The sequence below is a fragment of the Marinobacter sp. MMG032 genome (assembly GCF_040112695.1).
Taxonomy (GTDB): Bacteria; Pseudomonadota; Gammaproteobacteria; order Pseudomonadales; family Oleiphilaceae; genus Marinobacter; species Marinobacter salsuginis.
Genome location: NZ_CP157802.1, coordinates 1,373,878 through 1,489,220, shown reverse-complemented (window position 1 = coordinate 1,489,220; position 115,343 = coordinate 1,373,878). Strand labels below are relative to the sequence as shown.

98 protein-coding genes, 2 tRNA genes, 3 rRNA genes and 1 other RNA gene (2 of these 104 only partly in view) are annotated in these 115,343 nt (G+C 57.3%); 84 read left to right on the top strand and 20 right to left on the bottom strand.

Translation table 11 applies throughout. From position 1 onward, the window contains the following. From ABNF92_RS06870 to ABNF92_RS06850, 5 genes are all read left to right on the top strand, one after another. Positions 1-1,199, top strand: the 3' portion of a protein-coding gene (locus tag ABNF92_RS06870; RefSeq protein WP_349343795.1) for an AAA family ATPase. The gene continues 358 nt to the left of window position 1, outside the view; 1,199 of the gene's 1,557 nt are visible here — the last part of the coding sequence; the start codon falls outside the window, past its left edge; its stop codon occupies positions 1,197-1,199. 212 nt (positions 1,200-1,411) lie between these two features. Next, positions 1,412-5,860, top strand: a complete 4,449-nt coding sequence (gltB, locus tag ABNF92_RS06865; protein ID WP_349343794.1) for a glutamate synthase large subunit — start codon at positions 1,412-1,414, stop codon at positions 5,858-5,860. A 72-nt stretch (positions 5,861-5,932) separates the two neighbouring features. Then, on the top strand, positions 5,933-7,351 hold the full coding sequence (locus ABNF92_RS06860) for an FAD-dependent oxidoreductase (protein ID WP_069185158.1): 1,419 nt from the start codon (positions 5,933-5,935) through the stop codon (positions 7,349-7,351). A gap of 125 nt (positions 7,352-7,476) precedes the next feature. Next, positions 7,477-8,541, top strand: coding sequence for a uroporphyrinogen decarboxylase (gene hemE / locus ABNF92_RS06855; protein ID WP_349343793.1), 1,065 nt, complete (start codon positions 7,477-7,479; stop codon positions 8,539-8,541). A 398-nt stretch (positions 8,542-8,939) separates the two neighbouring features. Continuing rightward, a complete protein-coding gene (locus ABNF92_RS06850; RefSeq protein WP_069185160.1) occupies positions 8,940-9,308 on the top strand; it encodes a PilZ domain-containing protein in 369 nt (122 codons plus the stop codon). Positions 9,309-9,479: 171 nt separating this feature from the next. Here ABNF92_RS06850 and radA read toward each other — a convergent pair whose 3' ends face one another. Further along, on the bottom strand, positions 9,480-10,856 hold the full coding sequence (gene radA, locus ABNF92_RS06845) for a DNA repair protein RadA (protein ID WP_069185161.1): 1,377 nt from the start codon (positions 10,854-10,856) through the stop codon (positions 9,480-9,482). Next, positions 10,856-12,517, bottom strand: coding sequence for an energy-dependent translational throttle protein EttA (gene ettA, locus ABNF92_RS06840; protein ID WP_153634760.1), 1,662 nt, complete (start codon positions 12,515-12,517; stop codon positions 10,856-10,858). Before ettA ends, radA begins: the two co-directional genes overlap by 1 nt. Before the next feature lie 375 nt (positions 12,518-12,892). Between ettA and glyA the strand changes: the two genes are divergently transcribed. The 8 genes from glyA (at position 12,893) to ABNF92_RS06800 (ending at position 19,518) form a co-directional block, all read left to right on the top strand. Then, positions 12,893-14,146, top strand: coding sequence for a serine hydroxymethyltransferase (gene glyA, locus ABNF92_RS06835; RefSeq protein ID WP_349343792.1), 1,254 nt, complete (start codon positions 12,893-12,895; stop codon positions 14,144-14,146). A gap of 77 nt (positions 14,147-14,223) precedes the next feature. After that, entirely contained in the window at positions 14,224-14,742 is a 519-nt protein-coding gene (nrdR, locus tag ABNF92_RS06830; protein WP_008170769.1) for a transcriptional regulator NrdR, read from the top strand. Then, positions 14,739-15,854, top strand: a complete 1,116-nt coding sequence (ribD, locus tag ABNF92_RS06825) for a bifunctional diaminohydroxyphosphoribosylaminopyrimidine deaminase/5-amino-6-(5-phosphoribosylamino)uracil reductase RibD (protein ID WP_153634759.1) — start codon at positions 14,739-14,741, stop codon at positions 15,852-15,854. The genes nrdR and ribD overlap by 4 nt, the downstream gene beginning before the upstream one ends. 64 nt (positions 15,855-15,918) lie before the next feature. Further along, positions 15,919-17,034 carry a bifunctional 3,4-dihydroxy-2-butanone-4-phosphate synthase/GTP cyclohydrolase II gene (ribBA, locus tag ABNF92_RS06820; protein ID WP_069185165.1) on the top strand — a complete coding sequence of 372 codons (1,116 nt, stop codon included), beginning with the start codon at positions 15,919-15,921 and terminating at the stop codon, positions 17,032-17,034. Positions 17,035-17,081: 47 nt separating this feature from the next. Further along, on the top strand, positions 17,082-17,558 hold the full coding sequence (ribE, locus tag ABNF92_RS06815; protein ID WP_069185166.1) for a 6,7-dimethyl-8-ribityllumazine synthase: 477 nt from the start codon (positions 17,082-17,084) through the stop codon (positions 17,556-17,558). Next, positions 17,558-18,034: a transcription antitermination factor NusB gene (gene nusB, locus ABNF92_RS06810; protein WP_069185167.1), complete on the top strand. Its 477-nt coding sequence runs from the start codon at positions 17,558-17,560 to the stop codon at positions 18,032-18,034. Before ribE ends, nusB begins: the two co-directional genes overlap by 1 nt. 3 nt (positions 18,035-18,037) lie before the next feature. Continuing rightward, positions 18,038-18,994: a thiamine-phosphate kinase gene (thiL, locus tag ABNF92_RS06805; RefSeq protein WP_222466564.1), complete on the top strand. Its 957-nt coding sequence runs from the start codon at positions 18,038-18,040 to the stop codon at positions 18,992-18,994. After that, positions 18,991-19,518 (top strand): phosphatidylglycerophosphatase A, encoded by a 528-nt coding sequence (locus tag ABNF92_RS06800; RefSeq protein WP_153634757.1) that lies wholly within the window; start codon positions 18,991-18,993, stop codon positions 19,516-19,518. The genes thiL and ABNF92_RS06800 overlap by 4 nt, the downstream gene beginning before the upstream one ends. Before the next feature lie 19 nt (positions 19,519-19,537). Here ABNF92_RS06800 and ABNF92_RS06795 read toward each other — a convergent pair whose 3' ends face one another. After that, on the bottom strand, positions 19,538-19,741 hold the full coding sequence (locus ABNF92_RS06795; RefSeq protein ID WP_069185170.1) for a DUF6316 family protein: 204 nt from the start codon (positions 19,739-19,741) through the stop codon (positions 19,538-19,540). 359 nt (positions 19,742-20,100) lie between these two features. On the opposite strand from ABNF92_RS06795, the gene ABNF92_RS06790 reads away from it, so the two are divergent. Further along, entirely contained in the window at positions 20,101-20,706 is a 606-nt protein-coding gene (locus ABNF92_RS06790) for a DUF2057 family protein (RefSeq protein WP_228290100.1), read from the top strand. A gap of 36 nt (positions 20,707-20,742) precedes the next feature. On the opposite strand, the gene ABNF92_RS06785 is transcribed toward ABNF92_RS06790, so the two are convergent. Both ABNF92_RS06785 and ABNF92_RS06780 read right to left on the bottom strand, forming a co-directional pair. Then, entirely contained in the window at positions 20,743-22,272 is a 1,530-nt protein-coding gene (locus ABNF92_RS06785; protein WP_069185171.1) for a wax ester/triacylglycerol synthase family O-acyltransferase, read from the bottom strand. Between the two features lie 116 nt (positions 22,273-22,388). After that, on the bottom strand, positions 22,389-23,300 hold the full coding sequence (locus ABNF92_RS06780) for a LysR family transcriptional regulator (protein ID WP_349343791.1): 912 nt from the start codon (positions 23,298-23,300) through the stop codon (positions 22,389-22,391). A gap of 115 nt (positions 23,301-23,415) precedes the next feature. Between ABNF92_RS06780 and ABNF92_RS06775 the strand changes: the two genes are divergently transcribed. Then, the gene (locus ABNF92_RS06775) at positions 23,416-24,402 is read left to right on the top strand and encodes a glutathione S-transferase family protein (protein WP_153634753.1); all 987 of its coding nucleotides are present in this window, start codon (positions 23,416-23,418) and stop codon (positions 24,400-24,402) included. Here ABNF92_RS06775 and ispB read toward each other — a convergent pair. Further along, a complete protein-coding gene (gene ispB, locus ABNF92_RS06770) occupies positions 24,395-25,363 on the bottom strand; it encodes an octaprenyl diphosphate synthase (protein ID WP_349343790.1) in 969 nt (322 codons plus the stop codon). The two genes, ABNF92_RS06775 and ispB, sit on opposite strands and share 8 nt — an antisense overlap. 243 nt (positions 25,364-25,606) lie before the next feature. On the opposite strand from ispB, the gene rplU reads away from it, so the two are divergent. The 4 genes from rplU (at position 25,607) to proB (ending at position 28,714) form a co-directional block, all read left to right on the top strand. Then, positions 25,607-25,918 carry a 50S ribosomal protein L21 gene (gene rplU, locus ABNF92_RS06765; protein WP_008170744.1) on the top strand — a complete coding sequence of 104 codons (312 nt, stop codon included), beginning with the start codon at positions 25,607-25,609 and terminating at the stop codon, positions 25,916-25,918. Between the two features lie 36 nt (positions 25,919-25,954). Then, entirely contained in the window at positions 25,955-26,215 is a 261-nt protein-coding gene (gene rpmA / locus ABNF92_RS06760) for a 50S ribosomal protein L27 (protein WP_008170742.1), read from the top strand. A gap of 144 nt (positions 26,216-26,359) precedes the next feature. Then, positions 26,360-27,553, top strand: coding sequence for an Obg family GTPase CgtA (gene cgtA / locus ABNF92_RS06755; RefSeq protein WP_349343789.1), 1,194 nt, complete (start codon positions 26,360-26,362; stop codon positions 27,551-27,553). Between the two features lie 36 nt (positions 27,554-27,589). Continuing rightward, complete coding sequence (proB, locus tag ABNF92_RS06750; protein ID WP_291909394.1) at positions 27,590-28,714, top strand: glutamate 5-kinase; 1,125 nt, start codon at positions 27,590-27,592, stop codon at positions 28,712-28,714. Between the two features lie 63 nt (positions 28,715-28,777). Here the strand turns inward: proB and rpsT are convergent, their stop codons facing one another. Next, positions 28,778-29,047 carry a 30S ribosomal protein S20 gene (gene rpsT, locus ABNF92_RS06745; RefSeq protein WP_008170735.1) on the bottom strand — a complete coding sequence of 90 codons (270 nt, stop codon included), beginning with the start codon at positions 29,045-29,047 and terminating at the stop codon, positions 28,778-28,780. A 261-nt stretch (positions 29,048-29,308) separates the two neighbouring features. On the opposite strand from rpsT, the gene murJ reads away from it, so the two are divergent. From murJ to ABNF92_RS06690, 11 genes are all read left to right on the top strand, one after another. After that, positions 29,309-30,889, top strand: coding sequence for a murein biosynthesis integral membrane protein MurJ (gene murJ, locus ABNF92_RS06740; protein WP_349343788.1), 1,581 nt, complete (start codon positions 29,309-29,311; stop codon positions 30,887-30,889). 81 nt (positions 30,890-30,970) lie between these two features. Continuing rightward, positions 30,971-31,942, top strand: coding sequence for a bifunctional riboflavin kinase/FAD synthetase (gene ribF, locus ABNF92_RS06735; RefSeq protein WP_349343787.1), 972 nt, complete (start codon positions 30,971-30,973; stop codon positions 31,940-31,942). Between the two features lie 74 nt (positions 31,943-32,016). Beyond that, entirely contained in the window at positions 32,017-34,836 is a 2,820-nt protein-coding gene (gene ileS, locus ABNF92_RS06730) for an isoleucine--tRNA ligase (RefSeq protein WP_349343786.1), read from the top strand. Further along, the gene (gene lspA / locus ABNF92_RS06725; RefSeq protein ID WP_349343785.1) at positions 34,836-35,360 is read left to right on the top strand and encodes a signal peptidase II; all 525 of its coding nucleotides are present in this window, start codon (positions 34,836-34,838) and stop codon (positions 35,358-35,360) included. The genes ileS and lspA overlap by 1 nt, the downstream gene beginning before the upstream one ends. A 5-nt stretch (positions 35,361-35,365) precedes the next feature. Further along, positions 35,366-35,818 carry an FKBP-type peptidyl-prolyl cis-trans isomerase gene (gene fkpB / locus ABNF92_RS06720; protein WP_349343784.1) on the top strand — a complete coding sequence of 151 codons (453 nt, stop codon included), beginning with the start codon at positions 35,366-35,368 and terminating at the stop codon, positions 35,816-35,818. A gap of 18 nt (positions 35,819-35,836) precedes the next feature. Then, complete coding sequence (gene ispH, locus ABNF92_RS06715; protein ID WP_349343783.1) at positions 35,837-36,787, top strand: 4-hydroxy-3-methylbut-2-enyl diphosphate reductase; 951 nt, start codon at positions 35,837-35,839, stop codon at positions 36,785-36,787. A gap of 722 nt (positions 36,788-37,509) precedes the next feature. Further along, the gene (pilV, locus tag ABNF92_RS06710) at positions 37,510-37,944 is read left to right on the top strand and encodes a type IV pilus modification protein PilV (RefSeq protein ID WP_349343782.1); all 435 of its coding nucleotides are present in this window, start codon (positions 37,510-37,512) and stop codon (positions 37,942-37,944) included. Next, a complete protein-coding gene (locus tag ABNF92_RS06705) occupies positions 37,941-39,041 on the top strand; it encodes a PilW family protein (protein WP_349343781.1) in 1,101 nt (366 codons plus the stop codon). Before pilV ends, ABNF92_RS06705 begins: the two co-directional genes overlap by 4 nt. Continuing rightward, the gene (locus tag ABNF92_RS06700; RefSeq protein ID WP_349343780.1) at positions 38,977-39,678 is read left to right on the top strand and encodes a PilX N-terminal domain-containing pilus assembly protein; all 702 of its coding nucleotides are present in this window, start codon (positions 38,977-38,979) and stop codon (positions 39,676-39,678) included. The genes ABNF92_RS06705 and ABNF92_RS06700 overlap by 65 nt, the downstream gene beginning before the upstream one ends. A 50-nt stretch (positions 39,679-39,728) precedes the next feature. Continuing rightward, positions 39,729-43,136, top strand: coding sequence for a PilC/PilY family type IV pilus protein (locus tag ABNF92_RS06695; protein ID WP_349343779.1), 3,408 nt, complete (start codon positions 39,729-39,731; stop codon positions 43,134-43,136). Beyond that, a complete protein-coding gene (locus ABNF92_RS06690) occupies positions 43,133-43,552 on the top strand; it encodes a type IV pilin protein (protein WP_349343778.1) in 420 nt (139 codons plus the stop codon). The genes ABNF92_RS06695 and ABNF92_RS06690 overlap by 4 nt, the downstream gene beginning before the upstream one ends. A 23-nt stretch (positions 43,553-43,575) precedes the next feature. Here ABNF92_RS06690 and ABNF92_RS06685 read toward each other — a convergent pair whose 3' ends face one another. From ABNF92_RS06685 to ABNF92_RS06675, 3 genes are all read right to left on the bottom strand, one after another. Then, positions 43,576-44,139 carry a GspH/FimT family pseudopilin gene (locus ABNF92_RS06685; protein WP_349343777.1) on the bottom strand — a complete coding sequence of 188 codons (564 nt, stop codon included), beginning with the start codon at positions 44,137-44,139 and terminating at the stop codon, positions 43,576-43,578. 130 nt (positions 44,140-44,269) lie between these two features. Further along, positions 44,270-45,658, bottom strand: a complete 1,389-nt coding sequence (locus tag ABNF92_RS06680; protein ID WP_349343776.1) for a sigma-54 dependent transcriptional regulator — start codon at positions 45,656-45,658, stop codon at positions 44,270-44,272. Positions 45,659-45,715: 57 nt separating this feature from the next. Continuing rightward, positions 45,716-47,371 carry an ATP-binding protein gene (locus ABNF92_RS06675; protein ID WP_349343775.1) on the bottom strand — a complete coding sequence of 552 codons (1,656 nt, stop codon included), beginning with the start codon at positions 47,369-47,371 and terminating at the stop codon, positions 45,716-45,718. 93 nt (positions 47,372-47,464) lie between these two features. Between ABNF92_RS06675 and ABNF92_RS06670 the strand changes: the two genes are divergently transcribed. Then, a complete protein-coding gene (locus ABNF92_RS06670; RefSeq protein ID WP_349343774.1) occupies positions 47,465-49,135 on the top strand; it encodes an NAD+ synthase in 1,671 nt (556 codons plus the stop codon). Between the two features lie 52 nt (positions 49,136-49,187). Here ABNF92_RS06670 and ABNF92_RS06665 read toward each other — a convergent pair whose 3' ends face one another. After that, positions 49,188-50,021, bottom strand: coding sequence for an outer membrane protein assembly factor BamD (locus ABNF92_RS06665; protein ID WP_153634737.1), 834 nt, complete (start codon positions 50,019-50,021; stop codon positions 49,188-49,190). Positions 50,022-50,154: 133 nt separating this feature from the next. On the opposite strand from ABNF92_RS06665, the gene rluD reads away from it, so the two are divergent. The 3 genes from rluD to clpB all read left to right on the top strand — a co-directional run bounded on the left by rluD (position 50,155) and on the right by clpB (position 54,683). Then, positions 50,155-51,132 carry a 23S rRNA pseudouridine(1911/1915/1917) synthase RluD gene (gene rluD / locus ABNF92_RS06660; protein ID WP_349343773.1) on the top strand — a complete coding sequence of 326 codons (978 nt, stop codon included), beginning with the start codon at positions 50,155-50,157 and terminating at the stop codon, positions 51,130-51,132. Further along, positions 51,122-51,880, top strand: coding sequence for a peptidoglycan editing factor PgeF (gene pgeF / locus ABNF92_RS06655; protein WP_349343772.1), 759 nt, complete (start codon positions 51,122-51,124; stop codon positions 51,878-51,880). Before rluD ends, pgeF begins: the two co-directional genes overlap by 11 nt. 226 nt (positions 51,881-52,106) lie before the next feature. Beyond that, positions 52,107-54,683, top strand: a complete 2,577-nt coding sequence (clpB, locus tag ABNF92_RS06650) for an ATP-dependent chaperone ClpB (protein WP_349343771.1) — start codon at positions 52,107-52,109, stop codon at positions 54,681-54,683. A gap of 48 nt (positions 54,684-54,731) precedes the next feature. Here clpB and ABNF92_RS06645 read toward each other — a convergent pair whose 3' ends face one another. Continuing rightward, a complete protein-coding gene (locus ABNF92_RS06645) occupies positions 54,732-55,205 on the bottom strand; it encodes a DUF4124 domain-containing protein (RefSeq protein ID WP_349343770.1) in 474 nt (157 codons plus the stop codon). Between the two features lie 518 nt (positions 55,206-55,723). On the opposite strand from ABNF92_RS06645, the gene ABNF92_RS06640 reads away from it, so the two are divergent. From ABNF92_RS06640 to ABNF92_RS06530, 23 genes are all read left to right on the top strand, one after another. Next, a complete protein-coding gene (locus ABNF92_RS06640; protein WP_209398909.1) occupies positions 55,724-57,442 on the top strand; it encodes an acetolactate synthase 3 large subunit in 1,719 nt (572 codons plus the stop codon). Positions 57,443-57,444: 2 nt separating this feature from the next. Further along, positions 57,445-57,936, top strand: a complete 492-nt coding sequence (gene ilvN, locus ABNF92_RS06635) for an acetolactate synthase small subunit (protein WP_008170692.1) — start codon at positions 57,445-57,447, stop codon at positions 57,934-57,936. Positions 57,937-58,000: 64 nt separating this feature from the next. Continuing rightward, on the top strand, positions 58,001-59,017 hold the full coding sequence (ilvC, locus tag ABNF92_RS06630) for a ketol-acid reductoisomerase (protein WP_069185199.1): 1,017 nt from the start codon (positions 58,001-58,003) through the stop codon (positions 59,015-59,017). An 89-nt stretch (positions 59,018-59,106) separates the two neighbouring features. Continuing rightward, entirely contained in the window at positions 59,107-59,925 is an 819-nt protein-coding gene (gene pssA, locus ABNF92_RS06625; RefSeq protein WP_349343769.1) for a CDP-diacylglycerol--serine O-phosphatidyltransferase, read from the top strand. A gap of 97 nt (positions 59,926-60,022) precedes the next feature. After that, positions 60,023-60,997: a protein-methionine-sulfoxide reductase catalytic subunit MsrP gene (gene msrP / locus ABNF92_RS06620; RefSeq protein ID WP_349343768.1), complete on the top strand. Its 975-nt coding sequence runs from the start codon at positions 60,023-60,025 to the stop codon at positions 60,995-60,997. Between the two features lie 38 nt (positions 60,998-61,035). Next, positions 61,036-61,620 carry a protein-methionine-sulfoxide reductase heme-binding subunit MsrQ gene (locus ABNF92_RS06615; protein ID WP_349343767.1) on the top strand — a complete coding sequence of 195 codons (585 nt, stop codon included), beginning with the start codon at positions 61,036-61,038 and terminating at the stop codon, positions 61,618-61,620. 419 nt (positions 61,621-62,039) lie between these two features. Further along, positions 62,040-63,579 (top strand): 16S ribosomal RNA (locus tag ABNF92_RS06610). 91 nt (positions 63,580-63,670) lie between these two features. Beyond that, positions 63,671-63,747: transfer RNA gene (locus ABNF92_RS06605), tRNA-Ile, on the top strand. A gap of 223 nt (positions 63,748-63,970) precedes the next feature. Beyond that, positions 63,971-64,046 (top strand) — tRNA-Ala (locus tag ABNF92_RS06600). A 324-nt stretch (positions 64,047-64,370) separates the two neighbouring features. Further along, a 23S ribosomal RNA gene (locus ABNF92_RS06595) occupies positions 64,371-67,262 on the top strand. A 99-nt stretch (positions 67,263-67,361) separates the two neighbouring features. Further along, positions 67,362-67,476 (top strand): 5S ribosomal RNA (rrf, locus tag ABNF92_RS06590). The 16S, 23S and 5S rRNA genes sit together here with 2 tRNA genes alongside, the layout of an rRNA operon. A 131-nt stretch (positions 67,477-67,607) precedes the next feature. After that, positions 67,608-69,158 (top strand): 2-isopropylmalate synthase, encoded by a 1,551-nt coding sequence (locus tag ABNF92_RS06585; protein WP_349343766.1) that lies wholly within the window; start codon positions 67,608-67,610, stop codon positions 69,156-69,158. 36 nt (positions 69,159-69,194) lie between these two features. Further along, entirely contained in the window at positions 69,195-70,007 is an 813-nt protein-coding gene (locus ABNF92_RS06580) for a 2-isopropylmalate synthase (protein ID WP_349343765.1), read from the top strand. Next, complete coding sequence (gene rimI, locus ABNF92_RS06575) at positions 70,007-70,492, top strand: ribosomal protein S18-alanine N-acetyltransferase (protein ID WP_349344066.1); 486 nt, start codon at positions 70,007-70,009, stop codon at positions 70,490-70,492. The genes ABNF92_RS06580 and rimI overlap by 1 nt, the downstream gene beginning before the upstream one ends. An 88-nt stretch (positions 70,493-70,580) precedes the next feature. Then, positions 70,581-72,161, top strand: coding sequence for a peptide chain release factor 3 (gene prfC / locus ABNF92_RS06570; protein WP_349343764.1), 1,581 nt, complete (start codon positions 70,581-70,583; stop codon positions 72,159-72,161). Between the two features lie 21 nt (positions 72,162-72,182). Then, positions 72,183-72,968 carry a TatD family hydrolase gene (locus tag ABNF92_RS06565; protein WP_069184012.1) on the top strand — a complete coding sequence of 262 codons (786 nt, stop codon included), beginning with the start codon at positions 72,183-72,185 and terminating at the stop codon, positions 72,966-72,968. 193 nt (positions 72,969-73,161) lie between these two features. Beyond that, on the top strand, positions 73,162-73,590 hold the full coding sequence (rplM, locus tag ABNF92_RS06560) for a 50S ribosomal protein L13 (protein ID WP_008176556.1): 429 nt from the start codon (positions 73,162-73,164) through the stop codon (positions 73,588-73,590). Between the two features lie 12 nt (positions 73,591-73,602). Further along, positions 73,603-73,995 carry a 30S ribosomal protein S9 gene (rpsI, locus tag ABNF92_RS06555; protein WP_069184011.1) on the top strand — a complete coding sequence of 131 codons (393 nt, stop codon included), beginning with the start codon at positions 73,603-73,605 and terminating at the stop codon, positions 73,993-73,995. Between the two features lie 243 nt (positions 73,996-74,238). Beyond that, on the top strand, positions 74,239-74,832 hold the full coding sequence (petA, locus tag ABNF92_RS06550; protein WP_069184010.1) for a ubiquinol-cytochrome c reductase iron-sulfur subunit: 594 nt from the start codon (positions 74,239-74,241) through the stop codon (positions 74,830-74,832). Then, on the top strand, positions 74,832-76,064 hold the full coding sequence (locus ABNF92_RS06545) for a cytochrome bc complex cytochrome b subunit (protein WP_069184009.1): 1,233 nt from the start codon (positions 74,832-74,834) through the stop codon (positions 76,062-76,064). The genes petA and ABNF92_RS06545 overlap by 1 nt, the downstream gene beginning before the upstream one ends. Beyond that, complete coding sequence (locus ABNF92_RS06540; RefSeq protein WP_136630355.1) at positions 76,064-76,819, top strand: cytochrome c1; 756 nt, start codon at positions 76,064-76,066, stop codon at positions 76,817-76,819. The genes ABNF92_RS06545 and ABNF92_RS06540 overlap by 1 nt, the downstream gene beginning before the upstream one ends. A gap of 107 nt (positions 76,820-76,926) precedes the next feature. Continuing rightward, positions 76,927-77,556, top strand: coding sequence for a glutathione S-transferase N-terminal domain-containing protein (locus ABNF92_RS06535; RefSeq protein ID WP_069184007.1), 630 nt, complete (start codon positions 76,927-76,929; stop codon positions 77,554-77,556). 59 nt (positions 77,557-77,615) lie between these two features. Beyond that, positions 77,616-78,032, top strand: a complete 417-nt coding sequence (locus ABNF92_RS06530) for a ClpXP protease specificity-enhancing factor (RefSeq protein ID WP_174805052.1) — start codon at positions 77,616-77,618, stop codon at positions 78,030-78,032. Between the two features lie 45 nt (positions 78,033-78,077). On the opposite strand, the gene ABNF92_RS06525 is transcribed toward ABNF92_RS06530, so the two are convergent. Genes ABNF92_RS06525 through ABNF92_RS06515 form a run of 3 tightly spaced genes read right to left on the bottom strand, consistent with a single transcriptional unit; the run spans position 78,078 to position 80,998 of the window. Continuing rightward, on the bottom strand, positions 78,078-78,668 hold the full coding sequence (locus ABNF92_RS06525; RefSeq protein ID WP_069184005.1) for an SIS domain-containing protein: 591 nt from the start codon (positions 78,666-78,668) through the stop codon (positions 78,078-78,080). Between the two features lie 11 nt (positions 78,669-78,679). Next, on the bottom strand, positions 78,680-79,045 hold the full coding sequence (locus ABNF92_RS06520; protein WP_136630356.1) for a YraN family protein: 366 nt from the start codon (positions 79,043-79,045) through the stop codon (positions 78,680-78,682). A gap of 24 nt (positions 79,046-79,069) precedes the next feature. After that, positions 79,070-80,998 (bottom strand): penicillin-binding protein activator, encoded by a 1,929-nt coding sequence (locus ABNF92_RS06515; RefSeq protein WP_227514540.1) that lies wholly within the window; start codon positions 80,996-80,998, stop codon positions 79,070-79,072. Between the two features lie 75 nt (positions 80,999-81,073). Between ABNF92_RS06515 and rsmI the strand changes: the two genes are divergently transcribed. The 18 genes from rsmI (at position 81,074) to lpxC (ending at position 100,763) form a co-directional block, all read left to right on the top strand. Beyond that, positions 81,074-81,970 (top strand): 16S rRNA (cytidine(1402)-2'-O)-methyltransferase, encoded by an 897-nt coding sequence (gene rsmI / locus ABNF92_RS06510; protein WP_349343763.1) that lies wholly within the window; start codon positions 81,074-81,076, stop codon positions 81,968-81,970. A gap of 53 nt (positions 81,971-82,023) precedes the next feature. Beyond that, positions 82,024-82,373: RNase P RNA component class A (gene rnpB, locus ABNF92_RS06505), an RNA gene on the top strand. Between the two features lie 301 nt (positions 82,374-82,674). After that, complete coding sequence (gene mraZ, locus ABNF92_RS06500) at positions 82,675-83,127, top strand: division/cell wall cluster transcriptional repressor MraZ (protein ID WP_064227001.1); 453 nt, start codon at positions 82,675-82,677, stop codon at positions 83,125-83,127. Further along, entirely contained in the window at positions 83,124-84,107 is a 984-nt protein-coding gene (gene rsmH, locus ABNF92_RS06495; protein WP_349343762.1) for a 16S rRNA (cytosine(1402)-N(4))-methyltransferase RsmH, read from the top strand. Before mraZ ends, rsmH begins: the two co-directional genes overlap by 4 nt. A gap of 2 nt (positions 84,108-84,109) precedes the next feature. Continuing rightward, complete coding sequence (gene ftsL / locus ABNF92_RS06490) at positions 84,110-84,514, top strand: cell division protein FtsL (RefSeq protein ID WP_069184001.1); 405 nt, start codon at positions 84,110-84,112, stop codon at positions 84,512-84,514. A 34-nt stretch (positions 84,515-84,548) separates the two neighbouring features. Then, the gene (locus ABNF92_RS06485) at positions 84,549-86,288 is read left to right on the top strand and encodes a penicillin-binding protein 2 (RefSeq protein ID WP_069184018.1); all 1,740 of its coding nucleotides are present in this window, start codon (positions 84,549-84,551) and stop codon (positions 86,286-86,288) included. Between the two features lie 4 nt (positions 86,289-86,292). Then, complete coding sequence (locus ABNF92_RS06480) at positions 86,293-87,777, top strand: UDP-N-acetylmuramoyl-L-alanyl-D-glutamate--2,6-diaminopimelate ligase (RefSeq protein ID WP_349343761.1); 1,485 nt, start codon at positions 86,293-86,295, stop codon at positions 87,775-87,777. Beyond that, positions 87,774-89,162, top strand: coding sequence for a UDP-N-acetylmuramoyl-tripeptide--D-alanyl-D-alanine ligase (gene murF / locus ABNF92_RS06475; protein WP_349343760.1), 1,389 nt, complete (start codon positions 87,774-87,776; stop codon positions 89,160-89,162). The genes ABNF92_RS06480 and murF overlap by 4 nt, the downstream gene beginning before the upstream one ends. Continuing rightward, entirely contained in the window at positions 89,147-90,232 is a 1,086-nt protein-coding gene (gene mraY, locus ABNF92_RS06470; protein WP_349343759.1) for a phospho-N-acetylmuramoyl-pentapeptide-transferase, read from the top strand. The genes murF and mraY overlap by 16 nt, the downstream gene beginning before the upstream one ends. Positions 90,233-90,247: 15 nt before the next feature. Further along, positions 90,248-91,588 (top strand): UDP-N-acetylmuramoyl-L-alanine--D-glutamate ligase, encoded by a 1,341-nt coding sequence (murD, locus tag ABNF92_RS06465; RefSeq protein ID WP_349343758.1) that lies wholly within the window; start codon positions 90,248-90,250, stop codon positions 91,586-91,588. Next, a complete protein-coding gene (gene ftsW / locus ABNF92_RS06460; RefSeq protein ID WP_291910335.1) occupies positions 91,588-92,787 on the top strand; it encodes a putative lipid II flippase FtsW in 1,200 nt (399 codons plus the stop codon). The genes murD and ftsW overlap by 1 nt, the downstream gene beginning before the upstream one ends. Beyond that, positions 92,780-93,865 carry an undecaprenyldiphospho-muramoylpentapeptide beta-N-acetylglucosaminyltransferase gene (gene murG, locus ABNF92_RS06455; RefSeq protein WP_136631478.1) on the top strand — a complete coding sequence of 362 codons (1,086 nt, stop codon included), beginning with the start codon at positions 92,780-92,782 and terminating at the stop codon, positions 93,863-93,865. Before ftsW ends, murG begins: the two co-directional genes overlap by 8 nt. Next, positions 93,858-95,303 carry a UDP-N-acetylmuramate--L-alanine ligase gene (gene murC, locus ABNF92_RS06450; RefSeq protein ID WP_136631479.1) on the top strand — a complete coding sequence of 482 codons (1,446 nt, stop codon included), beginning with the start codon at positions 93,858-93,860 and terminating at the stop codon, positions 95,301-95,303. The genes murG and murC overlap by 8 nt, the downstream gene beginning before the upstream one ends. Position 95,304: 1 nt before the next feature. Next, positions 95,305-96,276, top strand: coding sequence for a D-alanine--D-alanine ligase (locus ABNF92_RS06445; RefSeq protein ID WP_349343757.1), 972 nt, complete (start codon positions 95,305-95,307; stop codon positions 96,274-96,276). Further along, on the top strand, positions 96,269-97,108 hold the full coding sequence (locus ABNF92_RS06440; RefSeq protein WP_064227013.1) for a cell division protein FtsQ/DivIB: 840 nt from the start codon (positions 96,269-96,271) through the stop codon (positions 97,106-97,108). The genes ABNF92_RS06445 and ABNF92_RS06440 overlap by 8 nt, the downstream gene beginning before the upstream one ends. A 36-nt stretch (positions 97,109-97,144) precedes the next feature. Next, positions 97,145-98,380 carry a cell division protein FtsA gene (gene ftsA / locus ABNF92_RS06435; protein WP_008176504.1) on the top strand — a complete coding sequence of 412 codons (1,236 nt, stop codon included), beginning with the start codon at positions 97,145-97,147 and terminating at the stop codon, positions 98,378-98,380. Positions 98,381-98,478: 98 nt separating this feature from the next. Further along, on the top strand, positions 98,479-99,636 hold the full coding sequence (gene ftsZ / locus ABNF92_RS06430) for a cell division protein FtsZ (RefSeq protein ID WP_008176500.1): 1,158 nt from the start codon (positions 98,479-98,481) through the stop codon (positions 99,634-99,636). Between the two features lie 212 nt (positions 99,637-99,848). Continuing rightward, complete coding sequence (lpxC, locus tag ABNF92_RS06425) at positions 99,849-100,763, top strand: UDP-3-O-acyl-N-acetylglucosamine deacetylase (RefSeq protein WP_136631481.1); 915 nt, start codon at positions 99,849-99,851, stop codon at positions 100,761-100,763. An 11-nt stretch (positions 100,764-100,774) separates the two neighbouring features. Here the strand turns inward: lpxC and ABNF92_RS06420 are convergent, their stop codons facing one another. Then, the gene (locus ABNF92_RS06420) at positions 100,775-101,221 is read right to left on the bottom strand and encodes a DciA family protein (protein ID WP_069183992.1); all 447 of its coding nucleotides are present in this window, start codon (positions 101,219-101,221) and stop codon (positions 100,775-100,777) included. Between the two features lie 214 nt (positions 101,222-101,435). On the opposite strand from ABNF92_RS06420, the gene ABNF92_RS06415 reads away from it, so the two are divergent. The 6 genes from ABNF92_RS06415 to ribA all read left to right on the top strand — a co-directional run bounded on the left by ABNF92_RS06415 (position 101,436) and on the right by ribA (position 108,959). Next, the gene (locus ABNF92_RS06415; protein ID WP_222466196.1) at positions 101,436-102,389 is read left to right on the top strand and encodes a M23 family metallopeptidase; all 954 of its coding nucleotides are present in this window, start codon (positions 101,436-101,438) and stop codon (positions 102,387-102,389) included. Between the two features lie 181 nt (positions 102,390-102,570). Beyond that, entirely contained in the window at positions 102,571-105,309 is a 2,739-nt protein-coding gene (gene secA / locus ABNF92_RS06410) for a preprotein translocase subunit SecA (protein ID WP_349343756.1), read from the top strand. Between the two features lie 127 nt (positions 105,310-105,436). After that, a complete protein-coding gene (gene argJ / locus ABNF92_RS06405) occupies positions 105,437-106,654 on the top strand; it encodes a bifunctional glutamate N-acetyltransferase/amino-acid acetyltransferase ArgJ (protein ID WP_349343755.1) in 1,218 nt (405 codons plus the stop codon). 2 nt (positions 106,655-106,656) lie between these two features. Continuing rightward, positions 106,657-107,640, top strand: a complete 984-nt coding sequence (locus ABNF92_RS06400; protein ID WP_222466199.1) for a Nudix family hydrolase — start codon at positions 106,657-106,659, stop codon at positions 107,638-107,640. 87 nt (positions 107,641-107,727) lie between these two features. Next, complete coding sequence (gene moaC / locus ABNF92_RS06395; protein ID WP_153634599.1) at positions 107,728-108,210, top strand: cyclic pyranopterin monophosphate synthase MoaC; 483 nt, start codon at positions 107,728-107,730, stop codon at positions 108,208-108,210. 134 nt (positions 108,211-108,344) lie between these two features. Next, a complete protein-coding gene (gene ribA, locus ABNF92_RS06390) occupies positions 108,345-108,959 on the top strand; it encodes a GTP cyclohydrolase II (protein WP_209398879.1) in 615 nt (204 codons plus the stop codon). A gap of 79 nt (positions 108,960-109,038) precedes the next feature. Here the strand turns inward: ribA and dxs are convergent, their stop codons facing one another. The 4 genes from dxs to ABNF92_RS06370 form a co-directional block, all read right to left on the bottom strand. After that, positions 109,039-110,970, bottom strand: coding sequence for a 1-deoxy-D-xylulose-5-phosphate synthase (gene dxs / locus ABNF92_RS06385; protein WP_349343754.1), 1,932 nt, complete (start codon positions 110,968-110,970; stop codon positions 109,039-109,041). 133 nt (positions 110,971-111,103) lie between these two features. After that, positions 111,104-112,000, bottom strand: a complete 897-nt coding sequence (locus ABNF92_RS06380) for a farnesyl diphosphate synthase (RefSeq protein WP_349343753.1) — start codon at positions 111,998-112,000, stop codon at positions 111,104-111,106. Continuing rightward, positions 112,000-112,254, bottom strand: a complete 255-nt coding sequence (locus tag ABNF92_RS06375) for an exodeoxyribonuclease VII small subunit (protein WP_069183983.1) — start codon at positions 112,252-112,254, stop codon at positions 112,000-112,002. Before ABNF92_RS06375 ends, ABNF92_RS06380 begins: the two co-directional genes overlap by 1 nt. 55 nt (positions 112,255-112,309) lie before the next feature. Beyond that, positions 112,310-113,083 carry an NRDE family protein gene (locus ABNF92_RS06370; RefSeq protein ID WP_349343752.1) on the bottom strand — a complete coding sequence of 258 codons (774 nt, stop codon included), beginning with the start codon at positions 113,081-113,083 and terminating at the stop codon, positions 112,310-112,312. Positions 113,084-113,172: 89 nt separating this feature from the next. On the opposite strand from ABNF92_RS06370, the gene ABNF92_RS06365 reads away from it, so the two are divergent. The 3 genes in view from ABNF92_RS06365 to ABNF92_RS06355 are tightly spaced (at most 10 nt apart) and all read left to right on the top strand, a layout consistent with a single transcriptional unit that may run on beyond the window. Continuing rightward, positions 113,173-113,970, top strand: a complete 798-nt coding sequence (locus ABNF92_RS06365; protein WP_069183981.1) for a sulfite exporter TauE/SafE family protein — start codon at positions 113,173-113,175, stop codon at positions 113,968-113,970. 10 nt (positions 113,971-113,980) lie between these two features. Continuing rightward, entirely contained in the window at positions 113,981-114,769 is a 789-nt protein-coding gene (gene lgt / locus ABNF92_RS06360; RefSeq protein ID WP_069183980.1) for a prolipoprotein diacylglyceryl transferase, read from the top strand. Next, on the top strand, positions 114,766-115,343 hold the 5' portion of the coding sequence (locus ABNF92_RS06355) for a thymidylate synthase (protein ID WP_136629752.1). 262 nt of this gene lie beyond the right edge of the window; 578 of the gene's 840 nt are visible here — the first part of the coding sequence; it begins with the start codon at positions 114,766-114,768; the stop codon falls past the right edge of the window. Before lgt ends, ABNF92_RS06355 begins: the two co-directional genes overlap by 4 nt.

The following is a 115,343-nucleotide window of genomic DNA, read 5'->3' as shown; positions in this document are numbered from 1 at the left end:
ACCTGGTTTATCAGTTCTTCAGATGGTCGGAGTCCAGGGTTCGCAAGGGGCAGCGCATGGTCCTTTTGATTGACGATGCGGATAGAGCGCCGACGGAGTTGCTCAGACTGATTTTGTCTGCTTATCTGGCTTCAGAACGCGGGTCTTCTGCGGTTCCGGTGTTTGCCGGTACCGATAACCTGGTGCAGATGCTGGGCCTGGATAATTCAAGCACCAGCGTGCACCAGATTCATCTCCGCCCGCTGACAAAAGACGAAATTGTGGCTTACCTTGAGCCAAGAGTTCATGCAGCTGGTGGTAAGACAGCCGAGCTTCTCAGTCCGGCGCGGGTTTCTAAAATTCATGCCTTGAGCCAGGGTAGTTTTTCGAGGCTTAAGCGGGTAACGCCAGGCGTCTGGTTGGATATGGTATCAGCGCCAAGCAGTGCTCGCTCTCGGGCATTGCCCTGGAAAAACCTTCTCTGGCCGGGGTTCGCTCTGGTTCTGCTCGCGGGCTCGTGGTGGTTCGTGTCGCGTCAGTACGATGAGTCAGTTGCGGTGGAGGTCGTGAAGGCGCCGGAGCCGGTGCGAAAGAGCATTACCATTGGCCCGGAAACGGCGGAATCCGAGCCCGTCTCCGATGAGCCACTCGTGGCGGCGGAGCCCCTGTTGACAGGGCCGGTAACCGAGCCCGACCCTGTACAGCCAGAGCCAGAGCCAGAGCCAGAGCCAGAGCCAGAGCCAGAGCCAGAGCCAGAGCCAGAGCCAGAGCCAGAGCCAGAGCCAGAGCCAGAGCCAGAGCCAGAGCCAGAGCCAGAGCCAGAGCCAGAGCCAGAGCCAGAGCCAGAGCCAGAGCCAGAGCCAGAGCCAGAGCCAGAGCCAGAGCCAGAGCCAGAGCCAGAGCCAGAGCCAGAAGCCGCGCCGGAGTTCATACCTGCCGATCCGCAGTATTTTGCAGCCATCGATAGAATTCGGGCGCGAGGAGGCTGGACCATACAGCTGGTTGCCGGCAACCTGGAGCAGACCGCATTAAATGTCATATCCCGCTATTCAGAGCTTGGTGATCTGGTGTATACCCGAGGGGAAAGGCAGGGCCAGCCATGGTTTATGGTATTCTATGGTGAATTCCCTACCCGGGAGGCGGCGAACGCCGCAGCATCTGGTTTGCCGGAAGAGCTGGCTTCCCGGTCGCCCTGGGTGCGTCCAGTCGACAATTTATAGCGCCGTTATTTTCGGCGCTAACTTGTTGTTCCGTAACCTTGTCGATTGGTAATTCCGGTTTCGGCTTCCCACAATAACTTCACGCCGATTTGAGTACGTATTTCTACGTGTGTAAAATAGCCAGCCCCCATTTTCAGTGTCAAAGGGTGGTTGTATGGCTGTGCGCCAATTAACTCTTTGATTGAAAAGCATTTCTACGTGAGAGAACGCTTATGATGACAGGTTTGTATCATCCCGATGAATTCAGGGACAACTGTGGATTCGGTCTGATTGCCCACATGAAGGGCGAGGCCAGTCATAAGTTGTTGCAAACTGCCATCGAGTCTCTGACCTGCATGACCCACCGAGGTGGTATCGCTGCAGACGGAAAGACCGGCGATGGTTGTGGCCTGCTGATCCAGAGCCCGGATGGCTTTCTGAAGAAAGCTGCCAAGGCGGCGTTTGGCAAGGAGCCAGGCGACCTTTTTGCTGTGGGCCAGGTGTTCCTTAACCCCGACGAGAACAAGGCTGCCGCCGGTCGTTCAGCGATTGAAAAACGGCTGACCGAACAGGGTCTGGAAATCCTTGGCTGGCGTGAAGTGCCGGTGGATGACAGCTGCCTGGGCCCGATGGCGCTGGATTGCCTGCCCCGTATTGAGCAGGTTTTCGTGGTGCCAGCCGGCAAGGAAGAGCGTGACTTTGCAATCAGTCTGTTCGTAGGTCGCCGGCATGCTGAAAGCGACATGGCCGAAGATCCGGAATTCTATATCTGTAGCCTGTCTCACCGTACTCTGGCCTATAAGGGCCTCATGATGCCGGCGGACCTGGCCAACTTCTACAAGGATCTCGGCGATCCGGATCTTGAGACTGCTATCTGTGTATTCCACCAGCGGTTCTCCACTAACACCATGCCCCGGTGGCCGCTGGCACAGCCGTTCCGGTATCTGGCTCATAATGGTGAGATCAACACCATCGACGGCAACCGCAACTGGGCCATCGCCCGGGCCGCCAAGTTCAGCTCCCCGGAACTGCCCGATCTGCAGACCCTTCAGCCACTGGTCAATCTCACTGGTTCCGACTCCTCAAGCATGGACAACATGCTGGAAGTCCTGCTTGCCGGTGGTGTAGACCTTTTCCGTGCCGTTCGCATGATGATTCCGCCGGCCTGGCAGAATGTCGATAGCATGGACTCCGAGTTGCGGGCGTTCTATGAGTACAACTCCATGCACATGGAGCCCTGGGATGGTCCTGCAGGTCTGGTGATGTCGGACGGTCGTTATGCGGTCTGCATGCTCGACCGAAACGGGCTGCGTCCCGCCCGGTGGGTTATCACCAAAGATGACTTCATCACGCTGGCTTCAGAGATCGGAACCTACGGGTACCAGCCCGACGACGTGGTTGCCAAAGGCCGTGTCGGGCCGGGGCAGATGCTGGCTATCGACACCGAATCCGGTGAAGTCCTGCATACCAAAGACATTGACCAGCGCCTGAAGACCGCGCAGCCCTACAAGCGTTGGCTGCGCGAGAACGCCTTGCGCGTGGAAACCACGCTGAACCAGGACACACCTGACTTCAGGCTGATGGACTCCGACGAGCTTCTGGTGCATCAAAAAATGTTCATGGTCTCCTTCGAAGAGCGTGACCAGGTCTTGCGTCCGCTGGCAGAAAACGGCCAGGAAGCGGTTGGGTCCATGGGTGACGATACCCCGATGGCCGTGCTCTCCAGCAAAGTGCGCCACGTAGCGGATTATTTCCGACAGAAGTTCGCCCAGGTGACCAACCCGGCGATCGACCCCCTGCGTGAGGCGATCGTTATGTCCCTGGAGACCTGTCTGGGTGCCGAGCGTAACGTGTTCGAGGAAACCGCCGATCATGCGGATCGAATCATCCTGACCACGCCGGTACTTTCACCGGCCAAGTTCCTGAAGATCGCCAACAACGAGCGTCCCGGGTTCGAGGTGGCGCGGATCTCCATGAGCTACCGCCCAGAGCAGGGTCTGGAGCAGGCGATTCGCCAGGTTTGTGAGGAGGCTGAACAGGCTGTCCGAGATGGTAAGGTGCTTCTGATCCTCACAGACAAGGATTTGAAGGAAGGAGAGCTGCCGGTCAACGCCCTTATGGCAACCGGTGCCGTTCACCATCACCTGGTCCAGAAGGGCCTGCGCTGCGATTCCAACATCATTGTTGAAACCGGTTGGGCTCGTGATCCCCACCATTTTGCGGTGCTTTTCGGTTTTGGTGCGACAGCGGTGTATCCGTACCTCGCTTACCAGGTCCTGAACGATCTGATCCGCACCGGCGAATTGCTGATGGATCCGATTGACGCCAAGAACAACTACCGGAAGGGCATCAACAAGGGGCTGCTGAAGATCCTCTCCAAAATGGGGATCTCGACCATCACCTCCTACCGGGGCGCCCAGCTGTTCGAGGCGATCGGGCTGGCTGACGAGGTCGTTGACCTGTGTTTCAAAGGTGTGCCCAGCCGGATCCAGGGGGCTGGCTTCTATGACTTCCAGCAGGATCAGGAGCAACTTGCTTCCGTGGCCTGGAAGCCGCGCAAGCCGATTGTCCAGGGTGGCTTGCTGAAGTACGTCCACGGCCAGGAGTACCACGCTTTCAACCCGGATGTCGTCGGCAAGCTGCAAGAAGCAGTAACCAGTGGCGACTACGGCCACTACAAGGAATACGCCGGTCTGGTCAATGAACGGCCGGTGGCAACCCTGCGTGATCTCCTTGGCTTCCGCAAGGACCTCAAACCGATTGATCTCTCGGAAGTTGAGCCGGTCGAGAATATTTTCCCGCGCTTCGATTCCGCGGCCATGTCGCTGGGTGCGCTGTCACCAGAGGCCCACGAGGCTCTGGCCGTCGCCATGAACACACTGGGTGGTCGCTCAAACTCTGGCGAGGGCGGTGAAGATCCTGCCCGCTATGGCACCGAGAAGCGGTCAAAGATCAAGCAGGTGGCTTCCGGACGTTTTGGCGTGACGGCTGAGTATCTGCGTAGCGCTGATGTCATGCAGATCAAGGTGGCTCAGGGCGCGAAGCCTGGTGAGGGTGGCCAGCTGCCCGGTGGCAAGGTCAATGATCTGATTGCACGTTTGCGTTATTCCGTGCCCGGCGTGACCTTGATTTCGCCGCCGCCGCATCACGATATCTACTCTATCGAGGATCTGGCCCAGCTGATTTTTGATCTCAAGCAGGTCAATCCCCAGGCCCTGGTGTCAGTGAAGCTGGTTTCCGAGCCGGGTGTGGGTACTATCGCAGCTGGTGTTGCCAAGGCCTACGCCGACCTGATCACCGTCTCCGGTTACGATGGCGGCACGGCGGCAAGCCCGCTGACGTCCATCCGCTACGCTGGCTCTCCCTGGGAGCTCGGTTTGACAGAAACCCAACAGGCCCTGCGGGCCAACGATCTGCGTGGCAAGATTCGCCTGCAGACCGATGGCGGTATCAAGACCGGTCTGGATGTGGTGAAAGGTGCGATCCTGGGTGCGGAGAGTTTTGGTTTCGGTACCACACCGATGGTGGCTCTGGGCTGTAAATACCTCCGAATCTGCCACCTGAACAACTGCGCGACCGGTGTGGCTACCCAGAATGATCACCTCCGTGAAGAGCACTTCAAAGGCACGGTGGAAATGGCCATGAACTTCTTCCGTTTCGTGGCTGAAGAAACCCGTGAGTGGATGTCGAAGCTGGGCGTGCGCAGTCTGGAAGAACTGGTTGGTCGCGTTGATCTTCTGGAGCGCCTGCCGGGCGATACCGAGCGCCAGAAGAAGCTGGATCTCAGTCGCCTTCTGTCTAATGACCATATTCCGGCGGACAAGCCTCAGACCTGCCAGGTGGAGCGGAACCATCCGTTCGACGAAGGCAAGCTGGCGGAACAGATGGTTCAGGATACCGCTGCAGCCATCAAGGAAAAGAGTGGTGGCGCCTGGTCCTACCGGGTCACCAACTGTGACCGCTCCATCGGTGCCCGTTTGTCTGGCGAAATCGCTCAGCTGCATGGCAATCAGGGCATGGTCGATGCGCCCATTACCCTGGATCTAACCGGTACCGCGGGCCAGAGTTTTGGTGTGTGGAACGTGGGCGGTCTCAACCTGATCCTGGAAGGTGATGCCAACGATTACGTGGGCAAGGGTATGACCGGCGGCAAGCTGGTCGTGAAGCCGCCCCGCGGTAGCGCGTTCAAGACCCAGGAAACCTCCATCGTCGGTAACACCTGCCTGTATGGGGCAACTGGTGGCAAGCTGTTCGCAGCTGGCACCGCAGGTGAGCGTTTTGCGGTTCGTAATTCCGGCGCTCACGCGGTTGTTGAAGGCGCCGGCGATCACTGCTGTGAATACATGACCGGCGGCCTGGTGACGGTACTCGGATCAACCGGGCACAACTTCGGTGCGGGGATGACCGGTGGCTTTGCCTACGTCATGGATCTCAACAATACCTTCGTGGACAAGTACAACCACGAGTTGGTCGAGATCCAACGCATTTCCAGTGAAGACATGGAGTCCTACCGCAATCATCTGCGTGGTGTGATTCGGGAGCACATTTCCGAGACCGGCAGTGAGTGGGCTGAGCACATTCTTGAGAATTTCGACGACTACATCGGCCGCTTCTGGCTGGTGAAACCCAAGGCTGCCAACCTGCGCAGTCTACTGGCCAGCACCCGGGCGCGCCCGGAATAAGAAGCTGAGAGGGTTCGGGGCGGGTGGCCTGGCTGCCGCCCTTGTCGAAATTGAGTTGATGAGAGCATCCAGATGAAAGAACGACTGAGTAACGACTTCCAGTTTGTTGAAGTAGGGCGGGTCGACCCCAAGAAGGTCCCGGCCAAGAAGCGGAAGAAAGAATTTGGCGAAATCTACCACCCCTTCACCGCAGATAGTGCGGCGTCCCAGTCTCACCGTTGTCTTGAGTGTGGTAACCCCTATTGCGAGTGGAAGTGCCCGGTACACAATTACATCCCGAACTGGCTCAAGCTGGTTTCCGAAGGCAATATCATGCGGGCCGTCGAATTGTGTCATCAGACCAACTCCCTTCCAGAGGTCTGCGGTCGAGTGTGTCCGCAGGATCGTCTCTGTGAGGGTGCCTGTACGCTGAACGACGGCTATGGTGCGGTTACCATCGGCTCTGTCGAGAAATACATCACCGACACCGCCTTTGCCCTGGGCTGGAAACCGGATATGTCCGCAGTGAAGTGGACAGACAAGAAGGTTGCCGTCATTGGTGCAGGCCCTGCCGGTTTGGGATGCGCAGACGTGCTGGTTCGCAATGGCGTCAAGCCGGTTGTCTTCGATATCTATCCGGAGATCGGCGGTCTGCTGACCTTCGGTATTCCAGAGTTCAAGCTGGAAAAATCCGTCATGACCCGCCGCCGCAAGGTGTTCGAGGAGATGGGCGTGGAATTCCGCCTATCCACCGAGGTTGGCAAGGACGTTCAACTGCAGGACATCATCGACGAATACGACGCAGTCTTCATGGGCATGGGCACCTACACTTACATGAAGGGTGGCTTCCCGGGTGAGAACCTGCCGGGCGTTTACGATGCACTGCCGTTCCTGGTTTCCAACGTTAACCGCCGCCTTGGCTTTGAGAAAGACGAAGCCGATTTCATCGACATGAAAGGTAAGCGGGTTGTTGTTCTCGGCGGTGGTGACACGGCTATGGACTGTAACCGCACCTCAATCCGTCAACAGGCCGAGAGCGTCACCTGTGCCTACCGCCGGGACGAAGCCAATATGCCGGGTTCCCGCCGTGAAGTGGCCAATGCCAAGGAAGAGGGCGTCAAGTTCCTCTTCAATCGTCAGCCCATCGCCATTATTGGTGAAGACCGGGTTGAGGGTGTGAAGGTGGTTCAGACTCGCCTGGGCGATCCTGATGAAAATGGTCGTCGCCGTCCGGAAGTAGTCCCGGGTAGTGAGGAGGTTATTCCTGCTGACGCGGTTCTGGTCGCCTTCGGTTTCCGCCCGAGCCCGGCCGACTGGTTCGATGAGCTGAAGGTGAATACCGACGATTCGGGCCGGGTAACCGCGCCGGAAGAGTCCGAGTTCATGTTCCAGACCAGCAACGAGAAAATCTTTGCCGGCGGGGACATGGTCCGCGGTTCGGATCTGGTCGTAACCGCTATCTGGGAAGGCCGTCAGGCTGCCGAAGGTATTATGGATTACCTGGATATCTGATTGCAGGATTGATCCTGATCAGAAGGGCGGTTTCCTAAGGAAAACCGCCCTTTTTTATTCCCGCAAACCGGGTATTATGGCCTCCATCCAATTTTCCCCTTTGTACAGAACACGCTGGATTTTCTATGACCGAGCTGAAGAATGATCGTTTCCTGCGCGCCCTGATGCGCCAGCCCGTGGACCGCACACCGGTCTGGATGATGCGTCAGGCCGGGCGATACCTGCCGGAGTACCGTGCGACCAGGGCCAAGGCGGGGGATTTTCTCAGCTTGTGCAAGAACACTCCGCTGGCCTGCGAAGTCACACTTCAGCCCCTGGAGCGCTTCCCACTGGATGCGGCCATCCTGTTTTCAGACATCCTGACCATTCCGGATGCATTGGGTCTGGGCCTGTACTTCGAAACCGGCGAAGGCCCGAAATTCCGGAATACGATCCGCTCGGAGGCCGATGTGGCAGCTTTGCCCAAAATTAACGCCGAGGTGGATCTGGACTATGTTATGAGCGCGGTTTCCACCATCCGCGGAGCCCTGAACGGCAGCGTTCCCCTGATCGGCTTCTCCGGCAGCCCCTGGACCCTGGCGACTTACATGATTGAGGGTGGCTCCTCCAAGGATTTCCGGGAGGCCAAGAAGCTCATGTACGGCCAGCCGGAGGTTATGCACCGCTTGCTGGACCATCTGGCGGATTCGGTTATTGATTACCTCAACGGCCAGATCAAGGCTGGTGCCCAGGCTGTCCAGATTTTCGATACCTGGGGTGGCGTTTTGAGCAGCTGGGCCTATGAGGAATTCTCGCTTCGCTATATGAAGAAGATCGTCGACGGCCTGATTCGCGAGAACGATGGTCGCAGGGTGCCGGTGATTCTGTTCACCAAGAACGGCGGTCAGTGGCTGGAATCTATCGCCGATTCCGGTGCCGATGCCGTCGGCCTCGACTGGACCACGGATATTGGCAATGCCCGCGCCCGCATTGGTGACCGGGTGGCCCTTCAGGGCAATATGGATCCGGCAATGCTGTATGCGCCACCTGAGCGGATTCGCCAGGAAGTGGCCGATATCCTCCGGCGCTTTGGTTCCGGTACTGGCCATATCTTCAATCTTGGCCACGGGATTACGCCGGATGTCGATCCGGAGCATGCCAAGGCGTTCATCGAGGCCGTGGTGGAACTCAGCCCCGAGTATCATCGCTGAGTATTAGAGTTCGTTTTTTCCAGCCTGCTGATCATGTTGGCTGGGCCGTGATGGGGCCCTTTCCAAAAACCGCTACGAGCACCCCTCCGGGGTCCAGCCAGCAATCACAGATTGCTGTCGTTCGGCTGTCGCATGAAGCTTCGCTTCATAAACGCTCGGCCTCACCCATGTGCGCTTGTCCTCGGCCACCCTTGGCCTCCGACATTTTTGGAAAGGGCCCCACCACGGCCCGAGTCTTACCTCAGAGATATATCCTTTCGAGAGTCCCGTGGGTCTGATTAGGCGCGCAATGCGCACCGCCATCCGACAACCGAAGCTCCCTCAAAAACTCCTCTGGATGCAATCTCCTGTCCGGTCTATAGTCAGGTAAAACAAGACCGGTTAACAGGAGTAACCCGTTGCCCGCTAAAACCCCCGAAAAACGCAGGTTCCACCGAATCGAATTCGATGCGCCCTGTGAACTCCACTGCCAGGAATCCGTCTGGACGACGGAGGTGCTGGATATTTCGCTAAAAGGTGTTCTGGTCAAGCGGCCGGAGGGTTGGCAGGTCCCGTTAAAGCAGCCCTGTGAGGTGATTGTACATTTGGACGACCATGAGGCTGGTATTGTCATGGCCGTTGAGTTGAGGCACGTGGAACCGCACCGGCTGGGCTTCAAATGTCAGTACATTGATCTTGATAGCGCCACCCACCTTAAACGCCTAGTGGAACTGAACCTGGGCGACCAAGCGCTGTTGGAAAGAGAGTTTGCACATCTGATTGATTAAAGCCGTTTGACGTCCGAGTCTTGCAACTTCGTTTGCAGGACAGTCTGTTATCGGTGTTTCCAAAAATGTCGGAGGCCAAGGATGGCCGAGGACAAGCGCACATGGATGTGCTCGTAGCGGTTTTTGGAAATACCGATAACAGACTGGCCGTCGACTCCAGAAAACTCAGGCTTAGAGTTCTTCGAGGGCAGTAAGCGCATCACTCAGTTTGGTAACGGGAATCACCTTCATGCCATCGATGGCCTTCCTTGGTGCATTGGATTTCGGCACTAGTGCCCGGGTAAAGCCGTGCTTCGCAGCTTCGTAGATTCGTTCCTGGCCGCTAGGTACCGGGCGGATCTCGCCAGACAGGCCGACTTCGCCGAAGATGACCAGGTCCTGGGGCAGGGCGCGGTCTCGGAAGGAGGAGACGATGGCGGCCAGCAGTGCCAGGTCGGCACTGGTTTCGTTGACCTTTACGCCGCCAACCACGTTTACGAACACGTCCTGATCGGACACGTGCATGCCTCCATGGCGGTGCAGTACGGCCAGAAGCATGGCCAGCCGGTTCTGGTCCAGGCCAACGGCAACACGCCGTGGGTAGCCGCCCTGGGCCATATCCACGAGGGCCTGGATTTCCACCAGCATGGGGCGGGTGCCTTCCCAGACCACCATCACCACGCTCCCTGGAGCCGCGTCTTCGCCGCGGTTCAGGAAGATTGCGCTGGGGTTCTTAACTTCTTTGAGTCCCTGCTCCAGCATGGCAAATACGCCCAGCTCATTGACCGCACCAAACCGGTTCTTGATCCCGCGGAGGGTTCGATAACGGCTGTCGCTGGAGCCTTCCAGCAGGATCGAGCAGTCGATCATATGTTCCAGGACTTTCGGGCCTGCCAGGCTGCCGTCTTTGGTGACATGGCCGACCAGGAACAGGATGGTGCCAGTCTGCTTGGCGAAGCGGGTCAGGTAGGCAGCGCTTTCCCGTACCTGGGAAACACTGCCGGGGGCGGACTCGATATCCGCCATGTGCATCACCTGAATACTGTCTACCACAAGAATCCGGGGCTTTTCTGCCTCGGCCACCTGCATGACGCGCTCGACGCTGGTTTCGGACAGCATCTTCAGGTCTTTGGTGGGCAACCCCAGGCGTTTGGCGCGCATGGCGACCTGTTGCAGGGATTCCTCACCAGTCACATACAAGGCGGGGACCGTTGCGGCCAGATGGCAGACCGCCTGGAGTAGAAGGGTGCTCTTGCCTGCACCTGGATGGCCGCCCATCAGAACAGCTGAGCCCTCCACGAGCCCGCCGCCCAGAACCCGATCGAACTCCTGCATGCCGGAGCTGATACGGGGCTGCTCGGCCAGGCTGACGTCGTCCAGGCTCTGAACCTCCGAAAGGCTGCCGGCGAATCCCTCAAAGCGGGCGCCGCGGGCGCCTTTGGCATTGCTGCTGACGCCGCGAACTTCGCTGATGGTGTTCCAGGCCTGGCAGGCTGTGCACTGGCCCTGCCACTTGGAATAGTCTGCACCGCATTCGGTGCAGACGTAGGCGGTTTTGGTTTTCGCCATCAGGCCAGCTTCTTGTACTTCATGCGCTGCGGCTGCATCGCCGAATCACCCTTGCGCTTCTTGAAGTCTTCATCGTACTCGGTGAAGTTGCCTTCGAAGTACACCACCTCGCCATCATCCTCGAACGCCAGGATGTGGCTGGCTACACGGTCGAGGAACCAGCGGTCGTGCGAGATAACCAGGGCAGAACCCGGGAAATTCAGCAGGGCTTCTTCCAGGGCCCGGAGGGTTTCCACGTCCAGATCGTTGGTCGGCTCGTCCAGCAGCAGCACGTTGCCGCCCTGTTTCAGAAGCTTGGCCAGGTGCAGACGGTTGCGCTCACCGCCGGACAGATCGCCAACCCGCTTCTGCTGGTCGCTGCCCTTGAAGTTGAAGCGGCCAACGTAGGCTCGCGAAGGCGTTTCGTAGTTGCCGACCTTGATGATGTCGTTGCCGTCGGAAAGTTCCTCCCAGACGGTTTTGCTGCCGTCCAGATCGCGCATCTGGTCCACGTAGGCCAGTTCCACGGTTTCGCCGACGGTGATGTCGCCAGAATCCGGTTTGTCGAAACCGGCGATCATCTTGAACAGGGTGGATTTACCAGCACCGTTGCCGCCGATGATGCCCACGATGGCACCGGGCGGTACGCTGAAGGACACGTTTTCATACAGCAGTCGGTCACCGAAGGACTTGCTGATGCCGTCCACCTCGATCACCTTGTTGCCCAGCCGTGGACCAGGCGGAATGTAGAGTTCGTTGGTTTCGTTGCGCTTCTGGAATTCCTGGGAGCTCATCTCCTCAAAGCGGGCCAGACGAGCCTTGCTCTTCGACTGGCGCCCTTTCGCGTTGCTGCGCACCCACTCCAGTTCCTGCTTGATGGCTTTCTGGTGAGAGGCTTCCTGCTTGGATTCCATCTCCAGACGCTTTTCCTTGTTCTCCAGCCACTGGCTGTAGTTGCCTTCAAACGGAATGCCATGGCCACGGTCCAGTTCCAGGATCCAGCCTGCGACGTTGTCCAGGAAGTAGCGGTCGTGGGTGATGGCGACCACGGTGCCCTCGTAGTCGTGGAGGAAGCGCTCGAGCCAGGCCACGGATTCGGCATCCAGGTGGTTGGTGGGCTCGTCCAGCAGCAGCATGTCCGGCCCCGACAAGAGCAGGCGGCACAGGGCTACCCGGCGGCGCTCACCACCGGAAAGGACGCTGACTTTCTGGTCCCATGGTGGAAGGCGCAGTGCATCAGCCGCAACTTCCATCTTGCGTTCGATATCGTGGCCGTCGGTAGCCTGGATGTAGGCTTCCAGTTCGCCCTGCTTCTTGGCCAATGCGTCGAAATCGGCGTCCGGTTCTGCATAGGCTGCATAAACCTGGTCCAGTTCGGCCAGTGCGTCATGAACGCCGGAAACCGCCTCGTCGACGATCTCCTTGACCGTTTTGTCCTCGTCCAGCTCCGGCTCCTGGGGCAGATAGCCCACGTTGATGCCGGGCTGCGGGCGGGCTTCACCGATGTAATCCTGGTCCACGCCCGCCATAATGCGGAGCAGGGTGGATTTACCGGCACCGTTGAGGCCCAGTACGCCGATCTTGGCGCCGGGGAAGAAGCTTAACGAGATGTCTTTCAGAATCTCGCGCTTAGGCGGGACTACTTTGCCCACCCGGTTCATGGTGTATACGTATTGGGCCATACTGGCGTAAACCTCTTGATATAACAGGTTCGTGAATTCGAATACTGGTGACTCGGGCGGCGGGGCTGGCCTTCCGGGATACGCTGTAAATACGTCCATGTACGCTCGGCAAAATCATCCCTGATTTTGACGATCCCGGAAGGCCAGCCCCGCCCCCCTTGATCGGAGCTCGTGTTATTGATCCGGTAAGGTAACGAAACGCACCAGTGATAGCAATTGAGCAGAAACCGGAGGTGGCCGTATGCCGGTATCTGCGGACAGTATAGAGGGTGATTTTTCACCCCTTTGTAAGATAGAATAGCGGCCCAATTTTTCAGGGGGCTGCGGAGTGCCAAAGCTCTCCGGGCCAGCCAAGCACACAGAGGCAGCGCATCCATGTTTAATCGTGAAATGAAAATCGCCGGCTTTGACGACGAACTCTGGAACGCCATGCAGGCGGAAGAGAAGCGCCAGGATGCTCACATCGAGCTGATCGCATCCGAGAACTATACCAGCCCTCGGGTGATGGAAGCCCAGGGCAGCGTGCTGACCAACAAGTACGCGGAAGGCTATCCGGGCAAGCGCTATTACGGCGGCTGCGAGTTCGTGGATATTGCCGAAGATCTGGCGATTGAGCGTGCCAAGGAGCTGTTTGGTGCTGCCTACGCTAACGTGCAGCCGCATTCCGGTTCCCAAGCCAACTCTGCTGTCTTCATGGCCCTGCTCAAGCCCGGTGACACTGTTCTTGGTATGAGCCTTGCCCACGGTGGTCACCTCACCCACGGGGCTAGCGTGAACTTTTCCGGCAAGATCTACCACGCCGTGCAGTACGGCCTGAACCCGGAAACCGGCCTGATCGATTACGACGAAGTGGAAGCGCTGGCTGTTGAGCACAAGCCGAAAATGATCATTGCCGGCTTCTCCGCGTATTCACAGGAGCTGGATTTTGCCCGTTTTCGCGAGATTGCGGACAAGGTTGGTGCCTACCTGTTTGTGGACATGGCCCACGTAGCTGGTCTTGTTGCCGCTGGCGTTTATCCGGATCCCGTTCCCCACGCTCACGTGGTTGCAACCACGACGCACAAGACTCTGCGCGGTCCCCGTGGTGGTCTGATCCTGGCCTGCGACGACGCCGATCTGCAGAAAAAACTGAACTCTGCTGTCTTCCCGGGTGGCCAGGGCGGTCCGTTGATGCACGTGATTGCCGCCAAGGCCGTGTGCTTCAAGGAAGCCATGAGCGATGAGTTCAAGGCCTACCAGCAGCAGGTTGTTAAGAACGCTTCTGCCATGGCCCAGGTTTTTGTGGATCGCGGGTACGACGTGGTTTCCGGTGGCACGAAGAATCACCTGTTCCTGGTCAGCCTGATCAAGCAGGACATTACCGGTAAAGATGCTGATGCGGCGCTGGGTCGTGCTCACATTACCGTGAACAAGAACGCGGTTCCCAATGATCCCCGGTCACCGTTCGTCACTTCCGGTCTGCGTATTGGCACCCCGGCGATCACAACCCGCGGATTCGGTGAGTCCGAGTGTCGTGATCTGGCCGGCTGGATCTGCGATATCCTCGATAACCTGGACGACGAGGCGGTCAACAGCCGTGTTCGCGAGCAGGTCGGTGCGCTTTGCGCCCGTTTCCCCGTCTACGGCTGATCGTTTTATAGCTAGACTACAGGCATGACCCGCCGGGCCGACATGTTGGCCCGGCTTCCTCTTCGGAGTTCCTGATTATGCATTGTCCCTTCTGTGGTGAAGCAGATACCAAGGTGATCGACTCCCGGCTGGTGGCTGAGGGTGATCAGGTGCGTCGCCGCAGGGAATGCCTGTCTTGTCGGGAACGGTTTACGACCTTTGAGTCCGCCGAACTGGTGATGCCACGGGTGGTCAAGCAGGATGGCACCCGGCAGCCGTTTGATGAAGAAAAGCTGCGCGCGGGGCTGATGAAAGCGCTCGAAAAGCGGCCTGTAAGCATTGAACAGATTGATGCGGCCCTGAACCGGATCAAATACCGGTTGCGGGCGACCGGCGAGAGGGAAGTGAAATCCATGCAGCTGGGCGAGGAGGTCATGACCGAATTGCGCCAGTTGGACAAAGTTGCCTATGTCCGCTTCGCTTCGGTGTATCGCAGCTTCCAGGATATCAACGAGTTCAAGGAAGAAATCGAGAGGTTATCGGCAAGCAATGGCGAGGCTGCTGTTGATGTCGCCAAAGCACTGGCGGATAACCACGCCCCCAAAGGCAAGGCATGATCGAGAACCGCGACAGGGCCATGATGGCACGGGCTGTCCAGCTTGCCTGGCGCGGTCGGTACTCCACCCATCCTAATCCCAGAGTTGGCTGTGTCATTGCCCGGGGAGATCTGGTGCTTGGTGAGGGCTGGCATGAGCGCGCCGGAGAGGCCCATGCCGAGACTCGTGCTCTGAGTCAGGCAGGCACTGACGCCCGAGGCGCGACGGCGTACGTAACACTGGAGCCCTGCAGCCATTTCGGTCGCACGCCGCCCTGTGCCAGAGCGCTGATCGATGCCGGGATTGCTCATGTGTACGCCGCAACCAAGGATCCGAATCCGTCGGTGTCAGGTCGTGGGCTGGACATGCTCAGGGAAGCGGGTGTCCGGGTTACCGAAGGCTTGCTGGCGGAAGAAGCTGCGCGCCTGAATCCGGGGTTCATGAAGCGGATGAACACCGGGCGGCCCTGGGTGCGCCTGAAAATGGCCGCGAGCCTTGATGGTCGTACTGCGATGGCTTCCGGTGAGAGCCAGTGGATAACCGGTACAGAGGCCCGTCGCGACGTTCAGCGCTTGAGAGCGATCAGTGATGCGATTCTGACAGGTGTGGGTACGGTGCTGGCCGATGACCCGTCCCTGACAGTCCGGCGCGAAGATCTGGGGGATATTGGCGACGCGACGGAACCGTCCAGGCAGCCACTTCGGGTGATTGCAGACCGGGATGCGCGCACGCCGTGTTCGGCGAAGATCCTTCATGGCGGTAACGTGCAGGTGTTCTGTGCGTCATCAACACTGGCGACCGCGCCGGCACAGGATCTGGCGGCGCTGGGCATCAGTCTTACCGGCGTTGCCTGGAAGGACAACGGCATCGACCTAGCTGAGCTGCTGGATTCGCTAGGCGAGCTTGGTATCAACGAACTGCTGGTTGAAGCGGGGCCCACTCTGGCTGGCACATTTATCAGCGAAAACCTGGTCGATGAACTCTGGCTCTACCAGGCGCCGGTTTTCCTCGGCAGCACGGGGCGTCCGACCGCACATCTGCCGCTGGAGACCATGGCAGATAAAGTACAATGGAAAGTTCTGGACCGACGTCAGGTAGGTGAGGATCAGCGTTTGATCCTGGCCCGCCAGTAATCCATAAACTCAGGACGTTCTGCAAGCCAACACTTGCCGGAACGCCGCAAGGGTGCAAAACCATATGGCACTGAACAGCATTGAAGACATCATTGAAGATATCCGTCAGGGCAAAATGGTCATACTGATGGATGACGAGGATCGCGAGAATGAGGGCGATCTCGTGATGGCTGCTGAGCATTGCACGGCCGAGGCCATCAATTTTATGGCCCGTTTTGGGCGCGGCCTGATCTGTATGCCCATGACCCGGAACCGCTGCGAACAATTGGGTTTGCCGCTGATGGTCCAGCAGAACGCCTCCGGTTTCGGGACCAAGTTTACCCTTTCCATCGAAGCCGCAGAGGGCGTGACGACTGGTATCTCAGCGGCAGATCGGGCTCGCACGGTTCAGGCAGCGGTGGCCCGAAATGCCAAGGCCAGTGATCTGGTCCAGCCTGGCCATATTTTCCCGTTGATGTCTGATCCCGGCGGCGTGCTTAGCCGTGCGGGGCACACGGAAGCATCCTGTGACCTTGCGGCACTGGCCGGTTGCGAGCCGGCGGGTGTGATCTGCGAGATTATGAATGACGACGGCTCCATGGCCCGCCGGGAAGATCTGGAGCGGTTTGCCGAAGAGCACGATCTGAAGATCGGCACGATTGCCGACCTGATTCATTACCGCACCATGAACGAGCGCACTGTAGAGTGTGTGGAAGAGAACGACCTGGACACCGAGTACGGCGTATTCAAGCTTCGAACCTATAGAGACAACATTCAGGGAGCCACTCATCTGGCGATGTTGATGGGGGATATCTCTCCCGACGAGCCTGCGTTTGTTCGTGTTCACATCACCGATACCCTGCGGGATCTTCTGGGCGCCCGCCGCAAGGACTCCCGTAGCTGGCCTCTGCACCACGCCCTGGAGAAAGTAGCGGAGGAAGGCAAGGGTGTGGTTGTTCTCCTGAACAGCGCCGAGGACAGTTACAACCTGGAAGACCGGATACAGGAATTCTTTGATGAGGGTAAGGGTTCCTCCGGCAAGGGCAGCTCGGGCGTCTACTTCACCGTAGGCACCGGTTCCCAGATTCTCCGCGATATCGGTGTTGGAAAGATGCGTCTTTTGAGTCCGCCGATCAAATTCTCGGCGATCTCCGGTTTTGATCTGGAAGTTGTTGAGTACGTTCCCTATACCCCTGAATGAATAACCCGGTCGTGGCCTTGATGCCGCGACACGTGAAGGAGCCATCAATGGCAGATATCAGAGTAATTGAAGGTGATTTTACCGAGTGCAGCGGACGTTATGCGCTGGTCGTGGGCCGTTTTAACGGCTTTGTTGTGGAAAGCCTGGTTGAGGGTGCACTGGACACCCTGCGTCGTCACGGCATTTCCGATGCGGATGTCACCATTGTGCGTGTTCCGGGGGCTTATGAAATGCCGCTGGCCGTCAAGCGCGTTGCAGAAACCAATGATTATGATGCGATTATCGCCCTGGGTGCGGTCATCCGTGGTGGCACGCCCCATTTCGAGTACGTTGCTGGCGAGGCCTCCAGTGGGCTCGGCGCAGTCAGTCTTGATACCGATGTGCCGGTAACTTTCGGGGTGCTGACGGTGGATTCCATCGAACAGGCCATCGAGCGTTCCGGAACCAAGGCTGGTAACAAGGGTGCGGAAGCAGCGATCACTGCCCTTGAAATGGTCAGTCTGTTCAAGAAGCTGGGTGAGTAATGAGCGAAACTGAAGGTACATCACCGCAGCCGGCTGCGTCCGGCCAACCAAAAGCCGGTGATCGACGCCGTGCCAGGGCCCTTGCTATGCAGGGGCTCTATCAGCGTCATTTCAGCAAAACGGCGATTTCTGACATTGAAGCCGAGTTCATGGTCGACAATGACATGAGCAAGGTCGATCTGCTGTATTTCCGTGATCTGCTTCGCGGTGTGCATCGCGAACAGGGCGAACTGGACAAGCTGATCGAGCCTTTCCTTGATCGTCCTATCAACGAGGTTGACCCGGTGGAACTGGCGATTGTTCGTCTGGGAGCCTATGAGCTCAAGCATCGGCTTGATGTGCCCTACAAGGTGGTGATCAACGAAGGCATTGAAATGGCCAAGCGCTTCGGTGGCACCGAGGGCCATAAATTCGTCAACAGCATCCTCGACAAGCTCAGCGGCCGACTCCGCCTTGCCGAGACTCGCGCCCGCTAGGCGATGGGCGAGTTCGAGCTGATCCGGCGCTTCTTTTTGCCGCTCGGCGAGCGGCAGGAATCCGGGTCTCTGATGCTGGGGCCTGGGGATGATTGCGCGATTCAGCGGATTCCCGCTGGCCGGGATCTTGTCTTTTCCGTGGATGCTCTCGTGGAGGGTGTCCATTTTCCCCGAAATTATCGCCCGGATTACCTGGGTTGGCGTGCTCTCGCTGTCGCAGCCAGTGATCTTGCTGCCATGGGCGCCGACCCGGAGTGCTTCACGCTTGCGCTGACGCTGCCAGCCGTGGATGAGCAGTGGCTTGAAGATTTCTCTGCCGGGTTGAGACGAGCCAGCGAGGCGTTCGGTCTCCAATTGGCTGGCGGGGATACAACCTCCGGGCCGCTCACTCTGAGCCTGCAGGTGCATGGCACTGTAGAGCAGGGGGGCGGGGTCCGACGCTCAGGCGCCCGTGCGGGGGATCTGATTGCCGTGTCGGGCACCCTGGGTAACGCGGGGGCTGCCCTCGACTATCTCTCTGAACCTGCCCCTTCTGCTGACATCCTCGCAGTGCTTGAGCATTACCATAGGCCCTGGCCAAGGCTAGATCTGGCAGGGGAGGTGCGCCGGTATGCCAGCGCCGCGATTGATATCTCCGACGGTTTGTTGGCTGATCTCGGCCATATTCTTGCCGCATCGAGGGTCGGTGCCCGGATCGCGAGTGATCGAGTACCTCTTTCGGCCGCGCTCTCGCGGCTCAAAGGTAGCAAGGCCCTAAACTACGCGTTGCGTTCGGGGGACGATTACGAACTCTGCGTCTGTTTTGCCCCGGAAAGCTGGGAGTCTGCACCGGAATCACTGAAGAGCCAGCTTACCGTGATTGGGGCCGTTACTGCCGAGCCGGGCCTGTACCTCGATGGCGTTGATTGCGGTCTGGAAGCGGTGCCAGCGGGGTATGACCATTTCAGGAGTAAATCATGAGTCAGGAAGGTCAAGCTCCGGAGCCCGAGGCGCCGGCAGTGATATTGCCACCCGGTTTTTTGCGAAACCCCGTGCACCTTTTGGCCTTTGGGTTTGGCAGCGGCGCAACCGCGAGGGCACCCGGTACATGGGGGAGTCTGGCAGCCATACCACTCTGGTACGGTTTCGCCTGGTTACCGCCGGTGGGTTATTGGCTGGTGATCCTGGTTGCGTTTATCGTAGGTATCTGGCTTTGCGGAAAGACGGCCCAAGACCTGAAGGTTCATGACCATGGCGGTATTGTCTGGGATGAATTCGTCGGGATGTGGATTGCTCTGGGACTGTTTCCCGACAATATTTACGGGGTTCTGGGCGCCTTCGCTCTGTTCCGGCTCTTCGACATCGCCAAACCCTGGCCCATAAACTGGCTGGACCAGCACCTGCCGGGCGGGCTGGGAATTATGGTCGACGACGTGATCGCCGGTTTAATGGCCCTGGCCTGCCTGTGGGCAGTGGACGTGTGGCTCGTTCCCGTAATGGTCTAGCGAGCCAGCACTGACCCCGTCAGTGAAGCTGCTGCTCTTCCGGCAACAGCCGGACAACGTGCAGAAACCGCTTCAGGCCTGTCTCCGCTCGCTCCCGGGAAGCAAACGGGCCACTATCAAACCCCTCCCGGGTAGTGAAGTACCATTTGCTCCCTACGCAGAAGAATCGACTGCTGCGAAAGGGAACCGGCCCTTCTTCTCCGGTCCTGCGTTGGGTGTCCATGGCATCTCCTGTACTGCCCGCTTTTCGCTCTTGCTTTTCGGGCGCCGCGTTAATATCTGCCGATCTGTTTAAAATTAACCCAATTCAGGGCGAATTCAACATTTTTTTACAATTTTACGGGTTGCGTCTCACTCGGGATCATCAGTGAAAAATCCAGAATGCGGTGGTAAAGCCCGCCGTTGTCTTGCCCTTGTCAGATGCACTCGTCAGAATGCTAAAAAACTGGCGCCAGCCTGATGTTATATCCATCCTCATGCCAAGGAGACTTAATGAACATTTCTTATCTGATCCGTGTTTTCCAATCCACAGGACAGCGCTGTCGTCGAGGCGTAACTTGTTTGCGTGCCGGGCTGGCTGCCGTGCTCGTAGTGTCTCTGGTGGGATGTGCTTCCAGTGTCAGCGTCGTTGAAACCTGGGAAGGCAATCCTGCGGCCGCGTCTAACGCCGCTACTTTGCAAACACCCGGTGAAATCCGCGTGACCCGGGTGAACGGTCGCGTCATGACCAACTTCCTGATGGATGACCTGGCCCTAGACTATGCCTTGCTTCCAGGCGAAAACGAGGTTGTGTTTGTCTACAAGACTATCTGGGCGAAAAGCACTGTGGTCAGAAACGGGGAATCGAAAGTTCACGTGATTGAGAGCGAGCCCCAGGTTGCTCGCTTCGAGGCCGCAGCCGGTGAGACTTATCGGTTCAAGTTCGATCAGCCGGAGTCACGCCAGGAAGCTGAAGAAGAAATGCCGGAATTTTCCGCCCAGATTGTCTCTTCGGCGGGAGCAGCCGTGGCGACTTCCACCGTTTGGGATCCGAAAGAGCAGATGACAACCTCCCGTACGCCGATCCCGGCGTCTACTTCCGAGATCGCTCCTGCAAACGGCGACAATGCACTTGAACAGCTCAAATCCATTTGGGAAACAGCGAGTGACGAGGAAAAGAAGGCGTTTCTTCGTTGGGCCTTCGAATAATCGAATCCTTGCCTGAACGTTTCCGGACCTGCCTGTTCAGGCCCGGAAGCGTTTAAAGGCCTTCTTCAGAAGTCCCTCCATCGCGTTCATCGCATCATCCGCCAGGGTCTGTGTTGGCGAGGCGGCAATGGGCTCTTTGGCATCCTCGGCCCCGAGCTGTTGCATGGCCGATTCGATGGCGCTGAGGCTTTCAGCCACGTGAGCTTGCAGGGACTCCCCATGTGCCACCACGTCTGGACAGCTGGTGAAATTGAGGGTCAGTCTTCCTTCATAGCTTACCGCAACAATAACCAGTCCCATGCTGTCGAACAGCGGCGCCGTGTTGTACTGCTGAACCAGTCGTGCGCCCTGTAGGTAAAGTGGCACCTGCGGCCCCGGAACGTTGGTGATGGGGAGGTTGAATACTGGCTGGTAGCGCTGGGCAATCTGCAATTCCGAGTAAAGTCTCGCTGATAGTGCCAGCATGGTGGATGGCAGGAGCTCCGTAAGCCGATCCGCGGCAATGGCCTCCCGGTAAGGTTCGGAGGCAACCGCATTCCAGTGAATCCGTCGAATCCGGTGGGCAGGATTGGTTTCATTGGTTGCCAGATCCAGCAGCATGGCGGACATCTGGTTCCCGGTTGCCCGGCGCAAACTGTTGGAGCGCACCGAAATCGGTGTCATTGCCACCAGTGACTTTTCGGCGTTGGCGCCTTCGCTGATCAGATAGCGTTTCAGGGCTTCGGCACACAAACCCAGAACAACATCGTTCAGGGTTACATCACCGAGGAATGCTTTGATCGCTTTCAATCTGGAAAGCTCCACGCTGGCCGAAACGATCTGTCGGTTTGCTGTAATCTGGCGGTTGAAGGGGCTGTGTGGGGCCGAGAACAGCGGCAAAGGTAGCGGTAGTTTGCGCAGTTGTTTCTGGATCAGACCGCGGGCTGTGGCCTCGGCGGCGTTGAAGGCCAGAGAGGTGAATTGCAGAGGTGTTCGTATGATGTTCGCGCCGGCCTGCAGTACTACACGCTCTTCGGACGGTTCAGGTCTCGGCTGCCAGGGCCGCGGCGGAGCGATCGGGCTGGGCTGGGGGGTGTACTCAAGAAGCTTGCCGATTATTTCTTCGCCGCTGAAGGCGTCAATGGCGGCGTGATGCAGTTTGACGATCAGTGCAAAGCCTTCGCTGCCGGTGTTTTCATCGTCCAGTTTGAAGCCGTCTACGAAGGTGATGTGCCAGAGGGGGCGATCCCTCTTTAAGGGCTCTTCCAGAATCCGGGAGGCCAGGGTCATCAAGCTTGCCTTACGGCCATGTTCGCCCAGATTGACGTAGGCAAGGTGGCGTTCAATGCTGAAATCCGGGTCGTCAATCCAGTAAGGCCGGCCCAGGCGAAAGGGAATCTCTTTCAGGCGCTGACGAAATACCGGCACGACATGCAGGCGGCTTCTAAGGTAAGCGACAAAGGTACTGAAGGCCAGTGGCTTTTCCCGCTCGCTGGCATCGAAGAGATAGATGCCGCCGATGTGCATCGGTGTTGTTTCCGATTCCAGGTACAGGAAAGAGGCATCCAGTTCCGACAGTTGCCGCATCAGAGAGCTCCCTTCGGCGTTGGTTTCAGCTGCAGTATAAACGAAGTGTGCTGGCAAGCGGTTGACTCATTTGCCTGACTTTATTCCAAGTTTAAGTCATATCATTTTCTTTATTTTCAGCCTGTTAGCCAGTTTCCGATGGCGCCATTCGCGCTGAGCCGCTCCCAGAACCACATCAAAGCCTTGCCCTGATCCTCGGCATGCCTGGCTATATGGAGCGTTATCGGTTGGCGTGATTCCTGGACCTCTTTGATGATCAGTTTCCCTTCTTCCAGCTCTTTACTGATTCTTGCCCTCGGTAACCAACCCACGCCAAGACCGGCCACCTGAATGGCGATCTTCTGATCAATGTTGGCGACGGTCACGGTCCGTTGCCTGTGAAATATGCCGGCATGTCCCGGTGGTAATGAACGTGAAGTGTCTGCCGCCACGGCTGCGGGAAAACGGGAGATGTCTTCCTCGGAAAGCGGCGTGTCGGCATCAGCCAGGGGATGATCCGTGGCAACCGCAAAGACAAAGGGCATGTCTCCCAGCGGCTTTGTAGTGTAGTTTCCGGCAGGCTTGCTGAAATTATCGGCACCAATGATCAGGTCCACTCTTCGGCTTTGTAGCGCATCCCAGGTGCCGGCGAAAACCTCCTCCACGATTTGCACATCCACCGGCACGCCCAGCTCATAGAATTCCTGGATTGTCGGAAACAGGCATTCTGCTGGCAGCAGCGAGTTGAACCCGATTCGTAGACGCGTTTCCCAGCCTTGGGCGACCTGGCGGGTGGTGTGAGCCAGGTTTTCTGCCGCTTCCAGCAGGGTGCGGCCCTCCTCCAGAAGGTATCGGCCGGCCGACGTCAGTCGAGCGCGATGTCCGGTGCGGTCGTAGATGGCCACGTTCAGGTCTTCTTCCAGTTTCTGCACGGTGTAGCTGATGGCGGAGGGAACCCGGAACAGTTCGTTAGCGGCCCCGGCGAAACTGCCTTTGCGGTCAATGGCGTCAAGGACTTTGAGGGCGTCTATGGTGATGGCTGTATGCATGTTCGAATTATCTGAGGTTGTTGGCCAGAAATGCTTGTTTGAGAGCGTAGCAGGGTCCCCGGTATTCTGCCCGTATTGATTTCATCATGTTCAGGAATTTTAACGGGAGGGCTATATGGGCCTGCTGATTGATGGCAAATGGCACGACAAGTGGTATGACACCGACAAGACCGGTGGCAAATTTGAACGGGAGGCGGCCCGCTTCCGTAACTGGGTGACCGCCGACGGCTCGCCGGGGCCGGAAGGCGAGGGTGGCTTCAAGGCCGAGTCCGGTCGTTATCACCTGTATGTATCGATGGCCTGTCCCTGGGCACATCGCACATTGATCTTCCGAAAGCTCAAGGGGCTGGAAAAGCACATTTCAGTTTCCGTGGTGCACCCGGACATGGTGGAAAACGGCTGGGAGTTTCGGCCGGACAGCGAGCAGCATCGGGATCATCTGCATGACTTCCGCTTCATGCACCAGGTTTATACCAAGGCGGCCCCAGAGTATACCGGGCGGGTGACGGTGCCAACGCTGTGGGACAAAAAGAAGCAGACAATTGCGAGCAATGAATCCGCCGAGATTATCCGCATGTTTAATTCGGCGTTTGATGGTCTCGAAGATGTTCGCGCTGACTTGGATTTCTACCCCAGGGAGTTACAAGGGGAGATTGATGAGGTAAATACCCGGGTGTATGACACGGTTAACAATGGCGTTTACAAGGCGGGCTTTGCTACAGCGCAGGATAAATACGAGGAAGCCTACAACGCGTTGTTCGATTCCCTCGACTGGCTTGAAGAGCGATTGTCTGGAAAACGGTATCTCGTGGGTGGCCGTTTAACGGAGGCAGACTGGCGTCTGTTCACTACGTTGATCCGGTTCGATGCGGTGTATTACAGCCACTTCAAGTGTAACCGACAGCGTATCAGTGATTTCCCGGCGCTTTCTGCCTACGTTCGGGATCTCTACCAGGTGCCGGGTGTGGCGGAGACTGTCGATATCGATCAGATCAAACGCCATTACTATGTGAGCCAGAGAACCATCAACCCGACTCAGATCGTGCCGGTCGGGCCGAAACTGGACTTCGATTCACCTCACGGTCGTGAGTCGCTCAGCTAACCCTGGCAAGGGCGACTTCGGTCAGCAGTTCCATGGCCATTTTATGGCCGGAGTCGGGTAGGGATTGAAGGCAGGCCTTCGCCAGGTCTGCCTGCTCCCGGGCCTTGCTCAGGGTGTATTCGATGGCGCCTGAGCGCTCAACGATCTCGAGGATGCGTGGCAGATTGTCCAGGCCGCCCTTGCGAATCGCCTGGCGGATCAACTGCCGCTCATCCTCTGTTCCATGGGTCATGGCGTGGATCAGCGGCAAGGTCGTTTTGCCTTCCGCCAGATCGTCGCCAACGTTTTTGCCCATGGCTTCGGCGTCGCCCCGGTAATCCAGGACATCGTCGACTAGCTGGAACGCCAGGCCCAGGTACTTGCCGTAGTTTTTCAGGCTTAGTTCCTGCTCGTCACTGGCCTCGGCAAGCAACGCGCCGGTGTGAGAGGCGGCTTCGAACAGCATGGCGGTCTTGTTGTGGATGACCTTCATGTACTGCTCTTCGGTCAGATCCGGGTTTTTCACGTTCATTAGCTGCATGACCTCGCCTTCGGCGATTACCGCCGTGGCGTGGGACAATACGTCCATAATTCGCAGGCTTTTTAGCTCCACCATCATCTCGAACGCCCGGGCATAGAGGAAATCACCTACCAGTACACTTGGCGCGTTGCCCCAGCGGGCGTTGGCGGTGCTCCGGCCCCGGCGCATGTCCGAGGTGTCCACCACATCGTCGTGCAGCAGGGTGGCGGTGTGCAGGAATTCAATCACGGCGGCAAGTTTCAGATGATCGTCTTTATTGTAGCCGGCGGCCTGGCTGGAAAGCAGAACCAGTAATGGTCTCAGGCGCTTACCGCCGCTTTCGATGATGTACTGGGCTATTTTCTCTACCAGAGGAACATCGGAGGAAAGCCGCTGGATGATCAGGTCATTAACGCGGCTGAAGTCGTCGGCCACGGTGTCGTAAATGCGCTGGGCTGTCATGCGGCTTTTGGATCCCTTGCTGGTGTTATCGCCGTTGCGATCATTGATATTAAAGGCAGGTCGCGGCAATGCTAGGTATTGCCGAAGGTAGTGTCAACTTGGCTTGTGTTGCGGTGCGTCTTTTCGTACAATCACGCGCCCAACTCATCCCAACCTGCGCTCCCTGCTATAGGGTCGCCAGAGCGCCTCCCTTAGAACCAGGTGGATAAGAGCAGGGATGGGTCAATCGTGGAGAGCGAGTGAATGTACGCAGTTATTGTTAGCGGTGGTAAGCAGCACCGTGTAAAAGAAGGCGAAACCCTGAAGCTGGAAAAGCTGGAAGTTGAAACCGGTGGCAACGTTGAGTTTGATCGCGTTCTGCTGATCGCCGACGGTGACAAGGTTCAGGTAGGCGCGCCGGTAGTTGATGGTGCCAAAGTGACTGCAGAAGTGGTTAGCCACGGCCGTCACGACAAGGTCCAGATCATCAAGTTCCGTCGTCGCAAGCATCACATGAAGCGTCAGGGCCACCGTCAGTGGTTTACTGAAGTCAAGATCACAGGTATCAAGGGCTGAGGCTCTCGAATTACCCCTTAAATAAGGAGGCTGGTAATGGCTCATAAAAAGGCAGCAGGTAGTACCCGTAACGGTCGCGATTCCGAGTCGAAACGACTTGGTGTGAAGCGCTTTGGCGGCGAGACTGTATCTGCAGGCAGCATCATCATCCGTCAGCGTGGCACCCGTTTCCACGCTGGTAGCAATGTTGGCATTGGTAAGGACCACACCCTGTTTGCGAAAGCAGACGGCCAGGTGAAGTTCGAAACCAAAGGCCCGCAGAGCCGCAAGTTCGTGAGCATCGTTCCGGCTGCGTAAGCAGCGGCGATCCGGTTCTGTCGAACCTTGGGTGGCGCTGATATCCTGATATCATCAGGGAATCATAGCCATCCGGAGCCCCGCAAAGCTTCCTAGAGGCTGCGGGGCTTTTTAGTTTATGCGCATGGCGCAAAGGGTTGATTCATGAAATTCGTAGACGAAGCCACCATCATTGTGGAAGCCGGCAAGGGCGGTCACGGCTGTCTGAGCTTTCGACGTGAAAAATACGTTCCCAAGGGTGGCCCCGACGGTGGCGACGGGGGCGATGGTGGTTCCGTATATCTGGAAGCCGAGGAGTCGCTGAACACGCTGATCGACTATCGGTTCCAGCGTAAGCACAAGGCCCAGAATGGTGAGCCGGGCGCCGGTCGTAACTGCACTGGCAACAAGGGTCAGGATCTGGTTTTGCCGGTTCCCGTTGGTACCACGGTTGTTGATATGGATACCCATGAGGTCCTGGGGGATCTGACTCACGCCGGCCAGCGCCTTAAGGTGGCCCAGGGAGGGTTTCATGGTCTTGGCAACACCCGCTTCAAATCCTCAGTGAATCGCGCCCCCCGCCAGACTACCAAAGGCTCTGAGGGCGAGCTGCGTAACCTGAGGCTGGAGCTGAAAGTGCTGGCAGACGTGGGTTTGCTGGGCATGCCCAATGCCGGCAAGTCCACCTTTATCCGTTCGGTGTCGGCAGCCCGCCCGAAGGTTGCCGACTATCCGTTTACCACGCTGGTACCCAATCTTGGTGTGGTTAGCGTGCAGGCGCACCAGAGTTTCGTGATTGCCGATATTCCGGGTCTGATTGAAGGTGCCGCTGAAGGCGCTGGCCTGGGTATCCGCTTCCTGAAGCATCTCGTGCGCACCCGGCTACTGCTGCACCTTGTGGATGTGGCACCGTACGATGGCTCGTCGCCCGCCGATGCAGTTAGAGCAATCGAACATGAGCTTGAGAAGTTCAGCGAAACTCTGGCCAACCGTCCGAGATGGCTTGTGCTGAACAAGGTCGACATGGTGGCCGAAGAAGATCGCGATGCCCATTGTCAGGCCATTGTCGATGAGCTCGGATGGGAAGGGCCGGTTTTCTGGATCTCTGCGCTCAGTGGCGAGGGCACCAAGTCCCTGGCTCAGGCCGTTATGCGCTGGATCGAAGAGCAGGCTGAGGAAGAGGCCCAGAATCCGGAATTCGCGGAGCGGGAGGCCCAACGTCGCCGGCAGATGGACGACGAAGCTCGCGCCCGTATTGAAGCCGAGCGTCAGGCACGCCGCGCGGCCCGCGAAGAGGGCGATGACGACGACTTTGACGATGATGATTACGATGTCGAAGTGGTCTACGCCCCGGAGTAAACGAAGGACTGATACCAGAGAGATCGCTCAAGCATCATGACTGAACGTCTACAGCTGCGCCAGGCCCGTCGCCTGGTTATCAAGATCGGAAGCGCTTTGCTGACCAACGATGGCCGTGGCCTGGATGTGGCGGCCCTGGGTTTGTGGGTGGATCAGATCGCCGAGCTGATTGAAGACGGCGTCGAGGTGGTGGTTGTTTCCTCTGGTTCCGTCGCGGAAGGGATGAGTCGTCTGGGCTGGACGGTTCGGCCTGAGCAGCTTCATGAGCTTCAAGCCGCTGCAGCTGTTGGTCAGATGGGGCTGGTGCAGACGTGGGAAGCCCAGTTCAAGCGGCACGACATCCATACTGCGCAGATTTTGCTGACCCATGATGATCTGTCGGACCGTAAGCGATATCTGAACGGCCGAGGCACACTGCGGGCCTTGCTGAACTTTGGTGTGGTGCCAATCGTTAATGAAAACGACACCGTTGTTACCGATGAGATTCGGTTTGGCGACAACGACACCCTTGGGGCGCTGGTTGCCAATCTGATTGAGGCGGACGGTCTGATTATCCTGACCGACCAACTGGGTCTGTTTGACAAGGATCCGAGGAAGCATTCGGGCGCTCGCCTCGTGACGGAGCGGCGGGCTGAAGACCGCGAACTGGACGCCATGGCCGGTGGTGGCGCTGGAGTTCTTGGTCGTGGTGGCATGCAGACCAAGTTGCGGGCGGCACGGCTTGCGGCAAGGTCCGGGGCTTTTACTGTGATCGTCGGTGGCCGAATCGAGGGTGTGATTGGCCGGTTGAGGCAAGGCGATGTAATCGGCACCTTGTTGTTGCCGGAGCAGGGCCGGATTGCTGCCCGAAAGCAATGGCTCGCCAGTCATTTGCAGACCCGTGGCAGGCTGACCCTGGATGATGGTGCTGTGAAAGTGCTCTGTCTGGGAGGCCGCAGTCTTCTGCCGGTTGGGGTCAAGGGCGTGGCAGGGCAGTTCCGGCGTGGGGAGATGGTGTCTTGCTTCGATCAGAGTGGCCGTGAAGTTGCCCGGGGTCTGGTGAATTACGATGCCGATGAGGCCAGGGCCATTGCCGGCCGGTCCAGTGATCGGATTACCGAAATCCTTGGCTATATGTCAGGCGAGGAGATGATCCACCGGGACAATCTGGTGATTGTTTGATAATTGTTCGGCCATAAAAAAACCGGCCTACTGGCCGGTTTTTTTATGCCTGAATTGAGCTGATTAGGCGCTCTTCAGGGCCTTGATCTTGGCGCTCAGACGGCTCTTGCTACGAGCGACCTTGTTCTTCGCGAAGATGCCTTTGTTGACCATGCTGTCCAGAATCGGCTGAGCCTGCTGGAAAGCGGCCTGGGCTTCTTCGTAGTTGCCGGCTTCGATCTTGGATTGGATCTTTTTCACATAAGTACGAGCCATGGAACGCAGGCTTGCATTGTGCTTGCGGTTCTTCTCGTTCTGACGTGCGCGCTTCTTGGCTTGCGGGGAATTTGCCACCGTAAAACTCCTGAAAATCTCAAATTCGTTGCTGAATGATTCGTTACATCGCGGGCGCGCCAAAACCAGCGCGTCGAAATAAATGACGCGGAACTATGCCGCTCAAACCTTCAAATGTCAAGGCTAAAACCCATTTCATGCCCCGACACAGAAGGCCTGTGGTAAACTCGCGGCTCACTGAACGCGGGCTTGACCGGGAAGCAGGTAATTCCCGAAATGCCCGCGCCAAAAGGATGTCCAGAATGCCAGACAAGGGCCTGCATGTCGTCGGAACCTGAATCAAAACCCGAACAGAAACAATTGCCCAGGGCGCCGGGCCTGCTAAGGTCGTCGGGGGTTGTAGGTATTATGACCATGCTGTCCCGGGTGTTGGGCCTGGTTCGCGATATGGTCATCGCCCGATATTTCGGCGCAGGCGCCGGGGCGGATGCTTTTTTCGTTGCCTTCAAAATCCCGAATTTCCTGCGCCGGCTGTTTGCCGAGGGCGCCTTCTCCCAGGCCTTTGTGCCTGTGTTGTCATCCTACCGGGAGAATCAGTCACTATCGGACGTTCAGCGGTTGGTCAATGCGGTGGCGGGCTCCCTCGGGTTGGTGCTGTTGGGCGTGACCTTGGTGGCCATCCTCGGAGCGCCAGTGCTGACGGCGGTTTTTGCCCCCGGCTTTCTGGATGATGACGTAAAGTTCGCGCTTACGAGCGACATGTTGCGCATCACTTTCCCTTACTTGCTGCTGATATCCCTGACCGCCTTCGCCGGTGGCATTCTCAATAGCTACGATCGTTTTGCTGTGCCCGCGTTTACCCCGGTCCTTCTGAATCTGGCGATGATTGCAGCGGCCATCTGGCTGACGCCGTTGATGGAGGAGCCGGTGATGGCCCTGGCCTGGGGCGTGTTCATCGCCGGGGCCCTGCAGTTGTTTTTCCAGTTGCCATTTCTGATGCGGTTGGGCCTGCTGCCACGGCCTCGCGTGGATTATCGCCACGAAGGCGTCAGCCGGATTCTCAAGCTGATGGCACCCGCGCTGTTCGGGGTGTCGGTGAGCCAGATCAACTTGCTCCTTGATACGGTTCTGGCGTCCTTTCTCCAGACCGGCAGCGTATCCTGGCTGTACTATTCTGATCGTCTTTCAGAGCTGCCCCTCGGTGTGTTCGGCATAGCCATTGCCACGGTGATCCTGCCGAGCCTCTCCCGTAAACACGCAGCGGCGTCCGCGGACCAGTTCGCGGCCACCCTGGACTGGGCAGTCAGGGCGGTTCTGCTGATCGGTTTGCCGGCCGCCCTTGCGCTGGCGCTGCTGGCCGAGCCGCTGATTGCGACCCTGTTTCACTATGGGGCGGTAACAGACCGGGATGTTGCCATGTCGGCCCAGAGCTTGCGGGCCTATTCCGCAGGGCTGCTGGCGTTCATGCTGATCAAGGTTCTGGCACCGGGATTCTTTGCAAGAGAAGACACCAAAACACCGGTCAAGATCGGCATCATCGCCATGGTGGCGAATATGGTGTTCAACCTGATTCTGATCTTCCCGCTGGCTCATGCCGGCCTCGCGCTAGCCACGTCGCTTTCAGCCTGGCTAAACGGCTATCTTCTGTGGCGTGGTCTGCGCAAGGAAGGGGCCTGGCAGAGTCAGCCCGGCTGGCCCCGTTTCCTGTTGCAGCTGCTGTTTGCCAACGGTGCCCTGGCGGTCATCATTGTCTGGCTCAACGCCCCGGTGTCGGTCTGGCTGGCAAACGGCGGCTATGAGCGGGCAGCGGATATGGCGTTGCTGGTGGGGGCGGGCGTGGGCGTATACTTTGTTGCTCTGGCGCTGGCCGGGGTTCGGGTAAGACATTTCCGCCACAGGTAAGGTATAATCGCGCGTTTTCTCACCAGCGTTGCGGTAAAAGTGAGCGCTGAAAGCTAGCTGGCAATTGAAGGTTCGCATTGCATGCGTCTGATCCGGGGCCTGACCAACCTGAAAATGCTTTCCCGTCGGGACGACTCTCCGCTCGCTAACGGGTGTGTGGCCACCATTGGCAACTTCGATGGTGTGCATCTCGGGCATAAGACCATTATTGACCAGGTTAAAAGCAAGGCTGAAGAACTGGGTGTGCCCTCGGTAGTGATGATTTTCGAGCCTCAGCCCCGGGAGTTTTTTCAGGGCAAGGAAGCGCCACCAAGGCTCATGGGGTTTCGGCAGAAGTTCGAGGCCCTGTTGGCGGAAGGCATCGATATCGTGCTGTGCCTGCGCTTCAATCAGGCGTTTCGCAGCTATTCCGCCATGGGCTTTATAGACGATGTTCTGATTGGGGGGCTGGCTGTCCGCCACCTGGTGGTAGGCGATGATTTCCGGTTTGGCTGCGATCGGGCCGGAGACTTCGAGCTCCTTGAAAAGGTCGGCAGGCACACCGGGTTTACCGTTGAGAATACTCTTACGGTGACCGTAGACGGCGAGCGTGTGAGCAGTACCCGGGTCCGGGATTCGCTCACAGTGAACGGGCTGCAGAAGGCTGAAACACTTCTTGGTCACCCCTACCGGATTCGGGGCAGGGTCGTTTACGGCCGTCAACTGGGGCGCCAGATTGGCGCGCCAACCGCGAACATTCTGTTGCACAGAACACCGGCCCTGCGCGGAGTCTATGTGGTTGCGGCCACACTTGATGACGGCGCCCGGTTTGATGGCGTTGCCAATATCGGTGTACGCCCCACCGTTGACGGAAAGCGTCCCGCGCTGGAAGTGCACCTGTTTGACTTTGCTGGCACACTTTATGGCCAGCATCTGGAAGTGGTATTCCGCCACGGGCTGCGGGACGAGGAAAAGTTCGATTCGGTGGATGAGCTGAAAGAACAGATTGCCCGGGATTTTGATCATGCCCGAGCGTGGATTGACGAAAACGGTTCTGTGAAAAGCGCGGATTGAAACGCCCGGCTGCGCCCCAACGAATTAATGACCGACCAAAACTGACCAAGACCAAAAGAGTACGCACACAAACCATGAGCGACTACAAGCACACTCTGAATCTGCCGGAAACCGCCTTCCCCATGCGCGGGAACCTGGCCAAGCGCGAGCCGGAAATGCTCAAGCGCTGGCAGGATCTCGACGTCTACGGCAACCTGCGCAAGCAGCGTGAGGGGCGGGAGAAGTTCATCCTTCATGATGGCCCTCCCTACGCCAACGGCAGCATTCACATTGGTCACGCGGTCAACAAGATTCTCAAGGACATGATCGTCAAGTCCCGCAGCTTCATGGGCTACGACGCGCCCTACGTGCCGGGCTGGGACTGTCATGGTCTGCCCATTGAACACAAGGTGGAGCAGGAGATTGGCAAAGCCGGCGTGAAGGTGGACTACAAAACCTTCCGTCAGGCCTGTCGCGACTACGCCACCAAGCAGATTGCCGGTCAGAAAACCGATTTCATCCGCCTCGGCGTGATGGGGGAGTGGGACAAGCCCTACCTGACCATGGATCCTAAAGTTGAGGCGGGTATTGTTCGTGCCCTCGGCAAGATGGTCGCCAAGGGCCACCTCGTGCGTGGTTACAAGCCGGTTTACTGGAGTGTGGTGGGTCAGTCCGCACTGGCAGAAGCAGAGGTGGAATACCAGGACAAGACCTCTACCCAGATCGATGTGCGTTTTACCGCAGTTGATCAGGCAAAAGCCCTGTCGCTGTTCGGCGCCGATAATGGCAGCGGTGATGTGTCCGTGGTTATCTGGACCACCACGCCCTGGACCATTCCGGCCAACCAGGCGGTTTCGCTCAATGCCGACCTTGACTACGCATTGGTGCAGACCGATGTCGGCCAAGGGCCCGAGCGCCTGATTCTCGCCGCCGACATGGTGGAAGGTATCATGGCGCGCTGGCAAGTTGAGAGCTACGAAGTGCTGGCGACCTGCTCTGGCGCGGCCCTGGAAAACCTGGTTCTTCAACACCCGATCTACGACAAGCAGGTACCGGTGATTCTGGGCGATCATGTGTCCACTGACGCTGGTACCGGTGCTGTTCATACCGCGCCCGATCACGGTATGGAAGACTTTGAAGTGGGCAAGGCCTACAACATCGGCACCATCAACCTGGTTCAGGCGGATGGTACCTACACCTCGGCCGCCGGTGAGCTGGCCGGTGTGCACGTTTACAAGGCGGATGAGCCGGTTTGCAGTGCGCTCGAACGCGAGGGCAAGCTGGTTCGCTCCGAAAAGTTCCGCCACAGCTACCCCCACTGCTGGCGTACCAAGACCCCGCTGATCTACCGGGCAACCCCCCAGTGGTTTATCAGCATGGACAAGGAAAACCTGCGCGCTGACGCTTTGGAAGCCATCCAGGGTGTGCGCTGGGTGCCTGCCTGGGGTAAGAACCGTATCGAAGCCATGTTCAACCAGTCGCCGGACTGGTGCATCTCCCGTCAGCGAACCTGGGGCGTGCCCATCACCTTGTTTATCCATAAGGAAACTCAGGAGCTGCACCCGGACACCCAGAGTCTGATCGAGAAAGTGGCCCAGCAGATCGAGGAGGGCGGAATCGACGCCTGGTACGAGCTAGATGCTGCTTCCCTGTTAGGCAGTGATGCCGAGCAGTACGAGAAGGTAACCGATACTCTGGACGTCTGGTTTGACTCTGGCGTGACACACGAGTCGGTCCTGCGGGTTCGCGAGGAGCTGGGCCAGTTCCCGGCGGATATGTATCTGGAAGGCTCGGATCAGCACCGGGGCTGGTTCCAATCGTCCCTGAAAACCTCCATTGCTATGAATGGCGTGGCACCTTACAAGCAGGTTCTGACCCACGGCTTTACTGTCGATGGTAAGGGCCACAAGATGTCCAAATCCCTGGGCAACGTCATCGCGCCCCAGGAGGTCATGAACGAGCTGGGTGCCGACATCCTGCGCCTCTGGGTAGCGGCAACCGACTACAGCGGCGAAATGACCGTGTCCAAGGATATCCTGCGCCAGACCGCCGACGGTTACCGCCGGATCCGGAACACCTCCCGCTTCCTGCTCAGTAACCTGACCGGATTCGATCCGGAGCAGCACATGGTTGCGCCGGAAGACATGATCGCGCTGGATCGCTGGATGGTGGACCGTGCACTTCAATTGCAGGAAGAGTTGCATGAGGACTATGGCAACTACGCCTTCCTGCGGATCTATCAGAAGGTTTACAACTTCTGTGAAGCCACCCTGGGCGGCTTCTACCTGGATATCATCAAGGACCGGCAGTACACCACCCAGGCCGACAGTCTGGCGCGTCGTTCCTGTCAGACAGCTCTGTACCATGTGGCCGAAGCGCTCGTTCGCTGGATTGCCCCGATCCTCAGCTTCACCGCTGATGAAATCTGGCAGCATCTGCCGGGTAAGCGCGGCGATACCGTGTTCTATGAAACCTGGTACGAAGGCCTCACAGCACTGCCGGACAACGCCGAGCTTGGTCGCGACTACTGGCGCGAGATGTACAGTGTGAAAGAGGCCGTCAACAAGTGTCTGGAGGAAGCCAGGGCGCGGGGTGAAATCAAAGGCTCGCTCAGTGCCGAGGTGACCCTGTTCTGCGAAGGCGATCTGGCTGCCGACCTGAAGCACCTGGGCGAGGAGCTGCGGTTTGTTCTGATTACTTCCGAGGCCAGTGTCAAACCGGTTTCAGAAGCGGGCGATGCGGAAATGACATCCCATGAAGGTCTCCGCGTGAAGGTGACACCCGCCGCTCACGCCAAGTGCGAGCGCTGCTGGCACCACCGTGAAGACGTCGGCCGCAATGCCAAGTACGACGATCTGTGTGGTCGCTGTGTGACCAACGTGGAAGGGCCCGGCGAAGCCCGCGCCTACGCCTGATGGACGCGACCATGACAGAGCAGGTCACCGGGAGCAAACTGAAGTGGCTGTGGCTGGCGGTGCTGGTGATCGTTCTGGATCTCGGTACCAAGGCCATGGCCACCGCCATGCTGACCTATGGTGATCCTGTGCCGGTCATACCGATGTTCAACCTGACGCTGCTGCATAACACCGGAGCAGCGTTCAGCTTCCTGGCGGAAGCAGCCGGCTGGCAGCGCTGGTTCTTTGTAACCCTGGCCCTGGTGGTCAGCGTGGTACTGATCTACTGGTTGAAAAACCTCCAGCGCCATGAAACCTGGACGGCCGTTGCCATCGTACTCATACTCGGCGGTGCTCTGGGCAACGTCTATGATCGGGTGGTGCACGGCTACGTGGTTGATTTCCTGCACTTCTACTGGCAGGACTGGCACTTTCCCGCCTTTAACCTGGCCGACACCGCGATCACCATCGGTGCCGCCATGGTGATCCTTGATATGTTTCGCAAACCCGCCGATTCGGACGGGGATGCGCAAAGGAGTGAGTAACTCTTATGAATGAACTGCCTGTCGACAAGGGAACCCGGGTCAAACTGCACTTCGCCCTGAAGTTTCCTGATGGCGAAGTGATTGATTCGACGTTTGAGAAAGAACCGGCTTCCCTGGAAATCGGCGATGATAACCTGCCGGAAAACTTCGAGGCTTACCTGATGGGCATGAAGGCCGGCGACAGGGACAGTTTCCAGGTGCCACCCGAGAAAGCTTTTGGCCAGCACAACCCGAATAATGTGCAGACCTTCAAACGCCATGAGTTCAGTCCCGATATGGTGCTGGAGCCCGGCGTGATGATCTCTTTCGCCGACGCGCGCCAGAGTGAGTTGCCCGGTGTTGTCAGCCGAGTGGAAGGGGATGAAGTAGAGGTGGATTTTAATCACCCCTTGGCAGGGCGTAAACTGACATTTGAAGTAGAAATCATTGACGTGGAGCCGGCTGGCCCGGCCCACTAACCAGAGCAGCAGGTTGATATGCAGATCCGACTCGCCAATCCCCGAGGTTTTTGTGCCGGCGTGGACCGCGCCATTGAAATTGTAAACCGGGCGCTGGACGTGTTCGGAGCGCCTATCTATGTAAGGCACGAAGTGGTCCACAATAAATTCGTGGTGGATAATCTGCGCAACCGTGGTGCCATCTTCGTGGACGAGCTGAACGAGGTGCCAGACGACACGCTTGTTATCTTCAGCGCCCACGGCGTCTCCCAGGCAGTGCAGAATGAAGCAGCGCGCCGTGGCCTGAAGGTCTTTGACGCGACTTGCCCGCTGGTCACCAAGGTCCACCTGGAAGTCATGCGCTACAGCCGCGACGGTCGGGAGTGCGTCCTGATCGGCCACCATGGCCACCCGGAAGTGGAAGGCACCATGGGACAGTACGACCACAGCAATGGTGGTGAGATTTACCTCGTGGAAAACGAGGAGGATGTTGCCAACCTCGAAGTCAAAGACCCCGGCAAGCTCTCCTACGTGACCCAGACCACCCTGTCCATGGACGATACCGCCAGGGTCATCGACGCTCTTCGTGCAAAGTTCCCGGACATCCAGGGCCCGCGCAAGGACGATATCTGCTACGCCACCCAGAACCGTCAGGACGCGGTAAAGCAATTGGCTGGCGACTGCGATCTGATGCTGGTGGTGGGCTCGCCGAACAGCTCTAACTCCAATCGTTTGCGGGAGCTGGCGGAGCGGATGGGCACGCCTGCCTATCTGATTGATGAGGCTTCCCAGATTGACGCCGCCTGGCTGGAAGGCAAGACCTCTGTTGGTGTTACCGCTGGCGCCTCTGCGCCCGAGGTTCTGGTAAACGATGTGATTACTCGCCTGCGGGAGCTTGGCGGCAGCGTTCCGGAAGAGATTGCCGGGCGTGAGGAGAATATTGTGTTTTCTATGCCGCGGGAGTTGCGGATTGATGTGGTCAACGTCTAACGGAAGACGTTGTTCACCCTCCCTGCGATTCGCTATTACCTCCCTTTCTGCCAGCGGCTCCCTTTCTGAAGGGTGCGCTCCAAACTGTGAGCCCTCTCACACCTTTCACTCCTGGTGACCGTTCATTCGAGTCAAAAAGCCGCTCGTCGCAATTCGATGTGATTCAGTTTGGCGAAGCCTTAGTCTATTTCATGAAATACCATAAAGGGGACTGAAGGCATGAAGCCAGCGAATTCAGGATTCACGCTGATCGAATTAATGATCGTTGTTGTGCTGATTTCAATTATCGCAACCGTTGCGGTGCCTGGATTTCAGTCCATGATCGAGTCCAGCCGGTTGACGTCAACGGCTAATGGCACCTTGGGGCTTCTGAACTACGCACGGTCGGAGGCTGTGAAGCGAGGTGAGCCTGTTCAGGTTCAGGCGAGAGCCGGAGGTTTGCAAGAGGGTCTTGAAGTTCGCTTGGTATCAGGCGACTCAAGTGATGACCCTCTGAGGGTAAGCGATCCTATGCCTGGTGATGTCACCCTGTCAGTGCCTTCCCCGGGTTCTCTTCCCATGGTGTTCAGCGGCAGGGGGGAAAGGTTGGGGGATGATAATGTCACCTACCGTGTTTGCCCGGGGAATGGACGTCCTGGTGTCGATATTGTCGTAAACCGGGGTGGCCAAGCCAGCCGATCTAAGTCTGAGCCGGGTTGTTCTTGAGAAATTGAGAGGGTGGCATGGAACATCACAAGCAGGTGGTGGATATGAGAAGAAAGCAGAATGGTTTGAGCATGATCGAAGTGCTGGTTGCGGTGCTTGTTCTCGCTATTGGTCTGCTCGGAGTTGCCGGCATGCAGACGGTCTCTATGCAGCAGACACAGGGCGCGGATAAAAGATCAGTTGCAGTGCTGCACCTGCAAAGTATTGCCGATGAGATCAGATCAGAGAAGTCGGTGGGCGACAAGTCGGCATGGGAGGCTGCGCTCAAGAAGGATCTCGGCGAGGAAGCGAAGCTCGAGATTGATTCCAATTCTGTTGGTATTTATCGCGAGGCCATTATTAAGGTCACGTGGAAAGGTCGATCATCGATCTGGGATAACGCCTCGAGTGGAGGAGACAGCGAAGATCTCTCGAGCAATACCTTTGATTTGACTGTGAGGTTCTTGCCATGACGGTCAACGTCGCTCTTAAAAAACGTCAGCTAGGTTTGTCAATTGTCGAGCTTATGATCGCGTTACTCTTGGGCTCGCTTTTGGTGGGGGGGCTTGTCCAGATACTAACGTCTAACGGGCAGGCCTTTCGTATGGCCGAGGCTACAGCGCGAACCCAAGAGTTTGGCAGAATTGCTTCCGAAATGATCAGCCGTGAAGCGCGTGGAGCTGGTTACTTCGGGTGTAACTCTGAGCAGATGGTAAATAACCTGGACGTTAATCCGGACGATGACGAGTACAACTGGGATCCTGGAGCAGGTATTAGTTCTGAAAGCTCTCTTCGCCCTGCAGCCGCTCTCGTTGGAACCGATTTTATCTTTTTCAGTGGCCTGGATTCAGGTGGCCTCGAGATTTCCGCCAGCGCGCCGCCAACAGCGGCCTCAACCAAGGTGCGGAGTCGGGGCGGTGCTGGTCCGTCAAGTTTCCTCAGTGACGGCGACATAATTGCCATTTCTGACTGTCAGGGCGCAGATGTCGTTCAAATTTCGAACATAAATGGCGAAGACGGCGACCTGGAGGTGACGTTGGTGACGAATAGCGGTACTGGATCTCCAGGGAATGATTTCAGTAGTAACATCTGCAGCAACACTGGAAATACCGGCGCAGGAAACAACTGCCTTTCAAACGACTACGGTATTGGGGCTCAAATTCTCAAACCGTATGATCGGACCTACTACATTGGCACAAGCAATACGACTGGTGAGCCGGCCTTGATGATGCGTGAGTTGCGCAATGGTGCACTCCAGACCCATGAAATGGTTGAAGGAGTAGTGGATATGCAGGTCCGATACGGTTTGTCGGCTGACAAGATGCAGGCGGTCGGTCGCTGGGAGGATGCCGACGCAATGGGTGCCGACGAATGGGAGCAGATAAGGGCTGTGAACGTAAGTCTGCTTGTTCGAGGCGGGCCAGATAATGTGTTTGAAGATCCGGCTTCGCTTTGCTATCCGACGTGGACAGATTGCACGAGCGGGAACAGCTTTACGGCGCCGGATGGTGATAAGCATATGTATCGTGCCTATGAGTTTACTACCAATGTCCGAAACAGGTCGAACTGACGGGGGCCCTATGATGTACAGGCAAAAGGGCATAGCCCTGTTAATGTCTCTCATAATTCTTCTCGTTTTGTCGCTTTTGGCGACCTCTTCTATGCAGAATTCTGTAATGCAGGAGCGTATGTCGAATTCCAGCAGGGAGGGTCTCATTACACTTGAGGCTGCAGAGGCGGCGTTGAGGGAAATTGAAGACAACCTTGAAGGCCTGAATAGCCTTGAGAATTTTGGCGAGGTTAACGCTGACGGAGATAGCTACACCAAAAACCCGGCGAATGGTTGGCATTACGCAGGATTGGCTCCGCCCGTACTAGATGATGCTACCTGGGAAAATGATGAATTGGTTTTGAAGGCAAATCCGGTGGATGGCCTGGAGCCCAGTTATTTCATCGAATATTTAGGTCGGGTATCTGTGCTGCCCGGGGCAACGGGCGATCGCACTGTTCGAAATCTGAATTTTGAGGGGACTGGTGATGCCTCCGGTGGTGGCGGCGCAGCGGGACCGGGTGACTCGGAAATGTCCATTCAGGCAGAATCCATGCGTATTGTTGTCATGGCAAATGGTCCCTCCGGGCAAAGCCGAAAGATTATCGAAAGCTATTACTTTATCAGCGCCAACAATATTGAGTCTTCTGAAGGATGAGGGTGGCAGCTATGTTCCGATTGTTAAGAGTCCGGATGTTCTTACTTGGCATGACTATGATCTTCCCTGTCTCGGGTTGGAGCGATGTGAACTTTTCCCAGAAGCCTCTAATGGCAGGTGGAGGGGTCGATCCCAATCTGATGTTCCTGCTCGATGATTCGGGCTCCATGCGCTGGGGGTTTATGCCCGACGGTTTAATGGGTGGAAGATACTTGGGGGATTGCAATGATGCAGTTACCTACGGAAGCAATACTTATTGTGCGTTGAATGTCGGCAGTCGTCCTTACCTGCTTAGTCCAACGTACAACAAGCTCTATTATAATCCAGCCGTGACCTATGCTCCCCCGTTGAGAGCGGACGGCGAGAGTATGCCTAGCGCCAATTCTTTCAGTGCTCCGCTGAATGGCTTCGATCCAGGGTCGTCAACTGTCAATCTGGATGCTAACTATCGGGCGATCATGGATGACTACTACTGGTATGGCCGAGCAAACGGATATTGGCGTTATGGCTTTACGATAAGCCCCTATGCTAATGCAACAAGAGCATTCTATTACGAGTGGAAGAACGGTTGTGGCAATTGGGAAAGCATAAATTGCTACAACCAGGTCACGATCAGCGGTGCGGCAGACAGACAAAATTTTGCCAACTGGTTTTCTTACTATCGCACTCGGGAAATGGCTGCAAAATCAGGTATCGGTTCAGTCTTTGCTGACAAGGATCTCAGTAAACAGTTTCGTCTGGGGTGGGGGGTAATAAACCGCGGCAGAAATAACGTTGACGGCGCCAGCAATGTTCGTGCTGTCGAACAGGGCGTTCGTCCTTTCCTTGATGATGATGACAAAGGCATAAATGGAGTAAAAGACGATTTCATTTCATGGCTTTATGGAGTCGATTCCACAGGGTCGACGCCATTGCAGAGAGCTCTTGAAGGCGCAGGGCAGTATTACGAAAGAAGCAAACGAGCCTGGTTGGACGATCCGTCTGCGTCAGAAGGGACGGGCAATGTTGCAAGACAGTGCCGCATGTCGGCCACCATGCTAATGACGGATGGGTACTACAATACCGGTAATGGGTTTGATCCTGATCTGAACAGCTATGCAGATGATTCGGATGGTCCTATCATAACAAATGACGATGGTGCCGAAGCTCAATTTAAAGCAGAGGAACCGTTCAGTGACGGCCGAACTGGGCGGATCACGCTTGGAGATATCGCAGCACATTACTGGAAGCGGGATTTGAGGCCAGATATTGACAACTATGTCCCTGTGATCAAGGGAAAGAACAACGAGGGAGAGAGGAAGGTTATCGGCAACCCTGCGTTTTGGCAGCACATGATGACCTACGGCATTGGTTTTGGTGTGGAAGGGACTGTATCCAGGGATGAGGCCATGGATGCAGTGTTTAGCGGTGAAAATCTGGACTGGTGGGCTGGTAATGAAGAGGAAGACAAAATCAACGACCTCTTACATGCTGCAATCAACAGCCGGGGTGATTTTTTTAGTGCTGCTGATCCAGAAACCTTCCGAATTGAACTTGGAAGATTGTTGACGGCATTTTTCGATACAACGGCGTCTGCTACCGGCCTGGACTTTAACGTTGCCACAATTGAGGAGGAGGGAGCTCTTGTCTTTTCTAGCTCCTTTGAATCCAACGGCTGGGCCGGGGATCTTGTGGCTAGTACCTATGGAACAGGTAGTAATGGTCTTCCCCAGGAGGAAACCGGCAACGAAAACAAGGGTTGGTCAGCGAGAAGTGTTCTTGAATCTGCTGTGCCGGACAACCGCACCATCCTGACCTGGGATGGCTCCGACGGCCAGCCCTTCCGTTGGGGGTCGCTGACAATGGCTCAAAAGGCGGACCTGAATTCCGGCGCCCCGTTGCTGGGGGAGCAAAGGCTGGAGTACTTGCGCGGTAAAAGCAAGTCAGAAATAGCCGCATCCGATCCCGATGAGGCGAAATATTTCCGGGATAGGACTTATCGACTAGGTGCAATAGTGAACTCCACGCCGCGTTACGTTGGGGTGCCCGATTCAGGCTGGCCAAATGACATGCCGGGTGCCAGCAAGTACTCGGAGTTCTACAACAGTAACCTTGATAGAACCCCTGTTGTGTATGTCGGTTCCAATGATGGAATGCTGCATGGGTTCCGCGCAACAGACAATGATGCGGGCGGTGGTGAAGAGTTGGTTGCCTACGTTCCTTCATTTGTGTTCTCGGCTGAAGCAGAAAAAGGGTTGCATTATCTGACTGAGCCTGATTATGACCATCGTTTCTATGTCGACCTGAATCTTGAAGTGGTGGATGCTTTCATAAAAGGTCGAGGTAAAAACGGAAACGTGAGTGGTAGCCAGGCTTGGCGAACCGTTCTGATTGGCGGCGCGAGAGCCGGTGCAAAAGGCATCTTTGCTCTGGATGTAACAGATCCCTCGTTTACCGAGGATACTGCAGCGCAACATGTCCTCTGGGAGTTTTCTGCAGAAGATGATGATCGACTTGGCTATCTCATTGAGCCGCCAGAAATAGCGCTCATGGATTGGGGAAGTGGACCTCGTTGGACTGCCTTCGTACCCAATGGTTACAACTCAGGCAGCAGCTCCTCTGGATTCTTTATGCTCGATATTGAAAAGGGCCTAGATGGCTGGGATCCAGGCGATTACATGTACCATGAATTCGACGCTGGCGGTGATGGGCTATCTCCCCTAACACTTATTGATGCTAATGAAGACTACATGGTTGATCGTGTATATGCGGGTGACCGAGATGGTAATCTCTGGGTAGCTGAGATTTCCGAAGGTTCTCCAGCAAATGCTTATACAGGGGCATACTTCAAAGCTGATCAGCCGATTACTTCAGCGCCCGCGGTGGCACTGTCTGTTGATAGCGGTAAAGATCCCGATTTGATGATTCTATTTGGAACTGGCCAGCATCTGGAAACCGCTGATAACGCGGACACCAGCCAGCAGTATTTTTACGCCGTCCATGAAACGTCTGATGCGGCACCAGCGCTGACTGTAAATGACCTTGTCGAAATCAACGTTACCGGTACGGGGTCGCAGCGCGAAACAGAAAACAAACGCGTGGATTATGAGAAGAATCGAGGGTGGTATACACCGCTTCCTACATCTGGTGAGCGAGTTGTGAATTACCCAATCATCCGGGGGGAATATGTCTACGTTAATACACTGATTCCGGGGTCCGATCCATGTATGGGAGGAGGATACGGCTGGGTAATGGGATTCGAGATCGTGAGAGCAGAGAATACAACCCCGGTGTACAGAGCGTTCAAAAACCTTGACGAGAATGGTGCCGGTATAAAAGTTTCCAGCACACCGTCTCAACTTGCGACTTGGGGCAACTTACTCACATACGGAACTGGCACAGGTGGGGCGGGCTTTACTGAGTTAGATCCATTTGATGATGTGCTCGGCCGCCGAGGCTGGAGGGAAATCACAGAATGATGAACTCAACGTGTTCAGAGTGGGGCCGCAACCGCGGCTTTACTCTCATCGAAGTGATGATCGTCGTGGCCATCATAGGCATTATAGCCGCGGTCGCTTATCCGTCTTATCGACAGAACATCATGTCAACGCACAGAGCGAATGCGCAAGCTGATTTAATGGAGCTTGCGCAGTGGATGGAGCGAAAGTACTTGCAGCAAAATTATGACTACACTGGCGGTGGTACGCCTACATTGCCACAGACAAAGTCTCCCGAGTCGGGTGCCGCAATGTATAACCTCACGCTCAGTGCCGTTGCCAAGAATAGTTTTACTCTGGTTGCCACTCCAGTGGGTGGGCAAACCGATGACCGTTGTGGAACGTTGACGCTTGAGCACACGGGAGAAAAGAAAGCGGCTGAGTCGGATTGTTGGTGAAGTTGAATAAGCTCATTTTGCTCTCAGCATTGTAGTAGCTTTCCGTTGGCTTTGTCAGGGATACCGTCACCATTGGTATCCTTGGCAATCCGAATTGTGCCTCCTTTTCTGATTACAAAGTGTACGGCTTTTTTTGCGTTTTTGTCGTCAGGGCACCAGGTTATGTTGCCAAGATCGCTGAGGATCCTCCCGTCAGGACGGTACTGGAAGAAGCTCCTATGCAATGAGGCTGCCTTCAGGAAGCCTCTCTTGGGAGGCATCAGAACATGTACGATTTGGTCCCTGTTGGATAATTTCCGTTTGTTTGCTGGATCCTTGAAAAGCGTCAGCGGTTTCTTCCAGTCTTTTCCGCAAGTTCCGCTTTTCGTTAGTGGACATAGGGTGAGAATGGTACCTGTGACTACCGAGCGCTCCCGACCCATGGAAAGAAAGCCCAGAATGTCGTTAGCAACGACCTTCCTCTGAGAGTTGTCAAGGAGGTTTTGGGTTGCAGGTAAAGCGATGGTGGCCAGTGCCATGATTATGACGATAACAACCGCCAACTCAATCAGGCTAAACGCCTGCTGAGACTTCTTCGATTTGATCATCCGTGATACTCCAGTTGGCTTTCATCCTGAAAGCGATTGATATGAAGATCTCTTGAGTGAGGCAAGCAGGTTTACAAATGATTGTTCCAAAAAATAGTAGATCGCGTGCCAAATCTTTGTGAGAAATATCTCACTCCATACCCAGTTTTTTTAATCGGTATCTAAGTGCCCGAAAACTAATCCCCAACCGTTTCGCAGCAGCCGTTTTGTTCCACCGCGTCGCGTCAAGTGCCTTTTCAATTGCCTGCCGCTCAATTTCCTCGAGGTATCCTTCCAGATCGATTTTACCATCAGGCACAGCGATCTGCTCTCCCTCACCAGATTGTCCTTCCGCAATGATCTGTGTGGCGGAGGCTGCATGCTGTACGCCATTCCCCAAGTGGAGATCGTCAGTGCCAATTTGGTCGGCGTCGCAAAGGGTAAAGGCCCGCTCCAATACATTCTCTAGCTCCCTGACGTTGCCGGGAAAATCATAGTCTCTCAGCCGTTCGACGGCCTTTGGCGTTAACGAGGCGGGTGCACATTCATATTCATTCGCAATCCTCTCAAGAATGTGATGTGCAAGCAGGGGAATGTCATCAGGTCTCTCTCTCAAGGGCGGTACAATTAGCTCGATCACATTAATTCGGTAGAAAAGATCCTGACGGAAGCTGCCTTCCTGAACCAGTTCCGGCAGGTTCTTATGGGTGGCACTCAGTACCCGGATGTCCACGGGCACCTCTTTGGTATCGCCAACCGGACGAACTGCCTTTTCCTGGATAGCCCGGAGCAGTTTCACCTGCATGGCAAGGGGGAGGTCGGCCACTTCATCAAGGAATAAGGTGCCGCCGTTGGCCGAACGGAACAAGCCGTCTTTATTCTCCACGGCTCCGGTAAAGCTGCCTTTCTTGTGGCCGAAGAATTCGCTTTCCATCAGCTCTGAGGGAATCGCGCCGCAGTTAACCGCGATGAATGGTCCTTCGCGGCGGGGTCCCTGCAGATGGATCATTCTGGCAACCAGTTCCTTACCGCTGCCGGACTCGCCGCTGATAAAAACGGGCGCCTGGCTTCTGGCCAGTTTTCGGGTCTGGTTACGGAGTTTGCGTATCTCTGGCGATTTACCCAGTAACAGGCCTGGCTCGTCGGCTGTATCTTCTGTGTCTGCCTTTGGCTCGGCTAATTTGAGGGCGCTATTGACCAACTCCCTTAAACGGGGCAGTTCCACCGGCTTGGATACGAAATCAAAAGCCCCGGCTTTGAGAGACTCAATCCCAGTATCCATGTTGCCGTAGGCTGTAATCACAGCAACAGGCGTGGCGGGAGAATGCTTCTGAATCCACTGTACGAGTTCGATGCCGTTACCGTCTGGCAGGTTCATGTCGGTCAGGCAAAGATGGGTGGTGTTTTGTTCCAGCAATTTTCGGGCGCTCGTGAGATCAGGTGCCTTGAGCGTGGTTATCCCCATCCGTGTGAGGGTGATCTCAAGTAGATCCCGGATGTCCGGTTCATCATCAACGATCAGCGCTGTGTATGTGGTCATCTTTTTATCGTCGGTTCCATGTTGTTGTTCAAGCGCTCAATATCCACTTGTGCCGGTTCAGATCATTCGCCCCGGGTGGGCAAATGTAATGCGAAAACAGCAGCCGGGCTTGTTATCTTCTACCAGAGAAAGGTGCGCCTGATTAGCCTCGCACAGTTCCTGAGCCAGATAAAGCCCGAGCCCGGTGCCCGCCTTATCTGTGGTAAAAAATGGTTCGAAGACCGAGCTTCTGTGTTCCGGCGCGATGCCCGGGCCCTGGTCGCGCACGTCGATAAATGCGCGCTCACCGTCCTCGGTTGCTCCAGCATGGATGCCGATCTTCCGCTGTCCTGAGTGCTGTTCACTGTAGCGTAAACCGTTATCGCAAAGGTTCACCATTACCTGTTCAATCTGGCTCTTGTCGAACCGGGCTGGCGGCAGTTGCGGTTCGATTTTCAGAACGATGTTGGCGGCGGTGCAGTCCTCGTCCTGCGTTTGCAAGAAATCTTCCCGAAATTCCTGGAGCCAGGGAGCCACTTCGATCAGGTCGGCATTGGCTGCCCGGCGCCTGGAAAGATCCAGTACATTCTCGATGATGCCATTCACCCGTCGAGAATGGCGTCGGATGATTGCCAGCATCTGACGGTCACCGGGTTCGAGGTTTGGGGATTCCTCCATGAGTTGAGCCGCGTGGCTAATTGCCCCCAACGGATTACGGATTTCATGGGCGATGCCGGCAGTCAGACGGCCCAGTGAAGCCAGCTTCATCTGCTGCGCTTGCTGGGTCACCTTGCTCATGTCTTCGATAAAGACGAGGATCTGGTCGCCTCGCTCCTGGTCAAGTTGGGTAAAGTTGGCTTGCAGTAGCGGCGATGTGGAGGAGGGTTGGAAGGGTTCGATGCGCTGTGTCGGCTCCTTCAGCCATGCCTCCAGACCCAGCTTGAGTGGCTTGGGTAGCATTGTCGTCCTTTCTTTAGTCGGTGCGGAGGCTTTCGAGCGGCCGTATAAAAGCTCATCGGCGGCTGCGTTGGCAAGTCGGATCTGGCCGAAACGATCCAGCACCAGAATACCGGTCCGCATGCGCTGAATGATTTGTTGATTGATCTTCTCAAGTTCAGCGATGCTTCGGGCTCTGCTGATGGCCAGGGCTTCACTGCGCATCATTCGACGGGAGATGCTTTGCAGGACGAAAGCCGCTGCAAAGTAAAGGATACCCAGAGATCCTGCACGAACAATATCGTCACCCGATTCTTTGAGTGTCAGGAATGCCCAGCCTGAGATCCCGAGGGAGCATATGGCGGCGAGAGCTGCATAGAAGGTTCCTATGCGACTCGGAGTCAGAATATTGCCTGCCGCTACGGAAACGATCACAAGGTTGGCCAAGCCATTGGTGATGCCTGTGCTGGCGAGCAGCAGGCCATGCATGATGAGAATATCCAGCAGGATAGAAAGAGTGATTTGCCGCTGATTGGGTCGAAATCCGGCGAACAGTAAAAGTGCGATAAAAGCATTCAGGCTTAAATATGCAGAGACGCCGCCCTGGTAGTAAGCCAAAAAGCGAAAATTCATATCAAAATTGACAGGGTCGATGAAAAGCAGGCCTGCCAGGATCAGGCTGATTACTAAGCGATAATGATTGTAGATTCTGAACAGCTTTGCTTGCTGTACGCCGGATGGTGTTGAAGGGGGCTTGCCGAGCGTTTCGGCCGACTGTGCTGGTGTATCTGCTGCCATGAGTTACAGGGATCCGCTGTTGATCGGAAGAAATCCATGCCTATGCGGGGTTATAATAGCCTTTTCATGGCAATGAGTTACAGGAGCCGATTTATGTCCGTGTCCGGAAACCAGGCAGCGACCGGGGCGTCAGCCAGAAAACTGCGGGTGGTGATGGCCCAACTGGATTTTCTGGTGGGCGATATACCCGGCAACACCGAGCTTATCCTTGAGGCTGCCCGTCGGGCATCGTCCGAGTATCAGGCGGACATTGTGGTTTTTCCCGAGCTTTGCCTGACCGGCTATCCGCCGGAGGATCTGCTATTGCGCCCGAGCCTGGAAGTCCGGGTCAACGAAGCGTTGGAAAGACTGCAGGCGGAAAAGCTGGATCCGGTGATTGTTATCGGTGCTCCTCTTCGCCATGGCGCGCTGCTGTACAACGCGGCGGTGGTCATTGATGGAGGCGAAATCACCGGTCGGTACTTCAAACGTTTCCCGCCCAACTATCAGGTGTTCGACGAGAAGCGTTACTTCGCCGAGGGTCGGGATGTCCTGACTCTGGATATCCGGGGCGTTCCGGTAGGAATTACTGTATGTGAAGATCTCTGGAAAGAAGGGCCGGTGGAGGACTGCGCCGCTGCAGGCGCCCGCCTTATCCTGAACCTGAATGCCTCGCCCTATGACATCGACAAACAGGCGCGCAGGAAGGCATTGCTGGAGCGGAAGTCCCGGGAGAATCTGGTCAGTATCGTGTACGTGAACCTGGTGGGCGGCCAGGACGAGCTGGTTTTTGACGGTGGCTCCATGGTGTTCGACCATTCCGGTGTGCTCACTGCAGAAGCTCCGCAGTTTGGCGAAGGCCTTTATCCGGTCGACTTCCTATGCGAGCACCATTGTCAGCCAGTATCCCAGCCCTTGCCGGAAGAGCCTTCGCTTGAGGCCAATGTCTACAGCGCTTTGGTGACCGGTGTTCGGGATTACGTCAACAAGAACGGATTCAAATCCGTGGTTCTGGGGCTCTCAGGGGGTATCGACTCGGCCGTGACTCTGGCTGTGGCAGTGGATGCCCTGGGCAAGGAACGGGTCCGCGCAGTGATGATGCCGTTCCGCTACACCTCCAGTATGAGCCTTGAGGATGCTGAGGCCGAGGCGGTGGCGCTGGGTGTGCAGTACGATGTGTTTTCCATTGAGCCGATGTACGACGCCTTCATGGAAACTCTGTCCGGGCCCTTCGAGGGCACCAAGCCCGACACAACTGAGGAAAACCTGCAGGCGCGTCTGCGCGGTGTTTTGCTGATGTCCCTGTCCAACAAGTTCGGGTCGCTGGTGCTGACCACCGGGAACAAGAGCGAGATGGCGGTGGGTTACTCAACCCTCTATGGGGATATGGCTGGCGGCTTTGACGTCCTCAAGGACGTGCCCAAAACCCTGGTATTTCGCCTGGCCAAATACCGCAATACGCTTTCGGAGGGAGAAGTCATCCCTGAGCGCGTAATCACCCGCCCGCCGTCGGCAGAGCTCGCGCCGGACCAGAAAGATGAAGACAGCCTGCCCGGGTACGACGTGCTCGATCAGATTTTGAATCTTTATGTAGAAAGGGATTTCAGTGCCGATGCGATCGTTGCCGAAGGATTTGATCGGGTCGATGTTGAGCGGGTGATACGTCTGGTGGATGTCAACGAATACAAGCGTCGGCAGGCGCCGATTGGTGTCCGGATTACCGAGCGAGGATTTGGCAAGGACCGGCGGTATCCGATAACTAACGGTTGGAAGAGTGGGAAGTAGCCAACAGATATCGGGGTCAGTTGAACATTTCAATTGACCCCGATTTCAGCTCTTATTCGTCGCCCATCAAACCAAAGGTGACAACGTTAGTCAGTGAGCGGTTTTCACCTTCCAACAGGTCCACCTCAAACTCACCGGCGTCATTGAAGGCTTCACTTTCCGGGAAATTGGTGCGAAGCATGGCGATCGCGTCCTGTGACCCTTTTTTCAGTTCCAGGAAGCGAAAGGTTTCTGCAAGGATAATCAGTGCCTCTTCGGTTACAGTGGCCGTCGGGTAATTCTCGATGATGTACCGCGCCCGGTTGTTGGCAGCTACGTAGGCCTGACGTTTGACGTAGTAACGCGCTGCGTAGAGCTCCAGCTCGGCCATGCGATTGCGTACCGCGATCATTCGCTGGCGGGCATCCGCGACGTACTGACTGTCCGGATAGCGGTTCAGCAGCTCGGAAAAGTCCCGGAATGACTGCAACTGCTCGCCCGGATCCCGGGCCGCTACGTCGATCGGGAAGTAGCGCGCCGCGAGCCCGATGTCCAGATTATAGGAAGCCAGGCCGCGCATGTAGAGCGCGTAGTCTGCGTGGTCGCTTTGAGGGTTGAGACGCAGAAACCGATCGGCGGCCGCGCGGGAGCCTTCAAGGTCCAGGTTCTGGTAACGAGCATAGATCAGATCAAGCTGAGCCTGTTCTGCATACCGGCCAAAGGGATAGTAGGTTTCCAGAGAATCCAGGTTTTGCTCGGCCTCATTGAAATTGCCAGAGCTCATGGCCTGTCGGGCGTTTTCATAGTAGGTCTTCTCCGGAAGCACTTCTTCCTGCTTGTTGGAGGCGCAGGCACTGACCAGAACAACCAGCGTGGAAAGTAGCAGTAAACGAAGACCTGATCTCATTCCGGAATCCCGTATAATGTCGATTAATTCAAGGGCAGTCATTGTAGCGGGGAAGTGACTCCATGTGCAGAGCAATCCCCGTTGTTTCAAAAAACCTGACCGAAACGTAACACACACAGGCCCTGGGGGCTTAATGTCATCTGAAAAACGAATCCTTGCCAGCTTTGTTGTGCCGCCGGAATTGAGTGACCGGCGCCTGGATCAGGCGGCGGCAGAACTGATGCCCGAACACTCCCGTTCCCGCCTGCAGTCCTGGATCAAAAGTGGTGCTTTGACGGTGAATGGTAAGGCTCGAAAGCCTCGCGACAAAGTGATGCTGGACGATCGCCTGGCGCTGGATGCCGAGCCGGAAGCTCAGGTGAGCTGGCAGGCCGAGGAAATATCCCTCGATATCGTCTATGGGGACGAGCACTTGTTGGTCATCAACAAGCCGGCGGGTCTTGTTGTGCACCCGGCTGCCGGGCACGCCGATGGGACCCTCGTTAACGCGCTGTTGAATTACGCACCGGAAGTCGAGAATCTGCCCAGAGCGGGCATCGTTCACCGACTCGACAAAGACACCTCCGGCATCATGGTTGTCGCCCGCAGCCTGATTGCGCATACGTCCCTGGTCGACCAGCTACAAACCCGAACCATGGGCCGCGAGTATGAAGCGGTCGTCGTGGGCACCCTCACCGGCGGTGCAACGGTAGACGCGCCCATCGGCCGGCACCCGCGGGAACGCAAGAAAATGGCGGTTGTCGCCTCCGGCAAACCGGCGGTCACCCATTATCGCCTGGTGGAGCGCTTTGCCGCCCACACCCACGTCCGCTGCAAACTGGAAAGCGGTCGAACCCACCAGATCCGGGTCCATATGGCCTATGTAAAACATCCGCTGGTCGGAGACCCTCTCTATGGTGGCCGGCTGAGGCTGCCCAAGGGGACCACCGAAGAGCTTCGAGAGGCCCTCTCTGCTTTCCATCGCCAGGCTCTCCACGCCCGGCAACTGACCCTGGAACACCCGGAAACCGGTGAAATCCTGACCTGGGAGGTGCCCCTGCCTGAAGACATGGTTGCCCTGATCGAGGCCCTGCGCAAACACGCCCGGGAGCTGGAAGCGCGTGACTATTGAAGGTGACGCCCTGAAGCCTGACTGGTCCGCGCCCGACAGAGTGGGGGCCCTCAGCACAACCCGCGCCGGCGGCGTTAGCGGGCGACCCTGGGACAGTCTTAACCTTGGTAGCCACGTTGAAGACAACCCCGATAATGTGCAACAGAATCGACTGAGACTCGCCGAATCCGCAGGCCTGACAAGCGAGCGGATCGGTTGGCTCAATCAGGTGCACGGTACTGATGTCGTCGAACTGACCCCGGATAACGTCGGACAAATCGCCAAGGCCGACGCCAGCTACGCCCGTCATCCAGGCATCGCCTGCGCCATCCTCACCGCCGACTGCCTGCCCGTTATCCTTGCCGATCGCGAAGGAACCGTCGTCGGCGCCGCCCACTGTGGCTGGCGAAGCCTTTGTGGGGGCGTTATTGAGAATCTGGTGAGCGAAATGGCCGTTGCACCCGAAACCCTGCAAGCCTGGCTCGGCCCAGCCATCGGACCGGGCAGCTTCGAAGTCGGCCCGGAGGTCCGGGAAGCGTTCCTCGAAAATGATCCGGAAGCGGCCCACGCTTTCAAAGCCGAAGGCGCTCGGTCGGGTCATTTCATGGCAGATATCTATGCCCTTGCCACTTTGCGGCTAAATCATCTCGGTGTTTCAAGCGTGGCTGGCGGTGGCCTCTGTACTGTTCGCGATTCGAATCGGTTTTTTTCTTACCGCAGGGATGGCCAGACAGGCCGGATGGCGACGCTGGTTTGGCTTGTAGACTGATTACCTAACTTGCATTGGCTAGCTTGAGATTTTCCTGAAAGGTTTGGGGGCTGGTGCAGGGCTGCACCCAGCCCTCAATCTCAAACTGACGGCCGTCAATTTTCTGACGAATACACCGAGCCCCCGCTTGAAGTCCCCCTACTTGCCCCTACATTAACTGTCAAAGCAATCGAATATCCGCCACCGATGGCACCTTGGTATTCGCAGAAATTTGGGGAAAGTACACATGAGAATCGACAAGCTGACCAGCAAGTTGCAGACCGCCCTCGCGGACGCACAATCCATTGCTGTCGGAAAAGATCACAATTTCATTGAGCCCGTGCACCTCTTGCAGGCGCTGCTCGACCAGGAAGGCAGTGCCATCAAACCACTGCTCAAACAGGCCGGCGCAGAGCCCGGACGCATTCGCCAGGCGATTGCCCGTGAAATCGAGAACCTGCCGGAAGTACAGGGATCAGCCGGCGACGTCTCCATGTCCAATGACATGGGCCGCCTGTTCAACATTGCCGACAAACTCGCACAGAAGCGCAAAGACCAGTACATCTCCAGCGAGCTGATGCTGCTGGCCGCCCTGGAAGACCGTGGCACACTTGGCCGGGTACTCCGGGAGCAGGGCGTAGATAAAGCTGCCCTGGAAAAGGCCATCGACGAGGTTCGCGGTGGTGAAGCCGTCAACGACGCCAGTGCCGAGGAAAACCGTCAGGCGCTGTCCAAATACACCATTGATCTCACCGAACGGGCCGAAGCTGGCAAGCTGGATCCGGTTATCGGTCGCGATGATGAAATCCGTCGCACCATTCAGGTATTGCAGCGCCGCCGGAAAAACAACCCGGTCCTCATCGGTGAGCCCGGCGTTGGTAAAACCGCCATCGTCGAAGGGTTGGCCCAGCGGATCGTCAACGGCGAGGTGCCTGATGGCCTCAAGGACAAGAAAGTCCTGTCACTCGACATGGGCGCCCTGATTGCCGGCGCCAAGTTCCGGGGCGAGTTTGAAGAGCGCCTTAAAGCCGTCCTGAACGAGCTGTCCAAGCAGGAAGGTCAGATCATCCTGTTCATCGACGAGATCCATACCATGGTCGGTGCCGGCAAGGCCGAAGGTTCCATGGATGCCGGGAACATGCTTAAGCCCGCCCTGGCTCGAGGCGAGCTGCATTGTGTGGGCGCGACCACCCTTGATGAATACCGTGAAAATATCGAGAAAGATGCAGCCTTGGAGCGTCGCTTCCAGAAAGTTCTGGTCAGTGAGCCCGGCGAAGAAGATACGATCGCCATCCTGCGGGGGCTGAAAGAGCGTTATGAGGTGCATCACGGGGTTGAGGTAACAGACGGCGCCATCATTGCTGCCGCCAAGCTTTCTCACCGGTACATCACCGACCGGCAGTTGCCGGATAAGGCCATTGACCTGGTGGACGAGGCGGCCTCCCAGATTCGGATGGAAATGGATTCGAAGCCCGAGGCCCTGGATCGTCTCGAACGTCGTCTGATTCAGTTGAAAATCGAGCGTGAGGCGCTCAAGAAAGAGACCGATGCTGCCTCGAAAAAACGCTTGTCGGAGCTGTCCGATGTGATCACCGGTGTCGAGCGTGAGTACGCCGATCTGGAAGAGGTCTGGAATACCGAAAAGGCCGCGTTGCATGGGTCCCAGAAGATCAAGAGCCGGCTGGAGCAGGCCCGGATTGATCTGGAGAACGCTCGTCGCGCTGGTGATCTTGGCAAAATGTCCGAGCTCCAGTACGGTCAGATTCCCGAGCTCGAGCGCCAGCTGGATATGGCCAGCCAGGCCGAGATGATGGAAATGAAGCTGCTCCGGAACCGGGTAACCGACGAAGAGATTGCCGAGATCGTTTCCAAGTGGACTGGCATTCCCGTGTCCAAGATGCTGGAAGGCGAGCGCGATAAGCTAATGCGCATGGAGGAAGCCCTGCACGACCGGGTGATCGGCCAGGATGAAGCGGTCGAGGCCGTATCCAACGCGGTGCGTCGTTCCCGTGCGGGTTTGTCCGACCCCAATCGCCCCAATGGTTCGTTCCTGTTCCTTGGCCCGACGGGTGTGGGCAAGACCGAGTTGTGTAAGGCTCTGGCGTCCTTCCTGTTCGATACCGAGGAAGCCATGGTGCGCATCGACATGTCCGAATTCATGGAGAAGCATTCCGTGGCCCGCCTGATTGGTGCGCCTCCGGGCTATGTCGGCTATGAAGAAGGCGGCTACCTGACTGAGGCCGTTCGTCGCAGGCCTTATTCCGTGCTGTTGCTGGACGAGGTGGAAAAGGCCCATCCGGATGTGTTCAACATTCTTCTGCAGGTGCTCGAGGATGGCCGTCTCACGGACGGGCAGGGCCGGACCGTCGATTTCCGGAATACGGTTATTGTGATGACCTCAAACCTTGGCTCGGACATCATCCAGCAGAAGGCAGGCGAGGAGAACTACGAAGTCATGAAGAATGCCGTCATGGAAGTTGTCGGTACTCATTTCCGCCCCGAGTTCATCAACCGGGTGGATGAAGTGGTGGTGTTCCATCCGCTGGCTGAGAACCAGATCCAGGGTATTGCCCGCATTCAGATCGAATCTCTGAGCAAGCGCCTGAAAGAGCAGGATATGAAGCTTGAGCTGGATGATGCGGCGATGGAGTTGCTTGCTGAAGTCGGGTATGACCCGGTCTACGGTGCGAGGCCTTTGAAGCGGGCGATTCAGCGAATGATCGAAAACCCGCTGGCCCAGCGGCTGCTACAGGGAGAGTTTGTTCCGGGGGATATTATTCGGGGGACGGTGAAGGATCATCATCTGAGCTTCCAAAAAGCTTGAGCAAGAGAAAGGGCCAGTATAAAGTCTGCTGGCCCTTTCTTAATAGAGCTATTGTTGGTCGCTATTCTCAACTGGCCCGCAATTTTCTTCAGCGATTCTTAAAGCTTCAGCTTTTTTCTCAGCAATCTCTTCCTGGCTCAGGTAGCGCTGCTCACCATTCTCTTCAATCCGAATGCGGGCGTTGCGCTCTATAAGCTCAAGATTGGAGCGCGCGGTTGCGCAGTTTGCCTCACGCTGTTTTCTGCGCGCTTGCTCAACTGCGGACTCCTGGCGCTGCTCCGCCTCCTCCGATTGGCGTTCCTCCAGATTTTGAAGGCGCTCCTGAGGGCTTTGTGGATTGCCGGATGCGTTTGAAGAAGTGCCTGAGCGCACATTGACCCGTTCGGCCTTTGAGCCAGTAGGCTGCCGGTCCCCAAAGTGGGTAACCCCGTTCTCATCGGTCCATTTATAGACAGAGGCGCTTATGGCTACCCCAGGTACAACAGCCAGTAATATGGTCAGCGTCAGGATTTTTCTGTTCATGGCTCTACTCGCGTATGTTCACTGCTCCCGGGCAGGCAGACTACCTGGATAGACCGGGCCCTTTTTTTCAATTCATTATTCCATATCATGCCACTGGTACTGCGGATTTTCTTCTGTCTGGTTCAAATCTTTGTATGGATTTGTAGCAAGATTGGCAGACCTTCGGCCAGTATAGGCACAGAAACCTGCAACGGCTATTGACAGGGAGTTTCGCGCTGTCAGAATTACCGATTGCCTGAAGACTGGGGTCAATACGGCAGGCAATCCCGAGCGAGTATCCCCCATCAATTACCACACTGAACGCGCCGCGCATCCGTCGCGGGATGGTTGTTGCTTACGTGCAACCCGTTGATTGGCCGTTCTCCGCAACCCTCAGGAGGGCGGCTGGCCAGGAGACAACCTCTTAACAAGGTGTGGAGGAGCAGCCGGTTCCGCTTTCAAAAGAAGCATGGACACCGTGAATCCAGGCATCCGGGACCCGTCCCGGCTCATTCACTCGTAGAAGAGGGTAGAAAATCGTGGAGTTATTGTCTGGCGCCGATATGTTGATCCGGTCCCTTCAAGACGAAGGCATCGAATACGTATACGGCTATCCGGGTGGTGCAGCCCTTCATATTTATGACGCGCTGTTCAGGCAGGACAAAGTCAAGCACATTCTGGTCAGGCACGAGCAGGCGGCGGTCCATATGGCCGACGGTTACGCCCGAGCAACCGGAAAACCAGGTACCGTACTGGTGACCTCGGGTCCTGGAGCCACCAACACTATTACCGGCATTGCCACTGCATTCATGGATTCCATCCCCATGGTGGTTCTGTGCGGGCAGGTTGCATCCACTCTCATCGGTGAGGACGCGTTCCAGGAAACCGATATGATGGGTGTCTCCCGGCCGGTGGTGAAGCACAACCTCAGTGTTCGGCACCCCGAGGAAATCCCGGAAATCATCCGCAAGGCTTACTACATTGCTGCCACCGGCCGTCCCGGCCCTGTGGTCGTGGATATCCCCAAGGATATGACCACGCCGAACGAACGGTACGAATACGCTTACCCCAAGAAGGTCAAACTGCGGTCCTACAACCCCGCTATTCGCGGCCATGCCGGTCAGATCAAGAAAGCCGTCGACATGATGCTGGCGGCCAAGCGCCCGGTTATCTACGCAGGTGGTGGGGTGATTCTGGGCAAGGCATCGGATCAGTTGACCGAGCTTGTCCGGATGCTGGGGTATCCGATCACCAATACCCTGATGGGGATTGGTTGCTACCCGGCCAGCGACAAGCAGCATCTTGGTTGGCTCGGCATGCACGGCACCTATGAAGCGAATATGGCCATGCACCACTCGGATCTGATTCTCTGCGTGGGAGCCCGCTTTGATGACCGGGTGACCAATGCCACCGAGAAGTTCTGTCCGGGCGCGCGCATCATCCATATCGACATCGACCCGGCTTCAATTTCCAAGACCGTGGATGCGGATGTGCCCATTGTTGGTCCGGTAGACGCCGTGCTGAAGGAAATGCTGTCGCTGGTCAAGGAAGCCAAAGAAAAGCCCGATGCGGATGCCATCGCTTCCTGGTGGAAGCAGATCGATGAATGGCGGGCATTCCACGGTATGCGTTACGAAACCAGCCCGGATGTGATCAAGCCCCAGGAAGTGATCGAGATGCTGTGTCGCCTGACTAACGGCGAAGCCTTCGTGACTTCCGATGTAGGGCAGCACCAGATGTTTGCGGCCCAGTATTACAAGTTCGACAAGCCCAACCGCTGGATCAATTCCGGTGGCCTGGGCACCATGGGCTTTGGTTTGCCGGCGGCCATGGGGGTCAAACTGACCCATCCGGACGATGAAGTGCTGTGCATTACCGGTGAGGGTAGTATCCAGATGAACATCCAGGAGCTGTCCACCTGCAAGCAGTACAATCTGCCGGTGAAGATCATCAATCTGAACAACCAGGCGCTGGGTATGGTCAAGCAGTGGCAGGACATGAACTATGAGTCACGTCATGCCGAGTCTTACATGGAATCACTGCCAGATTTCATCAAGCTGGCGGAAGCCTATGGGCACAAGGGTGTCCGGATTGAAAAGAAAGAAGATCTGGAAACCAAGCTGAAAGAAGTGCTGGCAATGAAGGACGATCTGGTATTCGTGGATATCTACGTGGACCGCTTTGAGCACGTGTATCCGATGCAGGTTGCCCGGGGTTCCATGAAGGATATGTGGCTCAGCAAGACGGAGAGGGTCTGATCATGCGTCGAATCATTTCTGTTTTGCTTGAAAACGAGCCCGGCGCTCTGTCACGGGTTGTTGGTCTGTTTTCCCAGCGCAACTACAACATCGAAACACTCACCGTGGCGCCGACCGAGGACGAGACCTTGTCCCGTCTTACCGTGACCACGACGGGGTCTGACAAGGTGATCGAACAGATCACCAAGCAACTGAACAAGCTGATCGAAGTCGTCAAGTTGGTGGATCTGACCGAAGGTGCCCACATCGAGCGTGAGCTGATGCTGGTCAAACTGAAGGCCACGGGTTCCCAGCGTGCCGAGATCAAGCGTACGGTAGACATTTTCCGCGGCCAGATTGTGGATGTGACCAGCTCGGTCTACACGGTTCAGCTGGCAGGTGACAGCGAAAAGCTGGACGGCTTTATTCAGGCCGTTGGCACGTCGGGCGTTCTGGAAGTAGTCCGCAGTGGTGTATCCGGTATCGCCCGAGGCGAGAAGGTGCTCAGCCTTTAACGATTTCAAACAGGGTTTGAACATTATGGCCCCTCGGGGCCATCACAAATAACAGAGGTTTCTCATGCAGGTTTATTACGATAAGGATTGTGATCTTTCCATCATCCAGGGCAAGAAAGTTGCCATCATCGGCTTCGGTTCCCAGGGCCACGCGCACGCGTGCAACCTGAAAGAGTCTGGCGTTGACGTAACCGTCGGTCTGCGCCCGGGTTCCTCCTCCATCGCCAAAGCCGAAGCCTATGGCCTGAAGACCAGCGACGTGCCGTCTGCGGTTGCCGCGGCTGACGTTGTTATGGTTCTGACCCCGGACGAGTACCAGGCTCAGCTGTACAAGGCTGAAATCGAGCCGAATCTGCAGCAGGGCGCCACCCTGGCATTCGCCCACGGCTTTGCGATCCACTACAACCAGATCGTTCCGCGCAAAGATCTGGACGTAATCATGGTTGCTCCAAAGGCGCCGGGCCACACGGTTCGCACCGAATTCGCCAACGGCGGCGGTATTCCCGATCTGATCGCCATCTTCCAGGATGCCTCTGGCAATGCCAAGAATCTGGCCCTCTCTTACGCCAGCGGTATCGGTGGCGGTCGTACTGGCATCATCGAAACCAGCTTTAAAGACGAGACTGAAACCGATCTGTTCGGTGAGCAAGCCGTTCTTTGTGGCGGCACGGTGGAGCTGGTCAAGGCCGGTTTTGAAACTCTGGTTGAAGCCGGGTACGCACCGGAAATGGCCTATTTCGAATGTCTGCACGAGCTGAAGCTGATCGTAGACCTGATGTACGAAGGCGGCATTGCCAACATGAACTACTCCATCTCCAACAATGCGGAGTATGGTGAGTACGTGACTGGTCCGGAAATCATCAACGAGCAGTCTCGCGAAGCCATGCGCAACGCGCTGAAGCGTATCCAGAGCGGCGAGTATGCCAAGATGTTCATCTCTGAAGGCGCTCTGAACTACCCGTCCATGACTGCACGTCGCCGCCAGAACGCTGCCCACGATATCGAAGTGGTTGGTGAGAAGCTGCGCGGTATGATGCCGTGGATCTCCGCGAACAAGATCGTGGATAAGGACAAAAACTAAGCGGAATTCCGCTTGGTTTTGAAAAACGCGGCCCGTGAGGCCGCGTTTTTCGTATATACTCCGCCCAAACGCTTTCCGGAGTAATGGAAATGACTGAAGAAAGAAAAACCGCCGACGGCAAGCAGAACCCGGACTACGAAGTCGAGGCCGGGGAAGTGGTTGAAGAAGAGCTGGTTGAGGGTGCCCCGGTTCGCCGAAAAGGTATCTATCTGCTCCCCAATGCTCTTACAACGGCTTCGCTGTTTTCAGGTTTCTACGCCATAGTCTCTGCCGCAAACGGCGTGTTTGATAACGCCGCGATTGCCATTTTTGTCTCTATGATTCTGGATGGACTGGATGGCCGTGTTGCCCGGATGACCAACACCCAGAGCAAATTCGGAGAAGAGTACGACAGCCTGGCCGACATGGTGGCCTTTGGTGTTGCCCCTGGCCTTGTTGCCTTCTTCTGGTCGCTGAACGCCTTTGATAAGGTCGGTTGGGCCGTTACTTTTATCTACGTGGCTGGCGCTGCACTTCGTCTGGCCCGCTTCAACACCCAGATTGGTTCAGTTGACAAGAAGTTCTTTGTTGGGTTGCCCAGCCCCGCAGCCGCAGCGTGCGTTGCTGGCTTGGTCTGGTGCTTCCATCTCTTTGAGCCCGCTGCCTGGCTCACGTTGCTTACCATGGTGGTGGTTGCAGGTACGGGCGTGCTGATGGTTAGCAACATTCTCTATCGCAGTTTCAAGGATCTGGATCTGCGTGGTCGGGTGCCTTTTGCTGCTATTCTTCTTGTGGTCCTGGTGTTTGTAGTGATCGCGCTGGATCCGGCTACCGTACTCTTTACCGGATTTCTGATATACGCGTTGTCCGGCCCTGTTCGTGCGCTGTTTCGTGGTAAGCCCCGAAAAGCTTCAGGCGCCGTTGACTGAGTTCTTGCTACCCGGGCCTTCTCATCGAGGCCCGGGAATTTTCACCACAGTCTCCGGTCAACGCCTTAGCTGGCTGACGCCCTGACGGAGACTTTCCATGTTTATCAAGAATCGCCCATCCTGGGTGTTGCCCCACTCAGAAGTTACCCCCGAAGCTGTTTATCTCAATCGAAGGAAATTCATGTCTGGAGCTGCGGCCGTTGCCGCGGGCCTTTCAGTGCCGGGTCTTTTATCCGCTGCGAAGCTACCGGTGCCTGGGGAGGCGCTGGACTACGTTGCAATGCCCGGCTTTTCTACCGATGAGGAGAAAACACCGTTCGAGGATGTGACCCGCTATAACAACTTCTACGAATTTGGCACCGGAAAAGGCGATCCGGCCAAGTACGCCGACGAAATGAGTGTTGATCCCTGGTCCATAGTGGTTGAAGGTGAATGTGGGCGGCCCGGTAAATATGCCTTGGAAGACCTGCTAAAACCTCATGAATACCAGGAGCGGGTATATCGCCTGCGTTGTGTTGAGGCCTGGTCCATGGTTATTCCCTGGATTGGCATTCCACTCGCCGACGTTATAAAACGGCTTGAACCCAATTCCCGAGCGAAATACGTCTACTTCGAAACCCTGTATGATCCGGATCAGATGCGGGGGCAGCGCTCATTGTTCAGCACCATCGACTGGCCCTACCAGGAGGGCTTGAGGATGGATGAGGCCATGAACGAGTTAAGCTTCCTGGCGGTCGGGCTGTATGGCAAAACCATGCCCAATCAGAATGGCGCCCCTATACGGCTGGTTGTTCCCTGGAAATACGGATTCAAGAGCATCAAATCGATCGTCAAGATACGTTTCCAGGAGGAGCGCCCGAAAACCACCTGGGAAATGCTCGCGCCCCAGGAGTACGGATTCTATGCCAACGTTAACCCGGAGGTGGACCATCCAAGGTGGAGTCAGAAGCGTGAACGTAGACTGCCTTCCGGTCTGCTTTCGCCCAACTGGGTGGAGACGGTTAAGTTCAATGGTTATGGGGAGCAGGTGGCCGACCTGTACAAGGGTATGGACCTGAGCAAGTTCTATTGATGACTGGTCCTCGAATAGTGGATCGACCTGGCTTTGTCTTGGCTTTTCGCCTTCTTGCCGCCTTTCTTGCCTGCGTTCCACTACTGATGTTGGCCATCAACATCGCGACCCAATCTCTGGGGCCTGACCCGGGCCAGGAGGTGACGGAGTCACTCGGCCTTGCGGCGTTCCAGTTGTTAATCGTGACTTTGGCGATGACTCCCCTCAAGCGTTGGTCCGGTTGGGCAGGCTGGATCCGGGTTCGCCGAATGCTCGGCCTGTTTGCATTCTTTTATGCTGTACTGCATGTGTTGGCGTTTCTGCAATTCATACTCGGGTGGAGTGATCTTTGGGCGACGTTTACCAAGCGGCCCTACATTGTTGCGGGTGCACTTTCTTTCCTTATGCTCGTGCCTCTGGCTGTGACCTCAACCAGGGGAATGGCGAAGCGGCTGGGTAAAAGCTGGAAACCGCTGCACAAGCTGATCTACCTGATCGCCATCGCTGCCTGGGTCCATTTTATCTGGCAGGCAAGAAGCGATATTGCCGAAATGGTTGCCTACGGCCTGGTCATCGTCGGTTTGCTGGCGTTGCGCTGGAAATGGAACGGCGTTCGAGGGTTGATTCCTCTTGTCAGGGGCTGATTTTGGCTTGAAAATTGACCAAGGTGATCGATTTCTGATCAGTCCACTACGTGGAAACCGAAACCGCTAGAAATTAATTCAAAAACCTCGTTGACAGTTTTTCTGACGCCTGTAGAATGCGCACCACTTCTGAGGGACAAGCCGCTCACGGCGGTCTCCCGAAGCGATGCAACTGTTTGAAAGTATTGAAGAAAACGAGTTTTGAAATTCTTCAAATAAACGGTTGACAAGGCAGCGGAACGATGTAGAATACGCGGCCTTGATTGAGCAACAGCTCAAACGCTCTTTAAAAAGTTGACCAAGTAATTCGTGTGGGCGCTGGCCGAGGTATTTCGGATATGAAATATCAGGACAGTGACTCGTCGAAATTGAGTTTTGTCTTGAGCAAGAATTGCGATCTTCGGATTGCTATATGATTTAAACTGAAGAGTTTGATCATGGCTCAGATTGAACGCTGGCGGCAGGCTTAACACATGCAAGTCGAGCGGTAACAGGGGGTGCTTGCACCCCGCTGACGAGCGGCGGACGGGTGAGTAATGCATAGGAAACTGCCCAGTAGTGGGGGATAGCCCGGGGAAACCCGGATTAATACCGCGTACGCCCTTCGGGGGAAAGCAGGGGATCTTCGGACCTTGCGCTATTGGATGTGCCTATGTCGGATTAGCTAGTTGGTGGGGTAAAGGCCTACCAAGGCGACGATCCGTAGCTGGTCTGAGAGGATGATCAGCCACATCGGGACTGAGACACGGCCCGAACTCCTACGGGAGGCAGCAGTGGGGAATATTGGACAATGGGGGCAACCCTGATCCAGCCATGCCGCGTGTGTGAAGAAGGCTTTCGGGTTGTAAAGCACTTTCAGTGAGGAGGAAAAGTTGGTCGTTAATACCGGCCAGCCTTGACGTTACTCACAGAAGAAGCACCGGCTAACTCCGTGCCAGCAGCCGCGGTAATACGGAGGGTGCAAGCGTTAATCGGAATTACTGGGCGTAAAGCGCGCGTAGGTGGTTTGATAAGCGAGATGTGAAAGCCCCGGGCTTAACCTGGGAACGGCATTTCGAACTGTCAGGCTAGAGTATGGTAGAGGAGTGTGGAATTTCCTGTGTAGCGGTGAAATGCGTAGATATAGGAAGGAACACCAGTGGCGAAGGCGGCACTCTGGACCAATACTGACACTGAGGTGCGAAAGCGTGGGGAGCAAACAGGATTAGATACCCTGGTAGTCCACGCCGTAAACGATGTCTACTAGCCGTTGGGACTCTTGAAGTCTTAGTGGCGCAGCTAACGCACTAAGTAGACCGCCTGGGGAGTACGGCCGCAAGGTTAAAACTCAAATGAATTGACGGGGGCCCGCACAAGCGGTGGAGCATGTGGTTTAATTCGACGCAACGCGAAGAACCTTACCTGGCCTTGACATGCAGAGAACTTTCCAGAGATGGATTGGTGCCTTCGGGAACTCTGACACAGGTGCTGCATGGCCGTCGTCAGCTCGTGTCGTGAGATGTTGGGTTAAGTCCCGTAACGAGCGCAACCCCTATCCCTAGTTGCTAGCAGTTCGGCTGAGAACTCTAGGGAGACTGCCGGTGACAAACCGGAGGAAGGTGGGGATGACGTCAGGTCATCATGGCCCTTACGGCCAGGGCTACACACGTGCTACAATGGCGCGCACAGAGGGCTGCAAACCCGCGAGGGGGAGCCAATCTCACAAAACGCGTCGTAGTCCGGATCGCAGTCTGCAACTCGACTGCGTGAAGTCGGAATCGCTAGTAATCGTGAATCAGAATGTCACGGTGAATACGTTCCCGGGCCTTGTACACACCGCCCGTCACACCATGGGAGTGGATTGCACCAGAAGTGGTTAGTCTAACCTTCGGGAGGACGATCACCACGGTGTGGTTCATGACTGGGGTGAAGTCGTAACAAGGTAGCCGTAGGGGAACCTGCGGCTGGATCACCTCCTTAAACGAAGCCGAACGCTTCGGTCAGAGTCCACACGAATTACTTGGTTGGCTGAATAAAGAGAGCAGATGGGTCGTTGCAGGCCCGTGTTTTTGGGTCTGTAGCTCAGGTGGTTAGAGCGCACCCCTGATAAGGGTGAGGTCGGTGGTTCAAGTCCACCCAGACCCACCAGAATTTCACTGCTCGTCGTTGTCAAAGCACTTGCATAGCAGGCTATGCGGCGCACTTTGACGCCTAGATCAGCAAAATCCTGGTCTTGGAGGCGATAGCAGAGCGCAGGACAGATTACGTTAATCTAGGCGCAGCTTGAATGAGTGAAGGAGTGACCCTCGATGGGTCATGACTGATGCGAATGAATGCTGCAACGACGAGTAACGGAAGCTGGACAAGTTCTGGGGCTATAGCTCAGCTGGGAGAGCGCCTGCCTTGCACGCAGGAGGTCGGCAGTTCGATCCTGCCTAGCTCCACCAAATTACTGACTAACTCCGGTTAGCAGTGTGCAGAAACAAGCTTTTCAGTTGTGTGACTCGATTGCGAGTTGTAGCTGAAGATCTTCTTTCTGATCACTGGGTCAGATTTGCTCTTTAACAAATTGGACGAGATAGAACACGAAGATATTTCTCTCATTATCTCCGAGAGGAATATGTTCAAAGTGATAGCGATTTCAAGCGTTATCCGGTGTTGTCGTTGAAGTGGTTGTTCTATTGCTTCAAGTGGCTGTCTCGAATAAACCTCTGAATCAGGCTTGCCTGGTGATGGGTGTGGATTCGTGATCAGTTGTCTTGGGGTTATATAGTCAAGCAACTAAGCGCATACGGTGGATGCCTTGGCAGTCAGAGGCGATGAAAGACGTGGAAGCCTGCGATAAGGCTCGGGGAGCTGGCAAACAAGCTGTGATCCGGGCATCTCTGAATGGGGAAACCCACCGACTTTCGGGTCGGTACCTTACACTGAATCCATAGGTGTAAGGGGCGAACCGGGGGAACTGAAACATCTAAGTACCCCGAGGAAAAGAAATCAACCGAGATTCCCTAAGTAGCGGCGAGCGAACGGGGACTAGCCCTTAAGCTAGACAACTGGTAGGAGAAGGCTCTGGAAAGTGCCGCCATAGTGGGTGATAGCCCCGTATCCGAAACCTGAGTCTGGTGAAATCGAGTAGGACGGGACACGTGATATCCTGTCTGAACATGGGGGGACCATCCTCCAAGGCTAAATACTCCTGACTGACCGATAGTGAACCAGTACCGTGAGGGAAAGGCGAAAAGAACCCCTGTGAGGGGAGTGAAATAGATCCTGAAACCGTATGCGTACAAGCAGTCGGAGCGGACTTGTTCCGTGACGGCGTACCTTTTGTATAATGGGTCAGCGACTTATGTTCAGTGGCGAGGTTAACCGTTTAGGGGAGCCGTAGGGAAACCGAGTCTGAATAGGGCGATTTAGTCGCTGGGCATAGACCCGAAACCGGGCGATCTATCCATGAGCAGGTTGAAGGTGCCGTAACAGGCACTGGAGGACCGAACCCACTGTCGTTGAAAAGCCAGGGGATGACTTGTGGATCGGAGTGAAAGGCTAATCAAGCCCGGAGATAGCTGGTTCTCCCCGAAAGCTATTTAGGTAGCGCCTCGGACGAATACCACAGGGGGTAGAGCACTGTTTCGGCTAGGGGGTCATCCCGACTTACCAACCCGATGCAAACTCCGAATACCTGTGAGTACTATCCGGGAGACACACGGCGGGTGCTAACGTCCGTCGTGAAGAGGGAAACAACCCAGACCGCCAGCTAAGGTCCCCAAGTACCAGTTAAGTGGGAAACGATGTGGGAAGGCTCAGACAGCTAGGAGGTTGGCTTAGAAGCAGCCATCCTTTAAAGAAAGCGTAATAGCTCACTAGTCGAGTCGGCCTGCGCGGAAGATGTAACGGGGCTCAAACTGGTCACCGAAGCTGCGGCTGCATACGTTGTATGCGGGGTAGGGGAGCGTTCTGTAAGCCTGCGAAGGTGTGTTGAGAAGCATGCTGGAGGTATCAGAAGTGCGAATGCTGACATGAGTAACGACAATGCGGGTGAAAAACCCGCACGCCGGAAGACCAAGGGTTCCTGCGCAACGCTAATCGGCGCAGGGTGAGTCGGCCCCTAAGGCGAGACCGAAAGGTGTAGTCGATGGGAAACGGGTTAATATTCCCGTACCTTGGATAGCTGCGATGGAGAGACGGAGAAGGCTAGGTGAGCCGGGCGACGGTTGTCCCGGTTTAAGCGAGTAGGGAGTGGACTTAGGCAAATCCGGGTCCACAATCCTGAGACGTGACGACGACTGCTCATAGAGCGGGAAGTCATTGATGCCATGCTTCCAGGAAAATCTTCTAAGCTTCAGGCTATTCGAGACCGTACCCCAAACCGACACAGGTGGTCAGGTAGAGAATACCAAGGCGCTTGAGAGAACTCGGGTAAAGGAACTAGGCAAAATGGTGCCGTAACTTCGGGAGAAGGCACGCTGGCAGTAAGTGAAGCCCCTGCGGGTGGAGCTGAGACCAGTCGAAGATACCAGGCCCCTGCGACTGTTTATTAAAAACACAGCACTGTGCAAACACGAAAGTGGACGTATACGGTGTGACGCCTGCCCGGTGCCGGAAGGTTAATTGATGGGGTTAGCGCTTGCGCGAAGCTCTTGATCGAAGCCCCGGTAAACGGCGGCCGTAACTATAACGGTCCTAAGGTAGCGAAATTCCTTGTCGGGTAAGTTCCGACCTGCACGAATGGCGTAACGATGGGGGCGCTGTCTCTACCCGAGACTCAGTGAAATTGAAATCGCCGTGAAGATGCGGTGTATCCGCGGCTAGACGGAAAGACCCCGTGAACCTTTACTATAGCTTCACAGTGAACTTTGAGCATGTTTGTGTAGGATAGCTGGGAGGCTTTGAAGTGGGAACGCCAGTTCTCATGGAGCCAACCTTGAAATACCAGCCTGACATGTTTGAGGTTCTAACTTGGTCCCCTTATCGGGGATGAGGACACTGTGTGGTGGGTAGTTTGACTGGGGCGGTCTCCTCCCAAAGCGTAACGGAGGAGCACAAAGGTGGGCTAAGCATGGTCGGACATCATGCGGTTAGTGTAATGGCACAAGCCCGCTTAACTGCGAGACAGACACGTCGAGCAGGTACGAAAGTAGGTCATAGTGATCCGGTGGTTCTGTATGGAAGGGCCATCGCTCAACGGATAAAAGGTACTCCGGGGATAACAGGCTGATACCGCCCAAGAGTTCACATCGACGGCGGTGTTTGGCACCTCGATGTCGGCTCATCACATCCTGGGGCTGAAGCCGGTCCCAAGGGTATGGCTGTTCGCCATTTAAAGTGGTACGCGAGCTGGGTTTAGAACGTCGTGAGACAGTTCGGTCCCTATCTGCCGTGGACGTTGGAGATTTGAGGAAAGCTGCTCCTAGTACGAGAGGACCGGAGTGGACGAACCTCTGGTGTTCGGGTTGTGACGCCAGTCGCATTGCCCGGTAGCTATGTTCGGACAGGATAACCGCTGAAAGCATCTAAGCGGGAAGCCCCTTCCAAGATGAGATCTCCCTGGACCCTCGAGGTCCCTGAAGAGCCGTTCAAGACCAGGACGTTGATAGGTCGGGTGTGTAAGCGCTGCGAGGCGTTGAGCTAACCGATACTAATTGCTCGTGCGGCTTGACTATATAACACCCAAGACAATTGCGGATAATGCAGAGCCTAACCGCTCAAACGAAATCAACATCACTCAGTTCTATCCCGTCCCCCAGTGATCAACCGTTTTGCCTGACGACCATAGCGGTCTGGAACCACCTGATCCCATCCCGAACTCAGAAGTGAAACAGACCAGCGCCGATGGTAGTGTGGCGTTGCCCATGTGAGAGTAGGTCATCGTCAGGCTCCTAATACCTAAAACCCCAGCACCGGAAGGTGCTGGGGTTTTTTATTGCCTGAAAATCACGCCCTCACTCACCACAACCCGGTGATATACTTCCTCCACAAAGAACAAACTCTGACAATGGAGTAACCCAATGCCTGCCACTGATCATCTGGTCATCTTTGATACAACGCTCCGCGATGGTGAGCAAAGCCCCGGTGCCACAATGAATAAAGCGGAGAAGCTCCGCATTGCGAAAGCGCTGGAAAAGCTTCGGGTCGACGTTATCGAGGCAGGATTCGCGATTGCGAGCCAGGGTGATTTCGAGGCGGTGAAAGGGATAGCAGAAACCATTAAGGATTCCACGATCTGCAGTCTCGCCAGAGCGCTTGATAAGGATATCGACCGCGCAGCGGAAGCTATCCGGCCGGCACAACGCGGTCGTATACATACGTTCATCGCCACGTCGCCTATTCACATGAAGCACAAGTTGCAGATGCAGCCGGATGAAGTGATTGAGCAGGCGGTTCGATCAGTAAAGCGTGCTAGAAGCCATGTGGATGACGTTGAGTTTTCGTGCGAAGACGCAGGGCGCTCGGAGTTGGACTTCCTGTGCCGGATCATTGAGGCAGCCATTGATGCCGGCGCCACCACGATCAACATTCCCGATACCGTGGGCTACGCGATCCCAGAGCAGTTCGGTGAAACCATCCGTCAGCTCATGAACCGGATCCCCAACGCTGATAAAGCCATTTTTTCGGTACATTGCCATAACGATCTGGGCCTGGCTGTCTCAAATTCACTAGCGGCGGTCTCCCAGGGCGCTCGCCAGGTAGAGTGCACCATCAATGGGTTAGGTGAGCGAGCCGGTAATGCGGCGCTTGAGGAAATCGTGATGGCGGTCCGTACCCGCCAGGACCTGTTCCACATCGACACTCGCATTGATACCCAGCACATCGTGCCCGCGTCGCGGCTGGTTTCCACCATCACCGGGTTTCCTGTTCAGCCCAACAAGGCCATCGTGGGTGCCAATGCCTTCGCCCATGAATCGGGCATTCACCAGGATGGGGTGTTGAAGCACCGGGAAACCTACGAGATCATGCGTGCGCAGGATGTGGGCTGGCACACCAACAGTCTTGTGTTGGGTAAACATTCGGGGCGTAACGCGTTCCGTACCCGTTTGCTAGAACTCGGGATCCAGTTTGAGACCGAAACTGAACTGAATGAAGCGTTCACACGGTTCAAGGCACTCGCTGATCTCAAGCACGAAATTTTCGACGAGGATCTGCAGGCGATTGCCAGCGATACCCGCCAGAAAGAGGAAGACGGCCGGTATGGGCTGGTCTGCATGCAGGTATGCTCCGAGACCGGCGTCGTGCCCAAGGCCAATCTGACCCTGACAGTGGACGGCAAAGAACATAAGGTCGAGGCGGAAGGTAGCGGTCCGGTCGATGCGACCTTCAAGGCAATCGAATCTCTGGTGGATTCAGGCTGCAATCTCCAGCTGTATTCCGTAAACAACATCACCAGCGGCACCGATGCCCAGGGCGAAGTGACTGTGCGCCTGGAACGCGGTGGTCGGATCGTTAACGGCGTGGGTGCGGATACTGATATCATCATTGCGTCCGCCAAAGCCTACATCGAGGCCCTGAACCTGATCAGCAAGGGCGGAATTCGACAGCATCCCCAGGTTGCTGATGTGTGAGCGTTTGAATTCAGTGAGTTCCGACAGGCGAAGTGAATGATTGGATCGGAAGCAGAGCGTCAATTTTTTCTGGGAGCGGCGGGGATACGGATGTGGTATGCCCGGCAGCCACTCCCGGGTGCGGCGCCCAGTCCAGGCTTTGTGTATCCAGAGGAGGACGCAGCTCCTGAGATACCTCCAGGGCGGCCCGAGCCGGTAGCCCGTCGGGCAAGTGGTTCGGTCCGCGTTGGCACGGAGAAGCCGACTGCTCCGGATCGCACCGAAGGCGTTGCCCGAATAGCCGATTTGCAGGCATTGATGGTCGGTAAGGCTGGCGTTCCGGAAAAGGCGCCGCCGCAGTCCCCCGCAACGCCCTCTTTGCCGGAGGCGCCAACCGAAGCTCCGAACTCAGAGTTGTCTGAGGAAGTGTCGGCGCGACCGTCCCGAATCCCAACCGTGAGCGCCAATCTCATGATCTGGGCGGGGAGCAATGTGGTTCTTATCGGAGGCATGTCCGAGGATGCCAGCGGTCGTCTGCAGGAGAGCCTTGCGATGAATATTCTCAAGAGCTTGGGAGAGCAAAAGCCCCGGGTTCTGGGCCGGGTGATCTGGCCCATCTTCAACAATCTGCTGGTCCCCGGGAACTCCGGCCATGACCTTGTTGAGGTGATTCGCCACATTCTGTCAGGTCTGGAGCGTAAGCCTGTTGTTGTTCTGCAGGCCGGAGAGGATTCGGAGCAGGGCTGGTTGGAAGCAGCTCTCGGCCGTGATGCGACAGTTCGGTTTCCGCACACCCTCGCGGAGATTGCCGGTAACCCGACGCTCAAGCGATCCCTGTGGCAACAAATACGGCCTATGGTCGCCCGTTAATGCCCTATCCGGAAGCCTACCAAAAAGTTCTGAACGCCGATCTGCTCATGCGTCCTCTTGTGCCTGAGGATGTGCCGGCAGTGCTTGATATAGAGCGCCAGGGGTATTCCCATCCCTGGAGTGAATCGGTGTTTCTGGATTGTTTCAAGGACAACTATCGGGTCTGGGGTGCCTGCCATGGCGGCGATCTTGTTGGCTACGCTGTCCTGGCTTACATCGTTGATGAAGCGCATTTGCTGAACATCTGCGTGCATCCGAGAGCCCGCGGCGAGGGCGTGGGACGCTATCTCCTGAGGTACGTTCTGGCAACCGCAGCCCATGAGGGGATGTCCCAGCTGTTGCTCGAGGTCAGGGTCAGCAATCATGCCGCTATCGCGTTGTACCAGGATGAGGGTTTTCGCGAAATCGGTCTGCGCCCCGGGTATTATCCGGCCGCCAATGGACGGGAGGATGCACGCGTTATGATGCGTGCTCTCGGCCAGTGAGTGCTCAAGAGCGAGTTAGCGTCACAGAGGCATAGGGCCTATAATGGCCGCCTTTTCCAGAACATCAGATTCAGGTTGCTTTTCGATTATGTCTAACCTTTCCCAGGAAGTGGCCAAGCGCCGCACCTTTGCCATTATTTCGCACCCGGATGCCGGTAAGACTACGATTACCGAGAAGGTGCTGTTATTCGGCCAGGCCATTCAGAAGGCTGGTACCGTCAAGGGAAAGAAATCCGGTCAGCATGCCAAGTCTGACTGGATGGAAATGGAAAAAGAGCGGGGTATCTCGGTTACCACCTCCGTAATGCAGTTCCCCTATGGTGGCAAGCTGGTGAACCTGCTGGATACGCCGGGCCACGAGGATTTCTCCGAGGATACCTACCGGACCCTGACAGCGGTCGACTCCTGCCTGATGGTGATTGACAGCGCCAAGGGTGTCGAGGAGCGAACCATCAAGCTGATGGAAGTTACCCGCTTGCGGGATACCCCCATTCTCACCTTCATGAACAAGCTGGACCGGGATACCCGGGATCCAGTGGAGCTGATGGATGAGGTTGAAGAGGTCCTGAAGATCGCCTGCGCGCCGATCACCTGGCCTATTGGTATGGGCAAGAGCTTCAAGGGTGTGTATCACCTGCTGCGGGATGAAGTCATCCTCTATCAGTCCGGTCAGGGACACATGATTCAGGACAAGCGAATTATCTCGGGGCTCGATAACCCGGAGCTGGACGAGGCGATTGGCGCCTATGCTGACGACCTGCGCGATGAGATTGAGCTTGTAAAGGGCGCTTCCCACGAATTCGATCAGGAAGCCTTTCTTGCTGGCGAGTTGACGCCGGTGTTCTTTGGTACCGCACTGGGCAATTTCGGTGTCGACCACATGCTGGATGGCCTGGTGGAGTGGGCTCCGGCGCCACAGCCCCGAGAAACCGACCAGAGACTGGTCCAGCCTGCAGAGGACGCCTTTTCGGGTTTCGTCTTCAAGATCCAGGCAAACATGGACCCGCAACACCGCGATCGCGTTGCGTTCCTCCGGATCGTCTCCGGCAGTTACAACCAGGGCATGAAGGCACGTCATGTTCGTATTGGCAAAGAGGTCCGCTTTTCAGACGCACTGACCTTTATGGCCGGGGACCGTGAGCACGCCGAGCAGGCCTTTGCTGGCGATATCATTGGCTTGCACAACCACGGGACCATTCAGTTGGGGGATACCTTCACTGCGGGTGAGGATATGAAATTCACCGGCATCCCTAACTTCGCTCCGGAACTCTTCCGCCGGATTCGCCTGAAAGACCCGCTTAAGGCCAAGCAGCTTCAGAAAGGCCTGATCCAAATGTCAGAGGAAGGGGCTGTTCAGGTGTTCAGGCCTCTGCGTAACAACGACCTGATTGTCGGGGCCGTGGGTGTTCTGCAGTTCGACGTGGTGGTCAGTCGCCTGAAAAGTGAGTACAAGGTAGAGGCGATTTATGAGCCGATCAACGTAGCCACAGCTCGCTGGGTGACCTGCAGCGATGAGCGCAAGTTGGACGAGTTCCAGCGCAAGAACAACGACAACCTGGCTCTTGATGGCAGTGACCGGCTCGCCTACATCGCTCCGACCATGGTAAACCTGAATCTGGCTCAGGAAAGGTATCCGGACATCCAGTTCCACAAGACCCGGGAGCATTAAACGTTCCGGGCGGAGGTGACCGTGCAGCTGATCGACGCCCATTGCCATTTTGATTTCCCTCAGTTCGATGGCCGGCGCGAAGCGGAGCTCGAGCAGGCCCGATCGCTCGGACTCCGCCGACTGGTCATACCCGGTGTCCGGCGGCCAGACTGGGACAGTGTCCGTGACACAGCGCTTGCCCATAATGGCCTGTTCTACTGTCTCGGGATTCATCCCTGGTTTGTTGACGAGCATTCCGAAGAGGATCTGACGGAGCTTCGCAGGCGACTTGCGGCACGGCCCGAGCGCTGCGTCGCCCTAGGGGAGTGTGGACTCGACCGCCTCAAAGGCAGTCTTGAAGTACAATGGCCCTGGTTTGACAGCCAGGTGGCATTAGCGAACGAGTTCGGCATGCCGCTTGTGATCCATTCCGTTAAGGCCCATGACGAAGTACACAGTCTGCTCAACCGTCGGCAGTGGACGGGACGGGCCCTGATTCACGGCTTCAGTGGCAGTTTTCAGCAGGGCGAAAAGCTGGTCGATCTGGGGTGCTTCATCGGCGTGGGAGGCGTAATTACTCACCCCCGGGCCCGAAAGACCCGCGATGCAATCGCAAAGTTGCCACTGGAGGCGCTGGTGCTTGAGACGGATGCGCCGGACATGGCGCCGGAGGGTGTACCGCAGGGGCAGAATTCTCCCCGGTATTTGCCGGATATTCTGAAGGCGCTTGCAGAGATTCGTGGCGATACGCCAGAGCAGCTGGCGCCGGTGTTGCTGGATAATGTGTCCCGGCTTTATGGTTGGTCCGGCGCGGATATAGGGGAATAACGAAACGAGCCGACACAGGGTTGGCTTTCCCGGGTGGTTCGAGTATACTTCGCGCCCTGGCTTTTCAAGGCGATGTCATTATCTCAGCCCCGAATGATGGCAGCGCAACACAGGTATGGAACCTCCTCCGGATGCCTTGCATTTACCGGTGGTGGTTTTTAACGTTTCTTATATAGCGTTCAAGGCGGAATCAATGAAGACTCTGAGTGCGAAACCAGAAACAGTAAAACGTGACTGGTACGTTGTAGACGCAGCCGGCAAGACGCTGGGTCGTCTGTCAACCGAAATCGCCCTACGTCTGCGGGGCAAGCATAAGCCTGAGTACACCCCTCACGTAGACACTGGCGATTACATTGTTGTGATCAACGCGAGCCAGGTGCGGGTTACCGGCAAGAAGGCATCTGACAAGATGTACTACAGTCATACCGGCTTTCCGGGTGGAATCAAGTCCATCAACTTCGAGAAGCTGGTCGACAAGGCTCCCGAGCAAATCATTCAGAAGTCTGTCAAAGGCATGCTTCCGAAAGGCCCGCTCGGTCGCGCCATGTTCAAGAAGCTGAAAATCTATGCCGGCGCTGAGCATCCTCACGCAGCCCAGCAGCCCAAAGAACTCGACATTTAACGGAAGGCGGATATGTCTGTAGCACAAAATTACGGTACTGGTCGCCGCAAGACATCCACGGCTCGGGTTTTTATCAAGCCGGGAAGCGGTAACATTTCTATCAATGGTCGCTCAATCGAAGATTTCTTCGGTCGTGACACCCTGCGCATGATCGTTCGTCAGCCGCTGGTTGTTGCCGAGTCTACCGATCGTTTTGATATCCAAATCACCGTTAAGGGTGGTGGTATCAGTGGTCAGGCCGGCGCTATTCGCCACGGTCTGACTCGTGCCCTGATGGATTACGACGAAACTCTGCGTCCGGCACTGCGCAAAGCGGGTTACGTTACCCGTGACGCGCGTGAAGTCGAGCGTAAGAAAGTGGGTCTGCGCAAGGCGCGTAAGCGTCCTCAGTACTCCAAGCGTTAATTTCGCTGGAACAGATCCTGGAAAACCCGGCCCTTTTTGGTCGGGTTTTTTTATGTTCGGACGATTTGTCAGCAAATTGATCTGGAACAGTGATGAGGCGCCAGCGCCGGCTTTCCGACTTGTAAGGCCAAGGTAATTTCATTACCATTTGGGCGCTTATATTTTTGGGTTGTGAAGTCCTTTAAGATGCACATCGCCGGCGGTTTTGCGGGCTGTGACATCGCCTGATGGGAGAAAACCATAATGAGTAATGGCGACGTGAGCCAAGGCCGGCGCCGGTTTCTGATCGGTGCCACGTCTGTGGTGGGTGGAGTCGGCGTCGTCGGTGCGGCCGTTCCTTTCGTGGCATCCTGGAATCCCAGTGCCAAAGCGGAAGCAGCGGGTGCACCGGTAACCGTCAATGTCAGCAAGATTGAACCGGGTCAGCAGATTACGGTCGAGTGGCGAGGTAAGCCGGTCTGGATCATTCGCCGTACCGAAGAGATGCAGGCGAATATCGAGAAGCTCAACGACCGGGTGAAAGATCCCCAGTCAGAAGCGCCTCAGCAGCCACCGTATATTGATGGCATCCTGCGTTCCCTGAAGCCGGAGTTTGCCGTGCTTGTAGGGTTGTGTACCCATCTTGGCTGTGTTCCGTCCTACCGTCCGGAAGTTGCTCCGGCGGATCTCGGTGATGAGTGGCTGGGTGGTCTTTTCTGCCCGTGTCACGGTTCCCGATATGACATGGCCGGAAGGGTCTATGAGGCGCAGCCTGCTCCCCTGAACCTTGAGGTGCCGCCTTATCGTTTTGACGACGATTCGACCCTCACGATTGGTCTTGATCCGGAGGCAGCGTAATGCAAAAGCTGATTAACTGGGTAGACGAGCGTCTGCCAATCGTAGATGCCTGGAACAAGCATCTTGGAAAGTATTACGCGCCGAAGAACTTCAACGTGTGGTACTTCTTTGGTTCCCTTGCCATGCTGGTCCTCGTGAACCAGCTGGTTACCGGGATCTGGCTGACCATGAGCTACAACCCGTCCGGCGAAGGCGCGTTTGCGTCTGTCGAGTACATCATGCGTGATGTCGAGTGGGGCTGGTTGCTCCGTTATCTGCATTCTACCGGTGCTTCGGCATTCTTCGTTGTGGTCTATCTCCACATGTTCCGGGGGCTGATGTATGGCTCCTATCAGAAGCCGCGTGAACTCATCTGGATCTTCGGTATGTTGATCTACCTGATCCTGATGGCTGAGGCGTTCATGGGTTATCTGCTGCCTTGGGGCCAGATGTCCTACTGGGGTGCCCAGGTTATTGTAAACCTCTTCGGTGCTATTCCGGTCATCGGTGAAGATCTGTCACTGTGGATCCGTGGCGATTACCTGATTTCCGGCATTACCCTGAACCGCTTCTTTGCGTTGCATGTGGTAGCCCTGCCGATCGTTCTCCTTGGTCTGGTTGTGCTTCACATTCTGGCACTGCACGAAGTGGGCTCAAACAACCCTGACGGTATCGATATCAAGAAGAACAAGGACGAAAACGGTATTCCGAAAGATGGTATCCCGTTCCACCCTTATTACACTGTGCATGACCTTCTGGGCGTCGGTGTATTCTTCTTTATCTTCTTCATCGTCGTGTTCTTCTTCCCGGAAGGCGGCGGGCTGTTCATTGAAAAGCCGAACTTCGAGCCAGCTAACCCGCTCAAGACGCCCGATCACATCGCGCCGGTCTGGTACTTCACGCCTTTCTACGCAATGTTGCGTGCGGTAACGATTGACCTGTTCGGTCTGGATGCCAAGTTCTGGGGTGTTGTCGTGATGGGCGCAGCGATCGCCATTCTGTTTGTGCTGCCATGGCTCGACAAGAGCCCCGTACGCTCAATGCGGTACAAGGGCTGGCTGAGTCGCATTGCCCTGGCCATTTTCGCAGTCAGTTTCGTGGTGCTTGGCTATCTCGGCCTGGTACCGGCGACTGAAGGCCGCACCATGGTTGCCCAGGTTCTGACGGTGCTGTACTTCCTCTACTTCATCCTTATGCCGTTCTATACGCGTATGGAGAAAACCAAGCCAGTTCCAGAGAGGGTGACAGGATAATGAGAAAGCTGATTTTTGGTCTTTTCATCGCGGTCCTGCCGGCACTCGGGCTGGCAGCGGGTTCAACCGTGCCGCTGGACAGCTTCGAGTCAGATCACTCTGACAAAGCCTCTCTGCAGCGTGGTGCAGCTCTGTTTACCAACTACTGCATGGGTTGCCATTCCATGGAGTACGCTCGATACAAGCGCGTGGCTGATGATCTGGAGATTCCCGATGAGCTGTACGAGGAAAACCTGATCTTCACTGGCGCCAAGATTGGCGAGTTGATGAAGAACTCCATGAGCAAGGACATGGCTGCCGATTGGTTTGGTGCGCCGCCACCGGACCTCACGCTGGAAACGCGTTTGCGGGGCGAAGCGTGGGTGTATTCCTACCTGCGTGGCTTCTACAAGGATGAGTCCCGACCGCTGGGCGTGAACAACGTGGTGTTCCCGGCCGTGGGTATGCCTCACGTTCTGGTGGGGATGCAGGGGCTGTGTGCCGTTGAGCCCAACATCGGGACTCCGGCCAGCGTTGAGCCCTTGAGTGGCAACATCAACAACGCCGACGTATGCCCGGAGTACGCCATCGAAGGCAGCATGTCTGGACCGGAATTCGACCAGGCCATGTACGATCTGACCAACTTCATGTCTTACATGGGTGATCCGGTCAAGCTTGAGCGTGAGCGTCTGGGGATCTTTGTCCTGATCTTCGTGGCCATCTTCTTCGTGTTCGCCTACATGCTCAATCGTGAGTACTGGAAGGACGTACACTGAGAAATAGGGTATAATCCCGTCCCCTGAGTTCCAGCGGGCATAACCGGCCCGCTGGATTTTTGCGTTTTTCAGGATCATTTCGGTTTGTTTACTCGTGAGGTAGTTCTATGGGCGTTGTGACCAAGCGGTCATCAATGACGTTTTTCTCGGATCCGGCCAGCCATTACAGTCACAGGGTGCGCATTGTTCTGGCAGAGAAGGGTGTTACCGTCGATATCGTTGATGTGGATCCGGACAATCCGCCGGCTGAGCTGGCCGACCTGAACCCGTACAACGCCCTGCCGACACTGGTGGATCGTGATCTGGTTCTTTATGAGCCCAATATCATGATGGAGTACCTGGACGAGCGGTTCCCGCACCCGCCCTTGTTGCCGGTGTATCCGGTTGCCCGTGCCAATAGCCGCCTGATGATTCATCGGATTCAGAAGGACTGGTGTGGCCTGGTGGACCAGATCCTGGCGCAGCCGAACGCCAAAGCGTCTGAAACGGCGCGCAAAGAGCTGAAAGAAAGCCTGTTGGCGACGGCGCCGCTGTTCGGGGAGATGCCGTTCTTCCTGTCTGAAGAGTTCACCATCGTGGATTGCTGTATTGCCCCGATCCTGTGGCGCCTTCCGGCCCTCGGTATCGAGCTGAACGAAAAGCAGGCCAAGCCACTGCAGAAGTACATGGAGAGCATCTTCAGTCGGGAAGGGTTCAAGGCAAGCCTGTCCGACCTGGAAGAAGACATTCGCAGCTGATTTGGTAACGTTCCGCTGGCCGGAGCAGGAGAGTGGCAGTGGCTGAGAGTAAAAACACTATGACGTCCAGCCGCCCGTACCTGGTACGAGCATTCAATGAATGGATTCTGGACAATGACTGCACTCCATACATCGTGGTGGATGCAGGCATTCAGGGTGTACAGGTGCCGACCGAGCATGTCGCCAATGGGCAGATTGTTCTGAATATCAGTCCGGGAGCGGTCCGTGGTCTGGTTATCGGTAACGGTGCACTCGAGTTCAGTGCCCGTTTCGGTGGCGTCCCCATGCAGGTTTTCATTCCGCTGCAGGCGGTTATGGCAATCTACGCCAAGGAGAACGGTGAGGGCATGGTGTTCGGCAGTGAGCCAGGCTCTCCGGATCCGGATGGCACTTCCCGTGAGCGTGAGGGCGAGCAGTCTGCATCCGGGCAGGAGGATCGCCCTTCGGGCAGGCCAACTCTCAAAGTGGTGAAATAAACCGCACCCCGTAGTCTTGAAATAGCCAGCTTATGCTGGCTTTTTTTATCCGCCAAAAATCTTGGCGTCGATCAGCCCGCAGAGGGCATTGATGATGAGGAGAAGTAACGGCGTTGCCTCTGTGGGGCTGAGGTTATTCAGCGCAATTTCGTGATCTTCCGGATGCAGGAGCGATGTTATGTCGGATTTCTCCCTGGCGCTAAGGACCACAACGCTCATCTCCCGGTCATGGGCGACCTGGATCGCCTGGATCAGGTTTGCCTTGTGGCCATCGTCCACGATTACGAAAAGAAGATCTCCGGGTTTGCCAATGGCCCTGACCTGGCGGGAAAAAGTGTCGTTGAAGCGATTATCCCGGCAAATCGCGGAATAGGTTGTCGCATCGGCGCCAAGATTGATGGCCGGTAGTGCAGGGCGGTCCTGGTCGAACCGGTTAAGAAGGGCGGTGCAGAAGTACTGGGCCAGAATATTGGCATTGCCGTTGGCGCAGGTAATGATTTTCCCATCCTGGAGCAGCGTTCCCACAAAGGCATTGGCAGCCTCTTCAATGTCGGGGCCAACGGTGCTGGCGGTCTGTGCGGTATGCTCCATATGGCTGGCGAACCACTGATTGATCTGGTGTTCGGTATCGGTCATTTTCAGTATCACTATCCTGCCAGAATTGCGTTCCTGATCCATTGTACCCGGTATTTTTTAACGGTACCCGGGCTGATGGCAACCACATCAATCCGCGAGACGCTGTTCCAGAGCCCATGGCGGTGCAAATAAAAGGAAACGGCACGGATCAGGCGTTTCTGTTTGGGGTAATTGATCGAACTTGCAGGGTCAACAAGACTGCCCGTCCCCCGATAACGGACCTCAAAGAACACGAGGGTCTCGCCATCCTGGCCGACGATGTCGATTTCGCCGCCGCGATTGTAGACATTGCGCTCTAGAATCCGGACGCCTCGACTGGCGAGGTATCGGGCTGCGACGCCTTCAAAATGGTTGCCCGTGGTTTTGGTGCCATCCATGGCAGCTGGTCTGCTCCTGTCGTGTTACTCGCTAATGGGGGCCGTTTCCTGGTTCGTGACTTCTGGCTCGCTCTCTTCGGTCACCGGGTCGGGGATGAGCTCAGGAACCCCATTGCGGAACTGCGCCCAGAGCTGTTCCCGGTGAATGCTGCCTTCGGCTGTCATGGTCAGGATTCCGGTCTGCCCGGAGATCGAGGCGCTTTCAACCTGTCTCAACAGGGGCAGGCGTTTGCTCAGGTGCCACGCATCGGCGCCCATGGCGAACAGGCGCCCGGGTTGGCCACGGGTACCGGAAAGGTTCTCTGTAGCCCGGGTTCGAAGTTCGTTGTCGTCTCCCAGCACCCAGGGAATGTCGGTGAAAATAACCCCGTTCAGGTCACGGTCCCGGGAGGGTGCGGGTGTGCCCTCGTAGATGATGGATGGCGAATAAACGGGCAGGTCACCACCGAAATAAAAGGCGAACAGAGGCTTGAACTGCCGCGCAACGGTGGGCTCTGCCACCATGACGATGGCGTCGGCGTCCTGCCGGCGCCTCGGCTCGAACTCGACATCCATGCCGATGGTCCGCTCAACCTGAATGGCCCTGTCCCGGGAAACGGTGATGCCCAGAAGGTCGGCCGTTACCGCCCGAAGATTGTCCTCCCGGTAGAAGCGCTCGATATCCAGTGCAACCCCTTCGTTGGAGGCCATTCGCTTCAATAACGCGGCCTCAACCCGATCGCCCCATTCGCCACCGGGGATAAGAACCAGAACCTGGCGCAGTTGTTCTGCGGCAAGTCGGTCGGCAATCTGTCGGGCCTCATCTTCGGCGGAAAGCCCGAATTGATACAGCCCGTCAGCAGGCCGGGTATCGGCTGGCAGATAGTTTAGCCCGAGCGCAGGCACCGGCAGCGTATTCATTGAGCCAAGCCCCGCAAGCGCTTCCTTTTCGAGGGGGCCGACAATCAGGTCGATATCCTGTTCGGACAGCTGCTTGTAAAGATCGGCGAACGCTGTGCCGGCGGTGTTGAAAATGCGAATGTCTGTTTCGCCCCGGTCGGCAGAGTCATCAAGGTAGTAGGCCGCCAGAAAGCCGTCCCGGATTGCCTTGCCTGCCGTTGCCAGCGGCCCCTCGAGGGGAAGGGCAAGTGCGATTTTTTCGGGGCGACTTTCGGCCAGCGTCGCGATCAGTCGCAATTCCGCAGGCAGAACCTGAGCGGCCGGATGACCCGGCCAATTGTTTTGCCAGTTGCGGATGATTCGTCCCTGCTCGTCAATGCCGGCGTCCGGTGTTCTGACAAGGCTGGCCAATTCCAGCCAGCCCTGGGCTTCATAGCCGATGGCCTCGGCAGACGCCGAGCTCAGGTCGCTCTCAGAGACCTGTTCCAACATGGACCAGATCCGGTTGTGAATCTGTTGCGCATCCGCCGTGTTATCCGTTTGCGCCAGCAGAATCAGGGTCATTGCCGCGGGTATGGGCTCGCCGGCGAGGCTGTATGTGTCCGTCTGCAGGTTGGCCGCCCGGGTGATCAGGTCAGCCGGGTAGTCGATAAAGGTAGACGGAGCGAGTTCGCCGGCGATTGCTTTTGCCCAGGACTCATCCCCAAGGGCTGTGGCGCTCGCCATGGCCAGCAGCAGTTTTTGATTGCCAAGCCCGGAGGCGGGTTGCGCGAGCTGCCGACTTTGCAGTAGCGTTCTGGCCGCTTCGTGATTGCCCTGATCCTGGAACCTGCTGGCGATCCGAAGCAGATAGGCCTGTGCGGTTTCGGTGTTGTCCTCGTTGCTCGCCAGTTCCAGGGCCTGGTCGGCAGTTTGTGCAACGTGGGTTTCGAGGTTCACGGTGGCGCAACCAGCCGACAAAAGGGCGGCAGTAAATACGCTGGCCAGGGCTCGTTGATGAATGCGGATCTTTATCATGGCAGGCTCGACATACTCCGGATGATTGGGCTTGTAGCGCCAGATTAACGGTGGCAAGTTTAACAGCTCCGGGGTTAATTCACATGACGTAACTGTCACGGTCCCGGGCTCCCCATGAGAGAGGCAAAAGCTTTGAAAGATGAAGTTAGCGATTTCACATCGTCAGACAGCCGCAAGGGTGAATTGAAAGGAACGCTCTATGTTGTTGCCACACCCATCGGCAATCTCGACGATCTGTCTCCGCGGGCGGCCCGGACACTGGCCAGTGTGGATGTGGTGGCAGCAGAGGATACGCGCCACAGCGGGCGGTTGTTGAGCCATTTAGGTATCCAGAAGCGCATGGTCGCGTTGCACGATCATAATGAAAAGGATCGCACCGCCGGGATCCTGACTGAGCTGCAGGCCGGACGTGATGTGGCTCTGATCTCCGATGCGGGTACGCCGCTGATTTCAGATCCCGGTTATGTGTTGGTGCGCGAGGCCCGGGCTGCAGGCCATCGAGTCAGCCCGATCCCCGGGCCCTGTGCTCTGGTGGTGGCATTGAGTGTCGCCGGTCTGCCGACGGATCGATTCCTGTACGTGGGATTTTTACCTGCAAAGCGCTCTGGCCGCAGGGCCAGTCTCGAGGTGCTGAGCAGTGAAGTGGCGACTCTGGTCTTCTATGAGTCGCCCCATCGGATTATGGAATCGGTACGCGATATTGCCGACGTGCTGGGGTCGGATCGTGAGATTGTGCTGGGTCGCGAAATAACCAAGACCTTCGAAACCTTCTACTCTGGCTCGGTGGCCGACGTTCTGGCTGAGTTGGAGCGGGACCCTCATGGAAACCGCGGTGAGTTCGTAGTGATGGTTCGCGGCGCAGCGGCTCAGGCCGGTAGTGAAGAGGCCGCTACCATGGATGTAGACCGTATGCTTCGTGTTTTGCTTGCGGAGCTGCCGGTCAAAAAGGTCGCCAAAATGGCTTCAGAGCTGACCGGGCTATCGAAAAACGAGCTTTATCAAAGGGCCTTGGCATTAAAGGATGGTTGAATTCAGGGGCAGTTTCTCTTGCAAGGCCATAGGTGCAGGAGTATTGTCTCGCCCGAGCTCGCCAGACAGTCGCCGCCGGTTTTCCGGGGGAGGAAAGTCCGGGCTCCACAGGGCAAGGTGCCAGGTAACGCCTGGGCGGCGCGAGCCGACGGAAAGTGCAACAGAAAGTATACCGCCTAAGCGCCTTCGGGCGCCGGTAAGGGTGAAATGGTGCGGTAAGAGCGCACCGCGTGGCTGGCAACAGTCCACGGCGATGGTAAACCCCACCTGGAGCAAGACCAAATAGGAATCCAATAGCGTGGCCCGCGCTGGATTCGGGTAGGTTGCTTGAGGCCTGTGGTGACGCAGGCCCTAGATGAATGACTGTCCAAGACAGAACCCGGCTTATCGGCGAGCTCGTTTTTTCCCTTCGTGTGACGTCTGTCATTCTCAGTAGGCGTTCTTTATAGCCAAAAAATCTTAAACCTCACTTGCAGTCTTCAGACTTTTTTGCAGGTATTTGATTTTACTTCTTTTCTTTTCCGTAATCTCACGATTTCATCGAATCCAGCCCTGTAACCTCTTGTCGTTAAAGGAAGTTTTCCAAGAGTGGCGCTGTTTGCGGCGCTTGCATTGTGTATTGCGTGTTTCTATAGTGTGCAGAAGTGGGAAAAAGTGGATTCTAGTGGTTTTTTGTGGATATCAGGCACCCAGAGACAGCGTAAATGAGCAATTTTCTTGGCAGTCATGCCATCAATATGGATGCGAAGGGTCGCCTGGCGATCCCCGCCAAGGTGCGCGAAGAGCTCGCGCAGGCCTGTGGTGGGCGCATTGTATTGACGGCAAACGCTGACGAGGAGCGGTGCCTGTTGCTTTATCCCGAGCCCGAATGGGAGGTTTTACGGCCCAAAATTGAGGCGCTTCCGAACATGAACAAAGCGGCCCGGCGTCTCCAGCGCCTGATCCTGGGTAACGCTGCGCCCATGGAGCTGGACTCTGCCGGCCGCATACTGATTCCGCCAACGCTGAGAAGCTATGCCCATCTGGAGAAGAAGCTGATGTTGATCGGGCAAGGCAAGAAACTTGAGCTCTGGAGCGAGGAGCGCTGGTTCGCCTGGCTGGATGAGTCCTCTGATGACGAAGAGATGCCGCCCGAGATGGAGGCGCTGTCCTTATGACCTCCGATCGCAATCAGGAGGCCGGGGCGGTGTACTCGCATCGCTCGGTACTCCTGGATTCGGCGGTCGACTATCTGGTTAACGACCCCGATGGCTATTACGTGGATGGCACCTTCGGACGGGGTGGTCACAGTCGCCTGATTCTGGGCCGTCTCGGAGAGTCGGGTCAGCTGCTTGGCATTGATAAGGATCCGGAAGCAATTCGCGCGGCGCGGGAGCTGGAAGCCCAGGATAGCCGCTTCCACTGTTTTCATGGTTCCTTTGCAGAGCTTGGCGCCGCGCTGGCCGGTCAGGGTTGGCAGACAGTCAATGGCGTTTTGCTGGATTTGGGCGTGTCATCGCCGCAGCTTGATGATGCCTCACGTGGCTTCAGTTTCATGCGGGATGGTCCGCTGGATATGCGCATGAACACCGAGCAATCGCCCAGTGCGGCGGAGTGGCTGGCAACGGCGGAAGAATCGGATATAGCGAATGTGATCTTCCGCTATGGCGAGGAACGGTTCTCCAGGCGCATTGCGCGGCTGCTGGTTGAGCGTCGGCAAGAGGCGCCGGTCGAGACTACTCGTCAGTTGGCGGAGCTGGTCAGCGAGGCTGTGCCCAAGAAAGAAAAGCACAAGCATCCGGCCACTCGGACGTTTCAGGCCATCCGGATTTTTATCAACCGGGAACTGGAGGATCTGGAAATCGGCCTTCAGTCTGCTGTTGACCACCTGGCACCCGGCGGGCGCCTGGTGGTGATCAGTTTTCATTCGCTGGAAGACCGGCTGGTCAAGCGATTCATGAGGGATCTGGCCCGGGGGCCGCAGCTGCCCAAGGGTGTTCCGGTAACCGCGGAACAGGAAACGTCGGACTTCCGGCTTGTTGGCAAGGCCAGCAAGGCTGGCGCTGACGAAGTAAGTGACAACGTACGTGCCCGCAGCGCAGTCATGCGGGTTCTGGAACGCACAGATACCAGAAAAAACTCGCAGGGGAGCGCGTGACCATGGGCGCGGTAGCCATTGAAGAGCCGGTAAAAACGGCAAAGCTGAACAAACAGATGGTCCGGGACGGCGTTGCAACTGCAGTCCGGATTTCAAGGCAGGTGTTTGCTGCGACGAAGCAAGGCAGAGTGCTGGTCTCGCTCGGGCTGGTTGCCGTGTTGCTGGCCTCCTCCATCGGCGTGGTGGTCAGTGCTCACGAGAACCGGGAGCTCTTTAATACCCTGTCCCAGCTTCAGTCCGAGCGCGATCGCTACCAGAGCGAGTGGAGCCAGTTGCTGCTGGAGCAAAGCGCACTGAGCGCCCACGGGCGAGTGGAGAAACTGGCGGCCGAGCGTTTCGGCATGGTGGTGCCGGGGCGTCAGGACATTGTTCTGGTACCGCTGATGTCGCCGGTTGCTGACCGATAGTCAACGAAAACAACAACGATTCAGGGTGATCGACGTGTCCGATCAGGGAAAGAAGACAACATGGGGGCAGCGTCTGGCGTCCGGGCTGGCAGCCTGGCGTTTTGGCTCCGTCGTGGGCGTCTTTCTCCTGGTCGTAGGTGTGCTTGGCTGGCGCCTGGTTGACCTTCATGTAGTCGACAACGAGTTTCTGCGCAAGCAGGGAGATGTCCGGACCATCCGGGTTGAGAGTATTGATGCCCATCGTGGTGTGATCACTGATCGTTACGACGAGCCGCTGGCCGTCAGCACTCCGGTGCAGACCATCTGGGCCAATCCTTCGGAGGCCGATCCCGCCGAGGCGCGACTGACTAACCTCGCGCGGCTTCTGGATATCAATGAGGCTTCCCTCCGGCAGCGTCTGGAAGAGTACTCCGGACGGGAGTTTATCTACCTGCGCCGAAAGGTTCAGCCGGATCTGGCCAGAAAGGTCCTGGATCTGGAGATTGATGGTGTCTACGCCCGCCAGGAGTACCGCCGATATTACCCTGCGGGCGAAGTGACCGCTCACGTTGTGGGCTTCACAGATATTGATGAGCGTGGCCAGGAAGGGATAGAACTTGCCTACAACCAGTGGTTGTCCGGCGAAACCGGCCGCAAGCGTGTTCTGAAAGACAACCGGGGTCGAGTCATCAAGGATCTGACCCTGATTCGCGATGCCAGTCCGGGCCAGAATCTCGCGCTCAGCATTGATCTGCGCCTCCAGTACCTGGCTTACCGGGAACTCAAGGCGGTGGTGGCGGCTCATAATGCCAGAGGGGGCACGCTGGTCATGCTCGACGTGGATACCGGTGAGGTCCTGGCAATGGTCAACCAGGGGTCCTACAACCCCAACGATCGCAGCCAGCTTGCCGCCGAGAATCTCCGGAACAAGGCCATTACCGATCTGTTCGAGCCCGGCTCAACCATGAAGCCGATTACCATGGCGGCCGCCCTGGAGTCCGGCACTTACTCGGTTAACAGCACCATTGATACCAATCCGGGCTTTCGCCGGTTTGGTCGTTTTACCATTCGGGACCACCGCAACTATGGCGTGATGGATATGGCCGAGATCATCGTCAAATCCAGCAACGTTGGAATCAGCCGGATTGCCACCGATCTTGGTGGTGATGTGATTCGCGATCTTTACGCCAGGCTTGGGCTTGGCCAGCCAACGGGTATCGGTTTTCCGGGCGAAGCGGTGGGGGTCTTGCCATCGCCGCCCAAGTGGCGTCCAGTGGAAGAAGCAACGCTGTCTTATGGTTATGGCATGAGTGTGAATGCTCTTCAGCTGGCCCAGGCCTATATGGTGATTGCCAACGGTGGTGTGCGGTATCCACTGAGCCTGGTTCGGCAGGATAAAAAGCCGGAGGGGCAACGGGTGCTGTCGGAGCAGGTAACCCATCAGGTTCGCGCTATGTTGCGCGAGGCAGTGTCGAGGGGAACGGGTAAACGTGCACAGCCGGGATTCTACTCGGCCGGCGGCAAGACCGGGACGGTTCATCTTGTTGGTGCCCAGGGATACGAAGACAGCCAGTACAAGGCGATTTTTGCCGGTATGGCGCCCATTGATAATCCAAGGTTGGTTACGGTTGTGGCCGTTGATGCGCCGCAGTCCGGAGAGTACTACGGTGGCGAAGTGGCGGCGCCGGTATTTTCACGGGTAATGAGTGACGCACTGCGACTGTTGAATGTGAAGCCTGAACTGGAAGTGGGAGAGGCCGAAATCGGTTCATCTGCTACCGGAGAGCGAGGGTAAGCCTATGTGCATCACATCTCTCAGCACGTTATTGCAAGGTATTGTGGCGGTGCCATCGGTCTTCGACGTGACCATTCACGGTCTGAAAACCGACAGCCGGGAAGTCGCCTCCGGCGATGCGTTTATAGCCCTGGCGGGTGCCAAAACGCCCGCTGATTTTTACGTGGACAAGGCGATCACCGCTGGCGCGACGGTCATCCTATTGGAAACCGAACAGGCCGGCGAGTGCGTAGAGCACCACGGGGCACTGATCGTACCTGTTGCCGGCCTGCGCGGTTTGGTGGGTCGAATTGCAGATCGGTTCTTTGAGTACCCCTCCCAGCGTCTTCGCCTGATCGGTGTCACCGGGACCAATGGCAAGACCTCGGTCTGCCAGTATGTGGCGCAGTTGCTGAAAGACACGGGGACCCCCTGCGGCATCCTCGGCACTCTGGGCTACGGCATGCCCGGTTCGCTTCAACCAGCAACTCACACCACGCCGGACGCGGTTCAGGTCAATCGTGTCCTGTCCCGGATCGTGAAGCAGGAGGGGCGCGCTGCCGTGATGGAGGTGTCCTCCCACGCGCTGGATCAGGGTCGGGTGGACAACATCTCCATGACCGGGGCCGTGTTTACCAATCTCACCCGGGATCATCTCGACTATCACGGCTCCATGGAAGCCTATGGTGCGGCCAAGGCACGCCTCTTCGAACGAGAGGAGCTGCACTTTTCGGTGATCAACTTTGACGATCCTTTCGGTCGGCAGCTGTTTGAACAGCTTGAAGGCAAATGTGATCGCGTGCGCTACAGCCTTCACGAGGCCCAGACAGAGCTATGGTTGCGCGAGTTCCGGCCAACCGACGACGGTTTTGAAGCGGAAGTGGATGGCGAGTGGGGGCGGTTTGTTATCGCGGTTCCCCTGATGGGCAGCTTCAACGCAAGTAATGTCCTGGCGGCGATGGCGACAGTCCTCACGCTCGGGGTTCCGGTCGATCGGCTACAGCAGGCCGTCGGCCGACTCGCGCCGCCCCCTGGCAGGCTTGAGAGATTCGATGGTGCCAATGGGGTCAGAGTGGTGGTTGATTACGCCCACACTGCCGATGCCTTGGCCAATGCCCTGGCTGCACTGCGACCTCATGTGGACGGCGAACTGATTTGTGTTTTCGGTTGCGGCGGTGACCGTGATACCGGCAAACGTCCGGACATGGCCCGGGAAGCCGAGAAGCTGGCGGACCGTGTAGTGGTCACAGACGACAATCCCCGTAGCGAACATCCTGAAGCAATTGCGCGGGATATCCTTGCCGGATTCTCGGATTCAGCAAAGGTGACGGTCATTCATGACCGGGCCGAGGCCATCCAGTCGGCGATCCGTTCTGCTACTCCGAACGACCTCGTTTTGATCGCAGGAAAAGGGCATGAGGCCTACCAGGAAATCGCCGGCCAGAAATACCCGTTCAGCGATGCTGAGCAGGTTCGCCACAACTTGAAACTCAACGGGGGTGTGGCATGATGCGCGCCTTTTCGCTGGCCGAAGCCAAGGGCTGGCTCGACGCCGAGTGCGCCTCGGGCGACCTCGGGTCAGTGGCGTTCACTGGGGTTTCTACCGACACCCGTACCCTGGAACAAGGGCAGCTGTTCGTGGCGCTTCGTGGCGAAAACTTTGATGGCCACCGGTTCTTGCAACAGGCGTTGGCCAAGGGCGCCGTTGGGCTGGTGGTCGATACGCCTGACAACAGTGTCGACCTGCCCCAGTTAGTGGTAGACGACACGTTGGATGCCCTGGCCAGGCTTGCTTTGGGCAACCGCGGAGAAAGCAAGGCCAGCATTCTTGCTATCACCGGCAGCAGCGGCAAGACCACGGTCAAGGAGATGTGTGCCGCCATTCTCTCGCAGATGGGCAAGACGCTTTCCACAAAAGGCAACCTGAATAATCACATCGGTGTTCCGCTTACCCTGTTTGGTCTTTCGCCAGAGCATCAGTATGGCGTGATCGAGCTGGGTGCCAGCGGGCTGGGTGAAATTGCCCATACGGTTGCCCTTGCGAAGCCCCGCGTTGCCATCCTCACCAATGCGGGCGAGGCCCATCTGGAAGGGTTTGGCAGCTACGAGAATATTGTGCTGGCCAAGGGTGAAATCATTGATGGCGTGGCGGCAGACGGTCTGATGGTACTGAACCGCGACGATCCGGCTTTCGAGCAGTGGCGAACGCGTGCCGGAGCCCGTCGTGTTGCCGGAGTGAGCCGTCTCGGTGCTGAAGCCGATTATCACGCGGTCCTCGAGAGCCAGGACGCTAGAACCAGAATCCTTCAGGTGAGCGGTCCGGACGGCTGGCATTGCCGGGTCACCCTGGTACTTGAGGGTGACCACAACATCACCAACATGCTGCTCGCCATCGCAGCCACCCGCGAGCTGGGCGCCAGTGATCGGGCGATTGTCGAAGGGCTGGCCAGTGTTGCGCCGGTAAAGGGGCGGCTCCAGGTTCTGAAGCTGTCACCGGAACTGACGCTGATTGACGATAGTTACAACGCCAACCCGTCGTCCATGAAGGCCGCGCTTGGAGTTCTGGCGGGGCGCGAGGGTCGGAAAGTGGCTGTGCTTGGTGCCATGGCAGAGCTTGGCGCCGAGGCCAGGACCCTGCACCGTGAGGTTGGGGAATGCGCCCGGGAGCGCGGTATTGATCGACTGATTACCGTGGGGCCCGGTTGCGAGGGTTATGCCGACGGGTTTGGAGAGTCCACGGAACTTGGGCTGAGCCACGAGCTTGCCGTCGAATCGGCCATTGGGGACAAAAACACACCATTGACAGTGCTGGTCAAGGGTTCTCGCAGTTCCGCCATGGAGCGTGTGGTGGAGGGGATTAAAGAAAAGGTGAATAACTCATGCTGCTCTGGCTGACAGAGGTTCTATCACAGTATTTCTCGGCACTGACGGTGTTTCAGTATCTGACCCTGCGGGGAATTCTGGGCACACTCACGGCGCTGCTGATTTCGCTGATCATCGGTCCGGTGATGATCCGCAAGCTGAGCCAGTACCAGATTGGCCAGGCGGTGAGAGATGACGGTCCCCAGACCCACCTCAGCAAAGCCGGCACGCCGACCATGGGGGGCGCGCTGATCCTGGTGGCCATTGGCATCAGCACGCTGCTGTGGGCCGATCTTGGTAATCGCTATGTCTGGGTTACGCTTCTGGTGACGCTTCTGTTCGGCGCCATCGGCTGGGTTGATGACTATCGCAAGGTGGTGGAGCGCAATCCGAGAGGTCTGCCGGGTCGCTGGAAATACTTCTGGCAGTCGGTCATTGGTGCCACGGCGGCCATGGTTCTGTTCTTCAGCTCGGCGCTGCCGCAGGAGACCTCTCTGTACGTGCCGTTCGTCAAACAGGTGTCCCTCACTCTTGGTCCGGTATTGTTCATCCTGCTGAGCTACTTCGTCATTGTCGGCAGCAGCAACGCGGTCAACCTGACTGACGGTCTGGACGGGCTGGCCATTATGCCAACGGTCATGGTCGCAGGCGCTCTCGGCATCTTCGCCTACCTGTCCGGGCACGCCCAGTTCGCCAACTACCTCCTGATCCCGCACCTTCCGGGCACCGGTGAGCTTATCGTTTTCTGTGGCGCCCTGGTCGGAGCCGGGCTTGGTTTCCTCTGGTTCAACACCTATCCGGCCCAGGTATTCATGGGGGATGTGGGCGCTCTCGCGCTTGGGGCAGCCCTGGGTGTGGTTGCGGTTATTGTTCGCCAGGAAATCGTCCTGTTCATCATGGGCGGTGTGTTCGTGATGGAGACCATATCGGTGATCCTGCAGGTTGCATCCTTCCGGCTGACCGGTCGGCGGATCTTCCGCATGGCGCCGCTGCATCATCACTTCGAATTGAAAGGCTGGCCGGAGCCGAGGGTGATCGTACGGTTCTGGGTGATCACCGTTGTTCTGGTCCTGATTGGCATTGCCAGTCTGAAACTGAGATAGGAAAGCACAGCAACTATGAGTGTCATTGTTTCGGATCGTCGCACACTGGTCGTAGGGCTCGGTAAAACCGGGCTTTCCTGCGTGCGCTATCTGTCCGAACAGGGACGGGACGTCACTGTGGCCGACAGCCGTGCGGTCCCGCCCGGTCTTGAGCAGCTGAGAGCAGGCTGGCCGGATGTTCCTGTGCACCTGGGGACCTTTGACAAAGAACTGTTTGCCGGCTTCAACGAGCTGGTGGTAAGCCCGGGCATCGCCATTTCGGAGCCTGCCATTGCCGCTGCTGCGGGCCAGGGCGCCAGAATCCGCGGCGACATTGATCTGTTTGCCGAGGCTGCCGATGCGCCCATTGTGGCCATTACCGGTTCAAATGGTAAAACCACGGTCACCACCCTGGTGGGTGAAATGGCAAAGGCCGCCGGCCGGAAGGTCGCTGTCGGCGGTAACATTGGCACCCCGGCCCTCGATCTTCTGGGTCAGGGCGCAGACCTGTATGTACTCGAGCTGTCGAGTTTCCAGCTCGAGACTACGGACGAACTGAACGCCCTGGCGGCGACGGTACTTAACGTCAGCGACGATCACATGGATCGTTACCCGAACAAGATGGCTTATTTTCAGGCCAAACAGCGGATTTTCCGGGGCTGCAAGAACGCCATTGTCAATCTGGACGATGCGCTGAGCACTCCCATGGCGAGGGACAACCTCAGGTTCCTGTGTTTCGGCTTCCACCGGGTGAATCCCGAGACCTTCAGTACCCGGGACGATGACCAGGGTACCTGGATTACCTTTGGTTTCGACAACCTTCTGTTGGCCAGTGAACTGAAACTGATGGGGCATCACAATATAAGCAATGTGATGGCTGCGCTGGCATTGGGCCATGCCGCTGGTCTGCCCATGGATGTCATGCTCAAGGTTGCCCGGGAATTCCCGGGCCTGCCGCATCGATGCGAGTTTGTTCGCCGTGTGAACGATGTGGATTTCATTAACGATTCCAAGGGCACCAATGTCGGCGCCACTTTAGCCGCCATTGAAAGCCTTGCACCCGCCAATGGCAAAGTCGTTTTGATTGCTGGCGGTGATGGCAAAGGGGCTGATTTCACTGCACTGGAAGCCCCCATTGCGCTCTATTGTCGGGCGGTGCTGCTGATTGGCCGTGATGCATCGGCGATCGCCGATGTGCTGGGAAGCGGCATTCCGGTTTATCGGATGGACAGCCTCGCCGAGGCGGTCTCTCGCTCCGCAGAACTGGCGGCGCCCGGGGATCGGGTCCTGCTTTCGCCGGCCTGCGCGAGCTTTGATATGTTCCGTGATTATCTTGATCGCGGTGACCAGTTCCGATCTCTGGTGGAGGGCCTGTGATGCACGCAGATCTTTCCCTGCAGAACCGGAATCAATGGCTGGGCGAGGTCCAACCGCTGCCGATGCTGGTGATCAGTTCGGTCGCCTTGCTGGTGCTCGGGGTTGTCATGATTTCCTCGGCGTCCATGGATATGGCCGCTGAGACCATGGGCAACAGTTACCACTATGTGATTCGCCAGCTGATGTTTGCCGGTCTTGGCTGCCTGCTGGCGCTGGTCGCCGTGAACGTTCCGGTGGCCTGGTGGGAGCGCAGTGGCTGGTTGCTCCTGGGCATCGGTCTGCTGGCCCTTGTTCTGGTGCTTACGCCGCTGGGGCGTACCGTTAACGGCTCCACTCGCTGGATTCCGTTTGGGCTGTTTAATGTCCAGGTTTCGGAAGTGGCGAAGCTCTGCCTGATTGCCTATCTGGCCGGCTACGTGGTCCGTCGCCGGGATGAATTGCTCAATACCTGGCCTGGCTTCCTCAAACCGCTGGTGGTTCTTGGTCTGGCATCGGTGCTGCTGGTTATTCAGCCGGATTTCGGTGCCACGGTGGTGCTGGTGACGGCCGCGGCGGGCATGATTTTCCTGAGCGGTGTGCGGCTTAGCCGGTTTGTACCTTTGATCGGTACGCTGGTGGTTTTGGGTGCCATTCTGATCGTTACCCAGCCCTATCGGCTGAAACGGGTTGTCAGTTACCTCGACCCCTGGAAAGACCAGTTCGACAGCGGATACCAGTTGACCCAGTCGCTGATTGCCTTCGGTCGGGGAGACTGGGGCGGTGTCGGCCTGGGCAATTCCATCCAGAAGCTGTTCTACCTGCCAGAGGCACACACCGACTTCATCTTTGCCATTATCGCGGAAGAGTTCGGACTCCTCGGATCGCTGCTGGTACTCAGCCTGTTCACCCTGCTGGTAGTGACCGGTTTTGTCATTGCCCGCCGGGCAGAGAAAGCGGATATGCCGTTCGGCGCCTGTTTTGCCTATGGTCTGACCCTGCTGATCGGCCTGCAGGCGGGCATCAACATGGCGGTCAGTACCGGCCTGTTGCCGACCAAGGGGCTGACCCTGCCGTTGGTCAGTTACGGCGGATCCAGCCTGATGATCACCTGTATCTGCATTGGCATTCTGGCTCGGGTGGAAATGGAACGGCTTGATCAGGAAAAACTGGCCCGGGAAAAGACCGGCCCGAAGACGCGGGGAGGTGCGGTGTATGACTGAGCAGCGCCGCTTCCTGATGATGGCCGGTGGCACCGGAGGCCATGTGTTCCCGGCCCTCGCAACGGCTAGGGCACTTGAAGCCCGTGGTCACCAGGTTTACTGGCTCGGTGCCAGTGGTGGTATGGAACAGAGGCTGATCGGCGAAACCGATATTCCGCTGTCACTGATTCACATTTCCGGTTTGCGCGGCAAGGGCAAACTGGCCCTGGTGCTGGCCCCGTTCCGCCTGATGCGCGCACTCGGTGAGGCGTTCACCATCCTGCGCCGGATTCGCCCGGACTGTGTCGTCGGTATGGGAGGGTTTGTCACCGGGCCAGGTGGTGTGGCCGCCTGGTTGAACCGCACACCCCTGGTGATTCATGAACAGAACGCCATTGCAGGCATGACCAACCGGATTCTGGTGCGATTTGCAGAAACCGTACTGGAAGCGTTTCCCGGCAGCTTTGGGCCAAAAGTCGTTACCCGCTGTACCGGCAACCCGGTCCGGGAGGATCTCGCGAACCTGCCGGTACCCGAGCAGCGGATGGCAGGACGGGAAGGTGCCCTCAGGTTGCTGGTGGTTGGTGGCAGCCTGGGCGCCCAGGTGTTCAACGAGCAGCTGCCCGAGGCTCTGGCCATGTTGCCGGAGGCCGATCGGCCGGTGGTTCGTCACCAATGTGGTGAGCGCCATGCAGATGCAGCCCGGCAGGCCTATGAGCAACACGGGGTTGAAGCCAGCGTGGAGCCGTTTATCAAGGATATGGCAGAGGCCTATCAATGGGCCGATCTGGTGCTTTGCCGGGCCGGCGCACTCACGGTTTCCGAACTGTGTGCTGCCGGTATCGGCGCAGTACTGGTGCCATTTCCCCACGCGGTGGATGACCACCAGACGAAAAATGGCCAACAGATGGTGGCGGCGAAAGCAGCCATCCTCATCCCCCAATCGAAGATGACCCCGGCGGTGCTGGCGGAAACTCTGGGCGATCTTGCCCGGGATCGCAGCCGGGCAACAGATATGGCAAAGGCCGCTCGAACGCTGGCCCGCCCCGATGCAACGGAGAGAGTCGTGAATTACTGTCTGGAGGCCGCCAATGGCTGATGCAACCAATCCGCCCCTGGTCTATCAGGTGCCTGAAATGCGCCGGATCCGTCACATCCACTTCGTGGGGATTGGTGGTGCAGGGATGAGCGGCATCGCCGAGGTGCTCAAGAACCAGGGCTACGACGTTTCCGGGTCGGATCTGAAAGAAGGTGCGGTGACCGATCGCCTGAAAGCCATGGGCGTTGAAGTCCAGATCGGCCACCGGGAAGAAAACAGCGCCAGTGCTGATGTGGTTGTGGTTTCTTCGGCGGTATCCGCGGAAAACCCGGAAGTTGTGGCCGCACGCAGTCGTCGGGTGCCGATCGTACCCAGGGCAGAAATGCTGGCGGAAATCATGCGCTACCGTCATGGCATTGCCGTGGCCGGAACCCACGGCAAGACCACCACCACAAGCCTGATTGCATCCATTCTGGGCGAGGCGGGTCTGGACCCCACGTTTGTCATTGGCGGCAAGTTGAACAGCGCCGGTACCAACGCCCAGCTGGGCGGATCCCGTTATTTGGTGGCGGAAGCCGATGAGAGCGATGCCTCCTTCCTGCATTTGACGCCGGTGATTTCGGTGGTGACCAACATCGAAGCCGACCACATGGATACCTATGGCGGCGATGTTGAAAAACTGAAGCAGACCTTTGTGGATTTCCTGCACAACCTTCCTTTCTATGGCATCGCGGTGATGTGCGTAGACGATGGGTACGTTCAGGAAATCATTCCCCGGATTTCCCGGGCGATCATTACTTACGGCATTGACAACCCGGACGCGGACTACCGTGCCGAAGGCATCCACTCTGACGGTCTGCGCACCCACTTTGTGGTGAAGCGTCCGGCCGGGAGAAGTGATCTGACCGTCGAGCTGAAAATGCCGGGCCGACACAACGTACTGAACGCGCTGGCGGCCATTGCCGTGGCCACGGACGAAGGCGTTGACGATGACGCCATCTGCCGCGGGCTGGCTGGTTTTGCCGGTGTCGGGCGCCGGTTCCAGGTTTACGGCGATTACAAGACACCCAAGGGTACAGTAACGCTGGTAGACGATTACGGTCATCACCCCACGGAAGTGGAGGCAGTAATCCGCGCGGCACACGATGCCTGGCCGGACCGTCGCCTGGTCATGCTTTACCAGCCGCATCGGTTTACCCGGACACGAGACCTTTATGAAGACTTCGTTCGGGTCCTCTCTGAAGTGGACGCGTTGCTGCTGATGGACGTGTATTCCGCCGGCGAACCGGCGATTCCGGGTGCCGATGGTCGGGCCCTGTGTCGCAGTATTCGCCAGCGCGGGCAGGTGGAGCCGGTCTTCGTCGAGGATAACCGGGAGATCGAAGCCCTGTTGGCCAATGTTCTGAAAGATGGTGACCTGCTGATAACCCAGGGGGCCGGCGATATTGGCGGTGTGGCTTCGCGGCTGGCGGCCGCGGGAGTGATTGCGGGTGAGTGATATGCATCATAACGAAACGCAGGCCTATCAGGCAGATCCCGAACTCGTGAGGGCACTCGGACGAGTCGCTGTCTTCATGGGCGGCGATTCCGCAGAGCGGGAAGTGTCCCTGAAAAGCGGCAAGGCGGTGCTGGCAGCACTGGTATCTGCGGGCGTGGATGCCTACGCGGAGGACGTTCAAGGGTGTCTTCTGAAAACGGTCGATAATCCGCAATTTGATCGTGTCTTTATTGCCCTGCATGGCAGGGGCGGCGAGGACGGTACCTTGCAGGCCATCCTTTCGCAGGCCGGGATTCCGTATACCGGCAGTGAGGTTTTGGCCTCCGCCCTGGCCATGGACAAGCTCAAAACGAAGTACGTCTTCGAAGGTTGCGGCCTGCCGACGCCGAAGTTCCGGACCATGACCAGCGTCGACCAGGCGGACCAGATTATCGGTGAATTGCGCGCGCCACTGAGCGTGAAGCCTTCCCGGGAAGGTTCCAGTATCGGTATCCGGAAGGTGCATACCGCCGCCGAGCTGGCCGATGCATACGAAGCTGCGGCCGCGCTGGACAACCTGGTACTGGTGGAGGAATGGATCGAGGGGCCCGAGTTCACCGTCAGTCTGTTGCAGGATCAGGCGCTTCCGGCCATCGGTCTGAGTGCCAGCACTGAGCACGTTTTTTACGATTATGACGCCAAGTACCTGGCGGACGACACCCGATACCAGATTCCCTGTGGATTGGCACCCGAGGACGAAGTTCGCCTCCAGCACCTGGCTCTGGATGCGTTTCGGGTTGTTGGCTGCCGGACCTGGGGGCGGGTGGACATCATGCAGGACAGCGACGGTCAGTTCTGGCTGTTGGAAGTCAACACGGTGCCCGGAATGACCGACCACAGCCTGGTGCCCATGGCAGCGAAGGCGGCAGGCATCAGTTTCGAAGAGCTGGTGGTCCGGATACTGAAGGACACCCTGGAGGGCGCCGATGCTTGAAACACTGCTGATCCGGAGCCGGGCGACACCGTCCGAGCCCCCGCGACGCCGGGGGGCAACGTCCCTTGGTCCTGAGCGGGACCGGTTTGGAGTGTTGAAAGGTGTGCTGGCGGCCGTGCCCTGGCTTCAGGTGGGCATGGGCGCCGTGATTGTATTGTTGGCCGCGCTGGTGCCCTGGGGCACCGGAAAGGTTCTGGGGGCCATGGATCAGCAGATCCTGGCGGTGGATGTAAAAGGGGATTTCGTGGGCGACAGCCGGGTGGCTATTGAACGTGCGGCTGGCGACTGGATCGGCAAGAGCTATTTCGCCACGGACCTCTCAGAAATCAAGGAAAGCCTGGAGCGCCGGCCCTGGGTTGAGTCCGCTGCCGTGCGCCGGGTCTGGCCGGACCGGCTGGTGATCGATATCCGGGAAAAAAAGCCCCTGGCTTACTGGACCGACGGGCGCCTGGTCAGCCGGACTGGAGAATTGTTCGCGCCGTCCAACCCGGAAGTGGCGGGGCGGTTACCGAGACTCGCGGGGCCGGATGAAAGGGTGCGGGATGTGATCAATATGGCGCGGACCATGAGTGACAAGCTGGTCGCCCGGGGACTGGGATTTTCTGGCCTGGCCCTGGAGCACCGGGGCGCCTGGACCCTGCAGCTGGCCAATGGCATCGAAGTGGTGCTTGGCCGGGATCAGGTGGAGCAGCGATTCGAGCGGTTTATCACGGTTTATGAAAACCGGCTGGCAGCACGGTCGGACGAAGTCAGTCGGGTGGATGCCCGTTACACCAATGGTGTGGCGGTCAAATGGAAAGCTGTCGAGACAGCCTCCAGCCCAAAATCATAGCAACGGTTAATTCAGACCTACGGTTTGGTGGAACACATGTCATCGGTTGAAACGGAAAACATGATTGTCGGCCTCGATATCGGAACCTCCAAGGTGGTTGCGATTGTCGGCAAGCGCAAGATGGACGGCACCATCGAAGTGGTGGGCATTGGCTCTCACCCTTCCCGGGGCCTCAAGCGTGGAGTGGTGGTGAACATCGAAACCACCGTCCAGGCCATTCAGCGCGCTGTGGAAGAGGCAGAGTTGATGGCCGGTTGCCGCATTCACTCGGTGTATGCGGGCATTGCGGGCAGCCATATCAAGAGCCTGAACTCCCACGGGATCGTTGCCATCCGTGACCGTGAAGTCACCCAGGCCGACATTGACCGGGTGATTGATGCCGCCCAGGCGGTCGCGATTCCGGCAGACCAGAAGATCCTTCACATTCTGCCCCAGGAGTTCGTGATCGACAGCCAGGAAGGCATCAAGGAACCCATGGGGATGTCCGGTGTACGCCTGGAGGCAAAGGTTCACCTGGTGACCTGCGCGGTGAATGCCGCCCAGAACATCGAGAAATGCGTCAAGCGGTGTGGCCTCGAGGTGGATGACATCATCCTGGAGCAGCTGGCTTCCAGTCACGCCATCCTCACCGAAGACGAAAAGGAACTTGGGGTTTGCGTCGTCGATATCGGTGGCGGCACCACCGACATTGCCGTGTTTACCGGCGGTGCGATTCGACACACGGCGGTAATTCCGATCGCCGGCGACCAGGTCACCAACGACATTGCCATGGCACTGCGCACACCCACGCAGAACGCCGAAGAAATCAAGATCAAGTATGCCTGCGCCCTGACCCAGCTGGCCGGCGCGGATGAAACCATCAAGGTGCCCAGTGTGGGCGATCGCGCACCGCGGGATCTTTCCAGGCAGGCCCTGGCTGAGGTGGTGGAGCCGCGTTACGAGGAGCTGTTCACCCTGGTGCAGTCGGAATTGCGCCGGTCGGGGTTCGAGGATCTGATTCCGGCAGGCATCGTGATAACCGGCGGTTCGTCCACCATGGAAGGGGTGGTGGAACTGGCCGAAGAGATCTTCCACATGCCGGTAAGGCTGGCCTGTCCGCAGGCAGTTTCCGGCATGACGGAGGTAGTCAATAACCCCATCTACGCCACCGGCGTCGGGTTGTTGATTCATGGTTTCCGCCAGATGGACCTGGGGCGGGCACCGGTGCTCAAGGGTGAAGATGCACCCTCGCTGTTTGAGCGCATGAAAGCCTGGTTTACCGGTCATTTCTGACGGAACCGGGTGGGTAGTACACGAAGGTATCTCGAAAACACAATCTCGAACAAACAGCCCGGAACAAGGGCTGAAAACAGCACGAAGGAGTAGGGGAAATGTTTGAACTCGTCGATAATGTCCAGCAAAACGCTGTCATTAAAGTCGTCGGTGTAGGCGGTGGTGGCGGTAACGCCGTTCGCCATATGCTTAACAGCGACATCGAAGGTGTGGAATTTATCTGCGCCAACACAGATGCGCAGGCGCTGACCGATATGGACGCGCGCCAGATCATTCAGCTCGGTGGCAACATCACCAAGGGTCTGGGTGCCGGCGCCAATCCGGAGGTTGGTCGTCAGTCCGCCCTGGAAGATCGTGATCGCATTGCCGAGGCCATCAAGGGCGCGGACATGGTTTTCATCACCGCAGGTATGGGCGGTGGCACCGGTACCGGCGCTGCGCCGATCGTGGCGGAAGTGGCCCGTGAGCTCGGCATTCTGACCGTTGCCGTGGTCACCAAGCCGTTCATGTTCGAAGGTGGCAAGCGCATGAGCGTTGCCGAATCCGGTCTGAAAGAGCTGGAAGAAAGCGTCGACTCCCTGATCACCATCCCCAACGAGAAGTTGCTGGCCGTGATGGGCAAGAAAACCAGCCTGCTGGACGCCTTTGCCGCCGCCAATGACGTGCTTCTGGGTGCGGTTCAGGGCATCGCCGACCTGATTACCCGCAACGGTATGATCAACGTCGACTTTGCCGACGTGAAGACCGTCATGTCCGAAATGGGTATGGCGATGATGGGCACAGCTCGCGCGACCGGCGAAAACCGTGCGCGGGAAGCCGCCGAAGCGGCCGTTCGCAGCCCGCTGCTGGAAGACATCAACCTGCAGGGTGCCAAAGGTATTCTGGTCAACATCACCGCTGGTATGGACCTCAACCTGGGCGAATTCTCCGAGGTTGGCGACATTGTGCGTGAGTTTGCGTCTGATTCTGCCACGGTGGTTGTTGGTACCGTCATTGATCCGGAGATGACCGACGAACTCAAGGTAACGGTTGTTGCGACCGGTCTGGGCGGTGATCGCGAGAAGCCGACCAAGGTGGTGGACAACACCCGCACCCTGGACGGCAAAACCGATTACAACCAGCTGGATCGTCCTGCTGTTCTGCGTCGCCGGGCTGTTTCCCACGGGAACGTAGCTATCGACCAGAGCAAGGACAGCGAGGAGCAGGGTGTCGACTATCTCGATATTCCCGCATTCCTCCGTCGTCAGGCTGACTGATAATCTGGTGCAATTGTGATCCGGTTCCGGTTTGTCATCGAAATATGGAACCCGAAAACCGGTGAATACGTGCACCGATTGCCAATAGTTGCGCGCTGAATGAACATTCGGCAACAACAAATTGGTTAAATGGTATTCAGTCTTATTTTCTGATATTCTCCGGGCAGATTTTTGCCTAGAATATCGCCTTTTTGTGACGGAATTATGTACCGATGATCAGACAACGGACACTTAAAAACACCATCCGTGCCACCGGTGTTGGCTTGCACTCGGGTGAGAAGGTCTATCTGACCCTCAAGCCCGCCCCGGTGGACTCCGGTATCATCTTCCGCCGTACCGATCTGGACCCGATGGTTGAGATTCGTGCTTCTGCGGAAAATGTGGGTGAGACCATGCTGTCCACGACGCTGGTAAAAGACGGTGTCCGTGTGGCGACTGTTGAGCATTTGCTCTCGGCCATGGCTGGTCTCGGGATTGATAACTGTTTCGTCGAGCTTAGCGCCGCGGAAGTGCCCATCATGGACGGCTCTGCCGGTCCGTTTGTGTTTCTTCTGCAATCCGCCGGTATTGCCGAGCAGGATGCGGCCAAGCGTTTTATCCGCATCAAGCGTGAGGTTACGGTTGAGGAAGGCGACAAGAAAGCGACCCTGCTGCCTTTCGAGGGCTTCAAGGTCAGCTTCGGAATCGACTTTGATCACCCGGTGTTCAAAGGCCGCGCCCAGACCGCAACCGTTGATTTTTCCAGCACTTCCTTTGTCAAGGAAGTGAGCCGCGCACGGACCTTCGGGTTCATGCGTGACATCGAAAAATTGCGTGCCATGAACCTCGCCCTTGGTGGCAGTGTGGATAACGCTATCGTTGTGGATGACTACAAGATCCTCAACGAAGACGGTCTGCGCTATGACGATGAATTCGTGAAGCACAAGCTGCTTGATGCCATCGGTGACCTTTACCAGTTGGGTAACAGCCTGATTGGTGAGTTCCGCGGTATCAAATCCGGTCACGATCTGAACAACAAGCTGTTGCGCAAGCTCAGGGCAGAAGAGGATGCCTGGGAAGTGGTTACCTTTGATGATGAGGCCACTGCCCCGATTTCCTACATGAAGCCTGTGCTGGCGGCGGGTTAAAGCCGGACGCTTTAATCCCGGACGTGGCTAGCGAGTTTTTCGAGAACCTCGCGTAATGCTTTATCCTTCGTGTGCCCGGCTTCCTCTTTGAGGAGCCGGGCATTTTCTTTACTCAAGGGCTCCTTCTTGAACACCGGTTTTTCCCGGAATCGTGGTGGCGCAACCTTGACCCTCAGTTTCCAGACGAACCGGAAGAGTTCGTTCTCTCTAAGCTTTTCCATGATCTCGTGCTGGCGGAACCGGATCTGACTGGCCTTCCCGGCGGTTTCGGCTGTCAGAGCCAGTTCGCCGTCTTTGCAGCTGACAAAGCGTGTGCCCTTAACCAGATCCTGCGGTAGGGCTGCGAGAACTTCTGCCTCTGCCTGTCGGTGAAGTTCGGCCTTTGCCACTAGATCCTTGAGTACCGGGGTCTTGCCCAGCTTGTCGAAGGTCATTTTTTGCTCGCTTTTGCGTTTCATGGCGGCGTTTTTACTCGACGGCTCCGTTTACGATTGGTTACACTTCGGCACGGTTTATGCGTAGTGCCTGTATTACACTCGTTTTACATTGTGATAAATGAGTATGTCTACCGGGCGCTGCATTTTTTCAGTATGTAGCTGTTGCCAAAGGATGGCAGACCCCCTTCGGATTTTTCCGGGGCGCAACACTACAGGATGCGGTTGCGGCTCAACGATGAAACCTGATGATGATATGAACATTATTTTCGTTGGCAAACACCACGGAAAATCCCGGGTGTTGTCTATCAACAGTACGCTTGCTGTTGCGCTGCTGTTTCTGGTGCTTTCCCTGCTGGTTGCCGCGGGTTGGGCCGGTTACCAGACGGCGATTGAGCAGGTAGAGGCCAGGGAGCCCACCAACGCCGAACTGGTGGCCGAGTGGCAGCTGAAGCTGGCAGAGCAGAAGGCGGAGTTGGCCAACATTGAAGAGAACGTCCAGCAACAGGTAGATGCATTGACTCTGCGCCTGGGCGAGATTCAGGGCCGGTTATTGCGCCTGGATGCCCTGGGCCAGCGTTTTGTGGAATCCGGCCTGGTGGCCAGCGATGAATTCAACTTCGATCAGCCTGCTGCGGTGGGTGGCCCGGAGGATGCCTTGTCCGGCGATTCCTTCTCCGCGCCCGAGCTGACCCGTATGATCGAGGAGATGGAATGGCGAATCGAAGACCGTGAACAGCAACTTCGTTTGCTCGACCAGTTGGCATCCAGCAAACGGCTTGAGGACGAACTGTACCTTGAAGGTCGCCCGATAACCTGGGGTTGGCTGTCCTCCAAGTACGGCTACCGTTCCGATCCGTTTACCGGCAAGCGTACCTGGCATGCCGGGGTTGATCTGGCCGGTAAGGATGGCAGCGATATTATCTCGGTTGCGGGCGGTGTGGTGACCTATGCCGGCGAGCGCTATGGCTACGGTAACCTTGTTGAAGTCGATCATGGCGATGGTCTGATCACCCGCTATGCTCATTGCAAGACGATCAAAGTGGAAGTGGGTGATGTTGTTCAGAAGGGCCAGGTAGTCGCGCTGATGGGCAGTACCGGGCGTTCCACCGGTCCTCATGTGCATTTTGAAGTCATTCGGAATGGCAAGTCTGAAAACCCGGAAACCTACATCAAGCGTGCCAGCCGCTGATCCGGTCCCGGCGCCGCAGCTTTCACAATCTCTCCGTCAACCGGCTCCGGGCCGGTTTTTATCTGTGAATCCGGTGCCTCACCGGCGACTTCTTGCGCCTGTGTGAGGCCTGCCTTTTGTCCTGTTACAAAATAAGGTTAGAATGCCGGCTTCCTCCGTTTAATCAAAGAAGCAGTGGTCTATGTTCACAAAGCTTGCAACTAAGATGTTCGGCAGTAAAAACGCCAGAGAAATCAAGAGAATGCGTAAATCTGTCATACGCATCAATGAGCTTGAAGAGCAGTATGGCAATCTGTCCGACTCCGAGTTGCAAGGTAAGACCGCGGAGTTCCGTCGCCGGCTTGATGAAGGCGAATCCCTTGACGCCCTGCTGCCTGAAGCCTTCGCGACCGTGCGTGAAGCAGGCCGTCGCGTTATGGGAATGCGCCATTACGACGTCCAGCTGATCGGTGGTATCACCCTGCACGAAGGCCGTATCGCGGAAATGAAAACCGGTGAGGGTAAAACTCTGGTTGCCACTGCTGCGGTGTATCTGAACGCGCTGCCCGGCAAAGGCGTCCACGTGGTTACCGTGAACGATTACCTGGCCCGCCGTGATGCCGAGTGGATGGGTAAGCTCTACCGGTTCCTGGGCATGCAGGTGGGTGTAGTGGCCTCGGGCCAGCCGGCGGAAGAAAAGCGCGCGGCGTATCAGGCGGATATTACCTACGGTACCAACAACGAATTCGGTTTCGACTATCTGCGTGACAACATGGCGTTCAGTACCGAGGACAAGGTCCAGCGCGGGCTGAACTACGCGATCGTGGACGAAGTGGACTCGATACTGATCGATGAGGCCAGAACGCCGCTGATCATCTCGGGTGCGGCTGAGGACAGTTCAAAACTGTACCAGGCCATCAATGAGCTGATTCCGGGCCTGGAAAAAGGTGAGGTGCCTGAAGAGGGTGAGCCTACCGGCGACTTCACCATCGACGAAAAATCCCGCCAGGTGGAATTGACCGAGGGCGGTCACGAGAAAGTTGAAGAATTGCTGCTTGAGCGTGGCCTTCTGAAGGAAGGAGAGAGCCTGTATTCAGCGGCCAACCTCAGCCTGCTGCACCACGTGCACTCGGCACTGCGGGCCCACCATCTGTTCCAGAAAGACGTGGATTACATTGTTCAGGGCGGCCAGGTGGTCATCGTGGACGAGCATACCGGCCGTACCATGCCGGGGCGCCGCTGGAGCGAAGGCCTACATCAGGCGGTTGAGGCCAAAGAAGGCGTCAAGATCCAGGCCGAAAGTCAGACTCTCGCGTCCACGACGTTCCAGAATTATTTCCGGCTTTACGACAAGCTGGCCGGCATGACCGGTACCGCAGACACCGAAGCTTTCGAATTCCGTCAGATCTACGGCCTCGACGTGGTGGTCATTCCGCCCAACAAGCCGATTCAGCGGACTGACTACAACGATCTGGTGTATCTGACTCAGGAAGAGAAATTCCACGCGATCATTGATGAGATCAAGGATGTCACCGCCGAAGGGCGCCCGATCCTCGTGGGTACCGCGTCTATCGAGGCTTCCGAGCTTCTTTCTGTGCTGCTCAAGAAGGCGCGGATCGAACACAAGATCCTGAACGCCAAGCAGCACGAATCCGAAGCCCATATCATTGCCCAGGCGGGCCGGCCGGGCGCAGTCACCATCGCCACCAACATGGCCGGTCGTGGTACCGATATCGTACTCGGCGGTAACTGGGAGCACGAAGTCGCCGCCATGGAGAATCCCTCGGAAGAGGAGGTTGCCCGGGTCAAGGCGGAATGGACCGAGCGCCACAATCAGGTTCTTGAGGCCGGTGGCCTGCACATCATTGGTACCGAGCGTCACGAATCCCGCCGGATTGATAACCAGCTTCGTGGCCGTGCCGGTCGCCAGGGCGATCCCGGTTCCTCACGGTTCTTCCTGTCCCTGGAAGACAACCTCATGCGTATCTTCGCACCTGACCGGGTCAAGAGCCTGATGCAGGCAATGGGCATGAAAAAGGGTGAGGCCATTGAACACCGTATGGTGACCAATGCGATCGAGAAATCCCAGCGCAAGGTCGAAGGCCGCAACTTCGATATGCGGAAGACGCTGCTGGAATACGACGACGTGGCCAACGATCAGCGGACGGTCATCTACGACCAGCGTAATGAGGTCATGTCCTCAAACGATATCTCGGACATGGTCAAGACCATCCGGGAGGACGTTGTCGATTCGCTGATCAGTGAATACATCCCGCCCCAGAGCATGCCCGAACAGTGGGACATCACTGGTCTGGAAGCACAGCTCCAGTCCGAGATGGCCATTGATCTTCCAGTACAGAAGTGGCTGGAAGAAGATAACAAGCTGTATGAGGAAAACCTGCGCCAGAAGATTCTGGACGAGATTGTCGCCGCCTACGAAGCCAAGGAAGAAATCGCCGGCTCAGAGGCCATGCGCAAGTTCGAAAAGCAGGTCTTCCTGCAGGTGTTGGATACCCTCTGGAAAGAGCATCTTTCCAACATGGACCATCTGCGCCGGGGCATCCATCTGCGGGGTTATGCCCAGAAGAACCCCAAGCAGGAGTACAAGCGCGAGGCGTTCAACCTGTTTGAAACCATGCTTGATACCATGAAGCGGGACGTCACCCGCGTACTCTGCCATGTTCGTGTCCAGAGCCGTGAAGAAATGGAAGAAGTCGAGCGCCGTCGCAAGCAGGAACTCGAAGAAGAGCTTGCCAGGGCTCGCCTGCGCCACGACGAAACCAGCGCCACGGCCCAGAGCCAGGGTGAGGGTGAGGCTGACGAAGCCCGGCAGTCGACTCCGGAAACCTTCGTTCGACAGGAGCGCAAGGTGGGTCGAAACGAACCCTGCCCCTGCGGGTCCGGCAAGAAGTACAAGCAGTGTCATGGCAAGGTCAGCTGATTCAGAGCACTGACCGCACCATCGGAACCCGCACTCTGCCAGCCACAACTGGTGGGATGCGGGTTTTTTCGTTTCCAGCGGGTTGTGCGGTACTTCGAGCGCAACCCCAGACAAGAGGAGTGGCAGAATGGCGGTAGGTCCGGGAACCTTACCTGAGTTTCACCCGGTGGCGGGGGTTAAGATCGGTATAGCCAGTGCAGGCATCAAGAAGCCGGGACGGAAGGACGTGGTTGTATTTGAGCTGGCCCCGGAAAGCCGGGTTGCCGGGATTTTCACGAAAAACCAGTTCTGCGCGGCACCGGTTACTCTCAGCCGCCGACATCTGGCCGAGACCTCGCCCCGGTATCTGCTGATCAATACCGGTAACGCTAATGCCGGCACCGGTGAGCAGGGCATGCGGGATGCCGTGGCCTGCTGCCAGGCTCTGGCAAACCAGGCGGGCGTTGCCGAAGCGGAGATCCTGCCGTTTTCCACGGGCGTGATTGGCGAGCCGCTGCCGGTGCAGAAGATTGTCGGTGCACTTCCGGACGCCCTGGCGAACACCGCCGAGAACCGCTGGGCAGAGGCCGCCAGCGGCATCATGACCACGGACACTCGCCCAAAAGGCGCCTCCTGTCAGGTTGAGCTGGACGGTCACACGGTCACCATCTCTGGCATCAGCAAGGGCGCGGGGATGATTCGCCCGAACATGGCGACCATGCTCGGGTTTATTGCCACCGATGCCCGGATTGCGCCAGAGCTGCTGCAGACTCTTGCCTCCGAGCTGGGAGAGAAATCCTTTAACCGGATTACCATTGATGGCGATACCTCCACCAATGATGCCTGCATGCTGATGGCCAGTGGCCAGTATTCCGGCCCCGAGATTACCGCCTCCAGTTCGACGCTGCCAAAGCTGCGGGAGGCGCTGCAAAAGGTCTACCTGGAACTGGCTCACGCCATCGTCCGTGACGGTGAAGGCGCTACCAAGTTTGTCACCATTGATGTGAGCGGCGCTGCCAGCCAGCAGGAAGCGCTGGATGTGGCATACACCGTGGCACATTCGCCGCTGGTCAAGACGGCGCTGTTCGCCTCGGACCCGAACTGGGGAAGGATCCTCGCGGCAGTCGGGCGCGCCGGTGTCGACGGACTGGACCTTGAGGCCCTGGAAATCTACCTGGGGGATGTCTGCCTGGTTCGCAACGGTGGTCGCGCTGACGACTATTCCGAGGCCCGTGGCCAGGCCGTGATGGATCGGGAAGAGATCACCATTGCCATTGACCTCAAGCGGGGAGAGGTAAGGGAGACGGTGTGGACCTGCGACTTCTCCCATGATTACGTCACCATCAACGCCGAGTACCGTACCTGACCATGTCTGACTCTGCGTCTGCGTCGGAAGCCGGGGTGAAAGAAGTTCACGTTGCCGTTGCGGTTATTGTCCGGGATGGACGGGTGCTGATTGCGCGGCGGCCAGACCATGTCCACCAGGGCGGTTTGCTGGAGTTTCCCGGTGGCAAGGTTGAGCCGGGGGAGAGTGTCCAGGCTGCACTGGTGCGTGAGATTGCCGAAGAAACCGGTCTTCGTGTGCCTGAGGATTCCCTGGAGCCTGTCATCGGAATTCGCCACGACTACGGTGACAAGCGAGTTTTTCTGGACGTCTGGGAAACCGGGGCGGCGGAAGGCGAAGCAACAGGGTGCGAGGGGCAACCCGTTGAATGGCTCGCCCCGGATCAGCTACGGGACGAGGATTTCCCGGCCGCCAACCGGCCAATCATTCGTGCTCTGCGGTTACCCCGGCAGCTTGCGATCACTGGCGAAACCGGTGACCTGAAGCCGACGGTTAAACGCCTTGAGATGGGGCTTGAACTCGCGAGGCCGCCCCTGGTGGTGCTCCGGGCCCCTGCCTTGAGCGAGCGGGCGTACCGGCAGCTGGCTGAGGAAGCGGTGTCGGTTTGTGACCGGGCCGGAGTCGCGCTCATGGTTCACGGTGGTCCCGAGATATTCCGTGCGACCCCCGGTGCCCGGGGGCTGCATTTGCCCTGGCGCGAGGCTGCGGCGCTCTCGGCCCGGCCGGTTCCGCAAGAGGTGTGGTTGGGAGTTTCCTGTCATAGCCGGCAGGAAATCGATCATGCAGAGGCTATTGGCGCGGACTACGTGACATTGGGGCCTGTTCAGCCCACGGAAAGTCACCCGGGTGCGCCCACCCTCGGTTGGCCGGCCTTTGCCGAGCTGGTGTCGGAAGCTGCGCTGCCGGTCTTTGCGCTTGGCGGGCTGTCGTCCGGCGATATTCAGGAAGCCCGTCAATGTGGCGGCCAGGGAATAGCCGGCATCGGCTTCTGGTGGCCCCGGAACTGACGCTTGTCAGCGACGCCGGGCCCATCTCTGTTATGCTGTCGTTCCTGCATTTTTCACTATCTTGCACAACCGATTCCGGGGGATTCCGTGAGCAAACTGACCCATCTCGATGACAAGGGCGAAGCCCGCATGGTGGATGTAACCGACAAGGCGGCCACTGAGCGGGAGGCGCGCGCTGAAGCCACCATACGCATGGCGCCGGAAACCCTGAATATGATTATTGAGGGTGAGCACCCCAAGGGTGATGTGCTGGCCGTTGCCCGAATTGCCGGCATCATGGCGGCCAAGAAAACCCATGACCTGATTCCCCTGTGTCACGCACTGAACCTGACCTCCGTGAAAGTCGAACTGAACCCGGGCAGCGATGGGGCATCTGTGCATATTCTCACCCGCTGCAAACTGTCCGGTCAGACCGGTGTCGAAATGGAGGCGCTGACAGCAGCAAGTGTTACAGCACTGACGCTTTACGACATGTGCAAGGCCGTAGACCGTGGCATGGAGATCGGTTCGGTGCGTCTATTGGAGAAGAAAGGCGGCCGGAGTGGCCACTGGGTCGCCGATAACGCCTGATCTGGCGAACCGCTGCGCTCGTAAAAGCTGGTTATCAGAACCACTCCGGAGGAGCGACAGTGCCGAGACTACGCCAAGCGGGCGGGCCCGTGCTAGAATGCGCGGCCCGATTGACTGAACCACGAGGAAACACTGTGGCTGTTCGTTACATCCAGACCTGCCGGTTGCCGACCCCGTTCGGGGTGTTTGATATGCACGGCTTTGAAGAACCGGACACCGGAAAGGAACACGTTGCCCTGACTCTGGGCGACCTGGACAGTGACGAACCCATGCTTGCCCGCACCCATTCCGAGTGTCTGACTGGCGATGCCCTCTACAGCATGCGTTGTGATTGCGGTTATCAGCTGGAAGAGGCTCTGCGCAGCATCGCCCGGGAAGGTCGGGGTATTCTGATGTATCTTCGTCAGGAAGGGCGGGGCATCGGGTTGCTGAACAAGATCCGCGCCTACCACCTGCAGGATCAGGGTGCTGACACAGTTGAAGCCAATGAGCGCCTGGGGTTTGCGGCGGATCTGCGCGATTACAGCATGTGCAAGGACATGCTGGAGCACCTGGGTATCAAGAGCCTGCGGCTGATGACCAACAATCCCCGCAAGGTGAAGGCGTTATCTTCCTACGGTATTGCTATTGCCGAGAGAGTGCCTCTGCATGTGGGCAGAAACCCCCACAATGAACATTATCTCGATACCAAGCAGAGCAAGTTGGGGCACTGGTTGGAGACACACCAGGACGATGATCCCGAGGTGTGACTCGACCCGCCCCTGATCTGCTGACGAAAAAGCCCGCGAGTTTCGCGGGCTTTTTGCGTTTTCAGGGCAACGTGCTCGTTTATTTGACGACTTTCAGGCTCTGGTGGCGGAGGGTTTCCATCCGCGTGCGAATGGCGGATTCAATGCCAGTTGCATCCAGACCGCATTCGGCCAGCAGTTCCCCATGCTTGCCATGGTCCATGAAGGTGTCCGGCAAGCCCAGTTGAAGGACCGGCATGGACACCAGTCGGCTGTTCAGAAACTCGGTTACAGCGCTGCCCGCGCCACCGGCAATGGCGTTCTCTTCCAGCGTCACCAGCAGTTCATGCTGCTCGGCCAGTTCCAGCACCAGTTCCTCATCAAGGGGCTTTACGAAGCGCATGTCGGCAACTGTTGCACCAATTGCCTCCGCCGCCTCCAGCGCCGGGGCCAGCAGGGTGCCAAAGTTCAGGATGGCAACTCCTCTGCCGCTGCGAAGCTTGCGGCCCTTGCCAATCTCCAGAGGGGTCAATTCCTGCTGTATTTCGGCGCCGGGCCCGGTACCGCGGGGATAGCGCACTGACGCCGGCCCCTCATACAGCATGCCGGTCTGGAGCATCTGGCGGGTTTCGTTTTCATCTGACGGTGTCATCACCACCATGTTAGGCACGCAGCGCAGGTAGCTGATATCAAAGGCGCCGGCATGGGTCGGGCCGTCTTCTCCGACCAGCCCTGCCCGATCTATAGCGAACAGGACATCGAGGTTCTGTATGGCGACATCGTGGATCAACTGGTCGTAAGCCCGCTGCAGGAACGTCGAGTAAATGGCGACAACCGGCTTGGCGCCATCGCAGGCCAAGCCCGCGGCTAAAGTGACGGCGTGCTGCTCGGCAATGGCGACATCGAAATAGCGTTCCGGGAAGCGCTGTGAGAATGCCAGCAGATCCGACCCTTCGCACATGGCAGGGGTGATGCCGACCACGCGCTCATCCTGCTCGGCGGAGTCGCAGAGCCACTGGCCGAACACGTTGGCATACTTGGGCTTCTTCGGTGTCGGCTTGACCGGTTCGGGCTTGCTCGGTGGCACCGGTTCAATCTTGTTGATGGCGTGGTAGCCAATCGGGTCGGCCTCGGCAGGCGCAAAGCCTTTGCCCTTGGTGGTTACCACGTGGAGGAACTGCGGGCCTTCAAGTTCACGGATGTTCTCCAGGGTCTCCACCAGCAGGGGCAGATCATGACCATCGATAGGGCCGATGTAGTTGAACCCCAGTTCCTCGAACAGCGTTCCCGGGGCAATCATGCCCTTGAAGTGCTCCTCGGTCTTCTTGGCCAGCGCCATCAGGTGTGGCGCTCCCTGCAAAACTTTCTTGCTGCTGTCGCGAACCTGGTTGTAGGTGCGACTGGACAACAGTTTGGCAAAGTAATTGGACAGGCCCCCCACATTGCGGGAGATCGACATGTCGTTGTCGTTGAGAATAACCAGCATGTCGGCGTGCAGGTGACCGGCGTGATTCAGGGCCTCGAACGCCATACCGGCGGTCATGGCGCCGTCACCAATAACGGCAATACTCTTGCGGCCGGACTTTTGCAGGCGCGCGGCGATGGCCATGCCCAGTGCTGCGCTGATGGAAGTGCTCGAGTGGCCAACGCCAAAGGTGTCGTATTCGCTTTCGGCCCGTTTCGGGAAGCCGGCCAGCCCGCCCTTGCGCCGGATGCTGCCCATTGATTCCTTCCGGCCTGTCAGAATCTTGTGGGGATAGGCCTGATGGCCGACGTCCCAGACCAGGCGGTCACTGGGCGTATCAAAGACATAGTGAAGGGCAACGGTAAGCTCAAGCACGCCGAGGCCCGCGCCGAAATGGCCGCCGGTCTGGCCCACTGACCATAACAGAAATGCCCTGAGCTCCCGGGCGAGCAGGGTCAACTGCTCCGGGGCCAGCTCTCTCAGCTGGGCCGGTTCATCAATCCGGTCCAACAGAGGCGTGTTGGGCCGCTGCGACGGGATTTCCTTGAAAATATAAGTGTCCTGCATCTGCTCGGGTCTTTTCCGGTACGTTCAGTAACTGACTGGCATTATAAGGGAACAGGGGAAGCTGTTTCACACAAAGCGGGCCAGTTGTTACGAAAATATTTACGGCCAGTGTGCGCCTTCGGGGCGCCGGGGTTCAATGGGTTCTTGCCACCACGTAATCGGCCATGGCCCTGAGGGGGTCGGCTTCGGCGCCGAAATCCTTCAGGCTTCGCTGGGCCTGTTCAAGCAGATCTGCCAGATGCTCCCGGGCGCCGGCCACGCCCAATAGAGCGGGGTAGGTGGGCTTGGCTCGGGCCGCGTCCGAACCCTGGGGCTTGCCAATGACCGTTGTGTCGCCTTCTATGTCCAGCAGGTCATCCTGAACCTGGAAGGCCAGGCCCAATGCCTTGGCGTACTCTGTCAAGGAGGCCAGAGCCTGTTCGCTGACAGAGGGTGCGGTCAGGGCGCCAATCCGCACGCTGGTCTCGATCAGGGCGCCAGTCTTGTGCCGGTGCATGTTTTCGAGCTGGGCTAGTGCGAGGGTCTTGCCAACGGATTCAAGATCGATGGCCTGGCCACCAACCATTCCACCGTGGCCGCTGGCCCGGGCCAATTCCCGCACCATAATCAGGCGCACGGATTCTGGCAGTCCCGGAGCTTCGGCCAGCCAGCCGAATGCCAGCGCCTGCAGGGCATCTCCGGCCAGGATGGCTGTGGCTTCGTCGAAGGCTATGTGGGTGGTGGGCCGTCCGCGGCGCAATTCGTCATCATCCATGGCCGGCAGGTCATCGTGGATCAGTGAATAGGCATGGATCAGTTCTACCGCGCAGGCCGGGATCAGGGCCTCGTCGCCGGTCTGTCCCAGTGCCTTTGCCGCGGCAAGGCAAAGGGCTGGTCGGATCCGCTTGCCGCCGCCCAGTACGCTGTAGCGCATGGCTTCCTGCAATCGGCCGGAGGCGGAATCACGGGTGATGCAACGGTCCAGTTCCGCATCGACGCGGGCCCGGCAGGTTTCCAGAAAATCAGAGGCAAGCGGGTTCGGTCCGGGCATCAGTCAGCATCATCCGGAGAAAACGGGCGGGTTTCGAGGGTGCCGTCGCTGTTCTGGACCAGCTGTTCAACCCGTTGCTCGGCGCTCTTTAACGCCTGCTGGCATTCACGGGTCAGCTTTACACCTCGCTCAAACGCCGTGAGGGACTGTTCCAGAGACAGCTCGCCCTGTTCCAGATCGCGAACCAGCCTTTCCAGCTCATCCAGAGATTTCTCAAAATCGGCTATCGATGTGGCGCCTTGTTCACCGGCCATCAGGGGCCCTCCGATCGGGTGGCAGAATTTCGCGGATTATACCAGAGCCTGATCGCTATCGCTGCCAATGGAAGTGACGTCGTTCACCGGGTTCGGCGTCCGGGCCCCAGCTCTGTTCGGTCACCTGGATTTCGCCCCCTGCAGAGACGGTCACCACGGTGGTTGCCCAGGTGCCATAATCGGTCCCGACGATAAAGGGCGATGACAGGAAACGCTCGGTCTCCAGTCCAACGCCGGTGTCGGGCAGCAGATGGTCCGGTGCCGGCGTGCTGTCCTGAAGCAGGGGAATCAGGTCGTTGTGCAGCTTTTCGGCGTTCTGGCCGGCGGCGCCAATGATCTCGCCTGCAGATTCGCGCAGACGCAGAAGCTTGGGCCAGGGTGTCTGCAGGAGGTGGTTGCTCAGGCCATAGACCCCACGGTGGACATGCCGACCGGGGTGTGCATCCCGATTACTGAAATACCAGCCGCTTTCAGTAGACAGGCGCACTAGGTTGAAGCCGGAAAACTGGTCGGCCTTATCGAGCAGATAGCCCTCAAGCTGCTCCCGCGACTCGGTCAGAGCCCGCAAAGGCAGTTCGCCCCGGCTGATTCGACCGGTTTCCGGTGTGCCTTCGCGAACGTTGGTCACAGCACTGACCTCGCCTTTGGCATTCACCGCAAGCCAGGTGCCCCCGGAAAGCAGGTCGCGGCCGGCAAGTACCCGGGTGCCGGAGTCCGTGGTCCACCAGTCCATGGCGGCCGTCGGGCGACGGAAGAATTCATCCCGATTGGCCGCGACTACCAGCGGAAAATGAGGGTTCTGGCCAAGGGCAAAGGCGATCAGGCACATGGTGGCGGATGGCGCTCCCGGAGTTAATGAAGTTGACTCTTGCGCTGTGTATCATACCAGCCTTGGTTTTCTCGGGTGTGCCTCAAACTATGACCCTGTTTTATGTAATCGCATCGTATCTTGCCCTTGGGGCCCTGGCGGGCACCGTAGCGGGCCTGTTCGGCATTGGTGGCGGGCTGATCATCGTGCCTGTGCTGATGTTCAGTTTTGGTCTGCAGGGAATCAATCCGGACATTATTCCCCATCTGGCCGTTGGTACCTCGCTGGCAACCATCGTTTTCACTTCGGTCAGCTCTATCCGATCCCATAACAAGCACGGGGCCGTGCGCTGGGATCTGTTCCGACCCATGACCGTGGGAATCGTGGCCGGGGCTCTGGTTGGCGCCTGGACAGCATCCCTGTTGAGCGGGCGCGCCCTGGAACTGGTGATCGGTATTTTCGTGATCCTGGTGGGTCTCAAGATGTTTTTCCAGGTCGACCCCAAACCCGGTCGCGATGTCCCCGGCGTCGCCGGTCTGGGCGTCGCCGGCGGCGGCATCGGCTGGGCCTCCGCGATTTTCGGAATCGGTGGTGGAACCCTTACGGTTCCCTATCTGAGCTGGTGCAACGTGCGGATGCAGCAGGCGGTGGGCACATCGGCGGCCTGTGGCCTGCCGATTGCCATCGCCGGTGCCCTGGGTAACATCTGGACTGGATGGAGCAACCCCGCATTGCCGGAGCTGAGTGCCGGATTCATTTATCTGCCGGCCCTGATCGGTATCATTCTCACCAGCGTTTTCTTTGCCCGGGTGGGTGCTAACTTGGCCCATCGGCTGAATGCCCGGATTCTAAAGCGCACTTTCTCCATCATGCTCCTGCTGGTGGGGCTTCGTTTTCTCCTGAGCTGAGAGGTAGTTGATGCTGCAGCATCCCCAGATTGATCCGGTGGCCATTGCTATCGGTCCCTTCAAGATCCACTGGTATGGTCTGACCTATCTGTTCGGCTTCGTGGCCGGCTGGTGGCTTGGGCGGCTCCGCACCCGCAAACCCTGGTCGCCCATCAACGAAGAGCAGATGGGTGATCTGCTGTTTTACCTGGCCCTGGGGGTGATCCTGGGCGGGCGATTCGGCTATGTCCTGTTCTACAACTTTGATGCCTTCCTGGCCGACCCGCTCTGGCTACTCCGTGTCTGGGAAGGCGGCATGTCCTTCCACGGTGGTCTGCTGGGCGTGATGCTTGCCATGTGGTGGTATGGCCGCAAGGTGGGTAGTGGTTTCTGGCGCATGGCCGATTTTGTAGCGCCGCTGGTACCCCTGGGCCTTGGCGCAGGCCGGATCGGAAACTTCATCAACGGCGAGCTATGGGGCAAGCCTACGGATGTTGCCTGGGGCATGGTATTTCGCACGGCGCCGGACTCGCTCGCCCGGCACCCCTCGCAGCTGTACCAGTTTGCCTTGGAGGGAGTCGCCCTGTTCGTGATTCTTTGGTGGTTCTCATCCCGGCAGCGGCCGACCATGGCGGTTTCCGGTCTGTTCCTGGTCTGCTACGGCGTATTCCGTTTCCTGGTGGAATTCGTGCGCCAGCCGGATCCGCAACTGGGCTACCTTGCTTTTGACTGGCTAACCATGGGGCAGGTACTGTCCTTCCCGATGATCGTTGCCGGCGCCGCCCTGATGTTTATTGCCTACCGGAGACAAGCCCGATGAAAGCCTATCTGGACCTGATGCAAGACGTTGTTGATAACGGATTCGACAAGGGAGACCGTACCGGTGTCGGCACCCGGTCGGTGTTCGGCCGCCAGATCCGTTTCAACCTGCAGGAAGGCTTTCCCCTGGTGACCACCAAGAAGGTCCACCTGCGCAGCATTATTTATGAATTGCTCTGGTTTCTCCGGGGCTCCACCGACAACACCTGGCTGCAGGAGCGGAAGGTCTCCATCTGGAACGAGTGGGCACTGGAGAATGGTGACCTCGGACCCATCTACGGCAAGCAGTGGCGTAGCTGGCAGTGCCCGAATGGTGAGGTGGTCGACCAGATCAGCGAAGTGATCGAACAGATCCGCACCAAGCCCAATTCCCGCCGCCTGATTGTCTCTGCCTGGAACCCGGCAGAGCTCCCGGATGAATCCATTGGCCCGCAGGATAACGTTCGTGAGGGCCGCATGGCCCTGGCGCCTTGCCACTGCCTGTTTCAGTTCTATGTGGCCGACGGCAAGCTGTCCTGCCAGCTCTACCAGCGCAGCGCTGACCTGTTCCTGGGGGTGCCGTTCAATATCGCTTC

What these genes read in the sequence shown, in the direction of transcription:
- ABNF92_RS06860 (WP_069185158.1), top strand. Translation starts at nt 5,933, where the DNA reads ATGAAAGAACGACTGAGTAACGACTTCCAGTTTGTTGAAGTAGGGCGG.
- secA (WP_349343756.1), top strand. Translation starts at nt 102,571, where the DNA reads ATGTTCACAAAGCTTGCAACTAAGATGTTCGGCAGTAAAAACGCCAGA.
- rluD (WP_349343773.1), top strand. Translation starts at nt 50,155, where the DNA reads ATGTCATCTGAAAAACGAATCCTTGCCAGCTTTGTTGTGCCGCCGGAA.
- rimI (WP_349344066.1), top strand. Translation starts at nt 70,007, where the DNA reads ATGCCCTATCCGGAAGCCTACCAAAAAGTTCTGAACGCCGATCTGCTC.
- ABNF92_RS06520 (WP_136630356.1), bottom strand. Translation starts at nt 79,045, where the DNA reads ATGGATGGCACCAAAACCACGGGCAACCATTTTGAAGGCGTCGCAGCC.
- ispB (WP_349343790.1), bottom strand. Translation starts at nt 25,363, where the DNA reads ATGACAGCCCAGCGCATTTACGACACCGTGGCCGACGACTTCAGCCGC.
- prfC (WP_349343764.1), top strand. Translation starts at nt 70,581, where the DNA reads ATGTCTAACCTTTCCCAGGAAGTGGCCAAGCGCCGCACCTTTGCCATT.
- ABNF92_RS06370 (WP_349343752.1), bottom strand. Translation starts at nt 113,083, where the DNA reads ATGTGCCTGATCGCCTTTGCCCTTGGCCAGAACCCTCATTTTCCGCTG.
- ABNF92_RS06365 (WP_069183981.1), top strand. Translation starts at nt 113,173, where the DNA reads ATGACCCTGTTTTATGTAATCGCATCGTATCTTGCCCTTGGGGCCCTG.
- ABNF92_RS06665 (WP_153634737.1), bottom strand. Translation starts at nt 50,021, where the DNA reads ATGAGATCAGGTCTTCGTTTACTGCTACTTTCCACGCTGGTTGTTCTG.
- ribD (WP_153634759.1), top strand. Translation starts at nt 14,739, where the DNA reads ATGATCGAGAACCGCGACAGGGCCATGATGGCACGGGCTGTCCAGCTT.
- mraY (WP_349343759.1), top strand. Translation starts at nt 89,147, where the DNA reads ATGCTGCTCTGGCTGACAGAGGTTCTATCACAGTATTTCTCGGCACTG.
- ABNF92_RS06445 (WP_349343757.1), top strand. Translation starts at nt 95,305, where the DNA reads ATGCATCATAACGAAACGCAGGCCTATCAGGCAGATCCCGAACTCGTG.
- ABNF92_RS06670 (WP_349343774.1), top strand. Translation starts at nt 47,465, where the DNA reads ATGTCCGTGTCCGGAAACCAGGCAGCGACCGGGGCGTCAGCCAGAAAA.
- rplU (WP_008170744.1), top strand. Translation starts at nt 25,607, where the DNA reads ATGTACGCAGTTATTGTTAGCGGTGGTAAGCAGCACCGTGTAAAAGAA.
- ftsZ (WP_008176500.1), top strand. Translation starts at nt 98,479, where the DNA reads ATGTTTGAACTCGTCGATAATGTCCAGCAAAACGCTGTCATTAAAGTC.
- ABNF92_RS06785 (WP_069185171.1), bottom strand. Translation starts at nt 22,272, where the DNA reads ATGCGGCAACTGTCGGAACTGGATGCCTCTTTCCTGTACCTGGAATCG.
- ABNF92_RS06440 (WP_064227013.1), top strand. Translation starts at nt 96,269, where the DNA reads ATGCTTGAAACACTGCTGATCCGGAGCCGGGCGACACCGTCCGAGCCC.
- lspA (WP_349343785.1), top strand. Translation starts at nt 34,836, where the DNA reads ATGGACGCGACCATGACAGAGCAGGTCACCGGGAGCAAACTGAAGTGG.
- ftsW (WP_291910335.1), top strand. Translation starts at nt 91,588, where the DNA reads ATGCACGCAGATCTTTCCCTGCAGAACCGGAATCAATGGCTGGGCGAG.
- ABNF92_RS06535 (WP_069184007.1), top strand. Translation starts at nt 76,927, where the DNA reads ATGGGCGTTGTGACCAAGCGGTCATCAATGACGTTTTTCTCGGATCCG.
- ispH (WP_349343783.1), top strand. Translation starts at nt 35,837, where the DNA reads ATGCAGATCCGACTCGCCAATCCCCGAGGTTTTTGTGCCGGCGTGGAC.
- ABNF92_RS06545 (WP_069184009.1), top strand. Translation starts at nt 74,832, where the DNA reads ATGCAAAAGCTGATTAACTGGGTAGACGAGCGTCTGCCAATCGTAGAT.
- nusB (WP_069185167.1), top strand. Translation starts at nt 17,558, where the DNA reads ATGAGCGAAACTGAAGGTACATCACCGCAGCCGGCTGCGTCCGGCCAA.
- ABNF92_RS06680 (WP_349343776.1), bottom strand. Translation starts at nt 45,658, where the DNA reads ATGACCACATACACAGCGCTGATCGTTGATGATGAACCGGACATCCGG.
- argJ (WP_349343755.1), top strand. Translation starts at nt 105,437, where the DNA reads ATGGCGGTAGGTCCGGGAACCTTACCTGAGTTTCACCCGGTGGCGGGG.
- ABNF92_RS06420 (WP_069183992.1), bottom strand. Translation starts at nt 101,221, where the DNA reads ATGAAACGCAAAAGCGAGCAAAAAATGACCTTCGACAAGCTGGGCAAG.
- rpsI (WP_069184011.1), top strand. Translation starts at nt 73,603, where the DNA reads ATGTCTGTAGCACAAAATTACGGTACTGGTCGCCGCAAGACATCCACG.
- petA (WP_069184010.1), top strand. Translation starts at nt 74,239, where the DNA reads ATGAGTAATGGCGACGTGAGCCAAGGCCGGCGCCGGTTTCTGATCGGT.
- lgt (WP_069183980.1), top strand. Translation starts at nt 113,981, where the DNA reads ATGCTGCAGCATCCCCAGATTGATCCGGTGGCCATTGCTATCGGTCCC.
- clpB (WP_349343771.1), top strand. Translation starts at nt 52,107, where the DNA reads ATGAGAATCGACAAGCTGACCAGCAAGTTGCAGACCGCCCTCGCGGAC.
- ABNF92_RS06530 (WP_174805052.1), top strand. Translation starts at nt 77,616, where the DNA reads ATGACGTCCAGCCGCCCGTACCTGGTACGAGCATTCAATGAATGGATT.
- msrP (WP_349343768.1), top strand. Translation starts at nt 60,023, where the DNA reads ATGTTTATCAAGAATCGCCCATCCTGGGTGTTGCCCCACTCAGAAGTT.
- ABNF92_RS06585 (WP_349343766.1), top strand. Translation starts at nt 67,608, where the DNA reads ATGCCTGCCACTGATCATCTGGTCATCTTTGATACAACGCTCCGCGAT.
- ftsL (WP_069184001.1), top strand. Translation starts at nt 84,110, where the DNA reads ATGGGCGCGGTAGCCATTGAAGAGCCGGTAAAAACGGCAAAGCTGAAC.
- ABNF92_RS06540 (WP_136630355.1), top strand. Translation starts at nt 76,064, where the DNA reads ATGAGAAAGCTGATTTTTGGTCTTTTCATCGCGGTCCTGCCGGCACTC.
- ABNF92_RS06685 (WP_349343777.1), bottom strand. Translation starts at nt 44,139, where the DNA reads ATGATCAAATCGAAGAAGTCTCAGCAGGCGTTTAGCCTGATTGAGTTG.
- nrdR (WP_008170769.1), top strand. Translation starts at nt 14,224, where the DNA reads ATGCATTGTCCCTTCTGTGGTGAAGCAGATACCAAGGTGATCGACTCC.
- ABNF92_RS06675 (WP_349343775.1), bottom strand. Translation starts at nt 47,371, where the DNA reads ATGGCAGCAGATACACCAGCACAGTCGGCCGAAACGCTCGGCAAGCCC.
- ABNF92_RS06800 (WP_153634757.1), top strand. Translation starts at nt 18,991, where the DNA reads ATGAGTCAGGAAGGTCAAGCTCCGGAGCCCGAGGCGCCGGCAGTGATA.
- ABNF92_RS06580 (WP_349343765.1), top strand. Translation starts at nt 69,195, where the DNA reads ATGATTGGATCGGAAGCAGAGCGTCAATTTTTTCTGGGAGCGGCGGGG.
- ettA (WP_153634760.1), bottom strand. Translation starts at nt 12,517, where the DNA reads ATGGCCCAATACGTATACACCATGAACCGGGTGGGCAAAGTAGTCCCG.
- ftsA (WP_008176504.1), top strand. Translation starts at nt 97,145, where the DNA reads ATGTCATCGGTTGAAACGGAAAACATGATTGTCGGCCTCGATATCGGA.
- ABNF92_RS06525 (WP_069184005.1), bottom strand. Translation starts at nt 78,668, where the DNA reads ATGACCGATACCGAACACCAGATCAATCAGTGGTTCGCCAGCCATATG.
- dxs (WP_349343754.1), bottom strand. Translation starts at nt 110,970, where the DNA reads ATGCAGGACACTTATATTTTCAAGGAAATCCCGTCGCAGCGGCCCAAC.
- murG (WP_136631478.1), top strand. Translation starts at nt 92,780, where the DNA reads ATGACTGAGCAGCGCCGCTTCCTGATGATGGCCGGTGGCACCGGAGGC.
- proB (WP_291909394.1), top strand. Translation starts at nt 27,590, where the DNA reads ATGACTGAACGTCTACAGCTGCGCCAGGCCCGTCGCCTGGTTATCAAG.
- ABNF92_RS06795 (WP_069185170.1), bottom strand. Translation starts at nt 19,741, where the DNA reads ATGGACACCCAACGCAGGACCGGAGAAGAAGGGCCGGTTCCCTTTCGC.
- ABNF92_RS06700 (WP_349343780.1), top strand. Translation starts at nt 38,977, where the DNA reads ATGGTGATAAGCATATGTATCGTGCCTATGAGTTTACTACCAATGTCC.
- ABNF92_RS06705 (WP_349343781.1), top strand. Translation starts at nt 37,941, where the DNA reads ATGACGGTCAACGTCGCTCTTAAAAAACGTCAGCTAGGTTTGTCAATT.
- ilvC (WP_069185199.1), top strand. Translation starts at nt 58,001, where the DNA reads ATGCAGGTTTATTACGATAAGGATTGTGATCTTTCCATCATCCAGGGC.
- murC (WP_136631479.1), top strand. Translation starts at nt 93,858, where the DNA reads ATGGCTGATGCAACCAATCCGCCCCTGGTCTATCAGGTGCCTGAAATG.
- ABNF92_RS06415 (WP_222466196.1), top strand. Translation starts at nt 101,436, where the DNA reads ATGAAACCTGATGATGATATGAACATTATTTTCGTTGGCAAACACCAC.
- ABNF92_RS06695 (WP_349343779.1), top strand. Translation starts at nt 39,729, where the DNA reads ATGACTATGATCTTCCCTGTCTCGGGTTGGAGCGATGTGAACTTTTCC.
- ABNF92_RS06690 (WP_349343778.1), top strand. Translation starts at nt 43,133, where the DNA reads ATGATGAACTCAACGTGTTCAGAGTGGGGCCGCAACCGCGGCTTTACT.
- mraZ (WP_064227001.1), top strand. Translation starts at nt 82,675, where the DNA reads ATGAGCAATTTTCTTGGCAGTCATGCCATCAATATGGATGCGAAGGGT.
- ribF (WP_349343787.1), top strand. Translation starts at nt 30,971, where the DNA reads ATGCGTCTGATCCGGGGCCTGACCAACCTGAAAATGCTTTCCCGTCGG.
- cgtA (WP_349343789.1), top strand. Translation starts at nt 26,360, where the DNA reads ATGAAATTCGTAGACGAAGCCACCATCATTGTGGAAGCCGGCAAGGGC.
- pilV (WP_349343782.1), top strand. Translation starts at nt 37,510, where the DNA reads ATGGAACATCACAAGCAGGTGGTGGATATGAGAAGAAAGCAGAATGGT.
- ilvN (WP_008170692.1), top strand. Translation starts at nt 57,445, where the DNA reads ATGCGTCGAATCATTTCTGTTTTGCTTGAAAACGAGCCCGGCGCTCTG.
- ABNF92_RS06645 (WP_349343770.1), bottom strand. Translation starts at nt 55,205, where the DNA reads ATGAACAGAAAAATCCTGACGCTGACCATATTACTGGCTGTTGTACCT.
- rsmH (WP_349343762.1), top strand. Translation starts at nt 83,124, where the DNA reads ATGACCTCCGATCGCAATCAGGAGGCCGGGGCGGTGTACTCGCATCGC.
- murF (WP_349343760.1), top strand. Translation starts at nt 87,774, where the DNA reads ATGATGCGCGCCTTTTCGCTGGCCGAAGCCAAGGGCTGGCTCGACGCC.
- ABNF92_RS06400 (WP_222466199.1), top strand. Translation starts at nt 106,657, where the DNA reads ATGTCTGACTCTGCGTCTGCGTCGGAAGCCGGGGTGAAAGAAGTTCAC.
- ABNF92_RS06480 (WP_349343761.1), top strand. Translation starts at nt 86,293, where the DNA reads ATGTGCATCACATCTCTCAGCACGTTATTGCAAGGTATTGTGGCGGTG.
- rpmA (WP_008170742.1), top strand. Translation starts at nt 25,955, where the DNA reads ATGGCTCATAAAAAGGCAGCAGGTAGTACCCGTAACGGTCGCGATTCC.
- ABNF92_RS06380 (WP_349343753.1), bottom strand. Translation starts at nt 112,000, where the DNA reads ATGCCCGGACCGAACCCGCTTGCCTCTGATTTTCTGGAAACCTGCCGG.
- ABNF92_RS06780 (WP_349343791.1), bottom strand. Translation starts at nt 23,300, where the DNA reads ATGCATACAGCCATCACCATAGACGCCCTCAAAGTCCTTGACGCCATT.
- ileS (WP_349343786.1), top strand. Translation starts at nt 32,017, where the DNA reads ATGAGCGACTACAAGCACACTCTGAATCTGCCGGAAACCGCCTTCCCC.
- ABNF92_RS06375 (WP_069183983.1), bottom strand. Translation starts at nt 112,254, where the DNA reads ATGGCCGGTGAACAAGGCGCCACATCGATAGCCGATTTTGAGAAATCT.
- fkpB (WP_349343784.1), top strand. Translation starts at nt 35,366, where the DNA reads ATGAATGAACTGCCTGTCGACAAGGGAACCCGGGTCAAACTGCACTTC.
- hemE (WP_349343793.1), top strand. Translation starts at nt 7,477, where the DNA reads ATGACCGAGCTGAAGAATGATCGTTTCCTGCGCGCCCTGATGCGCCAG.
- pssA (WP_349343769.1), top strand. Translation starts at nt 59,107, where the DNA reads ATGACTGAAGAAAGAAAAACCGCCGACGGCAAGCAGAACCCGGACTAC.
- gltB (WP_349343794.1), top strand. Translation starts at nt 1,412, where the DNA reads ATGATGACAGGTTTGTATCATCCCGATGAATTCAGGGACAACTGTGGA.
- ribE (WP_069185166.1), top strand. Translation starts at nt 17,082, where the DNA reads ATGGCAGATATCAGAGTAATTGAAGGTGATTTTACCGAGTGCAGCGGA.
- murJ (WP_349343788.1), top strand. Translation starts at nt 29,309, where the DNA reads ATGTCGTCGGAACCTGAATCAAAACCCGAACAGAAACAATTGCCCAGG.
- thiL (WP_222466564.1), top strand. Translation starts at nt 18,038, where the DNA reads ATGGGCGAGTTCGAGCTGATCCGGCGCTTCTTTTTGCCGCTCGGCGAG.
- ribBA (WP_069185165.1), top strand. Translation starts at nt 15,919, where the DNA reads ATGGCACTGAACAGCATTGAAGACATCATTGAAGATATCCGTCAGGGC.
- radA (WP_069185161.1), bottom strand. Translation starts at nt 10,856, where the DNA reads ATGGCGAAAACCAAAACCGCCTACGTCTGCACCGAATGCGGTGCAGAC.
- rplM (WP_008176556.1), top strand. Translation starts at nt 73,162, where the DNA reads ATGAAGACTCTGAGTGCGAAACCAGAAACAGTAAAACGTGACTGGTAC.
- lpxC (WP_136631481.1), top strand. Translation starts at nt 99,849, where the DNA reads ATGATCAGACAACGGACACTTAAAAACACCATCCGTGCCACCGGTGTT.
- murD (WP_349343758.1), top strand. Translation starts at nt 90,248, where the DNA reads ATGAGTGTCATTGTTTCGGATCGTCGCACACTGGTCGTAGGGCTCGGT.
- ABNF92_RS06775 (WP_153634753.1), top strand. Translation starts at nt 23,416, where the DNA reads ATGGGCCTGCTGATTGATGGCAAATGGCACGACAAGTGGTATGACACC.
- glyA (WP_349343792.1), top strand. Translation starts at nt 12,893, where the DNA reads ATGTTTAATCGTGAAATGAAAATCGCCGGCTTTGACGACGAACTCTGG.